The sequence below is a fragment of the Chryseobacterium sp. D764 genome (assembly GCF_019317325.1).
Taxonomy (GTDB): Bacteria; Bacteroidota; Bacteroidia; order Flavobacteriales; family Weeksellaceae; genus Chryseobacterium.
Map to the genome: position 1 here is coordinate 1,325,833 of NZ_CP079219.1, position 115,343 is coordinate 1,441,175.

A 115,343-nucleotide genomic window follows, 5' to 3' on the forward strand; every position below is an offset into this window, starting at 1 on the left:
ATGTAACCATAACTCCTCCCGGCACGTTGTCAGATCAGATGTTAGCCCATACTGCTGTTCTGTATGTGAGCCAGATGAATCCCGTGAATGATGTAGATAATAAAGGAGCCAATATAAAAGTAAGTATCCGTTCAGGAATTAAACTCTTTCATAAGTTAACTGCCAAAGCCAGTAAAAAAATTGAAATCCATAATCTTACCCTAGCTCAGTCAAAAAAAGACCTCACCATCTTGTTCGAAAATCAGGGTAATATATGGACAGATGGAAAAATACAAACAGAACTTGTCAATACAGAAAACGGCAATAAAGTATCACTTGATCAGATTATTTTCTATACTATGCCCGGAAATAAAAGAGAAGTGAATATACCTCTTCCTTCAACCCTTTTAAAAGGAAAATATACTGCATCGGTAATGATTGATTATGGAGACAACAATAATCTGGAGCTGGCAGAGCTGAATTTTACGCATGAATAAAAAACTGTTTCTTATCCTGTTATTGATCTCCATGAGCTGCTTTTCACAAATTTCATACAGCTCGTGGGTAAACAGTTATCTGCAGATTAATTCTTATAACGGCAATACAAATCCGGATGCGTACACGCTTACCTTATCTGGTAATGGAAATATCAACATCCCTTATTGGAGGGTTTCGGTAAGGTTGAAACAGCCTATCACGTCCAATAATGGAAATTATATTTTACCTGCGAATAAAATTTCTTTTCAGCCGGTTTCATCCTCAGGAAAGGCCTACCCTAACCCTGTTCCGTCTATCCCGCAAATTGGCATGCCGCTTAATGTGATTTTGAAAGAAGGGCAAGAAGTTTTCTTAATTCCCCAGTCAAATGCAGCATTATTTAATCAGCCCGCACAACCGAATGGTTATTACAGCCTTCAGATTAAATACAGCATGAATCTGGCAGGAGGAACCTATCTGGGAGCATATCCTGCCTGGATTACTTTTACAGCGCCATTACAGTTTACTGCTTATGATCAATACAACAATATTATTGGTACTATGGATCATAATTTTCAATTTCAGATCGGCACGCTTTCAGGAACTCCTACGGATATTCCGGAGATGTCTATGAAGTTTGGAGCTGCCGCCATGAACGGCACTCTTGAATTTAAAAATATACAGGATTACGTAAATGGGGCTAATGTAACGTATTCTAATGCACTTATTGTAAAAAGCAATACGAAGTATCAGATCAAATTAAAATCCCTTCAGACTCAGTTCAGTTCATCTGTCGGTAACTTCCTGCCTCTTGATGCAGTACAGCTTAATCTGATTCCTATTTCAGGCAACATGGGAACTGTATATACTGTTTTGCTGAGTACGGCGCCCCAAATTATCGCAGCTGGTAGTTCTACACAGAATACTGATGTTTATTATGACATGAAGTATTCTACTAAACCTAATGATCAAAGATTTATCAATGCCAAAGCAGAAGATTATACGACAACCCTACAATTCGAGATTACTCCTCAATAATTTATAATGCTTCATAACAGGCTGTTCAGGAAAATAATACTTTTTATTGTGATCCCGTTTTCCATTTGGATTTCGGCTCAAACTGGTACAGCTATAAGCATGGAGATCCGTAATGAGCCCAATCAGGCTAATCCTAACATTATAGAAATCCTGCTCGTTTTGAAAAACAATGAAAGCAAACATTTCAAAGGCAAGGTTGAAGTCAGGACTCCCAAAGGTTTCAGAACAATATCTGACAGCAATTCAGAGATAGAACTGAATCCTGGCCAGAATCTGTTTATTCCCATCAAAATACTGACCAGCAACACTATCATCTCCGGTAAAGCAGATCTCACATTCACCATTACTGATGAAAAAAATCAAGAGGTTGTAAAAAAGAGCCTTTCCTATGTGGTGATGGAGAATAACAACATGAAGATAACAGCTGAAAATCCTGTTGTCTACATGGGAACTTATAAAGATTCTCTGGAAGTCCGGGCAAGGGTTTCCAATTTAGGAAATAAAAGACAGCATGTTACCCTTGTATTTAAAATTCCTGAAGCTGCCCAGAAGAACCTTTTTATTGAAAAAAAAGGAACTATCGACGTGCAGAAAGATTCTGTATTTGTTTTTCGGTTTCTGCCTTCCGGAAATCTGCTTAAGAGCCCTCAGTTTACCATTAATATTGCAGGTTTCAGAGAACCGGACAAGGAAATTTTTGGTAACACTTCTATATCGGTACAAAACGTTTCTTCTACCCAGCGTTATCAGGATATGGAGTTCGATATATTTTCAAATTACAGCAAAAACACCGTCACTGCGAGTTACAGACGTGTTGGCAACACTACAGATATGTATCAGCTGATGGGGTCAGGCGGCTTTAATCTTCCTTCAGGTTATATGTTTATCCGCGGTAATATTTATACGCTGAACAATCAAAGAGATCCTGTTGTAAGCAATACCTATATATCTTATCATAAAGAGCAAAGTGAATTCACTTTAGGGAATATCAGTAAAATTATGGAAGTCTCCTTATTTGGAAGAGGTGCAGAATATGCTTACACTTCTCCAGATAAAGACAAGAAAATTGAAGTAGGTTTTGTAGATCAGAGTTTCAGTCTTATTGAAAGAAATTCTTTTCTGAAATACGGATACGGTTTTTATGCCAGAGGAATAATGGGCGCTCAAAATGCATCGAAAAATTTCTCAGCAACCTATATTTTTAAAAATGACCCTTATGAAAAAGCGAATCATCATGTCTTAGGTACAGATATTCAGTATTCTTTCAATAAAGAATGGAAAATGAATTCCAAAATATACAGTGGTTTAAGTTATTATGAAAATACGCATCTTACCCAGCCTTCTCTGGCTTTGGAAACACAGTATTCAGGAAGTATCAAAAAAGTTAATCTGAATGGAAACTATTTCTACAGCAGTGACTATTATCCTGGAAACAGAAGAGGAATGCTGCAAATACAGCAGAATTTTTCAACCCCCATTTTTGAAAACCACTATTTGTATGCGAATGCGATGATCTCTAACTTTTCACCAAAATTTCACTCTTACAACAATGATTTTAAATCAAATACCATAAGAGGAGATATTGGAATCAACTTCGCGAAAAGGAAAAATTCCGGATTTGCTGTGGGCATGCAATATCAGGAGGAAAGCTCTAACAGCTACAATAATTTTTTTGATACTTCAGGAAATCAGGAACTGCAAACACTGAAAGCACTTAGAATCATCCAGAATACAACATGGATAAGCAATAATAGAAAACACTCTTCATTACTTGCACTGGAAGCAGGCTCAGTCCAGTATCCCGATGGCCACAATGCAGAATATCAGATGAAAATCACTGGCAATTACAGTTATAAATGGTTCAATATAAACGGAATATATCAGCATGGCAGCTATTACCTTTCCGAATTTGCTTCATCCAGAAATTTCAATGAGGACATCATGTATAAGAAATTTTCAGTATCCGCTTTTGTCAATAAAAACCTGTTTAGCGAAAAGCTCAATATTACTTCAGGATTATCCTATACTGATGATATTTTATATGGTAAGTCTCCTTCGGGATTTGTTAACCTGAAATATACAAAAGAAAAATATGGAGTATTCCTGAATTCTTCATGGTTTAATTATTCTTCCAACAATTTCAGCAATAATTTTTTTACTATTGAAGCAGGTGTCACCCTGAACCTTCAACCTAACAGACTTATCGCCAGCAAAAAAGGAGAAATAGCTGCATTTGTATTTTATGATAATAATAATAACAGTGTCTATGATGAAGGTGACCAAAGTGCTGAAAATTATATTATTATGATCAATAATGTCTCTTTCAAAACAAATCACGATGGTAAAATTGTGTACAAAGCTATTCCATATGGTCAGTATATGCTGAAACAGGTGATCCAGCAAGGATGGTATTATAATGAACTGGAATTTGAAGTAAAAAAAAGCAGCTATTCTCTTCAAGTTCCGCTCCATCAAAATGGAACAATGCTGGGAAAAATCACTTATGAATTTGAACCTAAAAAAGCATTGGAATTTGAACCTAAAACTGCAGGAATTATTTTCAGCATCTATGATAAAAATAAGTTTATACAGCGTGTGGTTACAGATGACAATGGCGAAATCGGCTCTTTCCTGGGGTCTGGAAATTACAGAATAGAACTTGTGGAAAGTTCGTTACCCGCAAACACCTATTGTGAGAAAATAAACCGCGACTTTACAGTTCAAGCAGGGAAAATAATAAACCTTGAACCCTTTATCATCAAAGTATCAGAGAAAAGGATACACGTCAAGAAATTTGGAAATTAGACGAAGAAAGGCCTTTTAATTGTAAAATATATTGATTAGAAACTTAACATAAAAAAACAAGTGTTTCATAATCTCCATTAAATTATTTGTTTTTATAAAAAAAAATCACTATATTGATATATGAAAAAAAATGATCTTCAGGACAATATAACACACGCAGGTAAGGTTAATGAGAGAACTAAAGCCTTAGAAATCCTTGAAAAAGCAAAGAAAACACAGGGAAAAATTACATTTCTGCGACAAGGCGTAGGAAGAAATTTTAAACCTAAAAACGAGGAATAAGATAAGGCTAAATCATTAGGGAAGCCATTTTAATTTCCCGCAGTGTACGGATTTCATATTTTAATTTAACATTTATCAGATATTACAAAAATCTTCTCAAAGAGAGGGTTTGGTATACATATGTTCTCATATTTTTATTCCCCCATTAACTAATCATAAAAGCTCCGGATATCGGGGCTATATTTTTGCTAAAAATCTATATTTGTGTGTGTGTGTAAACAAAAAAGCTCCTAAAAAAGGAGCTTAGTGACCGCAGAAGGATTCGAACCCTCACTGTCGGAGCCGAAATCCGAAGTTCTATCCATTAAACTATGCAGCCGTGTTCATAAAACAATACGTAATGAGTAATCTCAAAATACCATTGTCATGATTTCGACTGCGAAAATACTGATTTTTTTACAATTTATAAAGCCTGCAAAAGTTTAATTACAAAATCATTGATAAGGTAGATTATCTTTTTGCAGCAGGATCAATGGGGAATATTATGAAGAAAAAGAGCAAACATTTAAAGTTCAGATGTTTAAAAAATAAAATATGTAACATTCAAAATAAACTTCAGACTCATATCATAAATATAAAGCACATTTCAAAGATCAAAAATTATGAGAATTAAAATATTATCAGCCTTTCTGTTTTTCTGGACAGCTGTATTTTTTGCACAGAATACCCCATCCAATGATGAGTATACCAAAGCTAAAGAAATCATTAAAGATCTCGACTCCATTGTTTCCCCCAATGGGATTCAGGAAAGCTATCCTGTTACCATAGGAAGTATAAAACAGCAGGTATATGTAAGAGGACAGAATAAAGAAAATCCAATTATACTGTTTGTTCACGGAGGGCCCGCCTCTCCTGTAGCTCCGGTTATGTGGATGTTTCAAAGACCCATTGAAGAGTATTTTACAGTCGTTAATTATGATCAGAGAGCTGCAGGAAAAACCTATGCTATTAATGATACCGTTAATTTGGGAAAAACCATACATATTGACCAATATGTAAAAGATGTGATTCAGCTGACGGAATATATTCAGAAAAAATACAATAAGAAAAAAGTGATATTGATGGGCCACAGCTGGGGAACGATTGTTTCCATGAATGCTGCCTTAAAAAGACCTGATCTCTTCTATTCCTATGTTGGAATAGGTCAGATTATCAATACCAAAGATAATGAGCGTTTAAGCGTAGAGTTTGCTTTAAAAGAAGCAACCCGTTTAAAAAATGAAACTGCCATAAAAGAATTGAAATCCATTGCACCCTATCCCGGAAATCAGGCGATTACACGGGAGAGAATTATTATTGCAAGGAAATGGCCGCAATATTATGGTGGTTTAACGGCTTTCAGGAATAATTCAAGGTATTATTTCCAGGCCCCTCTGCTCTTCTCAGAATATTCTGAAAAAGATCTTGATGCCCTTGGCGGCGGAAGTCTTTTTACATTGAAAAAACTTTTACCAGAGTTTTTGAATGTTGATTTCAAAACCGTAAAAAATTTCCCTATTCCCGTTTTCATGTTCATGGGACGCCACGATTATACAACCCCTTCTGAACCCACCAATGCATGGTTACAAAATGTAAAAGCTCCTGTAAAAAAAGGAATCTGGTTTGAAAATTCAGCACATTTAATTCCTTGGGAAGAACCCGGAAAAATGCTGGTTACCTTATTGAATGACGTCTTACCAACTGCTAAAGACAAGTAATAAAAAAACCTTACATCCTGAAATGTAAGGTTTTTGTTTTATTGAAATATCTTAAAGTTTAGAATGTAATTTTCACTCCTCCTAAAATCTGTGCACCCAGGACTTTATAGCCTTTGTACGTCTGGTATTTTGAGCTCAGAAGGTTATTTCCGAGTGCGAAAACGCTGAAGTTTTTGTGAATTTTATACTCTGCAGAAAGATTTAAATCAGCATAACCACCCACTTTATCGTTTGTATTCTCCGTAGACTGGTAGATTACCGGAGATCCCACTCCTTCAATGGCAAAAGAGTTTGTCGTTCTGTCACTTGCAAAGATTCCTTTAAATCCTAACAATAGTTTTTTGTCAAGCATCGTATATTTTGCCCCGATGCTCGCATTGAACAATGGAACGTTATAAATATTGTCGTAATTCTTAAGATCATACTTTGTAAATCTTAATTCTCCATCTAAAATCAGGTTTGCTAATGGGAAATACTGCACGCTCCCTTTGATATCGCTTACATTTCCATCATCATAGACCGCAGAGAATGTATTGGCAAAGTTATAGGCAGAACGTTCAACAGAGGTATTATCAAAAAGACCATTGCCCTTAAAGAACATAATATCTCTCATCTTTCCATACCCTGCAGAGAAGTCGTATTTCAGCGTTTCGTCAATGTCTCCTCTCAATCCTACATAAAAGTGATATTTGGTCTCTGTAGGCTTTAAAAACTGATCAGAAAGGATGAATGGATTCGTCTGTAACATATCTCCGTAAGTATTCAGTTTCAGGCCTCCGTCTACCCCACCATAGAATTTAAATTCTTTGGCTGCAGCAAACTGAAACTCTGCCTGCGGGAACCAATAGGTCTTATTATTTTTTTGCTGTTCCAGCTGATCATTAGAGTTTTTAGCATTCAGGAAAGAGAATGATGAACCTAACATTAAATAGGAATCACCTTTTCTGAACGTCACTTTCGGAGTCAGGCTGGTATTGAAGAAATTGGAAGAGTTTTTATCTCTGATGGCAAAATCAGTCTTCACCGCATCCAATCCTACTCCAAGATCAGCATTCAGATTGATTCCTGATTTTCCTAATTCTACCGCATGCTTGGAAAAGTTGGCAAGAATGGAAACCTGGTTTTCCTGAGTATCAAAATGATCTTTAAGGAATGATGATTTTACCCTTACATCATTTAAGATTTCATTGGAATAAAAGTCATAATATCCGTTTACTTTAAACTGATTTACTTTTTGCTTCAGATCAAGCTCACCAGTCGGCTGCATCGCATAGATCCCGTAATAATTATAGTTGTCTAAACCATATTCAGCATTGATATTGAATTTTCCTTTTTCTCCGTAAGAGTTCAGGAAAGCACCAATATTAGCAGAAGTCTGTCCGGATTTCCAGTCATACTCTTTTTTAAGACCATTAGTAGAAAGAACGTGAACATCCGCTCCCACTTCAAATTTATTTTCAAGGGTCTTGGAGATGTTTCCATCTACTAAGATTTTACCGTAATTACCCATTCCGAACTGGAAATAATTATTTTGAGCCGTTCCGTCAAATTTCGGAGCAACATCCTCACCCTGAATCGTTGAAGTTTTGAAATCAGAAACAGCAGGAACATCCGTGATGGTATATTTCACAGGAGTCTGCGATTTCTCTTCCGGCGGATAGTTTTTAATGGTTTCCACAGAAGTCTTCTTCTTCTCGATCTTCTTCACTTCCGGCTCTCTTTTTTTGTTAAGAACCAGTTTTTCCTCCTTGATCTGGGAAAACGCCACTGACGAAATTCCTAAAAATAATATGGATAATATTTGAATCTTCTTGTTCATATTTTCTTTATTTGAAAAAAATATATAACGGGTTTTACTTATTGGAAGCAATATAATTGCCTAATAAAGCTTTCCCTGACTGTTTTGAAAAAGTTCTCCCTAGTCTGAATATATTAAACAGCCAAAGGCTTTGATAAACTTGTAATTTGTATTGATAATTTTTCGTTGTACTGTTCTCAGCTACATCATAACTGTAAGAAATATCATACGGAAATCCTGAAGGCAATAACCCGACTGTAAGCATACTCCCAATCATAGGATTTCCACATGGAGGAGTACGGGTAAGCATCGGATGCAGTGTTATTTTAGCTGTATGGGTACTGTCTTCTACAATTTCATAAATATCTGAATGTTTTAAAATCTCAAATTCATTCTTAAGCTCTTTGTTCACTACAAAAGCCTTTTGCTTCGGAAAGTCAGTTTTTGCGCGATTATACTCTTTAGGATATGCACTGTACGATGGAATGCAGCTCCAGAGTGAAGCCGAAACTAAGAAAGAATAAATAGCAATTTTAAAAACCTTCATGTCCTATTTCTTAATCTGTTTTTTAACTTCTTTTGCTTCTGCAACAATTTCAGGGAAATCCTTATAGTTCGCAATGATCTGATCACATGTATAACTTGCCTGGTAGTTATCCTTCAGGCCGATATAGTTTTTCGCCATCAATACCAAAGCTTTTGCTCCCCAGAATTCTTCTGATGCATAGTTATTGGCAAGCTTAAAGATCGTCTCATTAGAAGATTTGAACGCTTTCCCTTTGTTCTGATAATAGGCTTTTGCATATAAAGCTTCTGCAGCTACTGAAGTGTTGGATGATTTTTCAAGAGAAACATACGCAGACTGTGCATCTTTATCTTTTCCTGAGTTCATCAGACTTCTTGCTTTAATCACTTTCGCAGTTTCAATAACAGCTGCCGAGTTTTTAGAATTAGCAATTACGGCATTGGCTAATTTTTCAGCTTCAGAGAAATTATTTTCTTCTGCATACAGCTTCATCAGCTCAACATTTGCATAATTTTTAATGCTGATATTGGAAGAGTTTTTAATTCCCTCAAGGTACTTTTTCGCTTCTGCAGTATTCCCTTGTGCAATAAAGATTTGAGCTAAACGAGTTTGTGCATCATCCTGGTAATCATTCTGAATTCCAGCAACTTCCTGAAGCACAAGTAAAGCTTTAGTTGAATTATTAGTTTGGTAATAACTTTCCCCCAATTCATACTTCGCCTGGTACAATCCTTCCCCTGTTGGGTTCTGAGTCAGATACTTTTCGTAATAAGAAATTGCATTCTTATAATCTTTCTTCGCAAACAATTGTTTACCTGTTGACAGATTGATCTCATCAATTTCTGCAGCATCTACATTGACACCAATATTTCTTGCGAAGGCTTCATAACCTGAAACATCTCCGTTTTTCGTGAAGACAGGTTTCGCTGCCTGAACAACTTTCTGGGCATATGCTGTATTTTTATACTGCTCACCCAAAGATTTCAGCTCAGAAAGTGCTTTATCATTCTGGTTCTGATCAATATAATTCTGTGCTCTGTAGATTGAAGCATTAGCAATTAAATCTTTATCAGCAGATCCTTTAATCACTTTTCCGAAATAATCATTGGAGTTTGTAAAATCATCCTGAGCAGCATAGGCTGTTCCTATTTCGTATTGAGCATCATCGTAATATTCAGAATCCGGATATTTTGATAAAAGGTTTTTAAGGTTGGTAATTTTCGCCTGAGTATCTCCTTTGAATCCTAAAGCCATTGCTTTTTGGTACAAAGTATAATCCGTTGCATCTTCATTTTTATCATAGATGGCAATCGCTTCATTCAGATCATTATTGGCATAATGAATATCTGCCAGACGAAGTTCTGCATCATTTTTGAATTCCGGCTTCGGATTGGTAAGATATTGTTTGAAATAAGCAGCGGCCTGATCAAATTTCTTGGATTTAAAATAAGCATATCCTAAATCATAAGGAAGCTGTTGTTTTTCAGGGAAGTTTTCGTTCAGAAGCTTTTCATAACGAACAATGGCAGACGGATAATTTCCTTTCTGGTAATACACCTGTGCCAGCCAATATAAAGCTCTGCTGTTAAATTCTTTATTAAGATTGAAACCAAGGCTTCTTAAGAAATACTTTTCAGCCTCGTCATAGTTTCCTTTGTTGAATTCTTCAGTCCCCAATAAATAAGAAACCTCCTGGTCTACTTTATTGATCTCAGGAGTTGAACTCTGTAATCTGTCAATAGCGTTCAGAGTTTCTTTATAGTTTCCGGAATACAGATATGATTTTACCAATAATGATCTCATTTCTGAATCATTGGCTCCATTCTGATTGTCATTGATATAACTTTGGATTACCGCAGAAGGACTTTCAAACGGGTTTCCGATATCGTAACTTAATTTAGCATATTGCTCATGAGCCAGCTTTTTCACTTTTGCATCATAATCCATCTGATAAGAAGAACGGAATGCAGAAAGAGCTTCCTGTTTTTTGTCTACTGCCAGATAAGCATTTCCCAACTGGTAGTAAGCATTCTGTGCCAGGGCTGAATTGCTGTTCAGAAGCTGGTTGTAATAAGAAACTGCCTCATCATATTTTTTTAGCTGTGCAGCTACAAATCCCATCTCATACAAATCGTTTTCAGACGGATTCTGCTGTACACTCAGATAATCTTTCAAATGTGGATAAGCAGACGTATAATCATTCTTCATGAAATAACTCTCCCCGATAATCTTATGAACTTCTGCTTTATAAGAATCAGAAATATTTTCGTTCAACAAAGCATTTCCTTCCGTAATTGCCTGATCGTAGTTCTTATCATTGTAATACATCTGTACATAATAAGGACGTACCAGCTTTGAGAACTTATCCTGATCTTTTATAGAATCAAAATACTGGAAAGCTTTATCATTTTGTCTGTTGCTGTAATATAAATGCCCCAACATATAAGCGATTTCTCCTTTTTGAGACTGATCAGCTGTTTTATAAGCTTCCTCCAGGGCATCGATAGCTCCTTTAGAATCACCTGTCATAAATTTCGCATACCCAAGCTTCAGAATATACTGTGTATTCTCTTCTTTTGAAAGCTGATACTGGTTTACTTTTTTCAAAGTCTCCAAAGCTTTATCAAAATCTTTTTTTGCCAAGTAGTAATCTGCCAATGGAAGATTAGCCTGTGCAAAATAAGCAGAATTCGGATATTCTTTCATGAAAGCGGTTAATCCTTCTTCAGCATGATTTTTCTGAAGAATCACGCCAATCACATTATCAAAAAACTGCGCAGCTTCTTTTTTCGAACGAGACAAGTTCTGATTGTAGAAATATTGTCTTGCATATTCGTATTGAGAAGCGTTGTATATTTTGGTCTGATAAAGATTTTCGGCTAGATTAAACCTGTAATTTTCTTTCTGGGTAAAATATTGGGACTGCTGAGCATCGGAGATTCCGAAATAAACTACTGCAGCCGCTAAAAGTATTTTTTTTGATTTCATTCTTCTTGATATAAGAAAATTAGTCTAAATAAGTTAACGAAAATATTAAAAACTTATTGTTTAAGCAAGTTTTAACAGATTTATTAGGTTTAAATAGCAATTTAGCAATGATGAAAAATTTCTCACCATTCAATGATAAAATTTACTACTTTCGTCTGATAAAATGTAAACAATTTCAATAATAAGTTATCAAAAACATATTTTAAGTTGATACTTTTTCAACAGCAGCTAAAAACATACCATAAACACACTATCACATGAAATTTAAGATACTTTTAGCATTAATTTTTGTAAACCTGCTGCAGGCACAAAAATTTCAGTTTCCAAAGACAGCTGTAACAGACTCTCTTATATTGGAAAAACAGATGCCAGGACTTGCTCTGCAAGTGATCCCCCAACTTCAGTCTGCAAAGTACAAACCGGAAAACAAAATCGACCTTCTGGATAATCTTTTCCGTTTACAAATGGTAGCTCAGGATTATAAAAATTCGTTGGCTTCTCTGTCAGAAAACCGTAATCTCTTTGCCGATCATCATATGGGAGACTATAGATTGATAGGCTTTGAATTGTACAGCATGGCTAAACTGGCACAAAAAGAAAGCAGCCTCTCTTTTTCTGATGCGCTTCAGAAGGTATTTAATCAAAAATACGAAAGCATTCCGGAAAAACTGATTCCCAGATTACCTCTTGCGGTTGACGGCAATGTGAAAGAATCCAGAAAACAAATGAATCAAATACTGGACGCGCAAAAGAACAAAGATAGTATTGATTACAAAACCGCCCTCTCACTATGCAAAAGTTATCTCAACTATAAAACATATTCAAGTATCAAACCTCAGGTGATGAAATTGCTGGCTTCAAAGGATAAGGAAAGATTTATTATTGAAACCAGAGATCTTAAGATAAAGAACGGGAATACCTTAACGATTACCATTGTCAGAAAAAAGGAAAACACTTCCCCACTTCCTGTTATACTTACCAATAATATTTATGCGGGTCCATTTGATGAATTTTTTGGAAAGAGAGCGGCTACTTATAATTACGTAGGAGTTGTTGTCAATACCCGCGGCAAGAGAAACAGTAAGGATATAAATGATCCTTTTGAGCATGAGTCGGAAGATGTCTATGAGGTAATAGACTGGATAAGCAGACAGCCATGGTGCAACGGAAAAGTAGGAATGATTGGTGGAAGCTATTTAGGTTTCAGCCAGTGGGCAGCTGTTAAAAAACTGCATCCTGCATTAAAGACGATTGTACCGCAGGTTGCAGTAGGAATCGGGATAGACTATCCGGCACAGAATAATATATTTATGAGCTATATGCTGCAGTGGATACAGTATGTTACCAACAATAAACTTACTGATGAAGTAGACTTTAGCAATTTCGCAAAATGGAATTTAATCAATACAGAATGGTATAAAAGCGGAAAATCATTCAGGTCTTTGGACACGATAAGCGGGAAACCCAGCAAAATCTTTCAACGGTGGCTGGATCATCCGGGGTATGACCAGTACTGGCAGAAAATGGTTCCTTACAAAGAGGATTTCTCTAAAATCAACATTCCAATTCTGACAACAACCGGATATTATGATGATGATCAGATAGGCGCGCTGTATTATTTTAAAAAGCATCATCAATACAATAAAAATGCAGACCATTATCTGGTAATAGGTCCCTATAATCATGGAGGAGCACAGAGTTTCGGCTTTACTTATGTGAATGGCAGTCCTATTGATCCGGCAGCCAGAATAAGTATCGATGACCTTGCATTTTCATGGTTTGATTATATTCTTAAAGGAGGCAAAAAACCGGAAATTTTAAAAGACAGAATTAACTTTCAGGTGATGAATACCAATACGTGGAAACATGTTTCTGATCTTGACAAAATGCATACTTCCACTGTTAAATTCTATCTTCAGGACAAGAAAAACACCTCATCTGTGTTTAATAAACCGGATACCCAAAATTTCACAAAACAAATTGTTGATTTTAAAAACAGGGATCAGAAAGACATTTACTACAAAGTCAGTAAAAAAGACAGTATAAAAATGACTACTTCAATTGCTTTTGAAAGTGAAATATTGGATAAGGATATGATCATCAGCGGAAACCTTTCAGGATTCTTCAATGTTTCCATCAATAAAAAAGACTTTGATACTGACACCTATCTGTACCAGATTCAACCGGACGGAAAATCATCTTTATTATCAACTCATATTGTGAGAGCCAGCTATGCAAAGAACAATGAAATAAGACAGCTTCTTGAACCCAATAAAATGGAGCAGGTTCCCATTAATAACTCGTATTTCATGAGTAGAAAAATAGAAAGAGGAAGTAAACTCCTATTATTGGTGGGGGTGAATAAAAACCCTAACTGGCAGATCAATTATGGGACAGGCAAGGATGTAAGTGACGAAACGATAAAAGATTCTGGGGAACCTCTGGAGGTAAAATGGTATAATGACAGCTATGTGGAAATACCTGTTTATAAGGATTAAAACCTTTTGTTTGAGCATTTTTACCTAAATGTTCTTAACAACTGTTAACATCAAAATAAAAAATCATTACATTTGCTTTTTTTCAAATCAAATATAGTTATTGAATGAGTCAACTTTTTAGAAGAAAAATCTATTCAGATACAGATACTTCAACGGGACTTTTAAGAGTCCTGGGTGTATGGGACATTGTATTTTTTGGTATTGCGGCTATTATAGGAGCTGGGAGTTTCAGCAGTTTGGGAGAAGCCGTTTTCAGAGGTGGTCCCGGTGTTATTCTTCTATATTTGATTTGCGGTTTTGCCTGTGGATTTACTGCCTTATGTTATGCTGAATTTGCCAGCAGAATTCCTACCGCAGGTTCTGCATACACCTATGCCTATGCGAGTTTTGGTGAGCTGATTGCCTGGATAATCGGCTGGGCCCTGATTATGGAATATTCTTTCGGAAATATTTACGTAGCCTTTTCCTGGTCGGACTATTTTACCAGTTTCTTAGGGCGTCTCGGAATGCATATCCCTGATTATCTGACCTGCAGCTATACTGAAGCAAGAAAAGCAGTTCAATATGGTTCAGAAAACAAAGAACTGTTAAATGCCTGGAAAACAGCTCCATTGATTGGAAGTTTGAAATTCATTGTAGACATTCCGGCATTGGTTATCAACGGTTTGATTACATGGCTTTGCTATGTAGGAGTAAAAGAAAGTAAAAACTTCAATAACTCTCTGGTTATCTTAAAGCTAGGTGTAATTATATTGGTTATCCTGGTTGGTTTTTCTTATATCAATACTGAAAACTGGACACCAATAAGCCCTACTACAGGAACACCATCCTTTATGCCAAACGGCTTTGCCGGAGTAATGAGTGCAGTATCCGGAGTATTCTTTGCTTATATCGGATTTGATGCCTTAAGTGTACTTTCTGAAGAGACTAAAGATCCACAAAAGACCTTACCAAAAGGAATGATTATCTCTCTTGTACTGTGTACGGTAATTTATATTGCCCTAACGCTTGTACTAACAGGGATGGTAGATTATAAAAAGTTTGATGGCGTAGGAGATCCGCTTTCATTCATCTTTGAAAAAACAAATGCTAATGTAGCCTGGATGGAACTTACCGTTTCTTTCGTTGCTATTGTTGCCATTACTACTGTATTATTGGTTTTCCAGATGGGACAGCCGAGAATCTGGTATGCGATGAGCCGTGACGGACTGATGCCTCAGAGATTCCAGAAGGTACATTCAAAATATAAAACTCCTTCTTACGCAACTGTTGTTACCGGAATTGTAGTTGGTATTCCTATCCTATTCACAGATAAAACATTTATCCTGGATTTTACGAGTATCGGAACTATTTTCGCTTTCGTATTGGTATGTGCAGGGGTACTTATGCTTCCGGCCAAAGAGAAAATCAAAGGCAGATTTCACCTTCCGTATGTGAATGGTAAAATTATTTTCCCTGTTGTTTTCATTGGTAGTTTGCTGGCTTTCTATAAGTGGCAACCGGAGTTTTTTGACAACCTGATGAACTGGTCAGATCCTAATGAAGGAGAATTCAGAGCCTCTATTTTCTTCTTTATTATCATCAACCTGATCTTATGTGTAGTAGCTTTTGTCAAGAACTTATCATTGATTCCATTGGTTGGATTAAGTTCATGTCTGTATCTACTTACAGGAATGAGCCATGAAAACTGGTTCTGGTTCGGAATGTGGTTCCTGATCGGTATGGTTATTTATTTCTGCTACGGATATAAAAACAGTAAACTTGGAAAAGAATTAAAGAATAGCTAAAAAATAGCAGCAAAACTTTGAAATGGCAAAATGGCAAAAAAGTCGAACATTTGAACAGACTGATTTGCGATTTTGCCTTTCTTATTTTTTACACTCTAAAAAAATCGGCCGAATTATTGCTATAACTTCAATAGAATCAACAAACTAACCCACCATGACTGAAAGAATTAAAACCTACAGAGAATTTTATCTGTTTTACCTTACTGAACACAGTAAAACAGGAACCCGGATTTTTCATTTTATAGGAACACTGCTCATATTTTTCGTCATAGGATATGTGATCAGTTCCGGAAAGGAAAGATTTCTCTGGTATATTCCAATTTTCGGATATGGATTTGCCTGGTTCAGTCATGCAGTGATTGAGAGAAACAGACCGGCTACTTTTAAATATCCATTATGGTCTTTAATTTCGGATTTCAGACTGTTTTTTGAACTGTTGATTGGTAAGCAGAAATTCTTTACATCCAATAATCAACCACAGAAGCAGGAACAGCCTTAAAGCTTTTTCCAGTTCTTTTTTTATACGAAAAATATTGAGTGTTGGGAAACGCAAAGGCGCAAAAGTTTATACATTTCGTCAATTTTAAGGCGCAAGAAAATCTAAGATTTTCAGCAAAGAAATATTATCAATTTCCCAGAGATCATTCCGGAGATTTAGCATTTTTTCTCATCAGAATCTGCCTAATTTGTAAAAACTGTGAGAGGTTAAGAATATGCAGTTTACAATTTTATCAAAGATAAAATCCTTGCGTCTTACATACACATGGTTTGTAAAAATCTTAGCGCCTTTGTGTGTTCAAAAAAACTTCTACTTATAATTTTTTAATTTTGGGTTTGCTTCACCTTCGGTTCGCAATGACTATAATTCAGTGGAATTTTGTTTATTTGGATGAAGCTTCTTCCCTATCAGATATCCCAATGAGGGCAAAATAAATGACAAAACCACCGGGAATATCAATGAAAGGCCAGAACCCTCAAGACTAATCGTTAGAGGAAAAAGATATCCATTATAAACAATGAGCGCCAATGTAAAAATAAAACTGTCACTATTATTTGTAGAAAGAATATTAAAATGACTTCCAAACTGATCAAATAAACCGGAACAAGCGAATAAGAAAACATTCAAAAAAAACATCCACAGAACGGTTCTGTAGATCATTCCTTTTTTTGCATTCAGATATCCCGCAAAGATCAAAAAAAGAGATAAAATTCCTGAAATAAAAAAATCTACACCAGAAAAATCTGTTTCTCCGCCAGTTTTTGTAAAGAAATACATTGCATACAGAACAATATTAAGGAGATAGATTATCGTTACATAATTCATTACATCAAAAGTTTACTGTTGGCTGTTAGTATTTTTTCTCAAGGATATCGTAGTGGATGGTGTTTACCACTTTTTCAGCAAGAGCATCTCCTTTTACTTTAATAGGATTGGGAATGTAACTTGAAAAAGTCATTGTGTTATCCTGATTAAGGGTCACTTCCACTTCTTCAAGTATATTTTGCTCATCTACATAAAACTGAATTCTGTTTTCTACGATTCTCCAAAAAGAAAGTCTTGGTTCAGATGGGCTGCAGTCACCTGTTTTCCCTTCTACATAATTATAAATCGCATATCCGTCTTCCCTGATGGCATAATTTCTCATCAGACGGCAATTATCAAATTCTTTTACCACTTTCTTTTTATTTTCATAAAACCCGGATTCTTTCAGTTTCCAGAATCCTGTAACGTTTTCTTTCTTTAATTTCTGGGCATTCATACAAGATACTGCCATAAGAAAAGCAAGAGAAAATATCTTCTGCATAGATAAATTTGTGTGTTTTATATGATTTTAAATGAATATACAATAATTGGAATAAAGAGTTTCGGCGGGCGGCTCCGCCGCCCGCCGAAACTTAAACCCTAAACTCTAAACTTTGAATTTTAGAATCCAGGCTCTATTTAAATTTCTTCTTAAAACTGAATTTAAGTCTATTCATCAGCCCTGGTTCTATGATGTCAATTCCAATTCCAAAATTGCTGTCTGCAATGGTATGATGGTCTGTTCTGAACTTTTCAAACTCACTTTGCGGAATTTCAAGATTGATCAGAGGATTGTATTCGATGTATACACTTGCCCCGTTCTTGCTTACTTTTTTACGGCTTTTATAGTCAAAATACGGATTGGCAATGGTGCATTCCTGAACCGTATATTTTTCTTCGGTATCAATCTTCTGATCTGTATAGAGATTAATTTCATACTTTTCGGTATCGAAATTATGCCAGAACGATAAATCTTTATGCATAAAATCTCTTGCACTTGCCTTCACAACATTTCTGTCAAAATACATAAGGAAACGGTTGTTCTGTGGATCTACATAGTAAGGATTCTCAATGATAGCGGTATATTGAATCTTCACTTCATTCAGTCTTTTATCATCACTTATCACATCAATGGCTGCATCTTTGAATACATTCCGTACATCTGTACCATTTCTGTCACTCGAATAATTTAAGCCATAGAAAAGGAAACTGTTCCAGCTGTCTATAATTTCCCTTTTGTTGGTACTTTTAAAATACCTTCTCATGGCATTGGCCCTGCTTCCTTTGTAAGTTGTTGACAGAGTAAATTTTCCGACAGTCCCCTGTACATTAAAATCTACTTTTTCGTCAATACAGAAATAAGGAAATTGATAAGGTTTTCTTATCTGGAGCTCCTGATCTTTTTTCACTTCCAGATAATGCATAAAATACATGAATCCTCTGTTTTCAATCAGTCCGAATTCATCACGAATCGTAGCATCAATAAAGTATTCCTGATCTTTATAATTCACTTTTACGACAACATGATTGAAGTTTAACAGTGATGGAAGGTAATATTTGATATAATAATCTGTATTGAAATTCACCAGTACAACAGAAGCATCCACTCCAATATAATCAAGGATCACTTTTAATAAAACTGATTTCGCTTTACAGTCTCCCTGCTTATTTTCATAGGTTACGGACGGTGCTTGCGGCTTATGTCCATTCATTTCATCCGCATTGAAGATATAATAGATATGGTTCTGAACATATTCTACAGCAAACTGAAGCTTTTCACCCTGATCGGCAATAGCATCCAGCTTTTCAATCAGGTTCGGCGCAAAATCCTTCAAGGAAGAGCTATTGAAAATCTCCTCATAAAGAGGCACAATATAATTGGAAAGGTCTTTCCAGCTGCTTTCGGTAGCAAAGTCCACATAAGGAAAAATTTCTCTTCCGGAATCTACAGGATTAATATAATTCTGTTCTTCTATCACAAACCTCTCCCCTTTTTTCAGATGCTTCGTTTCCGGTTCCAGAACATCTCCCTGCTCATCTCTGAAAAATGTCTTTTTATAGGCAATCGTCTGCTCACGTTCATTGATAAAAGTAAATTTAAAATTGCCATAGGCCCAGTAATTATCCGGACTTACCCATACATATTTTGAGAATTCCTTTCTTAGGAAATCCCGGTCTGTAAATGCTTTAATCCTTGAATCTTCTAAAATCAGTACATCATACAGCCTGAGATCTTTAATCGTAATATTGATCTTTTTATTACTGCTCAAAACTCCGCCGCTGCTCTGGTTTTCGCTGTCAAGAACTTTAATATTCGTATCCGGAATTTTATCTATCAGTACTCCATCTCTCAAAACACTGATCCTGTGAATCTGATAGACTTCATTTTCCTCCACAATGACATCAGACACAGAAGCTCGTTCCAGATTTCCCGGCTCGTTCAGAGTATAAGCCATGCAGACATATTCACTGTTTTCCGTATTGCTCGTGTAATATTTTTTGTCTAAAAAGTAGCAGTAATCACGGCCTTCATCAATTTGTTTTTTGGCAAATTCGGAGTCTTTGATTCTGTTTTTTATTTCCTCATCTCCAATATTTCCTGCCCACATTTCAGGTTTTTGAATCCTGTAATTTTCAACTTGCATTTGATTTTCCATATTTATTGTAAGAATTATGTTTTGCGGTTAGTGTTTAAGAACTTCAAATTAAATGATTAAAAAAATAAAAAGCAATAGCAGAAGTACTACAAATTCAGGAAAGCCAAGTTCGGCATGGTAATTGCGAAGTATGGGGAAAAATCAAGTTTATGAAAAGTATCGCAACAATTCTAAAAGGGGCAGCACCCGCATTAGCATTATTTGCAATGACGCAATGTACAACCACAGCCAATGCATCCACAGGCGATGAAGCCACCTTCATCGTAGGACCACAAACAGCAGACTGTACCGGCGTAGCTCCTATGAAATGTCTGCAGGTAAAAGAAAATGCTTCCGGAAACTGGACCAATTTCTACAGCAATATTGAAGGATTTACCTATGAGCCGGGATATGAATATGTTTTAAAAGTAAAAACTGAAAAAATTGCCAATCCTCCAGCTGACGGATCATCCATAAAATACACCTTGGTAAAGCAGGTTTCTAAAACGAAAAAGAAAGAAATGGCATCCAATGAAAAAACACTTATCGTAGGCCCACAAACCGTAGACTGTTCTGCAGGAGCAGGCCGTATGAAGTGTATGCAGGTAAAAGAAAATGCTTCTGAAAGCTGGACCAATTTCTACAGCAATATTGAAGGATTTACCTATGAACCAGGTTACGAATATGTTTTAAAAGTAAAAACTGAAAAAATAGCAAATCCACCGGCTGACGCTTCTTCCATAAAATACACATTGATAGAACAGGTTTCTAAAACGAAAAAATAAAACAAAAAGGCTTCTGAAAATTTCAGAAGCCTTTTTGTTTTATGAAGGAAATGAAGTCTGAAGTTATTTTTGACAATAAAGGAAAATTCTCCAAGGATTCATCTTTTAAGTATTCATACTCTTTTTCCCTATTTTAAAATCCACTCTCTTTTTGAGGTGGATCCGGGTATTTACCTTTAGCTGCCTCACCTACCGTATTTGCAGTAGTCATAGCTACTACAAGATCATTCAACATGCTGCTGGCTGCTGTAGGTGAATTGGGAAGAAGAACCAGGTTGCTTCTGTTACTTGCTCCTATGGAATGCAATGTATCATAATGCTGTGTCACTACGATAAGTGCTGATGCTTCGTGTGAATTGATTTCTACATTATTCAGCATCCTTACAGACTCTTCAAGACCCTTTGCAATTTCTCTTCTTTGGTCTGCAATCCCTTGTCCCTGAAGTTTTTTAGATTCTGCTTCTGCTTTTGCAACGGCTACAATTCGGATTCTTTGTGCTTCGGATTCATATTCTGCAGCAGTTTTTTCTCTTTCCGCCGCATTGATTCTATTCATCGCATGTTTTACCTGTTCATCCGGATCAATATCAGTAACCAAAGCTTTGATAATATCATATCCATAGCTGTTCATAGCCTCCTGAAGCTCACTTTTTACTGCAATCGCCACATCATCTTTTCTTACAAAAACATCATCCAGTTTCAATTTCGGAACTTCTGCTCTTACCACATCAAAAACAAATGAAGTAATTTGATTTTCAGGATTTTCCAAACGATAATAAGCATCTCCAACCTGATTTCTGATCACCTGATACTGAACAGAAATTTTCATTTTGATGAAAACGTTGTCTAATGTTTTAGTATCAATCATTACATCCAGCTGCTGAATTCTCAGATTCAGTCTTTTCGCAATCTGATCTATGATTGGCAGCTTAAGATGAAGACCGGAATGTTTTACTGCCTGGAATTTTCCAAATCGTTCAATTATCGCTGCAGTTTCCTGCTTAACGACAAAGAACGAAGCAAATAAAATGATTAGCCCGAAGAAAATAACGGGCACTAAATATATTCCCATAGTTTTTAATTTTTTAATAGGTCGTAATAAATTCTGTTTTGTTAAACATTTTCATTGGTATTTCTTTAAATATATGAAAAATAAATCTAAGATTTAATACATTATCTCCTAATAATCAAGCCCAAGAATGATTGATTATTTTTAAACTAAAATTATCCTGAAAAAAACTTACTTTTGAATATTCATTGCATATCATGGTCAATTCTAAAGAAATATTAAAGGATCACATCTCTAAATTCACTTCTCTTACTGAAGAACAACTTGACTATGTTTTTGAACATTTTAATCTGATTACTTTAAAAAAAGGGCAAAGCCTGATCTCGGAAGGTGATTTCGTAAATCATGAATATTTCGTTCTGGAAGGCTGTCTGAAAGCTTTTTATCTTAATGACAGCATGAAAATGTTTATTCTCCAGTTTGCTATGCCGACCTGGTGGGTGACAGATTTTGATGCACTTTACAGTAAAACCAGGGCTACTATTAATGTAGACTGCATTACGAACGCTACTATTCTTTCTATTTCCAACGAAGACAGGGAAAAAATCTGCAATGAAATTCATGAAGTTGAACATTTTTTCAGATGGAGAACCAACAAAGGATATGTAGCAGCACAAAAACGTCTGCTTTCTTTCATGAATAATGATGCTAAATTCCGGTATGAGGAACTTTTGGCCATGTATCCCCAACTGTACAATCTGGTCCCTAAACACCTGATTGCATCTTATCTTGGAGTAACCAGGGAAACCCTGAGCAGACTTCATCAATAAACAACACCCTTACCTCGTCTATCCTCTCTTCTATTTTGTGAGGTACATCACGTAACTTTTTCTTTCAACCGGCTGAACTTTGTGTCATTAATTAAACCCAAATAAAAATGGACACAAAAAATTTCAAAGTCAATAATGAAAACAGTACGATCGACTGGATCGGAAGAAAAGTAACCGGAGCTCACAACGGAACAATCGGTGTAAAAGATGGAAACTTCGCATTTGAAGATGGAAAACCTGTATCTGGAAAATTTGTCATTGATACCCGTGCTATCAAAATCCTTGATATCAAGGATGCTGAAACCAATGCTCAGTTTGCAGGCCACCTTACCTCTGACGATTTCTTTAATTCTGATCAGTTTCCTGAAGCTCTTTTTGAAATCACTCATGCTGAACCTGGTGATCAGAATCTGTATAACGTAACCGGAGATCTTACCATAAAAGGGATTACTCATTCTATCAACACAAGTCTGCAGATTGTAACAACGGATAATACGGCTGTTTTAGATGCTAAAATTGTAGTCGACAGAACGAAATTCAATATCAAATTCAGATCCTCCAATTTCTTTACCAATCTTGGTGATACGCTGATCTACAACAATTTTGATTTACATATTCATCTTGTTGCAGAAGCTTACTAACAGAACTTAAAGATTATTTAACCTTAAAAATTTACCATCATGCCATTCATAAAAGTAGATGTGCTTCGCGAAGATCTTAACCGCGAAACGAAACAACAATTAATCAGAAAAATAAGTGAAGCTGTAACTTCAGTTTTGAATAAGGATCCTCATTTGACCCATATTGTGATCAACGAAATCGAAGATGATAACTGGGGATATGCCGGAGAACAGGTTTCAGTATTAAAAGAACAAGGATTTTCAACAGAAAAAAAATAAACATAAAATGAAAAAGCAAACGATAATTGTAACAGGAGCCTCTTCAGGGATAGGATTGGAAACAGCCCGTTATTTCTTAGACAGAGGTGATAATGTAATCATCAATTCACAAACAGCATCTAAATTAGAGGAAGTTTACCATGAACTGGGAGCCGGAGAAAATCTGGCGATGGTTGCCGGAAATGTATCCGAGAAAACAACAGGAGAAGCCTTGGTAAAAACAGCACTTGAAAGATTTGGATCAATTGACGTTCTGATCAACAATGCGGGAATTTACGAGAACAAACCTTTTCTGGAAGTCACTGAAGACTATCTGGACCGTTTTTTAACAACCAATCTAAAAGGAACATTCTTTACAACACAGGCTGTCATTCCTCAAATGATCAAACAAAAAGACGGTGTTGTGATCAATGTAGGAACTCCATTAGTATATCATGCGATTGCACCGTCTCCTTCTACAGCGCCTATTTCAAGCAAAGGAGCTATTCATGCACTGACTTTGCAGCTGGCTGCAGAGTTTGGAAAAGAAAATATCAGGGTAAATACGGTCGCTCCGGGCTTGATAAGAACACCGATGCATGGTGCAGGTCTTGATAACAATGCCGGAATGCACCTCATCAACCGTATCGGGGAGCCGGAAGAAGTAGCTCAAATGATTCATGCGATTACTAAAAACAAATTAATTTCCGGAGCTATCATCAATGTCGACGGGGGAATGAGTGCCGGACATCATTTATCATGAAACTATCATTAATTATAGCATGGCTGCTCAGTTTTCCATTGAGCGGCCATGCACAAAATGTAAAGAATATGAAAACCAACCCAACACCAGAAACTGAAATAAGAAACGTCATTGAAAATTATTATTTCAAAGGAATTTATGAAGGGAATACAGACCTTCTTAGAAAAGCCTTCTATAAAGGAGCTTTGCTTTTCGGAGATGTAGATGGAGTTCCCTATTTCAAAACTGCGGATCAATATATTGAGGGAGTCGGAAACCGTGTAAGTCCGGAAAAATCCGGAAAAGATTTTAAAGCTGAAATCCTTTCTATTGACATCATTAATTCGATTGCTACAGTGAAATTAAATGTAAGAATGTATGATTTTAATTATTATAATTTCATAACTTTCAATAAGATAGACGGAAAATGGCTCATCGTTAATAAGACATTGACCAATGTACACCCTTAATTCAAGTTTTTTAATTAAAAATCAACAAAATCATGTGGAATAAAAATAGAATTACGGAATTACTGGGTATTGAATATCCTATTCTGCAAGGTCCTTTTGGCGGAGGGCTTTCTACAGTTGAGCTGACAACAGCAGTGAGCAATCTTGGCGGACTAGGCGGATTCGGAGCTTATACTTTGTCACCGCAGGAAATTTATGATATTCACAAAGAAATACTAACGAAAACGGATAAACCCTATAACCTTAATCTTTGGATAAAAGATCACGATATTATTGATGAACAGCATACAAAAGACCAGTATCAAAAGGCCATTGAAACCTTCAAACCATATTTTGATCTTTTAAATATCGATATTCCTGAAGCACCACCTTCTTTTGAATCAAGGTTTCAGAATCAGTTGGAGGTTGTTCTTGATATTAAACCCAAGGTGTTCAGCTTTATGTTTGGTTTACTGGATGAAAATATCATTGAGGAACTTCATCGTCAGGGAACGGTGGTATTAGGAAATGCAACAACGCTGGATGAAGCGATTGCCCTTGAAAAAGCGGGTGTGGATGCTATTGTGGCTTCCGGTTTTGAAAGTGGTGGCCACAGACCTTCGTTTCTGGATCAGGCGGAACTTTCTACAACTGGAACTTTCGCTTTGATTCAATTAATTAAGGATAAGGTAAAAATTCCTGTAGTTGCAGCGGGAGGTATTGTCAACGGGCGTGGAATTGCCGGAGCTTTCCAACTGGGCGCAGAAGCGGTACAGATCGGAACGGCATTTCTGGCCACTGAAGAATCCGGAGCTTTACCGATACATAAAGAGTTTTTGTTTTCCGATGCAGCAAGATCTACCGCTCTCACCAGAGCATATACCGGAAGATTAGGGCGCGGAATTACCACAAAAATATCCCGGGATGTATTGGCTGCCACTGACAAAACATTACCATTTCCTTTACAGACCCATTTTATGGGCGCACTGAGAAAGGCAGCTTTGGAACAGCAGAAGAATGATCTGGTATTTTTCTGGGCAGGCCAGATTGCCCCGCTTTTAAAGCATAAAAAAGCCTCCACTTTAATGCAGTCATTAATTGAAGAGGCTTCTGAATTATTGAATAAATAGAATTTACACGGTCATTCCGATGTCTATTCCTTTAATTTTTCTATATAAATCGGTAGCATAGTTATCAGTCATTCCTGAAACGAAATCAATTACTCCGAGAACTTTCTGATAATCGGTACCATCATTGTAAATGAATTGCTTTGGAATTAATTTCAAAGCTTTTTCATCATAAGATTTTCTATGGCCTTCCGGTTTCAGAATGGAAGGAATAAAATGATCCAGCAATTCATACATTACATTATATCCTGCATTTTCAATTTCTACAACCGCTTTATGATTATAGATTTTTTCTACGGAGAAACTTGCAATATCCTGCAGTGCTTTATTTTCTTTTTTATAGATATCAAGTAAGCCGTTGCCAAGATTGCCTTCAAGAATCGTTTCAAAGTTATGTTTGTACATCTCAATCGACTTATTGATCAGAGCATTGATTACTTTTGCTCTTAAGTAAGAAATCTGTTCGTTTTCGTTGGAGATAGAACTTAGCTTTGTTTCAATTCTCTGAACATCATTTGTTTCAGATTTTACCAGTTCAAAAAATAAATTTTTACAGTCTGCTGTTGAAACAATTCCCAATCTGTGGGCATCTTCCATATCAATGATGTTGTAGCAGATATCATCAGCAGCTTCTACCAGCCATACAAAAGGATGTCTTTTGAAAATATAAGGTTCTTCACTTTCAGAAATAAGCTGGGTTCCTTTGGCAATTTCAAGGAATATGTCTTTTTCATTCTGGAAAAACCCGAATTTCTTCCTGTGAATGATTCCTTTTTTCTTGGCTACAGCCTCACAAGGATATTTTGCAATACTTGCCAGTGTGGAGAAAGTAAGCTGAACACCTCCCGCATCTTTCCCTTGCTGCTGCTGTGCCAGTACTCTGATCGCATTGGCATTTCCTTCAAAGTTAACCAGATCCGCCCACTCTTTTTCATTGAATTTTGACTTCAGGTCTTTTTCATTCCTTTCAAAATAGCTTGCAATGGCATCTTCTCCAGAATGTCCGAAAGCAGGGTTTCCGACATCATGACATAAACATGCAGCTGCAATTACGTTTCCCAGATTATAGAGATAAAAATTCTTTGAATCTTCAGTCAATTCATTTTTAAAATCTTCCGCAATAAATTCACCGATAATACTTCCTAAACTTCTTCCTACAGATGATACTTCCAGAGAATGGGTAAGTCTGTTGTGTACAAAAACACTTCCGGGAAGAGGAAAAACCTGCGTTTTATTCTGTAGTCTTCTGAAAGCAGAAGAGAAGATAATTCTGTCGAAATCCCTTTGAAAATCAGTTCGTGAAGCTTTGGTCTGTGGATTGTTTCCTGTACGTTGATTGGTGAAAATCTGGTTTAAATTCATCATTTTTCAAAATTACTCCAAATTTTAATTGTATGGAATAGTATTTAGATTTTTATTAAACAGATCTGTCATTCAAAAAATCTATAATAGTAAACGTTTTTTAGGGATCGGAAAGCTTGAAGAAATATTCTACATTTGATGCAACTAATACAACCGAAGAATACTTACAGTTTTTCTTTATCCAAATTTTAAAATTCTTTTACAATGACGGACAACACATGGCTCAAAAGATGGGACGAAAGGTATAGCAGCGAAGAGTTTGCGTATGGAACAAAACCCAACAATTATCTGAGAGAACAACTTACTCTATTAAAACCAGGTAAAATACTTTTCCCCGCAGAAGGTGAAGGCCGAAATGCTGTTTTTTCGTCAACTCAGGGATGGCAGGTTTCAGCTTTCGATATCAGTGCCAATGGCAGAAACAAAGCGTTACAGCTTGCTGAGCAACAAGGAACTACAATTGATTATCAGGTTGGAGAACTTTCAACTCTGAATTATCAGGAACAACAGTTTGACGCTATTGCTCTGATCTATGCCCATTTTCCGGGAGATATTAAATCTTCCATTCACCAAATGCTGAATCAGTATCTGCGTAAAGGCGGTTTTATTATTTTTGAAGCTTTCAGTAAAAGCCATCTTAAATATATTGCAAAGAACGAAAAGGTAGGCGGGCCAAAGGACATTGAATCCTTATTTTCTATTGAAGAGATTAAAGCTGATTTTCCGGATTATAACATTATTGAATTAGAAGAAACAGAAATTGAGCTCAACGAGGGATTGTTTCATAATGGAACAGGCTCTGTAATCCGTTTTGTCGGACAGAAACTGGTCTGAACATTTTAAACAGGTTTATTTTGGGATAAAGCTTTAGTTTTTAAATGGTTATGGAATACTATTTGAATCTTTATCTCAAAATAAACGTATGCCTGAAGGTCCATCCATCATATTAATGAAAGAAAGCCTGCAGCCATTTGCAGGTCAGCAAGTAACAGAAGTTTCAGGAAATGCCAAATTCGAGAAAGAAATTTTCATTGGCCAATCCCTTCTGGAAATCCGCACTTTTGGAAAACAAACTTATCTCGTTTTTGAAAAAGCAGCGATCCGGATTCATTTATTAATGTTTGGTTCTTACAGCATTGATGAACAAACCAAACCGGATAAAAGCTTGCGTTTAGCATTGTTTTTCTCTACGGGAAGCATTTATTTTTACACCTGTTCTGTAAAGTCTGTAGACCTTGAATTCCTCTCCACAATTGATTGGGAAGCAGATGTAATGAGCGATCAGTGGAATCCTAAGAAAGCTGAAGAAAAATTAAAATCCAATCCGAAAATGATGGTTTGTGATGCATTGATGAATCAGGATATTTTTTCGGGTGTCGGCAATATCATTAAAAACGAAGTGCTTTTCAGAATTGGAGTACAGCCGGAAAGCCTGTTGGGGAATCTTCCAGCCAAAAAAAGGAAAGAACTTATAGCTGAAGCCAGAAATTACAGTTTTGATTTCCTGAAATGGAAAAGAGAATTTGTTTTGAAAAAACACTGGCTCGTTCATACTAAATCTATATGTCCGGTATGTGGACAGAAATTGATCAAAAAACAAACGGGGGTTGGAAAAAGAAGAAGCTTCTATTGTGAAAAAGATCAGAAACTTTATTAGATCAATTAGCTAAAGCTGTTGAAGGGTTTATTTATTTAAAGAGGTCTTTTGTACCATTTAGCTTTTGTCATTCCGACGAAGGAAGAATCTTATTATTGTTCAAAACATAAGATTCTTCACTACATTTTATTACGTTCAGAATGACACCTCCTGCCCTACAGATTTTCACTGATGATGTAGTATCTGAGATTTATATTACCCATTCCTTATCATTCACTACTCATTTTACATTAGTCTGAGTTCAGAAGCCCTCCGGCAAATTTTGTAAAAAACTCGGATCTGTATACTTCTCCAAGAGGAATCTCGGAGTCTTCAATATATATATTATGATTGTCAAATGAATCAATATAATTCATATTGACAATGTAAGATTTGCTTACTCTGATGAAGGTTTCTCCGGATATTTTCTGATGAATTGTTTTTAAATTCATTGCAGTGATAAGCTTTTGCTGCTTTGTATGAATGACTACATAATCCTTAAGCCCTTCTATAAATTTAATATCTGCAAAACTGATTTTATAGAACCTTCGTTCTGCTTTGATGAATAAAAAATCTGCAGTATTGGATTCTACCGTATTTTTTACAGTGTCTTTGGATAAAAGTTCAGTATAAAGTATGGCTTTATCAATTGCTTTTTCCAGCCTTTTGGGATCAACAGGTTTCAGAAGATAATCTACAGCTTCCAATTCATAGCTCCTCAGTGCGTACTGAGAATAGGCTGTTGTAAAGATGATCAGCGATTTTTTGGGAAGCATTTCTGCGAACTCAAGACCTGTCACCATGGGCATTTCTATATCAAGAAAAATAAGATCTACATCAATATCTTTAAGAAAATCGAGTGCAGACGGAGCATTGGAAAATTCGCCAAGGATATCAACATTGGAAGTTTCAGTGATCAGAGATCTCATTTCTGATCTTGCCAAAGGTTCATCATCAACTATAATACAATTCATCAAACGGGAATTTTTAAATTTACAATATATTCTTTTTCACCGGATTCTATCTGCAGGTCAAAAGTGTCGTTATAAAGAAGTTCCAGCCTTCTGGTGATATTGGCAAGCCCAAGTCCACTGCTTTTTTTGTCCGAAACGGTATAACCAGCACTTCTTGAATTCACACATATAAAATGGAGCTGTTTATTCTCAATACTAATTTCTATTTTCACATAAGACTCTCCTCCATTGAGATCCACACTGTGCTTTACAGCATTTTCAACAAAAGTGGTAAACAAATTCGGTGGAATAAATGTGCTGCTGATTATTCTTTTATCAACATCGGTTTGAATATCAAAAGAAAAATGATCACGTCTTATTTTTTCAAGGTTTAAAAAATTGGACAAAAAATCAATTTCTGAAGCCAGTAACGTTTTTTCTTCACTGTTTTCATACAGCTGATATCTGAGAAATTCAGAAAGTTTTACAATCACTACTGAAGCTTTTGCAGGATCTGTTCTGATCAGTGCTTTTACATTATTCAGCATATTAAACAGAAAATGGGGATTGATCTGATTTCTCAGTTCATTCAGTTCCATACTCATAGTAAGGCTGCTTAGCTCATTGATCCTTTTATTATCATTAATCCATTTCTGCAAAAGTTTTATCGTTGTGGTCGTCATAATGATCGGAATACACATTAGAACTCCTTCATAAATTCCTCCCCTTTCACTTTCCTTAAGAATATTTTTCACTCTGAATTCTTCGAAAAACAGTCTGAAACCGTAACCAATAAAATTAAGCCCCGCTACTCCCATCAGAACAAGCAATACAAGATAGGTAACATATTTTGTTTTAAAGAAAAACCGCGGAACCAATACATATATATTTATATAGACCATTGCAATGAGGATCGTATACACAAAGAATAAAACATAGTATTGATATATTCCCGAATACCAATGCCAGAATCTCGCGCTGTACAGCAAAAAGAAAAAGAAAATCAGAAACAGGAGGTGCCTTCGGAATCCATACTTCGCTTCCACCAAAAAATCCATTGCAAAGGTTTCTTCAAATTTCTGCGGACTGTATTTCATACGATAGGCTTATTTTATCATTAACAAAAATAGACAATAACGGAATTTACAACTAATTTATTATACGAAACCTCTCTTTTATTATACCAATTATGATGTTCCGGCATTTGGTATAAAATACCGGCCACTTTGTATAAAAACAAATTTACGCTGCTCTTTTCTCTATTCCTTTGTGCTGTAAAATGAACACATATGGAATTAACAGCTTTTCACGAATTGACTCAGGAAATATCATTGGAATGTTTCTTTATGACAGAATCTCAACAGGAAGAAAAAGTAATACAGCTTATTGATTTACACCATTTTATTGAGTGTTTTGAACCGAAAATGAAAATTCTCAGCTACCTCCATCATCCTATTAACATGGTGGAACATAATGGAGATAAAAAAGGAATCCTGTTTTGTGACCTGAAACATTCTGCAGTGCATGACAGCAATGCTTCTGAAGAGTTTAGAAGGAGATACGGGCTTTCGGAACTCTGGTTTGTTTTTGTAGAGGAAACATTTGTACCGGATACATCCGCCTATGCTGATGCGATTATTGAAAACAGTCTGGACATCTTCTATGACAAGATTTTCAGCTTTAATTTCTTTCAATCTATTATTCACCCTTTAAAATAAACTGCCCATGAAAACATTGAGAAGAGTACTTGTGCCACTGGCAATACTCCCTTTAAAGAACATTACGTATGCCCAGAAAAAGGACAGTATTCCTTTGAAGGTACGTGCTTTTTTTGCTGATAAAATTCCGCAGGCCCGGAACTTCAACGTCGAATACACCTTTGTCACGCCATCCTCCTTCTCATCACAGCTCCAAGGTCAGGATCTGCCGGACAATAAAGTAAAAAGCTTTCAGCAGATGAAGGCAGATGCCAATATTTATTTCATCAAAAACAGAAGCTGGCTTTTGAGTACTACACTGAACTACCGCTACACTTCAATCAGTATCGAAAATCCTGTAATTCCGGGAATTGGATCTGAAGAAAACTTTCACTATCATTCGGAAGCGATTAATCTGAGCTATTTTTCAAGGTTATTCAAAAAGACAGCGATATATTCAGCCAGCATTTCTGCTGATGGTAGTGATCAGCATTTTGAACGGATCAGAGGATTGGTAACTGCTTCATTGATTTTAAAAGTAACTCCAAAAACAAAAATGACGCTTGGATTGGCTGGAATTATTGACCCAAGCACCCAGATTCCTGTACTCCCTATCTTCACTTATGAAAACAAATTCAACAACGGATGGGTATTGGATGTTTTGCTTCCGAAAAAAGTATTGATCCGAAAAGATATTTCTTCCGATGGCAGGATTTCTCTGGGAACGGAAATGGATAATACATCGTTTTATACCTACGGCAATAACAACACCTATGAATTCCGGCAGGCTGTTCTTAATTCAGGGGCAATTTATGAGCATAATCTTGGAGGAAACTTTATAGGAACTTTTAAAACAGGACTCAGAACAAATATCAACTCAAGAGCTTTTAATAAACAGGATTCCTTTAATGATTATATATGGAAAGGGAATTATAAACCTTCATTCTATTTCAATGTTGGAATTTCTTATAATCCATTTGAAAGAAAAAGAACAAAATGATGTTGAAAACAATTCCCGTAAATATTTGATTTTGATTTTTACAATATCCGAATAGATCTCCAGAGTTCTCTAATCAAGGATATTAAAAAAAAATTAAAATTTTCTCCTTTCAGCATTTAACCATTATTACAAATTGCAATCAAAACTACAGAAAAACACAAGTTCAGAGATTCTCTTTTATGAAAAATCTTATTACCTCTTATGCAAATGATTTAAGGATTTTATAAGAATAGAATTTAAAAAATAGAAAATGGCAGTACCCAAACAGATATTTCAGACTTTTAAAACTAAAAAACTTCCTTTAATTACGCGATATCACATCTGGAATATGAAAAGGAAAAACCCGGAATACCGCTATTTTTTTTATGATGACCAAGATATAGAGAAATTTATCACCGAAGAATTTCCTCCTGAATATATTGAAAATTATCGTAAACTGGCTATAGGAGCTTCAAAAGCAGATTTCTTCAGATATGCTGTTTTATATAAAAAAGGCGGAATATACCTTGATATAGACAGCGGTATTATAAAACCTTTTAAACAACTCATCCAGGAAGATGATGAAGCTGTAATCAGTGTAGAAAGACACGAAAATCTATATGTTCAATGGGCACTTATTTTCAATAAAAATCATCCTTTTCTAAAGAGAACATTGGAATTGATGATTGATAATATAAAAAACCACCGCTTTCCGCATGATGTACATGCTACTACAGGTCCTACTGTATTCAGTAAAGCAATCAGAGAATCATTAGAGGAAAATCCGGCTATTCCCTTTAGACTATTTCGCGGCATTGAGTTCCGTGGATATTTAAAGTTTAAATATAAACTGGGAAAGTTCTTTTTATACAAATCAAGGTCTCAACATTGGAAACAGATGCAAAAGCGTCAGGAGATTATTTTTTAATGCGTTCCCATTTTTGAAAATACATTAATAACAATCACCCCAATTACAATCAGAGCAATCCCGATAATCGCCGGAAGATCAGGAATCTGCTTGAAAGCAATAACTCCAATCATTGTTATAAAGACAATTCCCACGCCGGACCAGATGGCATAGGTAATCCCTACCGGAATCTGACGAAGCGTGAGACTTAGAAAATAAAAAGCACAGGCATATCCTATGACTGTTATTACGGATGGCCATAGTTTGGAAAATTCCTCAGATTTTTTCAGAAAACTCGTGGCGATGATCTCAAATACAATCGCTAAGGCAAGAAAAATATAACTGCGTCCCATAACTTTATTCTTTGTACAAAAGTAACAAAAGCACTCCGGTAATTCCAAAAAGGAATAATGGGAAAATTCGCTGTTGATCAAGAGACAGCAAATGTTTCTCTTTCTTTAACGCTTTGAAAACTCTTAGTTTTTTTAACCATCAATCCTGCAATTATCTTCTTTCAGGCACTTAATTCATCTTAAGTGCTTTATTTTTAGCTCCATCCAATATTGTAAAGATTTTGAAAAAGTATGCCATTGTACAAACTTATTTTTCCGATATGGCACAAAAAAAAATTTCTCCATGTTATGAAATGTGACAGATGACAAAAATTCCGAATCAAAAAATGAGGCTAAAAATAAATTTTCTTAACATGAAAATCATTTTCACGTGAAAAATTCACATTCAAAAAAAGCGGTTTAAAACAATATTATGCCAAGCATTATTTATTATTTGTTTTATCAACTCCAATATAGAAGTCAAGAAACGGTTAACGTTTTCACATAATTTTACAGAGAGAATAATAAAAGTATTAATAAATTCTCAATAATGCATTAATTTAATGTAAACAAAAATTCACTAATAAATAAACACCAACCATCGTAATACACTGATATACATCATAAATATTTACTTTGGCACGTGATTTGAAAGTAGTAATATTGCAATTGAAAGATTGATAAAAAAAAGTCAAATAATTAAAAATAATACAAAATGGTAACTTATATCGGTATCGTAACAGGTTTAGTGGTAATCACTTCATATTTCATGACAGTAAGAAGAGAAAGAAACTAATCTTAAATAAAACAAGCCTATAGAAAATCTATACTAATTATATTGTTTTATGTTTTTAGTCTGAGAGATCGGATTGCTCTTTTACCATCGGGTAAAAGGGCCCAAAAACATAAACAAAAAGATCTTAGTTTCATAACAAATTTTAATATCCAAATGAGAAAAGCCAGTCGCAAGTCTGGCTTTTCTTTTTTATTAAGGAATTCCGCAAAAGTGTAAATTGTTTATTGCCCACAGCTTTCACAAACCTTCACAGATTGTTTGGGGACATTTTTTCGTGTTGCGGTAAAATTGTTTCCTACTATAGATTTCCATTCATCATTTATTATTCATCATTCATTTTACACTGGACCAGACGTTTATTATTATTCAGGATTCTTTTTAACATTCAATAAAGCTTTATCTTTGTTTGTCCAATAATTATTTTATCGTCATCATGAATCTGTACAATCTTATTATCCAGGATAAAGAACAAGTCAACCTTAACGAAGTATTTCTTGATAAAAACAACAAGGAGCATCTCGTTCAGCTTATCAAGGAACACAACTATATAAAAGAACTGCAGGAATATGGACTTCCGGTTAATAATAAGATTCTGCTTCAGGGAAGTTCAGGATGCGGAAAAACAATGACAGCAAAAGCTGTTGCCAATGCCTTAGGAAAAAACATTATAATCCTTAACCTGAGCAATATTGTCTCCTCACGAATCGGCGAAACTTCTCAGAATATCAAAATGATATTTGATAAAGCTGCAAGGGAAAGAACAGTACTTTTTCTTGACGAACTGGATCAAATCGGAAAAGCAAGAGGCAGTGATGATAAAGATGTAGGGGAAATGAGAAGACTGGTTAATACTTTAATCCAACTCATTGACTATTATCCTGAAAACGCGCTGTTAATTTGTGCTACCAACCATCCTGAAATTATTGATACGGCACTGCTAAGACGTTTCCAGCTAAAGATCAATTATGAAATGCCGGATCAGGAATTTCTGGATCAGTTTTACGATAGTTTATTGTCTAAATTTCCGGAAAATATGAGGAATATTGAGCGGAAGTATGGAATTTCTTTTGCGGAGACCAAAGATTATGCGTTTACCGTGGTTAAAGGTGCTTTGATAAGAAAGTTGGAAGCAAAAATAGTTGAGAATTGAGATCACTAAATTAATTGCCAAAATTATATGATTCCGTTTTACTAGAAACTAATTTTTTTCTTTATTAAAAAATGTCAATTTAGTAAGTACTGATTAAAACCCATTTTGAATTTGAAAATTTATTAATTTTAAAACACTAGAATCAACACAAATGGACGATAAATTTTTACTCAATCAGCTAACCAAATCATTTTTTAATTTGTTTACCAATACTAATGGAAAAAAGCCAGACTTTGAAAGTATTGATAATATTTGTTTAAATGAAACAATAATAATCAAAAAGGATAAAGATAACGAAGAAGTTTATACCCTTGACAGTTTTATTACTCCAAGAATAAAAATTTTAACAGACGGAACCCTTATCGAATTTGAGGAATATGAAGTAAATGAGGAAACAAAAATAGTTAACAATATTGCCCAACGCTTTTCTAAATACCAAAAGCGTGGATACCTTAATGGTAATTATTTTGAAGGAAGCGGGACTAAATTTTTTCAGTATGTTAAGACTGCAAAAGGTTGGAAAATAAATTCAGTTATTTGGGAAGACGAAAATATTTAGATTAAGACATAAAGGATTTATGAATATAAATGTTGTATTAATTTAAGCGTAAAAACAGTTGAAAGAAATTATTCTATTTCTATTGCTGAAGACTATGCCTTAACTGCCGTTAAAGTGGCTTTAATGAAAAAACTGGAAGCAAAAGAATCCATCTCATCATGAAAGAAGATATCCTGCACAATCTCGCATTGATCAATAACCGAATAAAAAATTCCTGTGAAAAATCCGGAAGGAATATTGATGAAGTGAAGTTATTATTGGCCACTAAAACAGTTTCTGCAGATCATATCAAAATTGCTTTGGAAAACGGACAAGCCTTAATTGCAGAAAACAAAGTACAGGAATTGAAGGAGAAGTATGAGGACTTAAAGAACATCCCCCATGAAAATCACTTTATAGGCCATCTTCAGACCAATAAAATCAAAGATATCCTGAAATATGGTGTTACCTGCGTTCAGTCTCTGGATCGTCTGAAAAGCTTCATCAAAGACTTTTGACTGAAAACAGGACGATGAATGTCTTAATTCAGGTGAATACGTCCAATGAAGAGAGTAAATTCGGAATTGATCCCAGTGAAGCGATTGAACTTACCCGGAAAATTTCTCGCTACTCTACTTTGAAAATAAGAGGCTTGATGACCATTGGTCTTTTTAGTGCAGAAACTGAAAAAGTAAGATCATGCTTTAAAATCCTGAAAAAACTCCAACAGGATATTATCCGTGAAAACATTCTGAATCTGGAGATGAAAGAACTTTCTATGGGAATGAGCGGGGATCTGGAAACCGCCATTGAAGAAGGAGCCACCATTGTACGGGTGGGAACTGCAGTTTTTGGGCCGAGAATCTATCCGGACAGTTACTATTGGGATGAAGATAATAAAAAAGCATAAAATTATATGTTTCCATTTACTTATACTTTTGAGAGAGAAATTATCAAAGACAAAACATCTGATCAGGTTATTTATACAACCCGTGATATATTGCAGAAAAAAAAGGTTCAAAACATTCTTTACGGGCCGAATTTTGTTTCTTTCGATGAAGGTCTTTTCACAGAAAGATCCAATTGGCATTATCTATCTTTAATTGACAATGGGAAATTCATTTATAATGAAAACAACAAAACACTGACTTATGAAGTAAAGCTATGGAAACTAAACCTTTTCTCGCTTATTTTTCTCATTATTACCATGGCTAATTTTAAAGATACCTTCGGTAATCTGTTTCCTTTTTCAGCACTTTTGATCAATCATTTACTTTGCTATTTTGGAAACCGGGGATTGATAAAAAAAATCGTTCATAAAATTAACTATTTGTCCTAATTGTTTATCATTTATTACCAACATTAGTATATAGCCAAAAACCTTACAACAAAAGGCTTTTTACAGTCTACAAATTCGGTATACTTTTTGATGTAAAACTTTCGTAACCAAACAAATACATGTATGACAAAAAAATTACTCTCGGGCTGCCTATTTATAGCAGTATTATTCTTTTATTCATGTGAAAAAGAAAACACACAGATGAAAAGTGGAATTTCAATTGAAACTATTTCAATTATAACCTGCGTTACTATGGGCGTAGCGATTTTGCTTGCCTATAGCATTAAAAGAAGGTAAAGAAATATGACAGAAATAATAGAACACCTCTCAGTTTTGAGAGGTGATTTATTTTAAAATAGTAATTAAATGATTGACATTTCATTAAAATATAATAAATTTCAAAAAATTCCCTTCCGCAACTAATAAACCTATGAAAAAAACACCTCTGGCAGTACTTTTACCTTTGCTCATTTTGAACTGTACTCACAAAAAGAAAATACTCAACAGGCAAAAAAAGAGAACCCAAACCTTAATTACTTGAGATTGCTACGCTTTGCTCGCAATGACAGAAAACAAAAATCCCTCTCATTACTGAAAGGGATTTTTTATAGTTAAAAAACTAAGATTACATATAGGCTTCAATCGGCTCACAAGTACATACTAAGTTTCTGTCTCCGTAAGCTTCATCTACTCTTGATACAGAAGCGAAGAATTTATGGTCTCTTACCCACTCTAATGGATAAGCCGCCTTTTCTCTGCTGTATGGTTTATCCCAAGAATCAGAGATTACCAATTGCTCTGTGTGAGGAGCATTTTTCAATACGTTGTTTGCAGCATCTGCTTCACCGTTAGCAATTTCATCAATTTCTTTTTTGATAGAGATCAATGCTTCAGCGAAACGGTCAATTTCAGATTTGCTTTCAGATTCTGTAGGCTCAATCATCAATGTTCCTGCAACAGGGAAAGAAACAGTAGGAGCATGGAAACCATAATCCATCAATCTCTTCGCCACATCAGCCACTTCAATTCCTAAAGATTTGAACTGACGGAAATCTACGATACATTCGTGAGCTACTCTTCCGTTTTCGTTAGAATATAAGATTGGGAAGTGTTCTGCTAAAATTTCTTTCAGGTAGTTAGCATTCATGATTGCGTGACCTGTAGCCTTTTTAAGACCTTCAGTTCCCAGCATCTTGATGTAAGAATAAGAAATATTAAGGATCAATCCTGAACCGTAAGGTGCAGCAGAAATACCCTCAATAGCTTCTTTAGACCCGATTCTGATATTCGCATTAGAAGGAAGGAAAGGAACCAAGTGTTTAGCAACGCAGATTGGACCTACTCCAGGACCTCCACCTCCGTGAGGAATTGCGAAAGTTTTGTGAAGATTAAGGTGGCAAACGTCAGCTCCGATGTTTCCAGGACTTGTAAATCCTACCTGAGCGTTCATGTTGGCACCATCCATATATACTTGTCCTCCGTGTTCGTGGATAAGGTTGGTAATTTCTTTAATGTTAGCATCAAAGAATCCGTAAGTTGAAGGATAAGTGATCATTACAGCAGATAAGTTTGCTGAATGAAGTTCTGTTTTAGCTTTAAGGTCTTCGAAGTCGATTTCACCGTTTTCAAGGTTTTTCACAACTACGATTTTCATTCCTGCCATAGCTGCAGAAGCCGGGTTGGTTCCATGTGCAGACTGAGGGATCAATACTACATTTCTGTGGTGGTCTCCTCTTGAGATATGGTATTCTCTGATTACCATTAATCCTGCATATTCTCCCTGAGCTCCAGAGTTTGGCTGAAGAGAAGTTCCTGCAAAACCTGTGATTTCTGCTAAGTCTTTTTCTAATTCGCGGATCATTTCCTGGTAACCTTCAGCCTGATTTACAGGTACAAATGGGTGAACGGCACCCCAGTTTTCCCATGAAAGCGGTAACATCTGAGTTGCTGCGTTCAGTTTCATTGTACAAGATCCTAAAGAAATCATTGAATGGGTCAATGATAAGTCTTTTCTCTCAAGACGCTTGATGTAACGCATCAATTCTGTTTCCGTATGATATTTGTTGAATACTGATTCCGTAAGAATTTCGTCTTTTCTTAAGTTTTCGTCCGGAATGCTGTATCCTTCTTTTATTTCTAATTTGAAAGTCTGCTTATCTTTAAACTGAGCGAAAGAAGCCATCAGAACATTTAATTTCTCTAATGTTGTGCTTTCGTTGATCGCAATGCTTACCACACCTTCTGTGAAGTAGTTAAGGTTAAGTCTGTGATCCTGCATCAATCTGATTAATCTTCCTTTCTCATCTTCAGGCATCGTCATTTTCACAGTATCAAAGATTGGCTCTTCTACTACCTGATAACCTAATGCTTTAAGACCTCCTTTCAAAGCATTTGCTTTAAAGTGGATCTGATCAGCGATATAGTTTAATCCTTTTGGACCGTGATATACAGCATACATTCCTGCCATTACTGCTAAAAGAACCTGAGCTGTACAGATGTTTGAAGTAGCTTTTTCTCTTTTGATATGCTGCTCTCTTGTCTGTAACGCCATTCTTAATGCACGTCTTCCGTACATATCCTGAGAAACTCCGATGATTCTTCCCGGAATATCTCTTTTATAGTCTTCTTTACAAGCAAAGAAAGCTGCGTGAGGGCCTCCATATCCTAATGGAATACCAAATCTCTGTGTAGTTCCTACCGCACAGTCAGCTCCCATTTCTGACGGAGACTTTAGTTTCACCAAAGCCATCGGATCACAAGCAACAGCTACCTGAAGGTCAAGTTTTTTGTATTCTACGATATCTTCTGTATAATCTAAAACGATTCCGTTTTTACCAGGATACTGTAATAAAACTCCATAATAAGAACCATCAAACTGGTGTGCTTTATGATCTCCTACTACGATTTCGATTTCTAATCCTTCAGCTTTTGTTTTTAATACAGAAACTGTTTGAGGAAGAACAAGGTCAGAAATAAAGAATTTATTAGCTCCTGCTTTTTTCTGATCTTTCGTTCTGTTGTTGAAGAACATATGCATTGCTTCAGCTGCAGCAGTAGATTCATCCAGCAAAGATGCATTAGCCAATGCAAAACCTGTAAGATCACATACTACAGTCTGGAAATTAAGAAGAGCTTCAAGTCTTCCCTGTGCAATTTCTGCCTGATAAGGAGTATAGGCTGTATACCAGCTAGGGTTTTCAAAAATATTTCTCTGGATTGCTGAAGGCAAAAGTGTATTGTGGTATCCAAATCCGATATAACTCGTATAATCTGTATTTTTAGATGCCAATTCTTTTGAGTGGTTCAACATTTCGTATTCAGAAAGCGGTTCCGAGATCTCAAGATCTTTCTCTAAACGGATAGAAGATGGAATGGTCTGAGAAATTAACTCTTCAATACTAGAAACGCCAAGTTTCTCCAACATCGCCTGTTTATCGGCTTCATTAAGGGAAATGTGACGGCTCACAAACTGTTCTGTATTCATTTTTATTTATTAGATTTTGTTTGTAAAAAGATGTGTAAAATTACAATTTTTTGAATGATTGTACAAGAGCATTTCCGGGGTGATAATTCACAAAAATATTTGTGATTTTTATCACACTCTATTTTAATTAACCTTTTAACAATGTTTATGTAAATCCCAACAAACACACTCCTTATTCTATACATAATATGCAACAAAACAATCAATTCACTTTCAATAAAATACTGACATCATATTTAAAACAATGTGAATTATTTACGAGTTATGTCTTACTGATTAAAGTTATCTTTAGAATATTCTCCAATCATTAGTTTTATTCAAAATGTAAACTTAAACCCAATTAAAGGATAATGTAAGAACTATTCGGGTATAGAATTTAAGCCTGAGACTCTATTAAAAAGCAAGCAATATCTGCTATACATCAGGTTTAAAGAATTTTATGAAATTTTATTAATTATATTTATTCTAAATTAATATATTTGCAACATGAATATGATTGTCCCATTTAAAGTTCCGCCTTTGGCACCTTACTCATTCAATAACGAAGAGATGTTCTGTGAAAAGAAATCGTGTTGTAAGAAATTCAAGAAAGGGAAAAGATGCAAAAAATGTCCGGGAAGAAAGAAAATGGCATAAACTAGCTGAAATTTTTTATCAGCACATAGATAGCAATCGCTATAATAACAATTCCCCAGATCAGCATCATAATCTTAGGCTGACCGGATTTATTAATCCGTGTTCTAGGTTGTGGTTTAAACATTTCTTCCACCGTGTTTTTGAACTTCTCAGAATCGTTCTCAAAAACTTCTGTGATGGTAATTCCCTGAACAACGGTTTTGTGCAAAAGAGAATTCGTTGCATGAAGCAAAAGCTGGAATTTTCCATCTTTAAATTCTGTGATCTTAAAGATCCTTTCTCCATACGGCTTTTCTAATCCGAAAGGCAGTACTTTCACCACATCGGCATTACTCGTCTGCCAGTTGATGATAATCTCCTCCCCTTTTTTCGCATGAATTTTATTCGCTGTAAAAGTTTTGATCGCAGGTGGGATATTATATCTGAAACTTCTCTGATGATTTTCTAAATTCTGATCATATGCACGTCTTCTGACAGGATCACTCAACGTTTCATAAGCTTCCTGGATTTCGCGAAAACGGTCAGCAAAAAAGTCGTCATTGTCATTTTTATCAGGATGATATTTTAAAGACAGTTTTCGATACGCTTTTTTGACGTCTTCTTCCGAAGCATCCTGGGATATACCGAGAAAATAGTAGTAATCTTTCATTGAGAAATACAAAAATAAGGATTTATTTTTCTTTGTGTTTGATGTTTACGGTAAAATTTTGTTGAAAGTATAGATCAAAAAGTCATTGCGAACCGAAGGTGAAGCAATCTCAATACAGTTCGTAATCTATTGGTTGAAAAACGCAAGGGCGCCAAGTTTTTTTAAGCTGCCTGAATATTTTTAAGACGCAAAGATTTTATCTCCGATAAAATTGTACTTCTCTAAAAGTGAAATGGATATTTCAACGGCACTTTTGTCATTCCGAGCATAGCGAGGAATCTCAACTTCGATTAGAGGTATTTCCCGCAGATTACGAAGATCATTTCGCAACAACTTTAATGATAACCACTAAAAGGTAATAGACTTACCAATATCTATTTACGGGAAATCCAATCCTTGGTAGGGATACGCAATCGTTGAGAGCTTTGAAAAGAAAACCATGATTCATTCCTGTATTAAGCTCTATTTCTTTAAAATCCTTAATACCGGATCTGATAAACCTTTGTTCCTGTGATAACCGTACATGTCCGTCATCTGATTTCTCTGTAATGGAAAGAATTCTTCCGTACAACCTGAAGTTTTTATCCTTTTCCAAAGAATCATCTTTGAAACTAGCTCCAATAAATACAAACTTCAATTGCGGATTCTTCTCATAATAAGACACATATTGTGCAGTATAACCTCCCTGAGAAGTTCCTACCACTGTTATTCTTCCAGCTGGAATTCCTTTTTTCAGGAGACTATCAATCTGTTTCTTTACCTTCTCAGCATACCCCGATGGATCTGTGCCTGCTTTTCTTTTCTCAGAAATAACAACTGTATTTTGAGCCCTTAGTTTGTTGAGTATTGTTTCATATTCTACAACACCATATTTGGGATGTTTTTCCCAAAAAGAATGATCTTCCAAAAATTTATTATGTAAAAAGAAAATGTATTGTTTTTGTTGTGACTTTTGACCCAACACAATCATTGATAAAAAGAAAAATACTGTAATGAAAATATTTTTGACCCTCATCATAACGTAAAATAGCATTTAGTAATAACAAATATAGTGTTAAAAAGCCTTTGTGGAAACCGTTTTATATAAAAAATTCCGGCGCGGGAAGCTCTGCTTCCCGCGCCGGAATTAAACAATTTCAATTTAGTCTTTACATATTATGCTTCGCAGGTATTATCCTTTTTGCAGCATCTTGAATGGAATTCTTTTTTGAATTTCCCTTTCAGTTCCTGATAGTCTTCATCATTCATTTCTCTGATCTTATCTGCCAGTCCGAAAGGTGATTTTTCCTTGATTCCATACTCATCAAAAATACCTTTGATAAATCTTTTTCTTTGTATTGCTTTTTTAGCGATCAAGGCTACGCCCACAACAGCTAATGCTCCCAGAGCTCCTTTTAATGCTGAATTTTTCATTTTTTCAAAATTTTAAATTTTACTACTTCTTGTTTTTTATAGAGACGAATGAATTTGCATTTTACTTTACTACTTCTTTAAAATTCTCAAATTATTCGTTGTTTCTGTTGAAGAATCCACCTGAACATTTATTCCTCCATACTTCTTTGAATTTTTCTCTTTCTTCAGGTGACCAGCTTTCCATTTTTTCTCTCATTTTTCTTTCCTTAAAATCTTTCATTCCTTTACCGAAATGGAAACCTCCGAAAAGAATTTTACTTAGGATCAGTATTCCCATTGCCTGCCAGAATGTGATGGCTTTTACTCCTAAAATCTCCGGGAGAAGGCAATTCCAAAGCAGCATTACAATCCATGTAACAGCGGCTAAAATTAATGGCGGGCATAACAATAAAAAAATCCAACCCTTTTTGTGTTTATAATTCATAATTTCTTTTTCTAACTTTTTAAATCTTCGTACAATTTTCTCAATCTGTTTCTCAAATGCTTCACAGCATAGTTTTTTCTACTGATGATGGTTTTGATGTTTTCTCCCTGTTCATCGGCAATCTCCTGGAGGGTTTTGTCGTTCAGTTCATTTTCTACGTAGACCAGCCTTTGTTTTTCAGGGAGTTCGTCCAGTGCTTCAAACAGTTTTTTCCAGATCTCATCCTGAAACATTTTCACCTCAGGACCTGCGCTTTCATCCAACAACAAGATATCCTTGATAGAAAAACTGCCGTCTTCATCCTCATATACGAAATCTTCAAGATTTTCTGTTTTCTTTTTACGGTAACGGTCTGTGATTTTATTTGCCGTTACCCTATATAGCCACCCACCAACATTTACGATCTCCGAAATATTCGTAAGGCTACTGAACTGATACCACACTTCCTGCAGGATATCTTCCGCATCCTCCGTATTTTTCACTTTCGGACGAATATAGGACATCAGCTTCCCTCCGTAGTTGGAAACGGTCTGTGAGATGATGCTTTCTTTCTCCTTCTGTGGCATTGTTATTTTTTCGACAACCTCCATATTGCTATGACGGCCAGCCTTTTGGTTTTACTTTAATAAATTTAAAATATTTTTCCGGATTTTCAGTTTTTCTTTTATCCATCGGACTTTTATTTCATCTGTTGATGTCTCGGAAATTCATTGCTTATTATTCATATTTTTTCCTGAAGCTGTTTCCCGCTATCCGCTCATACTCCTCGCTCCATGCTTATGCCCGCATATGCTGTGGGGTAACCGCTGCTATCAGGGCTAGGATGGTGAGTTGGGATTCCACGCTCCACTCTATTTCGCTCTGAATAGCAAAAGTAGTTGGCAATTCATTCTAACTGTACAAGAACAAATTTTACCATAAAACTCTTTTGTCTGGCTCGTAATGACAAAAAAACGGAAGACCCAAGCCTTCCGTTTCCATTATTATTACATTAATCGTTTATTTATTAAAGTTCTCCGCAAAGAATCCTAACATTGATTTGTAAAGTTCTATTCTGTTCGGTTCTTTTCCAAATCCGTGTCCTTCATCATATTTTACCAGATAAGGAACTTCAAATCCTTTGGCACGCATTGCTTTTACAATCTGATCAGATTCATTGATATTTACCCTTGGATCATTAGCTCCCTGTACTACAAATAAAGGTTTCTTGATCTTGTCAATCTGGAAAACAGGTGAAACTTCTTTAGCAATTTTCTCTTCTTCAGGATTGTCAAGGTCATACCAGATTTGTTTTACCATTTCTTTATAGGGTTTCCAATATTCCGGGAAGGAAGCAAAGAAGGTAAAAATGTTGGATACCCCTACGTAATCTACACCACAAGCATAGAGATCAGGAGTTTTGATCAGCCCCATCAGAGTGGCATATCCACCATGGCTTCCTCCATAAATGGCTACTTTATCTTTATCTACCCACCCTTGTTCAATGGCATATTTTACTCCATCTTCCACATCATCCATCGCTTTTCTTCCAATCTGTTTGTAACCAGCTTTCTGGAATGATTTCCCATATCCTCCGGAAATTCTGAAGTTGACCTGAAGTGTGGCATATCCTCTGCTTGCAAAAAGCTGTGTTTCAGGATTGAATCCCCAGCTGTCTCTGATTCCCTGCGGACCACCATGAGGATTTACAATCAAAGGAACTTTTTTCCCTTCCAACGCGGCTTTAGGCAGTGTGATATATCCATGGATAGTCAATCCATCTCTGCTTTTAAATTCGATAGGTCTCATTTCAGCCATATCTTCTTCCTTCAGCTGAGGCATCAGGTTGTAAAGAAGCTTGGTCTGTTTGGTTTTTGTATCATATTCGTAATAGGTTCCATACAGCTTATCACTTCCTACAACAACCAGAAGTTTATCATTATTGTCATCGGAAGAAACAATGCCGAATTCCTTGTCTCCAAACTGAGACTTCAATTTGTCATCTATTTCCTTATAAAATTTACTTACAGGAACTGTTTCTCCCTTGATTCCCTCATAGCTGATAAAATCCAGTTCATAGTTTCTGTTTTTACCGGCTGTACTTATAGAACTTACATCGTATACAGGATTAGAATAAATTTCTTTAATCACTGCATTTTTCTTTAGATCATACAGTACAATTCTGGCTTTATCACTATCCAGATTCGTCACTACATACGCTTCATCTTTATTTTTAGAATTTTCATTAAACTCTATAATACTGAAGGTATCAGACCAGTCTGCGGATTTGATCAGATTGAATTTTCCTGTCTGCAAATCTTTGTAATAAGTCTTTGTTGTCAATCCGTTTTCAAGAATGCTGTAGCCTCTCAAAGTCCCGTCTTTATCAAAAATATAGTCGTCAATAGGACTGTTGACATCTTTATTTTCATATAACTGGGTCATTTCTCCAGTAACGTAATTGATTTTAAAAGGTTCAAAAATCTGCTTATTGTTTTTGTTCATGGTAACCACAACAAAGTCTGTATCTTTGATAGGAATGATCGACTGTACTTTTACTCCGTCAAAGGGTGTTAAATCCTTCTGATTTCCACCATCTGCATCTGTAGCATACAAATGAATATTCTCATTTCCTCCTCTATCCTGTGTGTAGTAAAGTCGTTTTTTGTTCAGCCAGCCATACCCTCTGATCAGGTCATCTTTTTCTACGATGGCTTTAGTAATTTTTCCTGTACTCAGGTCTTTTACATAAACGTGGTTCTTTTTATCCTGATCTTTTTCTTTATAGGAAAGGTATTTTCCGTCAGGAGAAATTTTAAATGCTGAAGCTTTTGGTCTTGCAAAATAGTCTTCCACTTTGTATTTAAAGTTTCCTTTGTCATAAGAAATAAGTTTCTCAAGATTGCCTTTGGAAGACGGTAAGGTAGGATCTCCCGGCAGTTTGGCAGTAGAGCTCTGTGCGTTGATCATAATGGTAGATAGTACAACAAGGGCTGTACCGAAAATGTTGTGATTTAGGTTCATAACTTCTGTTTTTAAGGTTCAAGTTATCAGAAAGCATTCATTTTTAAAACAATAGAAAACAAATGCATTATATAATAAGACATATGATACCCACAAAACGTTACACTCTTTTATCAATTAATTAAAAAAAATATCAATTATATGAAAAAAACAGCCTTAGTGACTGTCTTTTTTATCTAGTGTAAATAAATTCCGAAATACCATGTCCAGACAATTAAAATAATCTGCATGGGAATCCTTTGAGTATAAAGGTACTTCATTCCCGGGCCGGTGTAATCTGCTTTAAAAATATTAATCCTTTTCCTGGAAGAATTGATATTGGCAACAAAAACCAATACATAAAAAATGATCAGTAAAATTGCGGTAATTTCACGAATTGCCGGAATCATAAGTCCGATTCCCGCTGCAATTTCCAGTACTCCTGTACAATATACCCAAAACATTCTGGCAGGAATAAACTCCGGAATCATCATGGCCATCCCTTTCTGAAATTTAAAATGTGAAAAGCCTGTAAACAGAATGAAAACAGCCATTCCCAGGTTTCCTGAAAATATAAAATCCGGTTTTCCCTGAAATAAAAAAGTTCCCAGCAAAGCCAGAATAAATGTTGTAAAAAGTATTACGAGTAGTTTCATTTTTTAGGGGATAGGTAGCAGTAATTAGGGATTAGGCATGAAGGTAAAAGATTTGAGACTATAATTAGATAATCAACAATTTCAAACTTTAAATTCTAAACCTTGAACTTTAAACTTTGAACTTCATCATACTGAATCAAGACTTACTCCTTCTGCAAGACTTTTCACGACCATCAGACCTTTTGTAAAGCCAGTGTTCATGTGATCTTCCCATTGTTTTTCAACCTGAACTTCAGCATGAAGTTTTGTTTTCCCACCAAAGTCTATTAAAAAATATTTTTCAAAGCTTCCGTTCCATTCCATTACTTCTTTGCTTTGGGTATCCTCTACTCCATTTTTATCTACCATTCCCAGATGTTTAAAAACAATCTGATTGGGTTCTTCCAGGCTGTCTATGGTTGAAACCATTCCTTCTCCTTCAGCATTAAGAAAATAGGTCTTTCCGCCTACCTTCCAATCGGATTTCATGACAGATCCTGCACCGAAAAACCGGGTCCATTCACTATACGTTTCAGGATTCCAAAGAATGTCCCATACTTTCTGTAGAGGAGCATCAATTACTGTTTCATATGATAAAGTTTCCATTTTTTATATTTTTACAGTGATTTGGTTATGAATTACTTTCAATATCAGGTCTGTTTCAACCTGATGTGTTTAAAGCTGATTTTCTGAAAGGTGTTTAACGATGTTCATCGCTTTTGGAAATTTCTCTTCAAAAAAGTCTTTAAATTCGGGAGGAGTCTGTATTTCTGCTTTCAGCAGAGTTCCTTCTTCGTTTTCTTCAAGAAAATAAGCTTCCGTTGCTTCTCCCCAGTCCTGAGGAACTTCAATACCGTCATAAATTTCTCCCAGGTGCAGAAATTTTATTTCTTCGTTGGGAATAACTTTTTCTACCCTGCTGTACATTCCATTGTTTTTTGGGTCAAGAAATTTAACAATATTGTTCTCTTCAAGTGTTCCTTCATAGAAAGAACCTTCTGTAAATGCCGTTGTCCATTGCCTGTATGTAATATCTGCCCACAGGACGCTCCATACTTTTTCAGGTTCGGCATTGATTTCTATTTCATATGATAATCGTTCCATTTTATTTTAGGTATTTGGTTGTAGATAATGGGTGGCAAGTGATTGGGTTGGAATTGAAGGTTTTAAAGTAAGAGTGTATTAAACTACAATTTCTAACTTCCTAACTTCTCATTCTATCCTCCGACAAAATCACCTCCATTGATGTGAATGATTTCTCCTGTGATATAGCTTGCATCTTTAGAAGCTAAAAAAACATAAGCAGGAGCTACTTCCGACGGCTGCCCCGCACGCTTCAGCGGAGTATCTTTTCCAAATCTGGAAAGATCATCAAAAGCTTCTTTCACCAGCGGAGTCCATATAGGTCCGGGTGCAATTCCATTCACCATAATTTCTTTTTCGGCAAGATTATCCGCCAGTGAACGGATAAAAGACAACACTGCTCCTTTTGTAGCAGCATAATCCAATAAATGATCGCTTCCACGGTATGCTGTGACAGAGGTTGTGCAGATGATTCTTCCTCCTTTTCCAATCAGTGGAAGAAAATTTCTGGTGAAAGAAATCATAGAAATGATATTGGTATCAAATGTTTCCTGAATCTGCTCATCCGAGATTTTTTCCAGACTGCTTTTGGAAGTATGAATTCCTGCATTATTCACAAGAATATCAAGTTTCTTCCACTCTTTTTTAATCTTGTCTGCACACTTGGTCCTGAATGTTTTGCGGGTAAGATCGCCTTTTATAAGAAGGCATTTCTGTCCTTCTTTTTCAACCAGTTTTTTGGTTTCTCTGGCATCATCGTCACTTTCTTTATAGATGATAGCAACATCCGCTCCTTCTCTGGCAAAATGAACGGCTACAGCCTGTCCTATGCCACTGTCTCCTCCTGAGATTACCGCTTTTTTTCCAAGCAGTTTCCGACTTCCCTGATAATCGTTCCGGATAATTTCCGGAAACAGCCCTTCTTTAGGGACTTTTGACTTAGATTCTGATTTGTTCTGTGTTTTCATATGCAAATCTTTTCTCTAAATCACATCAAACAATACGCCGAAATAGATTAAGAATGATAAGCATCCTCCAAATCCTGGATGATAATTTTCTGCATTTTCATCATAGCCTGAACTACTTTATAAGCTTTTTCCTGATCAGAATCATTCATTAGCTGAATAAGTCTTTTAGGCACTATCTGCCAGCTCAACCCATATTTATCTTTCAGCCAGCCACACATACTTTCTCTGCCACCATCTGCTGTCAGAGTGTTCCAGTAGTTATCGGTCTGCTGCTGGTTGTCCGTCATTACCACCAATGATATTCCTTCATTGAAATCAAACTGGTGATCGTAAGAATTATCCATGCAGAATACGTTGTAATTGTCTATCGTAAAATGGGCATGCTGAACATTTTCTGCTGGTTCCGGGATGTCGTGCCCTTCACTTCCTGCTCCATAGGTCAATATGTTTCCTATGCTTGAGTTGGGAAACGTTTTGGTATAAAGTTCCATTGCCTCTTTTGCTTTTCCATTGTTTTGATGAATAAACATTAAGGTAGGAATTATTTTCTGCTCACTTGCTTTTTCACCCAAAAACAACTGCCATGTTACTCCATATTTATCCTGAACCCAACCGTATTTTGGACTCCATGAGTAAGATCCCAGCTCCATCAAAGCCATTCCGCCATCCAGCAGTTGATCCCAGTATTTTTGTACCTCATCTTCTGTTTCACAAATTACCATGAAAGATATGGAAGGATTTTTTTTGAATTGCGGACCGCCATTCAGAAGCATCAATCTTTGTCCGAACAAATCAATATTCATCACTACAGGTGTATCTGCTGTAATCTCACCCCCAAAAACTTTACAATAAAATTCGGCAGACTGTTTGGCATCTCCGTCATACCAGAGACATGGGAAAATATCGTTATTCATAATTTTATATTTAAATGGATTGATTTATATTGTTTTTCTTTTTTCTTAGGGATAGTTTTTACCTGCTGAAATTTTACAGCAAAAGAAATCTTATGTCTTTACATTTAAAGGAAGCAGCTTCACTTTATCTGCAAGACATCTTAGATATGTCTGGTTATACTTTCTATGCTTCTTTAAAGCATACCTGATTTTCTTTCATAAAATTCTTCAGCTTTACCATCGTATTTTTCCCGAAACCATGAAGCTGCATAATTTCTTTCTCGGAATAATCTGAAAGTTTTTCCAAAGAATTTATTTTTTCTTTTTCTAAGGCTCTTCTTGCAGGTATTGCAATAACCCCATGAAGAAATTCTTCTTTAGGGTCATAATTAAAAGCATAAATGGAATTTAAACTCTTGGACATGATAACTAAATTGATCATGGCTACAAAAAATATTGTTAATGATTCTCAGCATACTTGTGGAAATTATTAAGAATAGCATACCAGCCATCTCGCTGCATTTCCACAGAATTTTGTTTTTCCGGATCGAAAATTTCAATAACTTTCGTTGTATTTTCATCTATTTTATCGAAAACAACTTCTACTTTCCGTCCGTCCTCCATATGATATTTGATCACCTCATGTGGGATAATTTCGTCATAAACGCCTTCAAAATCAAATCCGAAACTTTTGTCTTTAGCTTCCATTCTGTTTTTGAATCTGCCTCCTACCTTCAGGTCATTTTCAGAACTAGGACACTGCCAGCTTTCATGGGCAAAATTCCATTTTGTAATATGCTTTGGCTCATTGAAATAATTCCAGACTTTTTCAACGGGTGCTAAAATTGTAATGTCTATTTTAATTGGATCCATAGTTCTAATTTTTTTATAGTTTAAGTAAAGAGTTATAGCTGTCTCAAAAGTCAAATAATTTGTTTTTCGTCATTCTGACAAAGGAAGAATCTTACTGATAAACAAGTACTTGAGATTCTTCATTACATTCCATTTCATTCAGAATGACACTTACGAGACAGCCACACCCCTTTTTATCATTAGTTAAATATAAGATTATTTTGCGTATTCATCATTATAGTTCACCATCCAATGAACACCATATTTATCCTGAAAGCATCCGAAATAGTCTCCCCAAAACTGATCTTCAATCGGCATTTCTACATTTCCGCCATCAGAAAGTTCTTTAAAGATTCTGTCGGCTTCATTTCTGGAATCCGGGAAAACAGAAACATAATTATTGTTTCCTACGGTCAGAGTCTGCCCAAAACCCGGAACAATATCTGATGCCATTAAGAGGTCACCTCCAATAGGCAAAGCAATGTGCATTACCCTGTTTTTTTCTTCTTCTGAAAGGTTTTCTGTACCGGGAGCATTTCCCATTTTATGAATTCCTCCGACGAATTCACCCCCGAAAACAGTTTTGTAAAAATTGAACGCTTCTTCAGCTGTTCCATCAAAATTCAGATACGGATTTAATTTAGCCATGATTTTTAATTTTAAAGTTATTATTATAAAATATAAGGTTCTATTGTTGATCCATTAAGGAATAATTAATTTAGTATGAATAGTAAATACAGCTTGATTGTTAAATCATTACAATTCACTGAGCTCCATTTCCTATTTTTCAAAATTCTTAATGGTTTATAAATTTTTCTACTTCTCTTACGGTAAAGTTTATTAAGTTTACATCAATACTTCCGTCAAAGTCAGGCATCATATAAACACCATGAGTTGCGGGAAGTATCATTAACCGGGAGCCTTTCACCAGACGCCACATCGCTGCAGCATGCTCCGGTTTCATCACATCCTGATCACCGCTGATGAATAATGTAGGTGATTGTATGGAAGCCAGCACCTCATCATCCCAGTCTTTAAACGTCTGCATCCTTTTGCAGTCTTTCTCAAAAAGGTTTTCCAGTTTTGAAAAATCAGGATTGAGATTTAAAAAATTAATTTTAAAAGGTTCCGGCATCGATTCAAAAGTTGCTTCCTGCATTCCTTCAAAAAAGCCGTCTATCATTCCGTTTCTTTTATAAAATGCTGAGGCAACGACCAGTTTTTCTACAATTCCGGGATGGCGGTGGCCAATCTGCATTACCGTACTTCCACCATTGCTGAATCCCCAGAAGGAAGCTTTTCCAATGTTTAATTCTGCTAAAAGTCCGGCAACATCGTCAGCATCCTGTTCAAATGTTTCAGGAATATCGCGGTGTTCACTGCGTCCGTGGTTTTGCAGATCGATCCCTATGAGCTGGAACTTGTCTTCCAGTCTGGCAATGACTTCTTTAAAATCATACAGAATAGAAGAACCTCCGCCATGGATTAAAACCAGGGGTTTTCCGGATCCATAGATTTCGTAATATAATTGGATTCCATTGACTTTTTTATAGTCTTTTTCTACCGGATTCATGATTAATATTTAAGATTTTCGTCCACATCATATTTCATTCCGGGATAGTCCAGAATTCTGCGCATCAGGCCTATCTGCCCGCAGAGATAATCCTCACGGCCGATACACATTCCGACAAAATTGAGTTTTGTCTCTTTAATAAACGGAATATTCATTCCTATTTCAAATATCTCATCCAGTTCTTCATCAGTTACTTCATAAAGTCCTTGGTATACTTTAGCAGAAATTTTATGAAAGTTTTCTTTTAATTCAGTTAAAGTTGGATATTTAAAGCTTTCATCCAGTGCTTTTCCCTGGAAAAACAAGCCACTGTAAGGGTCTTCTTCCTGTATTCCAAGCACCCAGCCTAAGCCATAGCGCATGTTAACAAAATTTCCTGCCATCCATACAATATGGTTGGTTTTATTTTCAATTCTTTTCAACGCGTCTTCTTCCGAAATGCCGTCCAAAACATTCATAAAGCTTTGGGAATGCATTCTGTAAGCCGGAATAACGAGTTCCATTTTTTTTGATTTTGGTGTGTCCATTTTAATTAGAGATTAGAAGTTAGAAATTAAAGGGTAAAGGGTCGGATAAACGCAAAGGCACAAGGTTTCTATAAGCTGTGTGTTTTTAAGGCGCGAAGATTTTATCTTCGATAAAGTTGTACACTTCTAAAAATAGCATGGAAAAATTTGACAGTTCATTTGTCATTCCGAGCAAAGCAAGGAATTTATTTTATAGCGCCCGGTTTTCCTAAAATTCTGCGGAGATAACCCAGTTGTCCGCTGTGGTAAATCTCATGAAGGCTTAGCGTTGAAATATCATTAACCATTTCAGGTTTAAAGCTCGTAAGAATACCGAGTTTTATTTCCAGCCTTTCCTGAGATTGTTTCAAATAGGATTTTAAATCTTCAAAGCTGACCAATTCATCTTTCCGTTCCAAAGGAATTTCCCCTCTGTTATAGCAGGAAAACTTTTCACTTTCCCAAACGGATTCTTCGCCTAGAATATTCAGAAATGGATTTCTGATATGGATTAAATGCCCCAGAATCCAATTCATACAATTGGCTTCACCATTAGGAAAAATCATAGATTCTTCATGGGTAATGCCGTCAATATTCAAAGAAATCACCTGATAGTTGCTTACAACCTGATTCTTTATTAATTCTATATCGTTTGATATTGTTTCCATTGGATATGTATTTAATAAGTGAATGATAATGTTATTCTGCAGGCATCTGAGATACATCTCCATGCATTACTTCCCACTGATGGCCATTGATATCAGCAAAACTGCTTTGATACATCCATCCGTAATCTACAGGCTCACCATATTTTGAGCCTCCGTTTCCAATGGCTGTTTTTACCATTTGATCTACTTCTTCCCGGCTGTTCACCCCAATGGCAAGAAGTACCTGTGTGGTATCTCCTTTAGCAAAAGGCCTGTTGGTAAAGGTTTGGAAAAATTCCTCTTTCAGAAACATCGTGTAAATATGATCTTTCTTCATTACTACACATATTGCCTTATCGTTTGAAAACTGTTCATTGATAGAAAAGCCAAGATCTGTCCAGAATTCTCTGGTTTTTTGTACGTCTTTTACGGGTAAATTGACGTAAATATCATTAATATTCATTTTGTAAATTTTAGTGGTGATTGTAGTTCAAAATTACCAGGATACGGTAAGAATGTGCTTGTCATAGGACAAGATTTAATTTTTATTTGGATTTAATTATTCTGTTGGCATTTGAGATAGATCGGCAAAAGTGATATTCCAGCCGTGCCCGTCCAGATCCCAGAAAGAATTCTGATACATCCATCCGTAATCCTGAGGTTCTTCATGCTGCCACGCTCCGTTGTCTACAGCGGTATTCACTACTTTATCTACTTCTTCACGGCTGTTCAGCCCTACTGCTACAAGAACCTGACTGGTATTCTCTTTGGCAACAGGTTTATTGGTGAAGGTCATGAAATAATCCTCCTGCAGAAACATCACATAGATGGTATCATTCAACACAACACAGGTTGCTTTATCATCAGAGAATTGTTCATTAATCGAAAAACCTACCTTGGTCCAGAATTCTTTTGTTTTCTGTACATCTTTTACAGGAAGGTTCACATAAATTTGATTGACTTTCATTTTTTGTAATTTTAGTGTTAATTTGTAATCCAAAATTACCAAGGTGCAATGAAAATCAACTTGTCATAAGGCAAGATTTAATTTTTCTTAGGATGGGAAACTATTTCTTTACGAATACGGCTTAAGGAGGTGTCTGTAACTCCCAGATAGGAAGCAATCTGCTTCAATGGCGCAAATTGTATGACTTTAGATTTTTGTTCCAGCAGATTAAGGTATCTTCTGGTTGCTGAGAGCGTGAACATTTCTACGGAGCGCTGTTTGTAGGCAAAAAGCTCCTGAGACATCCATGATCTTCCCCATTCCCTGAGATTTGGGATTTTATGGAACAATTCCTGAAACGTATCATAATCCAGCCTCCAGCATTCACAATCTGTAATACAAGCGATATTTTCCTGAGACGGAACTCGCTGAAACATTGACAAAACTTCAATAATCACTTCATTCTCTACGAAAAAATGAGTGGTTACTTCATTTCCGTTGAAATCATTAACATAGGAACGCGCCAATCCGTTTTCAAGAATATAATATTCATTGGCTGTTTTTCCTTCTTCAAGAATGAAATCACCTTTCTGGAAAGATGTTTTTTCATGAGCCTGAAATATTTCAGCAAGCTCTTCAGGGAAGAAGAAGGGAAAATCATAGCAGGTTTCTAAAGCCTTATTGGTCATTGGTGTCAATTTTTTAAGTCTTTAAAAGTAAAATTTTTAATTGAATTAAGAGCAAAAAACATTAAACAAAGAACTCAGCACTTTTATAAAATGACACATACTACACTGAAATGAAAGAGATTTACAGACTGATATTTTTTAAACAACTATTTAAAAAATACTATTTTACCACCCCGGCAAAAATTCAAAGAATTTTTGCCACCCCTCCAAAGGATGGGAATAACTATTTGCCGATGATAGTAATTGTAGATTTTTTACAGGAGATATTTTTTAAAATAGAGAAAGTTGTATGGATTTTGGAGTGCTGGGTTTCTGAGCATCTCCAAATACGGTTTTTCCGCCAAAGCGCCAGGAGTTTTGTCTTTCTTCTTCAATGACCTGCTGGATATCAAAATCCGGAGTGAAGTCCTTTTCTGCTTCGGCAACGATCTGGTGAAGTTTATTTAAAGAGTTTAGCTTATCAGAATTTCCCAGTTTGGACTTTTCTATTCCTCTTCTGAGAATGCTGATACTTTCATCATAGGTATTGACAGGCACAGGGAAAGGATGTCCGTCTTTACCCCCATGAGCAAAGGAAAACCTTGCCGGATCGGCAAATCTTGACGGTGCCCCATGAATTACTTCACTTACCAAAGCCAATGACTGCATGGTTCTTGGTCCTACTCCTTCCAGCAGCAGCAAATCTTCAAAATTCTGTGGCTGCTGTTCCCGGGTAACATATAAAAGAGCTCCCAGGCGTTTCAGATCCACATCGGAAGCCTGAACGTCATGATGGGCAGGAAGAATCAATCTTGCAAAATCTTTCATCACTTCTCCGGAATCGGTATGGGAAATATCTAAAATTCCTTTTCTATTCTCTGCAGCTTCAGTATCGGTAAGGTTAAGAATCTTTCCTCTTGAAATTCCGTTGATTCCTGTGTGAGGCTGCTCTACAAATGAAGTGATGTTTTCGGAATGCCAGTGATATCGTCTTGCTGTTCCATCCGATTCATGCATTCCCTGCTGAATAACACTCCAGTTTCCGTTATCTGAAAGAATGAAATTGTGCAAATACAACTGATACCCATCCTGAATGGCCGTATTATCTACTTTCGCAGAAAGTTTGCTGGCTCTTACCAGATCTGTTCCGTTAAGTCCGGTTTTATCTGCAATTCTGATTAACTCTGAAGGCGTTTCTCTGGAAAGCTTTCCTTTTCCACCACAGATATAAAGTCCCAGCGATTGCGAATTGGGATTAATGGAACGTTTCAGCGCTCCCATGACAGAAGTGGTAATGCCTGAAGAATGCCAGTCCATTCCCATTACCGCTCCAAAACTCTGAAACCAGAAAGGATCTGCCAATCGACGCAATACCTCATCTTTACCGTAATCCATGAGAATGACTTCAATAATGGAAAGTCCCAGCACAGACATACGTTCATACAGCCATGGCGGTACTTTGCCATAGTGAAGAGGTAAATCTGCTGTTCCGGAACGTTTCATTATATTTTTAAAAATGTAAAGTTAAGTTTTATTCCCCTTACTATTTAATGATCCGGATCATTAATTCTACTATTACAATTATTGGATAAGGCTTGTAAAAGAAAAACCGGGATCACGCATTTCCAGTTCATTTTTACTGGATTCCTCCTGTGCTTCTTTAGCGTAGATAAACATTTTTTGTTCGTAAGCATCAATAGCTTCCTCTATGCTTTGATAGTTTCCTTCTATTAGATTTTCTGATAAAATTAAAGCATCCATCAACCCGCTATTTACTCCCTGTCCTGCAAAAGGCGGCATCAGATGAGCAGCATCACCAATAAGTGTTACAGGCAAAGAGCGGTTGTCTTTCCAGGGTTGGTCTAATGGGATCTTCCTTGTTGGCAGCCCTACAAAAAAGGAGGTTGATAGGAATAACTGCTGGTACAGTTCATTCCATGCAGAGAATCTTTTGGCGAGAAACTGACGAACCTGTTCTGTATTCTGAAAGTCCAGGGTACAGCCATCTTTCCATTCTTCGGGCTTTTTGAATATGACTCCATAAGTCAAAGCTCCATTATTAAAAGGATTAGCTACCAATAAATTGCCTTCAAAAGCAGCCATTGGTCTTTTTCCGTCACACCATTCGAAAAATTCAGGACAAGTTTTTTCAGGCTGAGGGACATCTCCCTGGATAATAAAAGTTCCGGTTTCTTCCACTTCCGTATCTGTCACATATTTTCTTACTCTGGACATTCCACCGTTGGCACCGATGACAAGATTGGCAGTTACATCGGGTTTGTCTTTAAAGTGAAGCAACCATTTGCCGTTATTTTCTTCCATTCCTGTAAAGTTCATATCCCAGATTACCGTATCATCTGCCAGACTATCCAATAATATTTCTCTTAAATGATTTCTGTTGATTTCCGGGTTGTCATATTGATTTTCAGGGGTGATTTCTTTCGTAAAAAGTATATTGCAGTGTTCATCAGAAACTTTGATTCCCATAGGCAGCGCCATCTCATAATATTTATCCAACAATCCAGCCTTTTTCATAGCTTTCTGTCCTGATTCTTTATGAAGATCCAATGTGCCGCCCCAAACTCTTGTCTGTGCATTGACATCTCTTTCATAGACTTTTACTTCAACACCTTTTTGCTGTAATAAAACGGCCATGGTTAAACCTACAGGCCCAGCGCCAATAATTGCTGCTTTTTTATGATTCAGTACCATAATTTTTAATGTATTTATTATAGTACAAAATTCCGGAATGCAATGGTATCACGCTTGTACAAATGCGACAAAATCATTGCTTAAGATTTGTTTTCTTTTTCTGGCTTCCCGTGCGAAAGCAGCAGGTGTTATACCACTGTACCGTTTAAATTCTCTGCTTAAATGTGATTGGTCTGTATATCCAAATTCCTGTGCGAGTGCAGCAATTGAAGCTTCCGGAGCGTGCCACAAACGGTTTCTTATCTGTTCAAAACGCATAATTCCGGATATATCCTTTACGGTATGACCGGAAGACTGCTTAAATTTTCTTTCCAGCGTACGGACTGTTGTATGGGCTGAATTTGCCACCTGATTGACAGGGATCACTCCATTATTTTTTATCATGGCAGCACCTGCTTTGAAGAGCAGACTGTCTATTGTAATCTGTGAATGTAATTTCAGAAAATATTGTTCTACCTGAGAGACAGCTTCCTCTATTTTCCTCTGATTGATGAGATCATTCAATATAGTTTGAAGCTGTACAACGGGATGTTCAAATGTATGGACTCCGTTTTCAGTTTTTTCTGATGACAGTCCCAACAAATCAAAAACAGCCCATGGAAAACACCTGATCCCGATAATTTCCAGTTGGTTTTGAGCATGAAAAAGAGCAGGCTGATTGAGCAGTCCCATAATGAACGGAGAAGGTAAATCCTGTAAAATTCCCTGATGGGTAATACTGCATCCACTTCCAAAATGAAAGATGATCTCGGCATAACCATCCGGCATCACCGTAAATCCAGACTGTTGTTCACCATAGTCTCTTCTGTTATACCAAAAACATTTAATGGTATCCCTAAGTTCTTCCGGAACTGCAAACTCCTGATGTATATTTGAAAACATTGCTTTATTAATCGTGAGAGTACAGTTTCAGATCTTTATGTTTTGCTTCATTATATTCTTCTTCAAAGGTAATTTTATTTCCAAAAGGGTCAATTACAGTAAACGATACGGATCCGTAAAACGTTTTTTCAAGTCCGGGACGGTTATATTTATATTTTTTGTCAATAAGTTCTTTATGATATTCCGGAACGCCTTCACCCCAGACCGCAATCCTTGTTCCGGGCGTTCCATCTCCGTGATGTTCACTTAAATGGAAAATGATATTTTCTCTTTTCACTTCCATATAAACGGGAGTATTTTCATCAAAATAATGTTCCCAGACGATCACGAATCCCAGCCAGTCTACATAAAATTCTTTTGTTTTCTGATAGTCAAAGATTCTTAGTATAGGAATAATACGTTCTGCTTTCATTGTATGTTTTTATTGGTGAGACAAGATATTGATCAGTTTCTGAAATGGATCTTTAACGAAAAATCTGCGGACTCCCCAGTCTTCATCGGTTAGATGATAAGTAATTTCAAAACCGGCATTTTTCATTTTGTCATAGATTTCATCTACATTATCTACTTCAATGGAAAGATCGGGAACTTCTGTATTGTTTCCTCCCTGTTCGGCAAAACTGATCTGAATTTTTGCTTCTTCATCGTTTCCCAATGTTTTAATCCAGCCATGATCCATCAGAACATCCAGTTCCAGAATATCCTGATAAAACTGATTGGCTTTGGAAAGATCATCCGTTTTGATATTGGCTACAATTCTTTTTACCATTTTGCACTAGTTTTTCATTAAAAAAAGCCTTGTGAAATTACATAAAATTTCACAAGGCTTAATAAATTATTGTATTGTATCTTGTATTAAATGGAAGCTGCCGCTTCTAAAATCAACTGGGTAACTTCTTCAGGATGTGATGCCAATGAAGCATGTCCTGCATCCAGAGAGATTATTTTTTTAGGTTCAAGACGCTCTGCCATTTCTTTTTCAGTTTCTGCAGGGATCATACGGTCCTGCAATGAGATCTGATACCAACTTGGGCGTGTTTTCCATGCCGGTTCGCCCGCAACATCACCAAAACACTGACCATGAATAGGTTTTTGCGATAATGACATAACCAGTGCTTTTTCATCATCTAAATCCTGGCAGAAAGCAGATTTAAATTCATTGTATTTAATCCATAAAAAACCTTTGTTATCAGGATAAATGCTTGCTCCACCCGGTGATTCTCTTCTTCCTAACAGAGATCCCAAACTATCTCCGGCATCAGGTGCAAAAGCAGCAATATAAACCAATCCGGCTACTTTATCATGGTGCCCGGCTCCTGAAATAACGGCTCCTCCATAAGAATGTCCAACTAAAAGCACTTTCCCTTCCTGGGCATCAATAAGGTCTTTTGTCTTATTAATATCATCCTGCAGCGACGTTAATGGGTTCTGAACACTTCTTACTTTATATCCTGCTTTTGTCAATGAAGGAATCACGTATTGCCAGTGTGATCCGTCTCCCCATGCTCCGTGTACCAAAATAATGGTTAAATCTTTTTGTTCCATAATGATTGTGTTAAAATTTGATAATGGTAAAGCTACGGTATAAAATGTCGGTGGAAGTTAACTTAAGTTAATTTACAATACGGCTTCTTATACGGCTGAGTGACTGTTCTGTTATACCAAGGTAACTGGCAATATATTTCTGAGCGATTTTCTGAAAAAGAGCAGGTTGTTTTTTTACAAGATTAAGGTATCTGTTTTCAGGGGAAAAACACAGCAGGTCGTCGATCCGTTTCTTGGCATCCAGATAAATCTTTTCACTCATCATTCTCCCAAACTGCTGCCAATAGGCTTCTTTTTTATATAGATTCTGCAGATGATCTTTACTCAGCAATAATATTTCACAGTTTTCCAGCGCCTGAATATTCATATTGGAGACTGTATCACAAAGTATGCTTTCATAATCGGTAAAAAATTCATTTTCAAAATAGAATCCAAAATTGATTTCACGTCCCTGATCATTGATATAGAAAGACCTGATGGTTCCTTTTTTGATAAAGCCCAGATATTTGCATTTTTCTCCCTGCTTCAGAAAAAAGTCAGATTTTAAAAGCACTGTATCATGAAGTAAAGCGTAGAATTCTTTAAAATGATCTGAATCTACCTGAAAAAGTTCTCCGTATTTCTTGTAATGGTCTTGCATCATTTGGTGTTGTTGATTAGATTTTACATTCAAAAAAAGCCTTGCAAAAATTACATTCACAAGGCTTTTCTACAAAAATTATTTCTATTATTTCAATGCTGCAAGAGCTGCATCGTAATTAGGTTCGTCAGCAATTTCCGGAACCTGTTCCGTATATACTACTTTGTTGTTTTCGTCTGTAACGATCACGGCACGGCTCAATAACCCTTTCAAAGGAGAATCTGCGATTGTCACTTCATAATCATCTCCAAAGCTGCTTCTGAAATCTGAAAGTGTTTCAACATTATTCAACCCTTCAGCGGCACAGAATCTTCCTAAAGCGAATGGAAGGTCTTTTGAAACATTGATGATTACTGTATTGTCAAGTTTTGAAGCCTCTTCATTGAATTTTCTTGAAGAAGCAGCACAAGTAGGCGTATCAATACTTGGGAAAATATTGAATACTTTTTTCTTTCCTGCAAAAGTTTCAAGCGTTTTTACCGCTAATCCTGAATCTACCAATGCAAAATCTTTTACTGTGGTTCCTACAGATGGTAATGCTCCTATTGTGTGTACTTCGTTTCCTTTTAAAGTGATTGTCGTGGACATAATTTTATTTTTTTAGTTTTTCAAATTTAATCAAAAAAGAAAATTTTTCCCGACTTATTATGGTTAAATTAATCTTAAAGTGAAAATAAAACTTTTTCACCTGCTCATCGGTTTTCAAACAAAATTACTTACGCACCTGCGATCCTAAAAAAAATAAGTTTCAGACTGCAAAAGTTCAATACCTGAAATAATAGAATTATTTTTAGAATTAATGGCAGCACATCCGGAAGCAATACAATTGCACAGATATAAAATTAAAGATATAAAAGCCACTTTTTTATGGAAATATCCTAAATAAAACAATGATATTTACTAAATTTGTGGGACTTAAAATTTCAAATAAAAAATAACAGTATAATGTCAGAAAAATCAAAAATCTATTACACACTTACTGATGAAGCTCCAATGCTTGCTACTCACTCGTTTTTACCCATTGTAAAAGCTTTCACAAAATCAGCAGATATCGAAATCTCGGTTCCGGATATTTCTTTGTCAGGAAGAATTCTTGCCAACTTCCCTGAGTTTTTAAAAGACGACCAAAAAATAGGTGATGCTTTGGCTGAACTAGGCCAACTGGCAACTCAACCTGACGCTAATATCATTAAGCTACCTAACATTTCTGCTTCTGTACCTCAACTGGATGCAGCAATCGCTGAACTACAAGGTAAAGGTTTCGCCGTTCCAAACTATCCTGCAGAACCTAAAAATGATGATGAAAAAGCAATCAAAGCTAAATATGCTAAAGTATTAGGAAGTGCTGTAAACCCCGTATTAAGAGAAGGAAACTCTGACAGACGTGCTCCAAAAGCTGTTAAAAACTATGCAAAAGCAAACCCTCACAGAATGGGTGACTGGGCATCTGACAGCAAAACTGACGTAGCTCACATGAACAATGGTGATTTCTACGGTACAGAAACTTCTACAACATTAGAAAACGCTACAAAATACAAAATCGTATTCAAAGGAAACGACGGTTCTGAGTCTGTATTAAAAGACTTTGCAGGTCTTCAGGCTGGTGAAGTAATTGATTCTTCTGTAATGAACTTAAATGCATTAAAGGCATTTGTTCAGGAAGCGATTGAGGAAGCTAAGAAAAAAAATGTACTTCTTTCTGCTCACCTTAAAGCTACGATGATGAAAATCTCTGATCCTATCATTTTCGGGGCTATCGTTGAGACGTTCTTCAAAGAAGTATTTATTAAATATGCTGAGACTTTCAAGTCTTTAGACATCAATCCAAATAACGGTCTTGCTGATCTTTTTGATAAAATCAAAGGAAATGCTCAGGAAGCTGATATCAAAGCTGATATTGAAAAAGCTCTTGCTGCAGGACCTAGAGTGGCAATGGTAAATTCTGACAAAGGAATTACGAATTTCCACGTACCTTCTGATATCATTGTTGATGCCTCTATGGCTGCTCTTGTAAGAGGCGGAGGTAAAATGTGGAACAAAGAAGGAAACGAAGAAGATACAGTGTGTATCATTCCGGACCGTTCTTACGCTGGTTTCTATCAGTCTGTAATTGACGATATGAAAGCGCACGGAAAATTAGACCCTACAACAATGGGATCTGTTCCAAACGTAGGTTTAATGGCTCAAAAAGCTGAAGAATATGGTTCTCACGATAAAACTTTCCAATTAACTGCTGACGGAACTGTAGAAGTTCAGGATGAAGCTGGAAACGTTCTTCTTTCTCAAAAAGTAGAAAAAGATGATATCTTCAGAATGTGTCAGACAAAAGATGCTCCTATCCAGGACTGGGTAAAATTAGCGGTAAACAGATCAAGATTATCTGATACTCCGGCTATCTTCTGGTTAGACAAAGGAAGAGCTCACGATAGAGAAATCATCAAAAAAGTAAAGAAATATCTTGCTGATCATGATACAACAGGTCTTGACATCAGAATTCTTGATGTAAAAGATGCCATGACTGAAACGCTGAAGAGAGCAAGAGAAGGTAAAGACACTATTTCTGTTTCCGGAAACGTATTAAGAGATTATTTAACTGACCTTTTCCCTATCCTTGAGCTTGGTACTTCTGCAAAAATGCTTTCTATCGTTCCATTGATGAACGGTGGTGGTTTATTTGAAACAGGCGCCGGAGGTTCTGCTCCGAAACACGTTGAGCAGTTCTTAGAAGAAGGATACTTAAGATGGGATTCTCTAGGTGAATTCTTAGCACTTCAGGCTTCTTTAGAGCACCTGGCACAAACTCAGGGAAATACAAAATCTCAGGTTTTAGCTGATGCATTGGATGAAGCTAATGCTAAGTTCTTAGCTACAGATAAATCTCCTGCAAGAAAAGTAGGTCAGATCGACAACAGAGGTTCTCACTTCTATTTAGCAATGTACTGGGCTGAAGCGTTGGCTAACCAGACTGCTGATGCTGAATTGGCAGCTAAGTTTGCTCCTGTTGCACAGGTAATGCAGGAAAACGAAGAGGTAATCAATGCAGAATTAATAGGTGCTCAGGGTAAACCTCAGAACATTGAAGGATACTACAAAACTGATACGTATAAAACATATGCAGCAATGAGACCTAGTACAGTTTTAAATGAAATTATTGACGGAATCTAATTTTTCGTTCTGATATAGATAAAAGCTCCTTTTTAAGGGGCTTTTTTTGTTTCTAACTACTCTGTCAAAAATATACCGATAAAGACCACCCCGTCAAAAATTCTTTGAATTTTCGCCACCCCTCCGGAGGAGGGGAATATTGAGCGTGTACTTATTAATCAAGGTAAACATCGGCAACTCCCTAATCCCTACAACCTATCACCTGCAACCTAATATCTGCCATCTCACCTACCTATCCTCCACAATCACTCTCCTATGCTCTCTGCCCCAATTGATCATTTCCTGGATGATATTTCCAAAGGTTCTGCAGTATGCTGTGGGTTCATATTCTATTAAAACGGGAGTTTCCGGGTAAACGGTACGTTTTAACAGTTTATTCATTTCCATATCTTTCAGTTCTTTTGAAAGCATTCTGGTGGTAATTCCGGGAATACTCCTTTCAATTTCCCTGAAACGTCTGTTCCCGTTACAAAGTGAATTGATCACAGGAATTCGCCATTTCCCTCCGATAAAATAAAGGGTATCCTGTAAAGCTCTAAGTTCTTCTGTCTGATCTCTTTCCATAGCTGCAAAGTTAAGTGATATCATGAATGATACTGGTATACTCTGTGATACTGATTACAAAAGTATACCGTTTTGAAATAACTTTGTCAAAAATTTTACAATGAAAAAATTCAGTAACAAACTGGCTATCGTAACAGGAGGAAACAGCGGAATAGGATTCGCTGCCGCAAAAGAACTTATTTCAGAAGGAGCAACGGTTATTATCACAGGAAGACGAAAGGAAGCTGTAGAAAAAGCCGCTCAGGAACTTGGAGCCATTCCTTTCATCGCAGACCAGGCAAACCTTAATGATATTGATCTTTTAAAGGAAGAAGTAGAGAAACAGTTCGGGAAAATAGATATCCTGTTTATTAACGCAGGAATTACAGGAAGCCTGACTCCAATTGAGAATATGGATGTCGAAAATTTTGATCAGGTGATGAACATCAATTTCAGGGGTGCATATTTTACATTAAGCAAATTCATTCCTTTATTGAATGACGGCGCTTCTGTCATATTTTTATCATCTATTGTGGCTTCTACTTATAAACCCAACAGTTCAGCGTATCAGGCAAGTAAAGCCGCATTGAACTCGATTGCAAAAACGGCAGCGGCAGAATTAGCTCCAAGAAAAATCAGGGTGAATATGATAAGCCCCGGTCCTATAAAAACCGAGATTATGAGCAAAGCCGGTCTTGATGAAGAAACTTTAAAAAATATTCAAAATCATCTCATAGACCAGATTCCATTGAAGAAAATGGGAGCCGCTGAAGAAGTTGCCAAACTGGTTACCTATTTGTCAGATGATCAGATTTCAAGTTACGTCACAGGAACCGAAATTGTGATAGACGGCGGTATTACTTTATAAATAATAGGTTTAATCAAATCCTGGTAACATAATTACCGGGATTTTTCTTGTGTATTTTCGGGACTTAAAATTCTGTATTCACCTTTTGATTTGTCCGGTTAAGCCTGTTTTCCGTTTCGCGGCATATACCATCCATTTACTTTTGATCCAGAAATAAAAACAATACTCATTATGGATACCGTAAAGAAAAAAAGAAATCCCATTGCTATCGTATTTCTGGCTATACTAGGAATCTTCGGAGGGTTGCAGCTATTCAGCAACCCCCTGGAAGGAAAACCTGTTACAGGAAAAATTGAAGCACCAAGGGAAGTGATCAGTATTCTTGAAAACTCATGCTTTAGTTGTCATTCCAATCAGCAAAACCTCAGCTGGTATGATAAAATTGCCCCTGTTTCCTGGGCTGTGAATAAAGACATCAGGAGAGCCCGGGAAGTCCTGAATTTTTCAGAATGGGAAAAACTATCTCCTGCTGAACATCAGGGAAATATGTATGCAATTCTTAATATGATGCAAAGCGGAAAAATGCCTCTTCATGAATACACTCTTCTGCATCCATCTGCTAAGATTACCCCAAAAGATATTGAAATCATTAAAAAATATACACTTTCATTATCTTCAGTAAATCCGGCAGCACAACATAAGAATAAACCTCAACCCTCTTCCACTACCTTTGTTTCAGCTCCCACAAATTTTCCGGTTTCACCCAATGGAGTTCAGTACACTCCTGATTTTAAAAACTGGAAAGTGATCAGTATGAGTACGCTGTTTGACAAATCCATCCGTGTCATCTACGGAAATGATATTGCTGTAAAAGCTGTAGAAACAGAAAACTTTCATCCATGGCCAGACGGAAGTATTGTCGTAAAATCCGTATGGAAACAGGAAGAACTTTCTAACGGGGAAATCAGACCTGGAAAATTTATCAATGCTCAGTTTATGGTAAAAGATTCCCATCAATATAAAGACACTGAAGGCTGGGGATTTGCAAAATTCTCCGGAGATGATCTTCATCCTACAGGAAAAACTGCATCTTTTGCTAAAGAATCATGCATCGCCTGCCACAGACAGCTCGCAGAAAAAACAGGCTATCTTTTTGATGTTCCGATGAAAGTAAATACCCAAAGATTAATCCAAAATTTACAGAAAAAATGAAAAATGCAATCTTGATTTTAATGATAAGCCTTGTTGCTCTTACCGCTTGCAGCAAAGAAAACAACGATAAAGATAATGGGCTTTCGAGAATTGTTTTTGACCCGGGAAATTTAAAATTTATCTCCAATTCTTTGAATCCTAAGAAAGAAACGATGTCCGCTTTATACGGCAATGAAAAAGCTTTGGAATCTTTATCGAAAGAAAGCCAGACACCGGAAGTTGGTGCTGTTATGAAACTGGTGACCTGGAAATATCACGACAACCCTCAATATATTGGCGGTACCATCACAGGTGAATTGGTAAGTATCGAAACAGTTCAGACCGATCAGTCGGGAAATATTTCTTATGCCGTTAAAGATGATCTTACAGAAAGCAGTTCTCCTGATAAAGAAGAAAGAATAAAGTACTTCATGAGCTACCGTCCTGTTAGCAGACCATAACAGATGTCCCTCACTATTTATCATAATATTTTCAATAAAAAGCATTAATTTAACCTTTTCAAATCAGCAGATTTCATGCAACAGCAAAAAATAAAAATTTCACAAGCCATTATCTGGATAAGTTCTATTTTTCTGGGTATTTTATCTTCTGTTCCTCAGCTTGCTTCTCATGAATTCAACTGGAAAGAAGCGATAGTCAACTCAGCTATTACCGCAGCATTTTCCATCATCATGTGGTATGCCAACATTTATATGTTAAATCGTACCGCAAAACGGAGACAGCAGATTTCCTACTCAAGATTGATGGTCGTACTGGCTTTCGGGATGATAATTATGTTTGGACTTGCCTGGATTCAGCAGCTTATTTTATCTCATATCAATTTCGGCCCGGTAATGCTAATGGTTGAAGTAAGAGGAATTTTAATCAATCTGGTATGTTATATGTTTTTGACACTGCTTCAGAATAACTATACAGGCCAGCAGATACAGCTTGAACTGGAGAAGGTAAAAAGTGACAATTTAGGAGCTCAGTATGAATTATTAAAACAACAGATCAACCCGCATTTTCTTTTCAACAGTTTGAATACATTAAAATTAATGGCAGAAACACATGACGAAGAAACGGTTGATTTCATTGTAAAACTTTCTGATTTTTACCGATTTACACTTGAAAGCAGAAAACTGGACCTGATCAGTGTTCAGGAAGAAATGAAAATAGTAGACGCTTATCTTTTTCTTCAAAAAGCACGTTTTGGTGAAGGAATTAAGTTTACCAACGATCTCGGAAAAGAAACTGACCCAACCCTTATTCCTCCTTTTACGCTTCAGCTTTTGGTAGAGAACTGCATCAAGCACAATATTGTTTCGCAAAGTAAACCTCTGCACATTAAAATATATACCGCTGATGATCAAATTGTGATTGAGAATCCTATACAGCGAAAGATGAATACTGAAGATTCTCTGGGAGTGGGACTTGATAATATTAAAATGCGTTACAAACACTTACTGGAAAAGGAAATTACGATTAACTCAGACGAAAAAAACTTTCAGATAAAACTACCATTAATTCATGAATATCATCATTATTGAAGACGAATTCAGGGCTGCAAAATCCCTTCAGAATTTAATTTCAGATTTAAAACCGGATTCTAAGATACTGGGGATTTACGACAGTATCGAAACAAGTATTGAAGGCTTGAAAGACGTGAAACCCGATCTCATTTTTATGGACATCCAGCTTTCGGACGGACTTTCATTTGAGATTTTCAAATCAGTGGACATTACATGCCCGGTGGTTTTCTGTACAGCCTTTGATCAGTATATGCTGGATGCTTTTAAGAGTAAAGGCGTTGATTATGTTTTAAAACCATTTTCTAAAGAAGATATTGCTGAAGCTCTGAGAAAGGTTGACGAATTAAAAAAATTCTTTCAGAAGAATGACCTTCCTGACCTGGAACTGTTGATACAAAAAATCAACCAGCCTGCTTCTGCCGGGAAGAGTAATTTTCTGGTATTTAAAAATCAAAAATATACAACGATTCCTACGGAAGACATTGCCTATTTTTATATCCATAATGAAATAACCCATCTGGTAACCTTCGGCAAAGAGCAGTTTTCCCTTAGTCAGCCTTTGGGACAAGTTGCGGAACAGGTCTCTGATAAACAATTCTTCAGGGTTAACAGACAATATTTGGTTAATTTCAAAGCTATTAAAGAGATGGAACATTATTTTCAACGTAAAATACTGGTGAAACTTACTGTTGAAACACCTGAAAAACTTCTTATTAATAAAGAAAAGACTCATAGTTTCTTTACCTGGCTGGAAGATAGATAGAGGAGTTGAAAGGCTGAAAGTGAAAGGCTGGAAGCTGGAAGTACTTGCAGTCATTCTAAGAAATAGAACTCTTTTGAAATACATTATAACCCTGATTGATATGATCAGGGTTTTCTTTTTTATTCTTTATTTGGTTGTATCAATTTCTTAAGTTTCTTCCTGCTTATATCTAAAAAAAATAAAACGCTATTCCTTTTCACACCCCAAAAACTTCCAGCCTCCCACTTCCAGCTTCCAGCCTTAAAATCCTTCCCCTCACAATTTCCTGATTCACCTTTTAATTTGTCCGGTTAAACCTTTTTTGTATTCTTCTGCCTTCCCAGAGTATCTACTTTTGAATCAAATTAAAAGACATGATACTAAAAAACTTAATCACAGTAAGTGCTTTCACTGCGTTATTATTTGCTACTTCAGCATTTATTTATCAGGATAAACCAGAAAAGACAGCACAACATCCAACCACAGAAAATGGTTTTGCTGTTTTGGAACTCTTCACGTCAGAAGGCTGCTCCAGCTGTCCTCCGGCAGATGAACTAATGGGCAAAATCGGGAAGGAATATAAAGATGAGCCCGTTTATCTACTCTCCTACCATGTGGATTACTGGAACCGTCTTGGATGGAAAGACCGATTCAGTACTGCAGATAACTCCCAACGACAACAGCAATACAGCCGTATCTTAAATTCACAGGTTTATACGCCTCAGTTGGTTGTCAATGGAAAAACAGAATTTGTAGGATCTGATGAAAACAATATCAAAAATGCAATCCGGGAAGCTCTATTTAATTCTAAAAAAACAAATATAGCATTAACGGCAAACGTTTCTCAAAAGGGCATCAATGTAGAATATAAAACATCGGGCACCAATCCTAAAAATACACTTCTCATTAATCTGGTTGAAAAACATTCTTCTACTCAGGTAGGAAAAGGTGAAAATGAGGGCCGCCATCTGCACCATTGGCAGATTGTTCACAAGCAAAATCAAATCTCATTGAATAAACAAATGGAAGGAACAACAACATTTCAGCTTCCGAATGGTTTTTCTGCTGAAAACTGGGAAGTCATAGCTTTTATTCAAAACCAAAAAACAGGAGAGATATCAGGGTCTGCAAAAACACCTTTCAAATAACTTTTACACAACACAGTAATAATAACAACTAAAAATAATACTACAATGAAAACAAAAACAACAAAAATCATCTATTGGGCGGGCGCTATTTTTATGTCATTATGGTTCGGAGCCAGCGGTTTCTTTGAACTTACAAAAAATCCTGTCGTTTGGGATATCACCCAACAGCTTGGCTATCCATCTCATTTTATTTATATACTGGGGGTTTTCAAAATTTCGGGGGTTCTTGTTCTTCTCCTTCCCAACAGATTACTGAGGTTGAAAGAATGGGTATTTGCAGGAATGTTTTTTGATATTATTTTTGCTTTCTTCTCAAAAATTGCGGTACTTGGTTTTCCAGCTACAATAGACGCAATAGTCGCTTTCTCTGTCCTTACGATGACTTACCTGATGTTCAGAAAGATGTATTCTCCAGAGCTGGTATTTGGAGAGGCGTAATTACAATAAAACTCTAATTTTTTCTTATGTTGAAACAGATCCTCTCGTTGCCGGGAGGATCTGTTATATCAAGTCGATGATTAATATGTTTTGGCTAAAGCCAAATGCATAAATATTTATTGAAAAAGCGGACTAAAGTCCGCTGTTATTGATTGAATTACCTTTTATATTTAACCACCCCGTCAAAAATTCTTTGAATTTTCGCCACCCCTCCAGAGGATGGGAATATTGAACACATATTTATTAATCTTGGTCAACGCATCTCTAATCCCTAATCCCTATCCCTGCAACTTATTACCTATTACCTAATTCATAAAACTTTCCGGAAACCATTCAAATGCACCGGATTTTGTTTTTGTAAAGCCCAGACCCGGCCATGGCAAATGATAAGCAAACGCTCTTACTTTGGTATCTGCCAGCTGTTGAAGAAGCTTTTTTCTTGAAGCGCTAGCAATATCCAGATCAGTATCTCCAAAGTAGCCCCACTCAGGATGTGGAAAAAGGATTACATCGGAATGAATCAAATCTGCAATGTAGATCAGCTTTTCATTCCCTGAAGAAATGGTTGTCACTGTTAAGCCCGGAGTATGACCGGGAGCGAGCTGAAAACTGAAATAGTCATAAAGCGGATTATTAAGGTCATAAAACTTCAGTTTCGGCTGAATCGTTTTCAGAATATTTTGAACAGCAGGAATAATCTGATTAAGTAATTCAGGCTGCTCTTTCAAAGCACTATTATTAAAATCTTTGATAGTGGCTTTCATCCAAAAATCATGTTCAATTTTTGAAATAAAAATATTGGCGTTCGGAAAAACGAGGTTCTGCTTTTTGTCAACTACGCCACCAATATGATCAGGGTGGGCATGAGAGATAAAAACATCGGTAATATCTTTTGGTGAAAAGCCGGCTTTTTGGAGACTTTTTAATAAGAATCCGGTTCTTTCATCAGCAAAAATACCCATTCCGGTATCTAAGAGGATAAGTTTATTCTTTGTTTTAACCAATAGAATATTCATGGCCATATCAATATAATTGTCCGGTCTGAAATTATTTTTAAGGATTGATTTCAGCTCAGCAACAGTTCCTCTGGGAGCAAATGCATTGAGATTTTCTTCATGAATATATCCGTCTGTAAGAACAAAAAGTTCCAGTTCTCCAAGCTTCAGTTTTTTAAAGCCGGAAAGATCATCACCTGTTTTTTCAGGGATTTTCGGAGTTTCTGCCAGTACACTGGAAAAAGGAATCATGCTGAATGTTCCCGCCAATAATCCATTCTTTAATAGTTCTCTTCTGTTCATAACTTAGTTTTTTTCATTATTTATACATTCTCATTGAGAATAATAACAAAAAACTGAGCTCCCATCATCAGCAGGAACTCAGTTTTTATAATAGTTTTTAGTTGTTCACCAGTTTCATTGAACCTTCAGTGTATCTTTCCCCTACATTCGGGTATTTTTTCAGAATGGCTTCAATAGTATCCAGATCTGATTGGGAAAGGTCTATATTGACGGCTGCAATATTTTCTTCCAGGTATTTAATTCGTTTGGTACCCGGAATCGGGATGATGTCGTCTCCCTGATTCAATACCCAGGCCAGGGCGAGCTGGGTTCCTTTTACCCCTTTGGAAGCGGCAAAATCATTAATCTCATTGGCCAGTTTGGTATTATTTTCAAGATACTCCTGCTGATAGCGTGGTAAAGATTTTCTAAAGTCATCATCACCCAGGTTCCGTACGTCATAAATATTGGTAAAAAGACCTCTTGCCAAAGGCGAATAAGGCACTAAAGAAATCCCCAGTTCTCTGATGGTTGGTAAAATTTCTTTTTCAACATCTTTTGTAAGGATGGAATATTCTGACTGTAATGCTGCAATCGGGTGAATTTTATTTGCTTTTCTGATAGATTCTGCTGAAGCTTCAGATAATCCGATGTATTTCACTTTTCCTGCTTTTACCAGCTCTGCCATTGCCCCTACTGTTTCCTCTACCGGAACATTAGGATCCACTCTGTGAGCGTAATACAAATCAATAGTGTCTATTTTTAATCTTTGAAGGCTTAGATCTACTGCTTTTCTAATCCATTCCGGAGAACCGTCAAAATAAGTTCCCGGAGCTCCGCTGTGGCTGGCTTTACCGTCTTTAAACCTGAATCCGAATTTGGTTGCAATAAAGATCTTATCTCTATTCGGAACCAATACCTTAGAGATCAGTTTTTCGTTTTCCCCATTGGCATACATATCTGCTGTATCCCAAAAGTTTACACCCAAATCCAAAGCTTTGTGTAAGGTATTGATACTTTCCTGTTCATCCGTAGGACCATAGGCAAAGCTCATTCCCATACATCCTAAACCAATTGCTGATAACTGTTCGTCTGTGTTTCCTAATTTTTTAAATTTCATGATAGGTATGATTTAATTTTATAAGACAAAATTAGAACATGAAAAGGCCAATCCCGATATAGAATTCAAACTAAGAATTATAAAATTCAAACAATGTCCATTCTTAGGGCATTAGGAGTAATTCCGGTTTGTTTTTTAAAGTAATTGGTAAAATAAGCGGGTTCTTCAAAACCTAATCCGTAGGCGATTTCAGCTACATTCCAGTCTGTATGTTTCAGTAAAGCATTGGCTTCCTGAATAATCCTTCCGGTAATCTGCTGACTGGTTGTTTTCCCTGTGATTTCTTTTACAGAACGGTTTAAGGAATTCACATGTATAGAAAGACTCTGAGCATAATCGTTGGGGGTTTTTAATTTTAAAAAGGCTTCAGGACTGTCGATCGGAAATTGTCTCTCCAGAAGTTCCATAAATAAGGAAGCAACCCGCTGTGAGGCATTCTGATAGGGTTCAAAACTTTCTGCCGGCTGCATTCTCATGGTTTCATGAATCATCAGATGAAGGTAAGCTCTCAGCATATCATATTTGTGAATATAATCCGACTGAATCTCCGTCATCATTTTCGTATAAATATCAGAAAGTATCCTCTGCTGTTCTTCATCCACAAAGAAAACCGGAGTTCCTCCAATCTTGAAAAGCGGAGAATCCTGCAGGTTTCCCATACGGCTTCCGTTATGCAAAAACTGATCGGTAAACAGACAAAACCAGCCTTTCTGATCTTCATCATCTGCTTCCCAGGAATAAGGAATAATAGGATTTGAAAACAATAAAGCAGGCCGGTCTACTTTAATCCATTTATCTGCATAATGGAGTTTTCCTTTTCCTATGATCAGTGAAATCTTATAATAATCTCTCCTGCTGTAGGGAGTCAACGGAGAACAGTATTCCCGTGAAAATACATTGAAGTGCCCCATTCTGCTGACTCCAATACACTGTGATGCCAGATTGGGAGCATTCCTTTCATAAAAACCTTTGATTGATTCGTGTGATTCCATGAATCAAAATTATAAAATTCAAACAAATTAATCAATAAAAACAATTCTGTTTGAAAAAATAAAATGACTGACAAAGATGCCAGCCATTTGAAAGTGAATATATAGTTGATAATAATTTTAATCCCAATCGTCGTCGTTATGACCATGACCACGGCCGTGATGTTTAGACTGTTTTTTATAGTATTTCTCCTGATTTTTATAATATTTCTCCTGTTGTTTATGATATTTTTTATAATCGTTTTTATTTCTGCCATAAACAATCACAGGATTTTGACCTCTATAATATTTCTTTTTAAAAATGATATATTTTTCTCTACCTAGAATTCTTTCCAACTCCGAATAACGGTCGTTTCTCCATCTTCCCGGCTCTACCACATACACTCTGTTCCACGTGTTGTAATCACGATATCGGTCATTGAGTACATAAATCTGGTTTGCCTGTGTTGTAGACAGTAACAGATCGGCAACAACTCTTTGCCAGTTAACATCCGAAATACTCCTTCTGTAATCGTTATAGTAATCTGACTGGGCATAGCTCAAGCTAAATGTTCCAACCAAAAATACTGTTATAAGTAACTTTTTCATTTCATTCCCCTTTTAAATTAAACATAATGGCATAGTCAATTAAAGTGCCAAATCTCAATTGTAAATACTAATATTTGTTAAGAAAAATCATAAACAACTGATTATCTTTGAAATATTTTATACATTTTAATGAAATTATTACCTATTAATCATCCTGAAATGATAATCAGAATACAATTTTATTAAACAAAGGATTTTAGTAAACAAATGACAATCAGCAAATTGGAATTAAATTTTGAATTTTAAAGAATAAATATTGTAAGTTTGGGCTAAAGCCAATGGATGGATCATTTATTGTAGAATGGGTTAAAACCCACCTCTATTGAATTTTAGCGACAACATCTTTTATCTTTTATCTTTTATCTTTTATCTTTTATCTTTTATCTTTTATCTTTTATCTTTTATCTTTTATCTTTTATCTTTTATCTTTTATCTTTTATCTTTTATCTTTTAATCATTATGTTATAAATTTCGTTAAGATTTCTGAAAACTATTATTTCATATTATTTAATTTCGTAATTTTAGTGGAGAGAATGTTTTTTGGGAAATTCTCCAAATTATTTTTTATCAACCAAATCTTACATTATCATGGAAAATATAAAGTTTCAGGTATCACCATATCAGGATGAATTGCAGCTACTTATTGATGGAAAAAAGGCAGGTTATATGTCCATAGAAGTTGATGGAAGACTGCTTATTGTGTATTATACGAAACTTGATGAAGAGCGTGAGGGTAAAGGATACGCCAAACTGTTACTGGATGAGCTGGTACGCTACGCAGAGGAAAAAGATTTGCTTGTAGACCCGGAATGTGATTTTGTGCGACAACAGTTTGAAAACCACCCTGTAAGATATAAAGATATCTGGCATGCCTGATCAATCTTCCCACCAGGCTGTAAATTGCTGTTCATGCTGATTCAGATCTACTACCTCTCCAATCATCGGAGTGAGGATATTCAATCCTTTTTCTTTTCCAAGAGCAGTTATCTTTTGTAAAGGTTCATTCCATGGGTGAAGCGCGAGTGCAAATTTTGCTGCATGAACAGGGATGATACGCTCGGCTTTAAGATCAATACCAGCCTGAATAACATCTTCCGGCAGCGTATGAATATACCTCCATGCTTCTCCATACTGTCCGTTCTCAAGAATAGCATAATCAAAAGGCCCGTATTGTTCGCCGATAGTTTTAAAATGGCTATCATATCCACTGTCTCCACCTAAGAAAATTTTCTTTGTTGGTGTTATCAAAACATAGGAACTCCATAGCGTATCATTCTGTCTGATTCTTCTGCCTGAAAAATGTCTGGCGGGAGTAAAGACAATCTTTATATTATTCTTCAACCTCACTTCAGTTCCCCATTCTTCTTCAATAAGCGAATTTTCAGCATAACCCCATCTTTCTAAATGTGCTCCTACTCCCAAAGGCAAAATAGCCATTTCCGTTCTGTCTTTGATCGATTTTACAGTCGGGTAATCCAGATGGTCAAAATGATCGTGGGTTATTACCAGATAATCAATATTGGGAATATCTTCAGGTTTAAAGATGTCTGATCCTTTGAATGCTTTGTTAAAATATTTAAAAGGTGAACCATATAAACTCAACACAGGATCAATCAGGAAGGAAATACCATCGGTCTGTAGATAATAAGATGAATGCCCCAACCAGATAAATATATCCTGATTTTTGTCTCTGTTTTTTAAATCGGTATGAAGGGATTGAATTTCTTTAAAAGGTTTCAAGAGCGGATCTTTTTTTCCTAAAAAGAAATCGTAAGTCACTTTCGACATTTTGTAGCCTTCTGTAATAGATGGGGTATGGCTGATATTCTGAAACTGCCTTTTTTTATAGAGTTTTGACTGTTTTATACGCTTCAGCCGCTTTCCTTTTGGCACCCCGCCAAACGCCTTCATATTGATCACTATAAAAAAGGTAACTGTCAGAACAGCCACTGTCGTAATAATCCAATAAATCATCTATAGAAAATAAATATCAAATGTATTGACTTTTGCCTTTAAATGAAAATTTATTCAGTTTTAGTACATTTTTTAACTAAATTTATCATGTATTTTGGAAAATTTATTATTCATTTAAGTCATGATTAAATTTAAACTTTCTATTTTAGCATCCTAAAAAACTCAGATCTATTGAAAAATTATTCGGTAATATTTCTTCTCGCAATACTTTCGTCTTGTGCCTCTATAAAAAAACACAACGAACAGCGGGCCTCATGTATTCCACCGGAGCAACTCAAAGAGGATGTGAACTTTGCTTATTCAAAATTACAGCAAATGCATCCTCAATTATACTGGTATATTCCCAAGAAGGAATTGGATCATAAATTTGATAGTCTTAAACAGACTCTCACCGAATCTCTTACTCCTCTTCAGTTTTATTTTAAACTTCAGCCTGTCATTGCGGGAATCCGGGAAGGGCATCTTTCATTGAGAATTCCCAGAAAAAAGTTTAACAAAAGAGAATTTAAAAGACTGGAACATCAGAAAGGAATGTTCAGCCGTCTCGAATATTATATATCAGGCGATCAGATGTATATTATTCAAAACAGAGATTCTATTGAGCATATACAACCCGGAACTGAAATTTTATCAATTAATAATGTTCCTGTATCAGATTATATAAAGAAGTATAGAAGTCTGATCAGCAGTGATGGTGATAATACAACTTTCCACCCCTATTTTTTAAAAGACCTTTTCTTTAATTTTTATACTGCAGAGAACGGTTTGGGGAGTAAAGCAACTCTTGAAACACTTTATCAGGGAGAAAAACGAACGTATACTTTAAGCAGGGAAATAAAATCTGATTCCGATCTTGAAAAGGATAAGGAAATGAAGAAAAAGACGCTTGAAAAGAAACTGAACGATTATGTAGTTTCAAGTAATTCTTATAACAGAAGTTTTAAATTCCTGGATAAAGACAGCACTATCGCTTATATAAAGGTACAGAGTTTCTCCCGAGATTATTCTGATGAATTTTATAAAAAAACCTTTGCCAAGATCAATGAGGCCAAAGCTCCCTACCTCATCATAGATGTCCGAAATAACTATGGAGGTTCTCTCTATGAGATCAATAACCTGTACTCCTATTTAGCGGATGCACCTTTTACCCTGATCAAACCTTCCCAGGTAACGTCAAGGGATACTCCACTGCGTACAAATTATTTCAGAAAAAGCAATGCTTTAGAATATGCTCTTAAAAGTATTGCCTATCCAAGTTATTTCTTCGCGCAGGCTTTCAGTACGTATAAAAAAGACGGAAAAGTTTTCTATAAAATGAAAGCTGATAAACCTACAAAACCTAATAAACAGGCTTTCCACGGAAAAGTTTTTGTATTGATCAACGGAGGAAGCTTCTCAGCATCTTCTATTATTACTGCCAAGCTTAAGAATGATAAAAGGGCAACTCTTGTAGGTGAAGAAACCGGTGGCGCTAACGATGGAACTGTTGCAGGTTTCTATTCTTATCAGAAACTTCCTAATTCTAAAATCAGGTTCCCAATCGGATTACTTCTGGTGCAGCCTAATATCAAATTCTCAGACTCTCGGAAAGGTGTTGTTCCCGATGTAGTAGTAACTGAAAGCATGCAGGATATTATTGACAAAAAAGATCCACAACTGGATTGGATAAAAAATGAAATTGCTAAGGAAAAAGACAATAAGGGACAATAATTTATAAAGGTTCGGCGGGCTTTCAGCCCGCCGAACTCTTTTCTATCTTTTCAACTCTTCCAAAAGATTTTCAATATGCTGCATATATCTTCCGTAATACCGGTGAAACCAGAATTTTCCGGCCAGGTAGAGTAAAAATAATCCTCCAATCACAGAACCTATTAAGATCACTGCAATTTTCAGTTCACTCAAAGGTTTTGGCCACGGGATAAATTCCAGAACAATAAGAATCTCACATACCAGAAACGGTGCAAAACTGATGTAGTATGAAAGATAATATTGTTTATTCAGATTCAGCTGCATCACCAGATCTTTCAGAGAATCGTAGGTCTTAGGTGCAGGATTACTGATTTCGTTATACAGTTTAAAGAACTTACTGAAAAAGAAAACGGTAACAATAAGCATGGAAGCAATTAAAACAGTTATATATAATTGCAATTTAAAAGGCCTGCAGACTGAGCAAACCAGAAAAGCAAAAACAAAAATCCCTATTACCCACCAGAATTCCACACGCATATTTTTACGTATTTTTTCAAGGGGAAGATTCAGTTTATTTCTTTGTTCTATACTTATTTCAGGAGTTTCCTCCATAATATCTTCATTCCAGGTATTTTTCAATTCATCGATATTCATTGGATTACTGATTTTAATGTTTGTTGGTTTTTATTTGGCTTAAGATATCTTTAAGTTTGTTTTTTGAGCGGTTCATTTTCACTCTTACATTTCCTTCAGAAATTCCCATCTGCTCTGCAATCTGTTTTCCTGAAAAGTCTTCCAGATAATAGAATATAAAAGCTTTATCAATGGGATTGAGTTGATGGATAGCCTTATACATTTCAGCCAGGCGCTCTTCTTTCCGGTAATCATAATCTTCCTGTACAATGATATGATTGGAAAAATCTTCATGGGCAATAAAGCTTCTTCTTTTTTCTGATTTAAGGAAGATAATGGCCGTATTCAAAGCGATCCTGTACAGCCATGTTGAAAATTCGCTTTCCCCTCTGAAACCAGGAAATGCTTTCCAGAGCTGATAGGTAATCTCCTGAAAAAGATCATCCCGATCATCCTTTTCAGTCATGTACATTTTAGAAATCTTAAATAGGATTCCTTTATGCTGTTCAATTTGACTTATAAACTCTTGTTCTAATGAGGTCATGATTTGTTACTCTATAGAGTTAGTTTTCGTTTTAAAAAATTGTTACAGTATTTTTACAAAAGAAATAAAAAAACCGGACAGAAAGATACTGCCAGGCTCTCATTGTGCGTCCTTATAAGTTTATTTTTTTTTTGAATAGTACCTGAAATAATTCTTGTTGAATTTTAATCATCCTTAAAGGGATCTTCCTTATTGACCTAAACAGCTAGTAAAAAGCAGTTAAAATGTGTATAAAAAAAGAACCTGATATGGGAAATATAAGGTCCATCGTTCAGTCTTTATTTAAAATCTAAGAAGTCGTCTTTTTCAAGATAATGGTTCAGGGCATCAATAAGTTGAGGTGAAGTGATGCCTGCATACTGCCGAAAAGCAAGATCCACCACATCCTGAATATTCTCATCAGAACACATATAGCTCAGTTTATTTTGAAAAACAAAATCGGGTAAGATTTCGTTATCATTTTCACCAATATCCAAAGGATCACCGATAAAAATTTTCATTTCCGGTTCAAATTCATCTTTTGAAGAGTATACCGCATAATTATAATCAGGATCAAAGGATGTCTTCCGATCCTGTTTATTCTTTACAAGCTCAAGAAATTCCTCTATGGGATATACTTGATTTTTGATCTCATCCATATTACATTTTTTACCTCAACGTCTTTAAAGATAGGGAATTAAAAGAAAATAGAGCAATTTCTAATTCAACTGGTCTAAAGCTTTCTGCAGTGCTCCTATATCAAGAAAATGAAATTTGGCACCAACCACGATAACTATTAAAAGTACTGCCGTCAAAAATAAAATGATAAAAATATACATTGAAACAAACCATATAACGGTATTCAAAATATTTCCTTTGATACCCATTTTATTCATGAAAAATTTCTGTGAACGCTCAAACCATGTTTTTTTCTTTTCAGGTCTGGGACTTACCTCAATCTCATTCAGTTCATCTACCAGACGTACTACATCATCAATATACCTTCCGTACATATAATAGATCCAGTATTTTATGATAAAAGCAATCAGGAGCAGAGTGATCAGAAGGCTGATCCCGAAAATAGCCAGATTATATTCCATCTCAAAATGGAAATTAATTCTGATCAGGGAGAGAAGAAACCCAAGAGTAATATAGGACACATAATAGGCTATATAAATTTCTTTCGATATGAGAAGCTGGGTTTTAAGATTGAACAAATCATAATTTGTATTGATGCTATTCTTTTGAAGCAGCTTATACAGTTTCAGAAAACGGGAATAAAAATAGACGATAATAACAATGGTCAGGATGGTGACAAATGCAGATATGATTTTAATATTAGAATCTGAAGAAGCAAACGGAAAATTGGTTAAAAGTAAAGGCAGCGTTACAATCATCAGCCAGAACTCTGTTTTCATATTTACTTTGAGCATCTGTAACGGGGAATGTATTTCCTTCTGTTTTTCAAGAGAAATTTCAGGAGACTCCTGTCCTGTATCTTTATTCCAAAGTTCTTTAAAGTTTTCTAACTCCATCGTTTTATCTTTTAATGAGAACCTGTACTTTGTTTGGTAATGATCTCTTTCAGCTTCTCTTTTGCCCTTTTCAGCTTTACCCTTGTATTGATTTCGGTAATTCCTAACTGAACGGCAATTTCTTTTCCCGAAAAACCCTCCAAAAAGAAAAATATAAGCGCTTTATCAATAGGGCTCAGCTGATGAATGGCTTCATACATCCGTTTCATATTCACATCATCCGTATCATTATAAGGTTCCTGCCGGGCACTCAGCCCATCTACATTCTGATTCTGTATAAAACTACGTTTTTTTTCACTTCGCAGGAAAACAATTGCTGTGTTTAGCGCAGTTCTGTACAGCCATGTGGAGAAATCACTCCTCTTTTGAAAATCACCGTATGATTTCCAGGCCTGGTAGATGATCTCCTGATAGAGGTCATTCTGATCGTCCTTATTATCCATATACATTTTAGAGATCTTAAAAACAACACCTTTGTGCTTTTCAATTTTCTCTAAAAATTCTTTTTCCGGTGAAGACATGATTTACACACTGATCCTTAGTTGATATTTCTAAAAAACATCATCTTATTATAACACAAAACTCTAATTTCTGGCATTAAGTTAAAAAAATCCTCAACAAATAAAGAAATTTATTGAGGATTTTTATTTATGTTAAATACAATAGGATCAGAAAATATAATCTGTGCTTAAAAAATTGGAATCATGTTCTCTGACAATCGTGTTGAGTAATTCTTTATTGGAGTCTGTAAGTTTTGCGGCTACCAGAGACCGGATTGAGAATGAACGGAGTGCATCAAAAACAGAAAGCGTTCCTTCTGCACTGTCTTTTCTTCCGGTAAACGGAAAGACATCCGGACCTCTTTGTGCCTGGCAGTTGATATTGACACGGCTTACGAGGTTCACGAATGGATCAATCAGCCTTGCTACTTCCTGAGGATCTTCACTGAAAATACTTACCTGCATCCCGTGTGAAGCATTCACCTGATACTCTATAGGCTCTTCTATGTCTTCAAATGGAACAACAGGAATCACCGGACCAAACTGCTCCTCATGATACAGTTTCATCTCACTGTTTACCGGATAAACTACCGCCGGAAAAACAAAAGATTCATCCGTATAGCCTCCATCTTTATTTAAAACAGTTGCTCCTTTCTGTAAAGCATCATCAATACATTCTTTCAGGTAAGGAGGTTTGTTGACTTCCGGAAGTGGAGTTACTTTTACGTCTTTTTCCCATGGCAATCCTGGTTTCAGAGCAGAAACCGCAGCACTTAGTTTTTCTGTAAATTCTAAAGCAATCTCTTTCTGAACAAATATCAGCTTCAGTGCTGTGCATCGCTGTCCGTTGAAAGAAAGTGCACCTAAAATACATTCGCTCACAGCTACGTCTAAATTTGCATTTTTGGTCACAATAGCTGCATTTTTGGCATCCAGACTCAGAATGGCTCTTAAACGATTCACTTTCGGATGCAGCTTTTTCAATCCGTTAGCCACTTTACTTGATCCGATGAAGGCCAGAACATTCACTTTTCCGCTTTCCATGATTGGCGTGATAATTTCTGATCCTTTTCCATATAATGTGTTTACAGTTCCTTTCGGGAATGCTTCTTTAAAAGCGTTTAATAAAGGATAATGAGCCAGTACACCGTGTTTCGGAAGTTTAAACAGAATGGTGTTTCCCATGATCAAGGCAGGAATCAGTGTGGTAAAAATTTCATTCAGAGGATAATTGAATGGCCCCATACTTAAAACCACTCCAAGTGGCGCTCTTCTGATCTGTGCAATGGTACCTTCTGCCTGTTGAAAGCGGGAAGATTCTCTGTCCAGATCCTTCAGGGCATCAATGGTCTGGTTGATATAATCTACGGTACGGTCAAATTCTTTGGTAGAATCAGCAAGCGTTTTTCCAATTTCCCACATCAGTAATTTAATGATCAGATCCCTTTGCTGGATCATCAGGTACACGAATTTCTGCATGCACTTGATACGTCCTTCCACAGACATTGTAGGCCATTCACCAAGACCGTTATCATAGGCTTTTACACAGGCTTCAAGGACTTCCATGGCTTCCTTTGGGCCAATATTCGGGATACTTCCCAAAAGTTTTCTTTCTAATCCGTTTTCTGTAGGAATGCACACCGGAGAATAGATTTCGGTAACATCTCCGTCCCACTCTACCAGTTCGCCATTCAACAAATAAGTTCTCTGGTGAATGACCGGAACTTTATACTCTTCCGGAATTTCATTTTCACTCTTAAAAATGTGATGGAATGATGCTGTATTTTCTGAACTCATAAATCTCTGTATTTTTTTATGTGATAAGATTCTCCTTCTAAGGAGGTTTTTGTAATATAAAGGTAGAAGTAAAATGTTTTGAAAAAAACAATCTGACAATAGATTCGATCTATTTGAATTAAAATTAATCTCAGCTCCTGAAAAAAGAATAATTTAGCTGAAAAATAAAATTTCATGTTTTCAAAATTAGTTTTCAGTACCCTATTATTCTTTTCTGCAATAGGCTTTGCACAAAAATCTAAAGCAACCAATACGGTTTTAATGGGAGGAAAGGAAGTACATACTTATGCAAAATTACCGGCGCTGAATAAGCCAGCCCCTAAATTTACCCTTACCGATGTGAATATGAATGATCAGACTCTGGAATCTTACAAAGGGAAGAATGTGATCTTAAATATCTTTCCTAGTGTAGATACAGGTGTTTGTTCAGCTTCTGTACATCATTTCAACGAGGAGGCAGGAAACCTTCCCAATACAGTAGTACTTTGTATTTCCAAAGATCTTCCGTTTGCACAGAAAAGATTCTGCGGTGCCGAAGGAATTAAAAATGTAGTGATGCTTTCAGATTTCCGTTCAGACTTTGGGTGGAACTATGGTGTGGAGCTGGTAGATTCTGCAATGAAAGGCCTTCTGAGCAGAGCGGTTGTGGTGATAGATCCTTCAGGAAAGATCATCTATGAAGAGCAGGTTGCAGATATTTCGCAAGAACCGAATTATGAAGCGGCAATTGCAGCGGTGAAATAATACATATTTATTTGGATATAACACAGGCTCCGGCGATCTTCGATCGCCGGAGTTTTTATTTCTTTCTTTTCTTTTTAGTAGTAATCACTACTACTCCGCCTTTGGCTTTTTCACCAAACTTTGCAGATGCAGAAGCTCCCTTCAGAATATTCATAGTCTTTATAAGATTAGGATCCAGTGCTTTTACTTTTTCATAATCACTTATTTTTCCATCTACTACATATATAGGTTTGTATACTCCTCCACTTGAAGGAGCTCCACCAATACGTATACTGTTATTATCTGTAGGAGACTTCCCAATTACTCCTGATAATTTTGATACAATTTCTTTTCTTTCTTTTTCTTTACTTTCTGATAAAGCGCTGGCAGACACTATCGAAACAGAACCAAGCGGTTTCCTGTCTCTTTGGGTACTGAAAACAATTTCCTGTACTTCTTCGGTCTTTAGGGTATCACAGGTTTTATTTTGCTGTGCATTCACACTTACAATTCCTCCCGTTGTCAGCATGGCACCTACCGCAAATTTCACAAAAAGAGAATTGATGTAAGAATAACTCAGATCTCTGTTGAGCTGTGACGGATTAAAATTCCCGCAGATCTCTTCCGAAGTCCCGGAAAAAAAATCTATAATATCATCATCCGCAGCTTTCCTGAAGTCTCGTACTGTTTTGGAACAAACAGCACAGAATCTTCCTTTTTCATCAGGGGTCATTGTATTCCAGTTTTCGTGACAAGGTTTGGGTATTGTGATTTTCATAGGATCTCTTTTCTTCTAAAGATGTACTAATGACAGAAAAAGTTGGAAAGAGTTGTGAAATTTTCTAATATTTTAATTTTGTTGAAAAATCGTAAAGCTTTTTCAAATTTTTAATCTCTATTAAGATTCCTGCGGAATGACAAAGAGGACGCTAAAAAGTTTTCCGATAATTGTGCGAGTAAGATTGATCCTTTAAAAACACATTAAAATATACACCATGTTTGCCATTCAGAGTGGAACAAAGTGAAGCGTGGAATCTAAAACTACTTGATAAAGCAGAGATTCCTGCGGAATGACAAACTGTGTGGATAATCTAAGCGCTCTTTTGTCTTTCCGAAGGAATCTAAACTCTTATTGCAACAAGAAACAAAAAACCTGCTTTACAGCAGGTTTTCTTTATATCTAAAATATTTTACAATAAATTTTCATCTACCAAATTCGGAAGAGTCACTTTCAGATTAGGTTCGGCTTCCATCGCTCTTTTAATAGCGAAAACAGCGCCTTCATTTCTTGCCCAGCTTCTTCTTGAGATTCCATTGTTTACGTCCCAGAAAAGCATAGACTTCAATCTTCTATCGGCATCATCGCTTCCGTCCAACAGCATTCCGAAACCACCGTTGATCACTTCTCCCCAGCCTACTCCACCACCATTGTGAATGGAAACCCAGGTTGCCCCACGGAAACTGTCACCAATCACATTGTGAATGGCCATATCCGCAGTAAATCTTGATCCGTCATAGATATTGGAAGTTTCTCTGTAAGGAGAATCTGTACCCGAAACATCATGATGGTCTCTTCCTAAAACCACAGGTCCTATTTCTCCGTTTTTAATGGCTTTATTGAAGGCTTCTGCAATTTTCATTCTTCCTTCAGCATCTGCATAAAGGATTCTCGCCTGTGAACCTACTACCAGTTTATTTTCCTGTGCTCCCTTGATCCACTGGATATTGTCTTTCATCTGCTGCTGGATCTCTTCAGGAGAGTTTTTCACCATTTCTTCTAATACTGCACATGCAATATCATCCGTTTTCTGAAGATCTTCCGGATTTCCACTGGAACATACCCAGCGGAACGGTCCGAAACCATAATCAAAGCACATAGGTCCCATGATATCCTGTACATAACTTGGATATTTGAATTCTCTTCCCAATGTTGGATTTTCTGCCATTACATCTGCTCCCGCTCTGGAAGCTTCCAATAAAAAGGCATTTCCATAATCGAAAAAGTAGGTTCCTTTTGCTGTATGTTTGTTGATGGCTGCAGCATGTCTTCTTAATGTTTCCTGAACTTTTTCTTTGAATAACTCAGGGTTTTCAGCCATCATAATATTAGATTCTTCGAATGTTTGGCCTACCGGATAGTAACCACCAGCCCAAGGATTGTGAAGTGAAGTCTGATCTGAACCGATGTCAATTCTTAAATCTTCCTGATCGAATTTCTCCCAGACATCAACAATATTTCCAAGGTAAGCCAAAGAAACGGTTTCTTTGTCAGCCTGTGCTTCCCTTACTCTTTTCACCAATGAATCAAGATCTTCATAGATCTCATTCACCCATTTCTGATCATGACGGATTTTGGTGATTTTCGGGTTTACTTCTGCACATACAGTAATGCAACCAGCAATATTACCAGCTTTTGGCTGAGCTCCACTCATTCCTCCTAATCCTGAAGTCACGAAAAGTCCTCCTTTAGGGTCTTTTTTTATTTTTCTGAAAGCATTTAATGCTGTAATCGTTGTCCCGTGAACAATTCCCTGCGGGCCAATATACATATAACTTCCTGCCGTCATCTGTCCGTATTGAGTAACACCCAATGCATTGAACTTCTCCCAATCATCCGGTTTTGAATAGTTCGGGATCATCATTCCATTGGTTACAACCACTCTTGGTGCATCTTTATGAGACGGGAACAGCCCCATTGGGTGTCCTGAATACATCACCAATGTCTGCTCGTTGCTCATTTCCGAAAGATATTTCATGGTTAGCAGATACTGAGCCCAGTTGGAGAATACAGCTCCGTTTCCACCGTAAGTGATCAATTCATGAGGATGCTGTGCTACTGCATAATCCAGGTTATTCTGAATCATCAGCATGATCGCTTTTGCCTGCTCAGATTGTCCCGGATAATCTGTGATAGGTCTCGCCTTCATTTCATAGTCCGGACGGAAGCGGTACATATAAATTCTTCCGTAATCTTCCAGTTCCTGCTTAAATTCAGGAATCAGTTCTGCATGAAACTGAGGATCAAAATAACGTAGTGCATTCTTCAATGCCAGTTTTTTCTCTTCCTCCCCCAGGATTTCTTTACGCTTTGGAGCATGGTTGATATTGGTCTCGTATGGTTTTGGTTGTGGCAGCTGATTAGGAATCCCCTGCTGTATCTGTTCTTGAAATGTCATATTGCTATTTAAAGGTCTATGTTGAAACAATGTTTGAAGTTTTAAAGATATTCAAATTAGAAAATATAGGCAAGTGAAAGGATGAAAATGGCTTCAGCTTATGGTTTATACAAAATTATCGAATCCGGATATTAATCACAATCTCCTCTTAAATACTATATTTGAATAAACGAACTTCAATTCCCCTCCTCCGGAGGGGTGGATTTCAAAGTGCGAGCTTTGAAAGACGGGGTGGTTTAAAACACAACAATGAAAGAAATCCTCACCATCATCAACGGAATTCCGATCCGCAGGAATTTCGTTGAGAACCTGCCCTACAACCCCTATTTAAAAATATTATTAAAAGAAAAACGTAAAGCCCGGATCTTGGGTGAAGTGATCTTTTGGAGAAAAGTCCGTGCTAAAAATTTTCATACAATTGATTTTGACAGACAAAGAATTATTGGAAATTATATTGTTGATTTCTATGTAAAAAATTTGGGTCTTATCATTGAGATTGACGGTTCAAGCCATGATAAGAAAGAAGTTTATGATGGGATAAGGGAGGAATATCTTGAGTCATTAGGACTGCTTATTTTCAGAATTACAGATTTTGATGTGAGGAATCATCTGAGTGTGGTGATGAAGGAGCTGGAGGATTTTATTGTGCTGTACTATGGAACCACCCCGTCTTCAAAAATTCTTTGAATTTTGAATCCACCCCTCCAAGAGAGGGAAATTGTCTTACTAAAAGAAGTCGTTATTCAACATAAAAAACCTCACTGAAATTCAGCAAGGCTAGTCTGTTATCATCAAAGTTTAGGTTAAAACATCATCATTTTCTTCTTCATGGTCATCTTCATTATCGCTGAGACTCCAGTAGTTGTTCTCTTCATCTTCTTCCCCTATTTCTTCCATTTCATCATCGTCATCGGCTCCTGGAATATCTAAGCCTTTATCTATTTTATCCTCATCAAAATCTTCATCTAAAATAGGATTGCCGTCTCCATCAAGCGAAATATGCTTTTCTCTCTTAAATATATCTTCATTAGGGTTATAATCCATCTGTTCTAACCTCTTGTTCTGTTGATTAATATTTTTCTCTGGTGCCATGATGTTTAAGATTTTAGGTTTATATAATCAGAACAAAAATAATTCCAAGTTATAATGAATGGGCAGAATAAACGTCAGGATTTGCACAATACTGCATTTTTTCATTTTTCGAAAAAGCAATGATATTTCCTGCAGCCAGTCTTGCCATCCCGTTTCGGGCTTCAATAGTGGCAGAACCAATGTGTGGCAAGATACAAACAGTTGAAAGTTCAAGAATAGGATCGTCTGTTGACATAGGTTCCGGGTTGGTAACATCAAGACCCGCTCCCCAGATTTTCTGATCAACCAACGCCTGGTACAAATCTTTCTGATTGTGGAAACCACCTCTGGCGGTATTGATGAAAATAGCATCCGGCTTCATCTGTTCAAATATAGACTCATTGAATAATTCTTTATGTTCAGGAGTAAAATTGGCATGAACACTCAATACATCCGAGTTTTTGATCAGCTCTTCAAAAGAAACATAAGCTGCTCCCAATTCCAGTTCCGCTTCTTCATTATGATGACGGTTGTGATAAATGATATTCATTCCAAAAGCTTTCTTAGATTTCTCAGCCATTTCATAACCGATACGACCAAGTCCAAAAATCCCCAGGGTTTTCCCATAAAGCTCCTGTCCTAAAGCATGCAAAGGATCAAATGTACCCCAGCTTCCATCTTTTACTTTCCGGAAATTGAAGCTTGCTCTTCTCGCTACGGACTGCATGAGTAAAAAAGCAACGTCTGAAGTTGCCCTGCTCAAAACATCAGGAGTATTGCCCACCGGAATATTCCTTTGGGTAGCTTCTTTGATATCTACATGATCAAACCCCACAGAATATAAAGCAATGGCTTTCACATTGGGGCAGGCTTCAAAGAAATTCTTGTCATATTTAAATTCTGCGCCAATACTTAAAATAGTATCGGTATTTTTACAGTAATTCAGCCATTCTTTATAAGAAAGGTTTTCTTTTTCAGCAACTGTAATTTCCAGTCCTGCTTCTTCCAGCATTTTAATTCCTGTTTCGGGAATTTTTTTATTGATAAAGACTTTCATCGTTATGGATTAATGATTCTAAATAAAAAACCTCACTCGCAAAAAGTAAGGTTCCTGAACTTTAATATTAAAAATTATTTCTTTTCATATGAACGGTCATTGTTCTTCTCCCAGGCTTCAGAAGCAATTTCCTGAATTTCTGTCCAAACTTCTTTCGCAGATTTCTGAGCTTGTGTCATAAATCCCTGTTTGGTCGCTTCCTGATTCCTGCTTTTCATGTCATGAATGTAATCTTTTACCTGCTGGGAATAACTTTCTGCGTTATATCCCGGATTATTATTCAGGTTTTTCTGAAGATTACTAAAATCATGTGACGCTTTGAATCTGTTCGTATCCATAATAATAGATTTTAGTGATTGGGTTCTCATATGAGTCCAATTTTCATTCCGAAATGAGTTAAAATATTTTAAATTTTGGCTAAGCCGATAGAATGTATGTTGATAAAAAAACGGACTCCCTTCGTCTCCGCTCAGGATGATAGTCCGTTCCTATTGATAAGATTGGTATTCGATGGAACTGGTCTCAAACACCAGTTCTTCTGCTAATTCCGTTATTATTGGTTGGTATTTCCAAGCATCGGCACAAATTTATAAGCCCCGAATTCTTCTTTTTCAAATTCTGTAGGACCTATTTTGGTAAATCTGTATAAAACCTGTTCATCCGTAGGTCCCAATGGAATTACCATTATTCCTCCGATGTTCAATTGTTTTAAAAGTTCTGTTGGTAAGGTAGAAGCACCGCAGGTTACAATAATTTTATCAAATGGAGCAAAAGTAGGAAGCCCGGCAAAGCCATCTCCAAAGCTCTGAAATTTTGGAAACAGATGAAGTTCTCTGAGTTTCTTTTTAGAAAAGTCAAACAGGTCTTTCTGTCTTTCAACCGTATATACATGAGCTTTCATTGCTATTAAAACAGCCGTCTGATATCCGCATCCGGTACCAATCTCCAGTACTTTTTCTCCTGGTTTTACCTGCAGCAGCTCAGATTGTTCTGCAACCGTTGAAGGATGGGAAATGGTCTGATGTGCGAGAATGGGAAATGCCCTGTCTTCATAGGCAAAGTCTTCAAAAATACTTTCGATAAAAAGGTGTCTCGGAACTTCACTCATCGCCCGAAGTACATTTTCATCCGAAATTCCAATTCTCTGTCGAAGATATTCAACTAAAATCTTTCTTTTTCCTTTATGTACAAACGAATCCTGCATTTGACAAAAGTAAGAAATTAGAAATTAGATTTTACAAATTGGAGAAAAGAATTATCCACAAAAAAGAAGCAATCAAAAAAATGACTGCTTTATTTTTGTTTCTTAATTCCATTTTATAGGATAAGGTCCGTAAAACGCGCTAAAGGTATTATCAGCACATCTTTTTCTGACGAAAAAGTTATAGTTCTGGGTTTTACTTAGTCCTGTATAGATGGCTTTTTGACCTGCAATTGTTAACTGTCCACTCGCAGGAGGTGCCGAACTTATCGTTAAAACAGTTTCATATGCAGAAACACCATCATTATCCCAGGATACTGTAGCATCAAAAGTAGAAGAAAGCGTGGAGGAAGTCGTTTTGGTATACGTTGCATACGCTGGCTGTACACAAGTTGTCGTACTACTTGCCAAAACAGTAATAGGTCCCGCCCAGTTGCTCCGGCCATTGTCTATTCCGCAGTTTTTTCTTACGTAAAGGTCATATTTATATTCTTATACAATGGAAGACTATAGGAATTCTTATAGGTTACAACTGTGGTTCCATTTCCTAAAGTAAAACCTTGCTCTCCATACTGTATTTCATAATATCCTTCGCCCTGGCTAATCATATTCCAGGAAAGCTGGTTACTTCCTTTTTCAAATATCAAATTTTCTGGAGTTCCACATTTAGCCTGCGGGTCATATGGACTATCTCCTATACATCCGGCAGTACATAATCCTAAGATGAGTAATATCGAAATTATTCTTTTCATCGTTATTTTTCTGACCGTGAATTTACTGTAATTTCTTTAATGAATACATGCGTTCAAACTTAAATATTTCCAAGTGAAAAGTCATGTATTTTATAAATGTACATTCACTATCTTTACAAAAATTTAATACAGCTATGTTAAAAGCAGGTTTGGTAGGTGCCGGACACTTGGGGAAAATACATTTAAAACTTCTTAATCAATCAGATAGATATGAATTTGTAGGTTTCCATGATAAAGATATTGAAAACGGAAAGAAATTAGAAGCCGAATTCGGATATAAATATTTTGAAAATTTTGATGAATTGCTTGAGCAGATTGACATGCTTGATATTGTCACTCCCACAGTTTACCATTATGATTATGCTTTAAAAGCCATTGAAAAAGGGCTGCATTTCTTTATTGAAAAACCGGTAACCCAGACTCTTGAGCAGGCAGAAGAAATTTTACGTTTATGCCAGGAAAAAGGAATTAAAGCACAGGTAGGACACGTTGAGAGATACAATCCTGCTTTTATTGCCACTAAGGAATATATCAGCAATCCGATGTTTATTGAAATTCACAGACTGGCAGAATTCAATCCCCGCGGGACAGACGTTTCTGTAGTACTGGACCTTATGATCCATGATCTGGATATTCTATTGAGCATGGCTAAATCTAAGGTTAAAAACATTCATGCAAGCGGTGTTTGTGTGGTAAGCAAGACTCCGGATATCGCCAATGCAAGGATAGAGTTTGAAAACGGATGTGTTGCCAATCTTACGACTTCCAGAATTTCTATGAAGGCGATGAGAAAAAGCAGATTCTTCCAGAAAGATGCTTATATCTCTGTAGACTTCCTTGAGAAAAAGGCCGAAGTGATCAGAATGAAAGATGCTCCTGAAAACCCTACTCCATTTGATATGATCATTGAAAATGCAGATGGAGAAAAGAATCAGATCTTGTTTGAATACCCAAATATTCAGTCCAACAATGCTATTTTGGATGAGTTAAATTCTTTCGCAGATGCCATCACCAGTGGTAAAAATGTAGAGGTTTCTCTTGAAGACGGAACTGAAGCATTGAAAATTGCTTTGCAAATCATGAAGCTGATCACCTAAAAATATGCTGTTTTTATCACAGCCATACATATAGTGCTATCTTATATTCGAAAAATGATTATGAGGTAGCATTTTTAGTTTTCAAATAGGCCATTACATTTATCAGGATCTTTAAACTTTAATATTTTTTTCGTTAAAAATTACTGATTTATCAATAAAAAATCCTTTTCAAAACAAAAAAACAATATATTTGAAGAACAATTCAATACAATATTGAAAGATTTTGTTTTACATATATGGATATATGACCCCATAAATGATCTGAATACAGATTCATTTTGTAATGTCGTCATTCATTATAACCTCTAATTATCCTATTATTTTAAACCATTGAAACCATTATGAAAAGAGCTATTGTAATATCCGTACTTTTATTGTCTCAATTTGGGACATCACAATTATTAAAGACTTCAGGACAGAAAATCGTTAATGATAAAGGTGAAAATATCCAATTGAGAGGCCTGGGCCCGGGCGGCTGGATGCTTCAGGAAGGATACATGCTGAAAACAGCTGACTTTGCCGGCCCTCAGTATAAGATTAAGGAAAAAATTGCGGATTTAGTTGGTGAAGACGGAATGAATGAATTCTACAAAGCTTATCTGAAAAACGGAATCACCAAACAGGATATTGATTTTCTGGCAAAATCCGGATTCAATTCAATACGCCTTCCCATGCATTATAATCTTTACACACTTCCGATTGAAAAAGAACCTGTAAAAGGAAAAGATACATGGCTGGAAGAGGGTTTTAAAATGACCGATGACCTGCTTCAATGGTGTGCCGCTAATAAAATCTACCTCATCCTGGATCTTCATGCTGCTCCGGGCGGACAGGGAAATGATGTCAATATTTCTGATAATGATAAGTCTAAACCTTCACTTTGGGCCAATGAAGAAAATCAGAGAAAAACCATAGCATTCTGGAAAAAACTGGCTGAACGATATAAAGACAGCCCATGGATTGGCGGCTACGACCTGATTAATGAGCCTAATATTAATTTCACAGGTAAAAACCCTAATGGTACAGATGAAATGTCTAATGCCCCGCTTTGGAAACTTCAGAAGGATATTACAGCAGCAATCAGAGAGGTTGATAAAAAGCATATAATTTTCATTGAAGGAAACGGCTGGGGGAATAATTATAACGGGCTGCCGGCTATCTGGGACAATAATATGGCTTTCAGCTTCCATAAATACTGGAACTACAATGATGATCAAACACTGAAATTTGCACTGGATCTCAGAGAAAAGCATAATATGCCTATCTGGCTGGGTGAAACAGGTGAAAATTCCAATGTTTGGTTTACTGAGCTAATCCAACTTTTGGATAAACATAATATCGGGTATGCATTCTGGCCGATGAAAAAGATTGATAATATTGCAGGGATCACCAATGTCAAGATCACACCTGAATATGAAAAACTACTGGATTACTGGAAAAACGGTGGTGAAAAACCGTCTAAAGAGTATGCAAAAAAAGCTTTACTACAGATTGCTGACAACTATAAACTGAGCAATACAGAAGTCAAAAAAGATGTTATTGATGCGATGTTCAGGCAGACAACTGATGCTTCAACAAAACCTTTTAAAAATCATCAGGTTCCGGGAAGGATATTTGCTTCAGAATATGATCTGGGTAAAATGGGTTCTGCCTATCTGGATAAAGATTTCATTAATCTATGGGTAAGTGACCCTGCCAAAAGATCAGAATGGAACTCCGGACAGCAGATGAGAAATGACGGTGTAGACATTTATAAGTGTAATGATCAAATCACCAATCAGTATTATGTGGGGAAAACAGAATCCGGGGAATGGCTCCAGTATACTGTTCAGTCAAAAGGAGACAAAAATTATACATTTGACATCCGCTATGCGGCAGCCAGTGATTCAAAAATAAGGATTGAGACAGCTTCCGGAAAAGTTTTAGCTACCATATTATTAGCTTCCAGTGGAGGAAATGAGAACTGGAAAACGGCTTCTGTTAAAAACATCAGCCTTCAGAAGGGGGAAAACAAGATCAGAATATTCTTTGAAAATGATGGGGTCAATCTGAATTATTTTGAAGTAAAATAGTAATAAATATCTTAAATTGCAGCTCTCTTTTGGTCTTCAAAGGAGAGCTTTTTAATTTCGGTATTATGAAAAAAACAGCATTTCTTTTTCTTCTGATTTCTGCATTTACATTTGCTCAGACATCGCTATTGGAACAAAAAATACATTCAATTCTTAAAAACAAAAAAGCAACAGTGGGAGTTGCTGTTCTGGGTTTTGAAAATGGTTTTACCTATGATAAAAATGCAGATAAGAATCTTCCGATGCAAAGTGTCTTCAAATTCCACATTGCAGCTGCAGTTCTGAATGCTGTAGATCAGAGAAAGCTTTCGTTAGATCAGAAAATTGTACTGAACAAATCAAATTTACTTGAAAATACATGGTCGCCGCTTCGTGATAAGTATCCGGGAGGCAATGTTGAAGTTCCGTTAAGTGAAGTGATTGAATATACTGTTGCCAAAAGTGATAATAATGGCTGCGATATTCTTCTTAAGTTATTGGGAGGAACCCAGCCCGTACAAAAATTCATGGATTCCAAAGGGGTGAAGGGTTTTCAGATCAAATATAATGAAGAGGGAATGCATAAAGACTGGAAGGCTCAGTATGAAAATTACAGCACTACAAAATCTGCAGTTCATGTCCTGAAAAAGTTTTATGATGGAAAATTATTATCAAAAAAATCAACAGATTATCTGATGCAGGTAATGCTGTCTACTTCAACAGGATTAAACAAAATGGTAGAACAACTTCCAAAAAACACTCCTGTGGCCAGAAAAACGGGAGCTTCCGGAAAAAATAAGGCTGGTTTAACAGGGGCGGAAAATGAAATTGGCATCGTTACTTTACCAAATGGGACACATTATGCATTAGCTGTATTTGTCAGTAACTCAATGGAAACGGATGCGGTAAACTGCAGGATGATTTCTGATATTTCTAAGGAGGTTTGGGAATATTTTAATAAATAAAATTTTAAGCTTATTTTTAAAGCGATTTTTAACATGAAAAAAATAATAGTAACAACGGCTCTGCTGGCTTTCACATTCTTTTACTCACAGAAGAATCAGAATTATTTAGAGATCAGCTATGGAAGTGTATGCTGCGGCCCGCCATCTGATAAACCTGTCATCAGCTATCTGAAGGAATTCAAGAACAAAAGCAGGGTAAAAAGCCTGGAAATTCTTTTACAGAAAGGCAGAGGCAGAGAAGGTGAATTTACATTATATGTTGGTACTGACTATCTTACAAAAAATCAAAAAAGCCGTCTTATAAGAGGATTAACGGCTACTGTTTCTAATCAGAACAACAGTAAGAAAACCCAAAATACAGGAAACGTTTTCTTTGATTCGGCAACTGTTGTTTCTCAAACAGATCTTATTGACGTAAAAAATTTAACTATCTATAAAAAATAAAGGAAAAATGATCAAAAACATTGTAGTTATCGGAGCGGGAACCATGGGAAATGGTATTGCACATACTTTCGCACAAAGCGGTTTTAAAGTAAATCTTGTAGATGTATCTCAGGAAGCTCTGGACAGAGGTTTGAAAACCATTACTACCAATCTTGACAGAATCATTGCTAAAGGAAATCTTACAGAAGAGCAAAAAGCTGAAACGCTGGGAAACATCACTACTTTCACAGCATTGAATGATGCAGTAGGCGCTGCAGACCTTATTGTAGAGGCTGCTACAGAAAACATGGACCTTAAACTGAAGATCTTTGGCCAAATGGATGAACTGGCTCCTGAAGGCTGTATCCTTGCAACTAATACTTCATCTATATCTATCACAAAAATTGCTGCTGCTACAAAAAGAGCTGATAAAGTAATCGGGATGCACTTCATGAACCCGGTTCCGATTATGAAACTGGTAGAAATCATCAAAGGATATTCTACTTCTAAAGAAACTTTTGATGCAATCTATGAAATGAGCAAAACTTTGAGTAAAGTTCCTGTAGAAGTGAATGACTATCCAGGTTTCGTGGCCAACAGAATTTTGATGCCAATGATTAATGAATCTATCGAAACTCTTTATAACGGAGTGGCTGGTGTAGAAGAAATTGATACAGTAATGAAATTGGGAATGGCACATCCAATGGGCCCGCTTCAGCTGGCAGACTTCATTGGTCTTGATGTATGTCTTGCCATCCTGAATGTAATGTATGATGGTTTCAAAAATCCAAAGTATGCCCCTAACCCATTGCTTGTAAATATGGTAACAGCAGGGAAACTTGGTGTAAAATCAGGGGAAGGATTCTACGATTATTCTGAAAGCAAAAAAGCTGAAAAAGTTTCAAAAATGTTTTTGAAGTAATTTTAAAGTCAATAATTTTATTTATCTTTGAGAAAGTTAAAACATTAAAAAAATGAAATTACCAAAGTTTTTATTAGCAGATAATTCGGAGTTTCCAGAAGATCTATTCGTAGTTCATACAGAATACCCAAGATTTATCTTAAACGTTGAGGAAGAAGAAGTTGAGTGGTTAGATGATCTTGAAGGTGATGATGAAGAAACTATGGCAGACGAAGCTACTAAAGTAGTAGAAGCAGCGTTTAAATGGTGCGACGAAGAGTTGGCTAAGTACGACGAAGAAGAGGAAGATTAATAACACTCTAAACATAAAAAAGGAACTCAATTGAGTTCCTTTTGTTTTTTATTCTGATTTAGTGAATTTCAATAGCAAGAGATTGTCTTTATACAATTCTAAAGTATTTCCGGAAATCACATATTTATTTGCTTTTCCCATCATATCCATAAAGTTCTGCTCAACTCCGATGTTGTTGCACATCATTTTTGTAGATCCCATTTGCCCGGCTGTAAAACCACCTGTAGACGGATCTATTGAAGCTGTTCCGAAATAGTTGTTACACCCTGCATTTCCTGTAATTTTCTCTCCTTCAATATTTAATGTCGGAACCTTACCTTTTACACTTTCAGCCAGAGTCCATTTTGTATTGGCAAGAGCAGGCTGAGCCTTTCCTACTTTAGATGCAGACGGGCTTGTCATGGATCCACATGATGCCAGTACTGCTGCTGCACATATACTTAAAAAAAGATTTTTCATTTTTTTCTTTTTGAATTAATCCAAATTTACGGAAATTATATTATTTAAACGGGCTGCGGTGAATTTTATTATTCTTTAACAGTTGACATTTTGAAATTTTTTCTGTTCTAATTTTAGCAATAAAAAGGAGTATTTATTATCATAAACCGGCATTGTAAAGCTTAACGCAATGGTGCAAATGGTTTTAATCAGGAACGCTTCTAAGGCGCAAGGATTTTATCTTTGATGAAATTTCAACGGTAACTTTGTCATTTTGAAAGAATCTATATTATGCTTAGTATCTGAAAACATACTGTGCCGAGACTTCTACGGAGTGACAAGGATTATGGATAGACCAAATATCGAATCATAAGAAAATATACAATTCAATTCAATAGGAATGGGTTATAATCCTGAGCGTAGACGAAGGAAGCCCCCTTTTACATTCAAATGGCTTTAGCCAAACCCTAACAACATTCTTAAAACAAAAAAACGGACTTTAAAAAGTCCGTTTCTATTATATTGTGAAATATATATTTTCAAGTATTAAGATCTCAATTCTGCATTGAATTCTTTCTGGAAAGCTTTGATCAGAGAATCCATTACTTCTGTGATTTCCTTTTCTTCCAATGTTTTTTCTTCGTTTAACAGCTCGAAGCTCATTGCATAAGACTTCTTACCTTCAGGAAGATTCTTACCTTCATACACATCGAATAGATTAACACTCTTAATGAATGGAGATTTATTCTTTTTAGCAGTCTGATATAAATCCTGATAGTTTACATTTTTATCAATCAATAAAGCTAGGTCTCTTCTGATTTTGTTGAATTTCGGAATGTCTTTAAATTTCAATTCGTTTTTAGAACGCAGTTCCTGAGCATATTCCAGTTCAATTTCTGCATAGAAACAATCCTGATCAATATCAAAGTCTTTTAACAAAGCTGGTGCCACTTTTCCGATTCTTACCAAAGCTTTGCCATCCACTTCATATACCAATGCATCAGAGAATCTCTCATCAGACAAAGCACCTTCTTTATAATCTACAGCAAGTCTTTCCAATAAAACTTTTACATAAGCCTTAAGGTTATAGAAACTTACAGCAGACTTAGGCTGAAGCCAGTTTTCTGCAACATCTCTTCCGGAAACCAACAAAGCCAATTGTTTTCTTTCTTCGTATTTATCTTTTTTGTGATAAATTTTTCCTAATTCGAAGAATTTGATATCTTGATTCTTTCTGTTGATATTGTATACTGTATTCTGAAGAAGTCCTTCCAATAAAGACTTTCTCATGAATGCTAAATCCCCGCTTAAAGGATTTAACAGTTTTACGGCATCAGTTTCATCTTTTACAGAAGTCAATGAGTTATTCATTACTTCATTGAAACCAATGCTTTGTAAAGATCTTGCCCAGTTATTTTCCAGTTCATCCTGATCGTTAGTACTAAGCTTAACTGGCGTAAATGAAAACTTCTGTGGAGCATCAATTTTATTGTATCCGTAGATTCTTAAGATTTCTTCAATGACATCAATTTCTCTTGTCACATCTGCTCTGTAAGCAGGAACAGAGATTTCAAAACCGTTAGGAATTTCATTTAAAACCTGAATTTCCAGTGCTTTCAAGATTTCCTTTACTTTTTCTCTGTGAATTTTTGTTCCTAAAATCTGCTCAATTTTAGAGAATCTAATAATCACATAGTTATCTTCTATTTTCTTAGGATATTCTTCCAACAGGTCTCCTACCAATTTTCCTTCAGCTATTTCCTGAATCATTTTAATAGCATGAGTAATTGCCGTTCTTGTAAGGTTCGGGTCTACTCCTCTTTCAAATCTGAAAGAAGCATCTGTATTCAGGCTATGGGCTTTTGCTCCTTTTCTTACTGCAATCGGATTGAAATAAGCACTTTCAAGGAATATGGTTTTTGTAGTTTCCGATACTCCGGAATTTTCACCACCGAATACTCCGGCGATACACATTGGATTATCTTTACCGTCTTTGATCATGATTTCAGAACCATTCAATGTTCTTTCAACCCCGTCTAAAGTGGTAAATTTCGTTCCCGGTTTTACGACACCTACTTTCACTTTCTTGTCTGCAATTTTATCTGCATCAAATGCGTGAAGCGGCTGTCCGTACCCATGAAGAATATAGTTGGTAATATCTACAACGTTGTTAATTGGGCTTAGCCCGATCGCTTTTAGTCTGTCTTTTAACCAAGATGGAGATTCTGCTACTTTTACGTCTTCAATAACGGCTCCAATATATCTTGGACACAATTCAGCATCTTCAATTTCCAGTTTGAAATCATGAGTTCCCTCATTATTCAAAACTTCGGAAGCTACTTTATTGAATTGAGACTTCAGTTGGTTTGTAGAAAGATAAGCATGTAAATCTCTTGCAACCCCATAGTGAGACATGGCATCTGTTCTGTTCGGTGTTAACCCGATTTCAAATACCTCATCATTAGTCAGCTCAAAATAGTCTGCAAAGTTTTTCCCTACCTCATATTTGGTTTCGTCCAGCACCATAATTCCTCCGTGATCATCGCTCAGACCTAATTCATCTTCTGCACAGATCATTCCCTGAGAAACCTCACTTCTGATTTTTGCTTCTTTAATTTCAAAAAAGTTTCCGGTTTTGTCATAGATTTTTGTTCCGACAACGGCTACAGGAACGGTTTGCCCTGCTTCCACGTTAGGAGCTCCGCAAACAATATTCAATATTTTTCCGTTTCCTACGTCTACTGTTGTCTTCTTCAGTTTGTCAGCATTCGGATGCTTTTCGCAGGTTAATACTTTACCTACAACAATTCCTTCAAGGCTGCCTCTTACGCTTTCAAATTTATCTATCCCTTCAACCTCAAGACCTATATCTGTAAGGAATTCACCGATTCTTTCAGTTTTTGATTCCGTTTTTACAAAGTCCTTCAGCCAGTTGTTTGATATTTTCATTTGTTTATCTATCTACTTATTTAATTCGTCAAATGAGCCTTAAGGTTTCATCTGCTCTATTTTGAAACTTTTATTTGAAATTCCACCCCTAATTCCGGTGTGATTTTTCGAGCTACAAATGTCGTGTTTTTTTGAGAAATAGAGAAATTTAGAAGCGACTTTAAGATAATTAATTTTCATTAATAGTTCCGCTTCTGATTGATGAATCTATTGGTCAGATGGTCTCATTACTTTCTTCAGGCTATCAGAAAATAGTACCAGCCCTCCGGTCATCATGATAATATCTTTCAAGACCAAACGTCCTGCTCCGGACAAATAGGGAAATCCAAACTGAGGAGTCGGATAATCTCCACCCAGATTCGGCACATACACTTCGGGAGTGGTTCCCAAAAATGACAGGGTAACCAATGACATCAAAAACGTTAAAGCACCTCCCACTGCTCCGATTTTAGGAAACCAGATCCCCAGCAGCATCAAAAGTCCGATTATTACGATCATTGCCCCCAAACCATAAGAAAATGTATATGTTCTGTTTTCTTTATGCCAATCAATATTTTTCCGGATAACCTTCCCTTCCGGATTTTTGTACAGGGTATATTCTGCAACAAGCTTTTTGTCTTCATTAAGAACTTTATTCCCGGCATTTTTGTAGAAAAAACTCATCAAAGGGCTATTGGCAACGAAAGGGACAATTCCTTCAGCTTCATAATGAAATGCTTTCAAGCCTCCAATCCAGGCCATAACGATAAAAACTGAAATTCTGAGAAAATTGAAAAAGTACGTATCCAATTGTAATAAGCGGTGGTAAAGTCTGTTGTCTTGCATGTGATTTATTTTTTAACAAAGGTATTCACGCGCTTACAGCCCTAACATAGATATTTGAGGACATTACATGGACATTTTCGCCACCACAGAGATTCCTACTTGCCCTCTATATTTTTTGGGGGAACATCCTACCGATTTTTTAAAATACCTGCTGAAATAAAATTCGTCGGTAAATCCCAGCTCTGAAGCAATTTCCTTTACAGACCTATAGGTTAAATGCAGCAATTTTTTGGATTCCAGGATGATTCTTTCGTTGATAAGCTGAGTAGGTGTTTTTGCAAATTCTTTCTTTACAGCCTTGCTTAGTGTATTATTGGTTATGCTCAATCTGTCACTGTAAAATGACAGCTCCTTTTCATTTTTAAAATGGGCCTCCAGCAGTTTCTGAAATTCAGCAGCATTTTTATTGGGTAATTTATCCTGAGAAAGCATACTATTCTCAATACTGCTTTTCTGTTTGCTTCCAATGGCAAGGATAAGCTGTATATAAGTTTTGATAATGGATTCTGAAAACTGATGCTTTTCGGATTCTTCTTTTTTGATATGATTAAAAAGTTCGAGAATATAGTTATAGTTTTCTTCTGACAGTTCAACCCCCGGGTTCAGGTAAATATTATTGAAAAGAAACCCGTTGCAGGCCACTTCTTCTTTATGATATTCTATACAGTAATAATCACCATGGAAGAAAAGGACATGAATAGTCTCATCAGATTCTGAAACCAATTTAGCCTTCTGGTAAGGGGAAAGAAACAGTATATTGTATCCGCTGTAAGAATAATTAATATCATCCACGGAGAAAACACCGGAACCTTTCCATAGAACAACACTGTAATTTTCAGTGGTAAATTCTGACGGAAGATTTGAGGTGTGGTAAGACTGTATTTTTATTTCCATGATATACTGTTTAAACACGAATCAATCAAATAATTTATAAATGAAATGATTTGACACTATCTAATATTCTTTTGAATAGGTTTTCTTCTCTGTCAAATACTCGCCTTTACTGCCATTCCCTGTTCTGAAAAGAGTTTTGAGAGTTTCCCTATATTTTTCATTTTCTACTCTTGGAAGATAGCATACAAAATGTAAATGAGGGCCTTTACTCCAACCTGTATTTCCGCTTAGCCCAATAACATCTCCTTTTTTCACCTGATCCCCAATGTGTATTTTGACTCCGTTTTGCTTTAAATGGTAATATTGTGCAAAGGTTCCGTCCGGATGTAAAATAGTGATATAATTTGCTTTATCTACACAACTTCTTGTTGGACATCCAATATTACTGGTACTTACCAGATCTGTTACAAGTCCGTCTCTCGCAGCAACGACTTCGGTTCCCTCGGGCATTGTAAAATCTAAAGAATTTTCATTCTGATGCGAGAAAGTTCCATTATATCCCTGATAAATATTAAATGATCTGCCCTTTTTAAAAGGTAAATCATAGTGATAATCTTTATCGTAATTTTTTAATGTAACATCTCCGATATACATCATATAACCTGGGATATTTTTCACCTTCCAGCTTTTCATTTTGTCTGCAACAACAAAAAAGCCTATCTTATTTTTCACCGATTTTGCAGGAATCACCTGAGTTGTTTTAAAAGGTTTAGGAATTTTCATATTCTCTACTTCCGGAACTCCTGCAAACACTAAGGACATTGGATAAATTGCCTGATTATCCGCATAAAGGCTTAAAGTATCCCCTTTTTTTTCATGATAAACCTTAATAGTATTTTGTGAAAATAAAGCAATAGATGGTAGTAGTACAATAAGAATTGTTATTTTTTTCATGTTTATTAAAATGTTTTTTCTTACTACAACTATGTGTAGGAAAGGAATACGGGATTACAAAAAAAGCCGGAAAAATCCGGCTTTCTATTATTTGTTATCTTACTATTACAACCCGATAACCGGCATTGATAACATTAGGATATTTTCATTTTCTTCAAGACCGTCAAGTGGTTCAATGATCCCTGGTCTGTTAGGTTGAGACATTTTCATAGTGATATCGTCAGATCCTAAAATCGTCAGCATTTCAGTTAAAAATTTAGAGCTGAATCCGATATTGATATCTTCTCCGTTGTAGTCACAAGGAATCTGCATGTCTGCTTTGTTTGCATATTCAGTATCTTCTGCATGAAGGTGAAGAATATTTCCGGAAAGCTTGAATCTTACCTGATTGGTAGATTTGTTGGACATGATAGATGCTCTTTTGATCGCTCCTAATAAAAGGTTTCTGTTGATCGTCAATACATTTGGATTTTCTTTTGGAATTACCGCTGTATAGTTTGGATATTTACCATCGATCAGTCTACAGATCCAGATATGTTTATCAAAAGTAAACTTGGCCATATTCTCATTGAAGTCGATCGTAACGTCTTCGTTGGAACTTGCCAGGATATTTTTGAAAATGTTAAGAGGTTTTTTAGGCATGATAAACTCCATCGGCTCAGCATTCATCAGATCAGCTCTTTTGTATACCACCAATCTGTGGGAGTCTGTAGATACGAAATTGGTTTCGTTTTCTCCAAACTGGAAAAGAACTCCTGTCATTACCGGACGAAGAGAATCATTACTTGTAGCAAATAGGGTATTCGTCAAAGCTTCAGACAAAACTCCAGCTGGCATTGTAACACTTTGTGAAGCGTCAAATTCCGGCAATTCAGGATAATCATCAGCATTGTCTAATGCTACTGCGAAATTATCTTTTTCATCTAAAATCTCAAGCTGGCTTCCCGTACCTTCGGCATTGTCTTTTACAACAAATGTCAGAGGCTGTTCGCCATATGTCTTGATAAAATCCTGAAAAATTTTAGCAGGAACAGCAAATTTACCTGTATCATCAGACTTTACTTCCAGAGAAGTAACAAGAGTTGTCTCGCCGTCAGATGCTGTAATGGTAACATTATTTCCGTCTAATTCAAAAAGATAGTTTTCTAAAATCGGTCTCGATTGAGAGCTTGATATTACGCCACTTACAGTTTGCAACGCCTTCTGCAGTTCACCACTTGAAATAATAAATTTCATAGATTTATAAAATAAGTTTCTACAAATATAATAAATAGATACAATAAAGAAAAGAATAATATGGAGGAGTTTTTCACAAATATCCTTAATCTGTTTTGAGCCTTGATATTATGCTTAAAATTCTTTTGATCTTGTAATATTCATTAAAATATTCACCTTATCCGAATTTCTATTTGTACTTTTTTTCTTCAAAACGTATTTAAAACATCGGTATTGGAGGCAAAAGAGGGTAAATATTGATTATTTTCTTTGATAATATCCTGTTTCGAATATAAAAGATAATTCATACCAATCAAAATACAAATCCTATCTTTGTCTGAAAAGTTTCAGAATCATGCAAAAACCTCCCATTCATAAAAGTTTTCTCAATGCTTTCCGGGGTGTTTTCATGATGATAAAAACGGAAAGAAATTTCCAGATTGAGCTGCTGGCATTCTTCGTCAATCTCTTCTTTATTTTTTATTTCAAATTAAGCAGTACAGATGCTGCATTGGTTCTTATTGCTTCTTTTGCTGTTTTAAGTGCTGAAATTTTCAATACGGCTATTGAAAAGATCTGTGATATCATCCAGCCTGATTACGACAAAAGAATTGGCTTTATTAAAGATATTGCTGCAGGAGCCGTTGTGCTAACAGCCACTGCCTCAGTGATTGTTGGGATTCTGGTGTATGGAAAATATATTTTAAGATTGATAAGAACAATAAAACACCTGTTTTTATAAATTCAAGATACTTCTGAATATTTTTTATTATGTTCGCGAAAAATTAACTTATGAAAAAGATTTTGACAGGAGTTCTGGGCTTGGTACTTCTTTCATCATGTAGTAACGACAGCGATACTTTACCTGTTGACAACAATGGAAATACTACAAGTAATGTTATCGGAACATGGAAAATACAAACTGAATATACCGTTTCCGGCACTGATAAAACAACGGTTATAAAAGAATATGCTCCCGATGACTGCAAGAAGAAGAGCACTTATGAATTCAAAAATGATGGGAAATATTATATGACAGACTATAACAGTGTGAATTCCGAATGTCAAAAGGCTGAAGCTACTCTTAGTTATACCTATTCTTCTGCGAATATGGACATTACAATAGGAAATAATACGGCAAAAGTACTTGAACTTTCTGCTAACAAATTCATTTTCCTTGTGACTGATAATGAAGATCATAACAACGATGGAATTAATGATTATACAAAATATATTTTATATAAGTAATCAATAGTGAAATAATAAAAGCCTGCCCATATGAATGTGGCAGGCTTTTATTATTGACCAGTCTATATTTTCTTTCTGATTTTATTTCACCGCGATTAAGATATCAACTTCCGCATCTGACGGATTCTGTGCTTTTTCTCCATAGATTTCAAAATCAGCTGTAAATATTCTTCCCAGGTCCATTTCCCATATTTTCAACCATTCATTGATTACCAACCCTTTTGAAAGGTCTCCTTTTGTGGTAAATTTTACGTAATCTCCACCGTCAAAAGAATACCCAACCATTCCTTCAGGGATATTGTCAAGGTTTTCCACTTTACATCCCAAAACTGTTGTATAAGGCTTTGTATGGTCTTTTTCGTAATCCGTATAAATGGAATAAATGGTCTTATCTATCCTATTCGGAATTGAATTGAGAATATCCTCATTGATCATTTTTTCCCATAATACAGGGATATCCTTTGCTGCCTGCTCATTTTCATTGGTTGTTCTTACTGAGATTCCGATGACCTTAAAAGGTTCCACTTTCACGTTATTCATTTCTTGATTTTTGTTGTAGGACAAATATAAGGACAGGTTGTGACAAGGGTATGTCAGGAGTATTGGTGTATTTTAAGTTTTGGCTAAAGCCGTGGATTTGTGTTTTATGGAAAGGGTGGGCTCCCTTCGGCTACGCTCAGGATAATAACCCACTCCTATTGAATATTTAATTACTAACTTTTTATTGAGATTGCTTCGCTTTGCTCGCAATGACTATTTTCCGACGTAAATAAATCCTTTCTTCCCGGATTTAAAAACAGTTTCAATTCTTTTATAGTCATCCACTTCATATTCATCTGCCTGTAGGATTTCCGCTTCTGTTACCTCAAAAAGCACTCCTTCTATCTGATCGTCATCGTTTCCTGAAAACTCTAGGACAGGGTGGTATTTCTGACCGCTTTTCCGCAGTACTTCAGGGTCTGTAATTTCTAGACTGTTCAGTTTATATCCTGTTAAAACATCTTTCTCACCTTGCAAAAGTCTTCCGAAGGTTTCAAGCTGTACCTGTTCTTTCTGCAGAGTTCCGTAAGAAAATAAATTTGCCATTATAAATATTTTTCAATGATTGGGATGGCAACCTCAGCCATCATTCCATAGCCTTTTTCGTTGGGATGTACTCCGTCTGCAGATAATAAAATTTCTTTATCTTCCAGAAAAGCAGCATAAAAATCAATATATCCCAGTGAATGTTCTGCTGCAAGATCTTTAAGTATTTTATTATATACAACAACATCTTCGTTAATTCTTTTTTTACCGGAACTTACTACCACTCCATCAATTTTTTCAGAGAAAGGGAGAATGCTCACAAGATAAATTTCGTTGGAAAATTCTTTGGCATATGCGATGGCAGCACTCATATTGCTTTTAAATTTTTCAGGGTCTACGATCTGCACACCTTCTTTTACGGCAAGATCATTGGCTCCATGGCTTAAAAAAATGATGTTTCCGTCAGCTGAATTTCTGGCGTTGAGTTCGTGGGGAATTCTTTTCAGCAATCCTTCTGTAGTTTCTCCTCCAATTCCTAAATTGAATAAGATGAGTTCGTCTCCATTTCCTTCGTGAAATTGCTGCAAGGCATATCTTTTCAAAATATCTACCCAGCCTCCAAAAACGCCGTCATATTCCCCGTAAGTAATGCTGTCACCGAAGAACAGCCCGTAAATAATTTTCTTCATTCAAATCTTATTATTTCCTGTTTTATTTAAGTAAAAGTATTAAGAAAAAACTGTTTAAGAGTAATACTTTTCTTCAATCTGCATGATTTTCAACGCAAAGTTTTGTTATATATACTATGTAAAGGGAGCAAAGAAGGAATCAACAAATTGATTTTATGAAACTGATGTAATAACTTTAATGATAAAATTATTTCAACCATTAAGATTTCATAAGGAGTGAAGAATTATTAAGGCAACAGCTGAAGCTATTATTTAAACAGACTGTTTATTCATCTTGGATGAATCATCTTAACTAGCCTTAAGATCTTTATTCTTCTTAATGGTTTAAAACTCCTCAATTACTTATTACTCATTATTCATTATTCATCATTCCAGCTTCAGCACAATATTCCTATGTGACTCGATAATTTCCACCAGGATTTCAAAAAGAGTCTGCCCTTTTCCTTCGCTCAAATCATCTAATTTCTGCTGAATCAATTCTATATTGAATGGTTTTCCCTGCCTGATTTTGTTTTCGTAGAATTCACGAGTGGTTGTAAAGCCAAGATCTTCTTTTGATTTCTGTGATTCTTTCCAGATGATTTCAATTTCTTCTTTGTTTTCAAATACTCCGAAACCACCGTAGAGAATATCATCAAAGCCATCCAGCGTTCCTACTTTCCAATCCACATCCTTCATCAGAACATTGGAAATTTCTTTGTAGAAACCAGCTAAAGACGAAAAATGACCGCCATGGATGACGATCATTTTTCTTGTATTATTATTTGAAGTATTCAACACCGTTTTTGAATATATTGTGATAATTCGCGGTTGGTATATTTTTCATGAGGCCTTCAGCAAATCGTTCCGGGTGTCCCATTCTTCCGTAGATTTTTCCACATGGGCTGGTGACACCTTCGATTCCGAATAATGAGTTATTCGGGTTGAACGGCATTCCGTGAGCAATGTTTCCATCGAAATCGATGTACTGAGTCGCAATCTGTCCGTTTTCATATAACTTTTTGATTTCTTCTTCTGAAGCCATGAAACGTCCTTCTCCGTGGGAAATCGGAATGGTGAAAGTCTGACCTTTCATTCCTTTTAACCAAGGGCTTTCATCATTCACCACTCTTACCGTTACCATCTGAGAGATGTGTCTTCTGATGGCATTGTGAGCTAACGTCGGAGAGTTTTCATCCAAATCTTTGATTCTTCCGTAAGGCAGCAATCCTGATTTAACAAGAGCCTGGAATCCGTTACAGATACCGATGATCATACCGTCTCTGTCTAATAATTCATGAACTGCATTTTTCATCTTCTCGTTTTTCAGAACGTTAACAATGAATTTTGCAGAACCGTCCGGCTCGTCACCTGCGGAAAAACCTCCTGAGAATGCCAGAATCTGAGAGGTTCTGATCTCTTCTACCCATGCATCAATGCTTTCCTCCAATAACTTGTGGTTGATATTGATCAAAGGCAGGCTGCTAACTACAGCACCTTCTTTCTGGAATGCATTCAGCGTGTCATATTCACAGTTGGTTCCCGGGAATACCGGAGCAAACACTTTCGGCTGTGCGATTCCGTGTTTTTTAATGATGATATTTCTTGGATGGATTGAGTTTGATTTTTCATCAATTTCAACCGTGATCTTTTCTTTTTCTACTGTCGGGAAAAGGTTCTCGAATGTATTTGTATTGGCAGATACAAGGTCTACGATATTGGATTCAAGACCATTGATTTTTACAATCCCTGAATCTTTTACTTCCCCAATAAGCTGAAGAGCAGCTGAGCTTAATTCTTCTTTTGCTTCAATGATTAAGCTTCCGATATTTTTAGCCAATAAAACGTTTTCATCAGCATTGATCTCAGCACCTAATCTGTTTCCGAAACTCATTTTTGCTAAAGCTACTGCAAGACCTCCTTCTTTCACTGTTTTCACAGAAACAATTTTCCCAGCTTTAATATTTTCGAAAATGAATTCAAAAACTTCTTTTAAAGCATTATAATTCGGAAGTCCGCTTTCCTGAGCAATATGATTAAAGAAATACAATTTATTTCCAGCATTTTTTAATTCAGGAGAGATGATATTTTCTTTATCTCCGTTGGCACATGCAAAAGAAATCAAGGTTGGCGGAACATTAAGATCCTGATAAGTTCCACTCATGGAATCTTTCCCTCCGATAGCCGCAAGACCCAAATTGATCTGTGCATCATAAGCTCCTAAAAGTGAAGCTAAAGGTTTACCCCATTTTTCCGGGTTTTGTCCTAGTTTCTCGAAGTATTCCTGGAAACTTAATCTGATGTTTTTGTAATCACCTCCCATCGCTACAATCTTCGCCACACTCTCTACTACAGCGTAAGATGATCCTAACAGTGAATTTTGTTTTGAAATTTCAGCATCGAATCCCCAGCTCGCCAAAGAAACTGTTTTAATATCTTTTGCTCCTAAAACAGGTAATGTCTGCACACTTCCTTCCATCAGGGTCTGCTGGTATTTTCCTCCTAAAGGCATTGCTACTGTAGTTCCTCCTACTGAAGAGTCGAACATTTCAAGCAGTCCTTTTTGGGAAGCTACATTTTTATCTTTTAAAATGTTCAGGAAGTTTTCTGCTGTGAAAGCTTTGGTTTCTTCTTTTACGTCTTCAAGGTGAGTGATTTTCACTTCCTGAGATTTTGAACATCCGTTGGTATCTAAGAAAGCTCTTGAAAGGTCTACAATTTTGTCTCCTTTCCAGAACATCTGCATTCTTCCTGAATCTGTTACTTTTGCTACTTCTACAGCAACAATGTTTTCAGCTTCACAGAATTTAATGAATTTTTCTTTATCCTGAGGATCTACGACCACTGCCATTCTTTCCTGAGATTCAGAAATAGCCAGTTCAGTTCCGTTTAATCCTTCATATTTTAAGGGTAATACATCAAGGTTTACTTCTAAAGAGTCTGCAATTTCGCCGATTGCCACAGAAACACCTCCTGCTCCAAAGTCGTTTGATTTTTTGATCAGCTTCGTCACTTCAGGATTTCTGAATAGTCTCTGAATTTTACGTTCTTCTACTGCGTTTCCTTTCTGAACTTCAGAACTCATGGTGTGGATTGAAGTCTCATCCTGTTCTTTTGAACTTCCGCTTGCACCTCCAACTCCGTCACGACCTGTTGCGCCTCCTAAAATAATAATTGAATCACCATTTTCAGGTTTTTCACGTCTTACCCAGTCTACAGGAACAGCTCCGGTAACGAAACCAACTTCCATTCTCTTCGCTTTGTACCCTTCGTCATAGATTTCGGAAACCATTGTCGTCGCAAGACCGATCTGGTTACCATAAGATGAATATCCGTTGGCAGCCTGTTTTGTAATGGTTTTCTGAGGTAATTTGCCTGGTAATGTTTTGTCAACCGGCTCCAAAACGTCCGCAGCACCCGTTAATCTCATTGCCTGGAAAACGAAAGATCTTCCGGATAATGGGTCTCTGATCGCTCCTCCTAAACAAGTGGATGCTCCACCAAAAGGTTCAATTTCCGTTGGGTGATTGTGGGTTTCGTTTTTGAATAATAAATACCAAGGCTCTTTTTTACCATCATATTCGGCTTCGATCTGGATAGTACATGCATTGATCTCATCAGAAATGACAAGGTTATCAAGATTCCCCGTTTTATGGAAATATTTACCGCATACTGTTGCCAGATCCATTAGGGAAATTGGCTTTAATTCACGGCCTAAGAATTTTCTTTTTTCAATATAGTCATTGAAGATCGTTTCCAATGTATGTTTGAACTGACCTTCAAACTGAATGTCTGACAATTCTGTTTCAAACGTAGTGTGACGACAGTGGTCACTCCAATACGTGTCTAATACTTTTAATTCTGTTTCCGTAGGATTTCTTTGCTCAGTTTTGAAGTATTCCTGAATAAATTTCAGGTCATCCAACCCTAATGCAAAACCATGATTGTTATAGAAATTCTCTAGTTCCGCATCATTGAAACTGATGAAATTTTCGTGAATGATTACTTTTGATGGGGTTTCATCTGCAGGAATATCCAAAATTGATAAGTCTTTTTCCTGAGATTCCACTTTGTTGATCAAAAGGTCTTTGATTTTAACCAAATCTGCTTCAGAAACTCCTTCAAATTCGATTAATTTTCCACTTCTTACTTTTGATTTTTCATTTTCTGTAAGCAATGCAATACACTGCTGCGCAGAATCTGCTCTCTGATCATACTGGCCGGGCAAAAACTCCATTCCGAAATGAACAGCTTTTGATGGGTTTTCTGTATGTAAAATATCAGTAACAGGGTCTACGAAGGTATTGTTTACCACTTTTTCAAATTCTCCGTCATTCAAATTGAAAATATCATACACATTGTATACTTTCACGCTTTGAACTGCCGGAACAACCGCTTTTACTTCATCAAAAATTTTTGGACTTTCAACATCGAAAATTCCTCTTTTTTCTACGAAAATTCTTTTGTTATTAGACATTAGATGTCAGATTTTTAATATTAGATTTATTTTTTATTGTCAAATTTATTTCTTGCTATCTCTATTGAACGATGCAATTTTTCAAGCAAAATTTTTTCAGAAGGTAAGATAAGTAAATATTCTGCTACTTTTATATTATCCCCTTCCAGATTCATAAGTTCAATATGTTCAGAATTTTTTCCTGAACAAAGGATTAAACCAATGGGTGGATTTTCCCCTTCTACTTTTTCATATTTATTAAGATAGGATAGATAAAGCTCCATCTGACCTTTATGATTGGCTTCAAATTCGCCTAATTTCAATTCGATAACCACTAAAGATTTCAGTTTTCTATGATAGAAAAGCAAATCCAGGTAGTAGTCTCTATTATCTATTGTGATTCTTTTTTGTCTTGAAAGAAATGCGAAATCACTACCCAACTCAGAAATGAATTTTTGCAGTTCCACAATAATGGCTTCTTCTAAATCTTTTTCAGAAAAGGTATCTTTCAATTCTAAAAAATCAAGAAAATAGGGATCTTTAAAAACTAAGTCAGGGTTTAAAATATTATTTTCAGACCAGTTTTTCAGTTCTTTATCTATTATTTCTTCGGGCTTTTTGCTTATGGCAGTACGCTCAAAAAGCAGAGAATTAATTTTGTCTCTTAAAGTTCTCACACTCCAATTTTCAATCTTACAAACTTCAAGATAAAATTTTCTTTTAGTATCTTCAGAAATGGGGATTAGGAGCAGGAAATGAGTCCATGATAATTGTCGCATCGCTGATGCGACAATTTCAAAATCATCAAAAACAGACGCAAACTGCATCATTTTTCGGATATTTTTTTCAGAAAAGGAATTTCCAAACTCTAAAATAAGTTGTTGAGAAATTTGAAAAATAATCTCTTTACCATACTCCGCTCTTTTATTTCCTAAAACATCTTCATTTATTCTTTGTCCGATTTTCCAGTACAAAACCACCATTGCCGAGTTTACCTGAGCCGCAACCTGATACTTAGTCTTATCAACCAGCTCTTTCAGATCGGTAATTAATTGTTGATGGTTCTGATTTTGTAACATCACTTAAAAATTAAATATCAGATTTTTAATATTAAATTTATTTTTCTTTTTACTTTTCTGAACTTAAAGTTTCTTTCTTTAAATCCGTCTCTATTGGAAAATTTTGAAAGAGATTTTCCCTTCAACCATTATTCCGTACAAATTTAAAGGAATAAGTCTATCTTCTTCAAATTTGAGTCCTGGAATTTCCAATTTTATTTATTTGTTTCTAAATTTATTCGGATTATCCTTATGTTCTTTCTGATAGTCCTCCGCATTTTTTATTTCTTCTTTCAGCCAGTTTTCAAAAGAAATCTTCTTTTCATTAAAATCCCCTATTGCATAAAATATTTTGCCATCTTCTGAAACCAGGAACTTAAAACGGTAAAGCATATCCAGGTCCTTCTTTCTGTGATTATAGGTATTTACCTGATAATACGGGAAATTCTCTTTTGGTCTTTCTACAATTTCAAAAAACAGATTCTTTTCATTTTCAGATAACTTATTGTAAAAGTTTACATAATAAAGATCTGAAAGTTTTTTCTTCTGCTTTTCAAAGAACTGAAGGATGTTTTTTTCTTTTTCATTATACTGAAATGGATTCAGATAATATTTGCCATCAATTTCAACTTCATTACCGGATCGTTTTGCAACAGGCTGAACGGTTTGTCCTTTGGTATTCATGACTCCCCATTTTCCACCTACAATGGATCTGTGCTCGTCATTTGTTTTCTCCCAATCGCAGCCATCACAAAATGCGGCGTATCCATAATTAAAAGGTGAAGCAAAATCATGCTCAGCCGGAATCACAATCTTTCCGTTTCGGTCTGCAAATCCTACTTTACCATTTTTAACCAGTCTTCTCAGTCCTTCAGAGAAATAATCCGGTCCATTATCATACAGGAAAGGCTTGTAAAGGAATGTACCTTTTCTATCATATACATTTCCCCAGGCATTTTTTTCCGGTTTTTCCCCTTCCTTATCCCCATCAAAAAGAATGGTTTCTCCTTCTACAGGATCTCCATCTTTAAGGTATGAAAAGACTTTGAACTGCGCGGGAACAATTATTTTTCCCGCTTTATTTTTTACTCCAACCAGAGAGTCTTTGGATTTAAAATAATGCAAATCGTCTTTACCCTGAGAAAAGGATATGATTGGTGTCAATAAAATGGTTACCAGTAGTTTTTTCATATTAATTGGGGTTGGAAATAAAATATGCAGCCGAAAAGACTGCATATTGTTTTATACTTTAAGATCAGCTTCCAATCCTATTAAGTCTTTGTTTTGGTCAATAATCGGCTGTACCTCGTTCTTGACGAATTCTTCCGTCTGAATCGGCGCGAAACCAATAAAGTTCTTAGGATCTAAAACTTCTTTTAATTTTGATTTGTCTAGTTTTAAAGAATCATCATTCAGGATTCTTTCGATAAGGTCATTTTCTTTTCCTTCTTCTTTCACTTTTTTGGAAGCTTCCATAGAGTGAACTCTGATCACTTCGTGGATTTCCTGGCGGTCACCCCCAGCTTTCACTTCTTCCATGATGATATATTCTGTTGCCATGAAAGGAAGTTCTTCCATAATGTGCTTGTTGATTCTGTTCGGATATACTACAATTCCGTTCATGATGTTGTTCCAGATCAATAGAATTGCATCCACCGCTAAAAACGCCTGAGGAATTGTTAATCTCTTGTTCGCAGAGTCATCCAAAGTTCTTTCAAACCATTGTGTAGAAGCTACCATTGCAGAACTTGTTGTCAGAGACATCACGTATTTTGCCAACGCTCCGATTCTTTCACTTCTCATTGGATTACGTTTGTACGCCATTGCAGAGGAACCAATCTGGTTTTTCTCGAATGGTTCTTCAATTTCCTTAAGGTTTTGAAGTAAACGTAAGTCGTTTGTAAATTTGTGTGCAGACTGTGCAATATTTCCTAATAAAGCAACTACTTTCGCATCAATTTTTCTATCGTAAGTCTGTCCGGAAACTCCGAAAACTTTATCGAAACCGAATCTTTTTGAAAGTTCTTTATCTAAGTGTTTTACTTTAGAATAATCTCCGTTGAAAAGCTCAAGGAAACTTGCAGCAGTTCCTGTAGTTCCTTTTACTCCTCTAAAACGAAGGGTTTCAAGGAAGAAATCCAATTCTTCGATATCAAGAACCAAACTCTGTAACCAAAGTGTCGCTCTTTTTCCAACGGTTGTCAACTGAGCCGGCTGGAAGTGAGTGAATCCTAAAGTAGGAAGGTCTTTATACTGAATAGCAAAATCTGCTAAATTCTTCATTACGTT

The 115,343-nt window shown here is 36.2% G+C and carries 118 protein-coding genes, 1 tRNA gene and 1 pseudogene (2 of these 120 only partly in view); 45 read left to right on the plus strand and 75 right to left on the minus strand.

All coding sequences use genetic code 11. From position 1 onward, the window contains the following. From KYG33_RS05995 to KYG33_RS06010, 4 genes are all read left to right on the plus strand, one after another. Positions 1–476, plus strand: the 3' portion of a protein-coding gene (locus tag KYG33_RS05995; protein ID WP_180563962.1) for a molecular chaperone. The gene continues 328 nt to the left of window position 1, outside the view; only the last 476 of its 804 coding nucleotides appear in the window; the start codon falls outside the window, past its left edge; it ends in the stop codon at positions 474–476. Further along, the gene (locus KYG33_RS06000; protein WP_219072846.1) at positions 469–1,494 is read left to right on the plus strand and encodes a hypothetical protein; all 1,026 of its coding nucleotides are present in this window, start codon (positions 469–471) and stop codon (positions 1,492–1,494) included. Before KYG33_RS05995 ends, KYG33_RS06000 begins: the two co-directional genes overlap by 8 nt. A gap of 6 nt (positions 1,495–1,500) precedes the next feature. Next, positions 1,501–4,299 carry a hypothetical protein gene (locus KYG33_RS06005; protein ID WP_219072847.1) on the plus strand — a complete coding sequence of 933 codons (2,799 nt, stop codon included), beginning with the start codon at positions 1,501–1,503 and terminating at the stop codon, positions 4,297–4,299. 120 nt (positions 4,300–4,419) lie between these two features. Continuing rightward, complete coding sequence (locus KYG33_RS06010; protein WP_156118919.1) at positions 4,420–4,581, plus strand: hypothetical protein; 162 nt, start codon at positions 4,420–4,422, stop codon at positions 4,579–4,581. A 247-nt stretch (positions 4,582–4,828) separates the two neighbouring features. Here KYG33_RS06010 and KYG33_RS06015 read toward each other — a convergent pair. Continuing rightward, positions 4,829–4,900, minus strand: a tRNA-Arg gene (locus tag KYG33_RS06015). Positions 4,901–5,183: 283 nt separating this feature from the next. Here KYG33_RS06015 and KYG33_RS06020 point away from each other — a divergent pair. Beyond that, positions 5,184–6,278, plus strand: coding sequence for an alpha/beta hydrolase (locus tag KYG33_RS06020; protein ID WP_077416574.1), 1,095 nt, complete (start codon positions 5,184–5,186; stop codon positions 6,276–6,278). Positions 6,279–6,336: 58 nt separating this feature from the next. Here KYG33_RS06020 and KYG33_RS06025 read toward each other — a convergent pair whose 3' ends face one another. The 3 genes from KYG33_RS06025 to KYG33_RS06035 are packed head-to-tail and all read right to left on the minus strand — an operon-like array spanning position 6,337 to position 11,590. Beyond that, positions 6,337–8,097, minus strand: a complete 1,761-nt coding sequence (locus KYG33_RS06025; protein ID WP_077418026.1) for a TonB-dependent receptor — start codon at positions 8,095–8,097, stop codon at positions 6,337–6,339. A 34-nt stretch (positions 8,098–8,131) separates the two neighbouring features. Beyond that, positions 8,132–8,623 carry a hypothetical protein gene (locus tag KYG33_RS06030; RefSeq protein ID WP_077416572.1) on the minus strand — a complete coding sequence of 164 codons (492 nt, stop codon included), beginning with the start codon at positions 8,621–8,623 and terminating at the stop codon, positions 8,132–8,134. A gap of 3 nt (positions 8,624–8,626) precedes the next feature. After that, positions 8,627–11,590: a tetratricopeptide repeat protein gene (locus KYG33_RS06035; protein ID WP_077416570.1), complete on the minus strand. Its 2,964-nt coding sequence runs from the start codon at positions 11,588–11,590 to the stop codon at positions 8,627–8,629. Positions 11,591–11,847: 257 nt separating this feature from the next. On the opposite strand from KYG33_RS06035, the gene KYG33_RS06040 reads away from it, so the two are divergent. The 3 genes from KYG33_RS06040 (at position 11,848) to KYG33_RS06050 (ending at position 16,374) form a co-directional block, all read left to right on the plus strand. Continuing rightward, positions 11,848–14,088, plus strand: coding sequence for a CocE/NonD family hydrolase (locus KYG33_RS06040; protein WP_219072848.1), 2,241 nt, complete (start codon positions 11,848–11,850; stop codon positions 14,086–14,088). A gap of 104 nt (positions 14,089–14,192) precedes the next feature. Next, on the plus strand, positions 14,193–15,875 hold the full coding sequence (locus KYG33_RS06045; protein ID WP_077416566.1) for an APC family permease: 1,683 nt from the start codon (positions 14,193–14,195) through the stop codon (positions 15,873–15,875). A 154-nt stretch (positions 15,876–16,029) separates the two neighbouring features. After that, a complete protein-coding gene (locus tag KYG33_RS06050; protein WP_219072849.1) occupies positions 16,030–16,374 on the plus strand; it encodes a DUF962 domain-containing protein in 345 nt (114 codons plus the stop codon). 360 nt (positions 16,375–16,734) lie between these two features. Here the strand turns inward: KYG33_RS06050 and KYG33_RS06055 are convergent, their stop codons facing one another. The 3 genes from KYG33_RS06055 to KYG33_RS06065 form a co-directional block, all read right to left on the minus strand. After that, positions 16,735–17,199, minus strand: a complete 465-nt coding sequence (locus KYG33_RS06055; protein ID WP_219072850.1) for a hypothetical protein — start codon at positions 17,197–17,199, stop codon at positions 16,735–16,737. A gap of 25 nt (positions 17,200–17,224) precedes the next feature. Next, positions 17,225–17,680: a lipocalin family protein gene (locus KYG33_RS06060; RefSeq protein ID WP_077416560.1), complete on the minus strand. Its 456-nt coding sequence runs from the start codon at positions 17,678–17,680 to the stop codon at positions 17,225–17,227. Between the two features lie 133 nt (positions 17,681–17,813). Continuing rightward, on the minus strand, positions 17,814–19,835 hold the full coding sequence (locus KYG33_RS06065; RefSeq protein WP_219072851.1) for a hypothetical protein: 2,022 nt from the start codon (positions 19,833–19,835) through the stop codon (positions 17,814–17,816). A gap of 149 nt (positions 19,836–19,984) precedes the next feature. Between KYG33_RS06065 and KYG33_RS22465 the strand changes: the two genes are divergently transcribed. Further along, the gene (locus KYG33_RS22465) at positions 19,985–20,599 is read left to right on the plus strand and encodes a DUF4377 domain-containing protein (protein ID WP_077416556.1); all 615 of its coding nucleotides are present in this window, start codon (positions 19,985–19,987) and stop codon (positions 20,597–20,599) included. A gap of 133 nt (positions 20,600–20,732) precedes the next feature. Here the strand turns inward: KYG33_RS22465 and KYG33_RS06080 are convergent, their stop codons facing one another. Then, on the minus strand, positions 20,733–21,671 hold the full coding sequence (locus tag KYG33_RS06080; protein WP_219072852.1) for an SPFH domain-containing protein: 939 nt from the start codon (positions 21,669–21,671) through the stop codon (positions 20,733–20,735). A 194-nt stretch (positions 21,672–21,865) separates the two neighbouring features. Between KYG33_RS06080 and KYG33_RS06085 the strand changes: the two genes are divergently transcribed. The 6 genes from KYG33_RS06085 to KYG33_RS06110 all read left to right on the plus strand — a co-directional run bounded on the left by KYG33_RS06085 (position 21,866) and on the right by KYG33_RS06110 (position 25,637). Then, positions 21,866–22,438 (plus strand): Crp/Fnr family transcriptional regulator, encoded by a 573-nt coding sequence (locus KYG33_RS06085; protein WP_047385450.1) that lies wholly within the window; start codon positions 21,866–21,868, stop codon positions 22,436–22,438. A 107-nt stretch (positions 22,439–22,545) separates the two neighbouring features. Next, positions 22,546–23,079 carry a YceI family protein gene (locus KYG33_RS06090; RefSeq protein ID WP_219072853.1) on the plus strand — a complete coding sequence of 178 codons (534 nt, stop codon included), beginning with the start codon at positions 22,546–22,548 and terminating at the stop codon, positions 23,077–23,079. Between the two features lie 39 nt (positions 23,080–23,118). Further along, complete coding sequence (locus KYG33_RS06095) at positions 23,119–23,337, plus strand: tautomerase family protein (protein ID WP_047377560.1); 219 nt, start codon at positions 23,119–23,121, stop codon at positions 23,335–23,337. 7 nt (positions 23,338–23,344) lie between these two features. Then, positions 23,345–24,079, plus strand: coding sequence for an SDR family NAD(P)-dependent oxidoreductase (locus KYG33_RS06100; RefSeq protein WP_219072854.1), 735 nt, complete (start codon positions 23,345–23,347; stop codon positions 24,077–24,079). After that, positions 24,076–24,528, plus strand: a complete 453-nt coding sequence (locus KYG33_RS06105) for a nuclear transport factor 2 family protein (RefSeq protein ID WP_219072855.1) — start codon at positions 24,076–24,078, stop codon at positions 24,526–24,528. The genes KYG33_RS06100 and KYG33_RS06105 overlap by 4 nt, the downstream gene beginning before the upstream one ends. Before the next feature lie 32 nt (positions 24,529–24,560). Further along, positions 24,561–25,637 carry an NAD(P)H-dependent flavin oxidoreductase gene (locus KYG33_RS06110; protein ID WP_219072856.1) on the plus strand — a complete coding sequence of 359 codons (1,077 nt, stop codon included), beginning with the start codon at positions 24,561–24,563 and terminating at the stop codon, positions 25,635–25,637. A gap of 3 nt (positions 25,638–25,640) precedes the next feature. Here KYG33_RS06110 and KYG33_RS06115 read toward each other — a convergent pair whose 3' ends face one another. Continuing rightward, the gene (locus KYG33_RS06115; protein WP_219073244.1) at positions 25,641–26,996 is read right to left on the minus strand and encodes a deoxyguanosinetriphosphate triphosphohydrolase; all 1,356 of its coding nucleotides are present in this window, start codon (positions 26,994–26,996) and stop codon (positions 25,641–25,643) included. 204 nt (positions 26,997–27,200) lie between these two features. Here KYG33_RS06115 and KYG33_RS06120 point away from each other — a divergent pair, with 204 nt between their 5' ends. Continuing rightward, positions 27,201–27,830 carry a class I SAM-dependent methyltransferase gene (locus KYG33_RS06120; protein ID WP_077416545.1) on the plus strand — a complete coding sequence of 210 codons (630 nt, stop codon included), beginning with the start codon at positions 27,201–27,203 and terminating at the stop codon, positions 27,828–27,830. An 88-nt stretch (positions 27,831–27,918) separates the two neighbouring features. Further along, positions 27,919–28,653 (plus strand): DNA-formamidopyrimidine glycosylase family protein, encoded by a 735-nt coding sequence (locus tag KYG33_RS06125; protein WP_219072857.1) that lies wholly within the window; start codon positions 27,919–27,921, stop codon positions 28,651–28,653. A gap of 230 nt (positions 28,654–28,883) precedes the next feature. Here KYG33_RS06125 and KYG33_RS06130 read toward each other — a convergent pair whose 3' ends face one another. Together KYG33_RS06130 and KYG33_RS06135 are read right to left on the minus strand one after the other, a co-directional pair. Then, positions 28,884–29,606, minus strand: coding sequence for a LytR/AlgR family response regulator transcription factor (locus tag KYG33_RS06130; RefSeq protein ID WP_180563973.1), 723 nt, complete (start codon positions 29,604–29,606; stop codon positions 28,884–28,886). Then, on the minus strand, positions 29,606–30,682 hold the full coding sequence (locus tag KYG33_RS06135; RefSeq protein WP_077416540.1) for a sensor histidine kinase: 1,077 nt from the start codon (positions 30,680–30,682) through the stop codon (positions 29,606–29,608). The genes KYG33_RS06130 and KYG33_RS06135 overlap by 1 nt, the downstream gene beginning before the upstream one ends. A 192-nt stretch (positions 30,683–30,874) precedes the next feature. Between KYG33_RS06135 and KYG33_RS06140 the strand changes: the two genes are divergently transcribed. From KYG33_RS06140 to KYG33_RS06150, 3 genes are all read left to right on the plus strand, one after another. Beyond that, entirely contained in the window at positions 30,875–31,303 is a 429-nt protein-coding gene (locus KYG33_RS06140) for a hypothetical protein (protein WP_219072858.1), read from the plus strand. Between the two features lie 7 nt (positions 31,304–31,310). Next, the gene (locus KYG33_RS06145; protein WP_180563974.1) at positions 31,311–32,282 is read left to right on the plus strand and encodes a hypothetical protein; all 972 of its coding nucleotides are present in this window, start codon (positions 31,311–31,313) and stop codon (positions 32,280–32,282) included. 250 nt (positions 32,283–32,532) lie between these two features. Next, complete coding sequence (locus tag KYG33_RS06150; RefSeq protein WP_077416533.1) at positions 32,533–33,189, plus strand: glycosyltransferase family 32 protein; 657 nt, start codon at positions 32,533–32,535, stop codon at positions 33,187–33,189. On the opposite strand, the gene KYG33_RS06155 is transcribed toward KYG33_RS06150, so the two are convergent. Beyond that, positions 33,186–33,521 (minus strand): DMT family transporter, encoded by a 336-nt coding sequence (locus tag KYG33_RS06155; RefSeq protein ID WP_077416531.1) that lies wholly within the window; start codon positions 33,519–33,521, stop codon positions 33,186–33,188. The genes KYG33_RS06150 and KYG33_RS06155 overlap by 4 nt on opposite strands. 1,208 nt (positions 33,522–34,729) lie before the next feature. Here KYG33_RS06155 and KYG33_RS06160 point away from each other — a divergent pair. The 4 genes and pseudogenes from KYG33_RS06160 to KYG33_RS06175 all read left to right on the plus strand — a co-directional run bounded on the left by KYG33_RS06160 (position 34,730) and on the right by KYG33_RS06175 (position 37,323). Further along, complete coding sequence (locus tag KYG33_RS06160; RefSeq protein ID WP_219072859.1) at positions 34,730–35,446, plus strand: AAA family ATPase; 717 nt, start codon at positions 34,730–34,732, stop codon at positions 35,444–35,446. A 151-nt stretch (positions 35,447–35,597) separates the two neighbouring features. Beyond that, positions 35,598–36,005, plus strand: a complete 408-nt coding sequence (locus KYG33_RS06165) for a hypothetical protein (RefSeq protein WP_219072860.1) — start codon at positions 35,598–35,600, stop codon at positions 36,003–36,005. A 158-nt stretch (positions 36,006–36,163) separates the two neighbouring features. After that, positions 36,164–36,894, plus strand: a pseudogene (locus tag KYG33_RS06170) (YggS family pyridoxal phosphate-dependent enzyme). A 6-nt stretch (positions 36,895–36,900) separates the two neighbouring features. After that, the gene (locus KYG33_RS06175) at positions 36,901–37,323 is read left to right on the plus strand and encodes a hypothetical protein (RefSeq protein WP_219072861.1); all 423 of its coding nucleotides are present in this window, start codon (positions 36,901–36,903) and stop codon (positions 37,321–37,323) included. Positions 37,324–37,948: 625 nt separating this feature from the next. Here the strand turns inward: KYG33_RS06175 and gcvP are convergent. Continuing rightward, a complete protein-coding gene (gene gcvP / locus KYG33_RS06180) occupies positions 37,949–40,807 on the minus strand; it encodes an aminomethyl-transferring glycine dehydrogenase (RefSeq protein WP_219072862.1) in 2,859 nt (952 codons plus the stop codon). Between the two features lie 486 nt (positions 40,808–41,293). On the opposite strand from gcvP, the gene KYG33_RS06185 reads away from it, so the two are divergent. After that, complete coding sequence (locus tag KYG33_RS06185) at positions 41,294–41,443, plus strand: hypothetical protein (RefSeq protein WP_164723264.1); 150 nt, start codon at positions 41,294–41,296, stop codon at positions 41,441–41,443. 1 nt (position 41,444) lies between these two features. Here KYG33_RS06185 and KYG33_RS06190 read toward each other — a convergent pair whose 3' ends face one another. The 28 genes from KYG33_RS06190 to tpx (KYG33_RS06325) all read right to left on the minus strand — a co-directional run bounded on the left by KYG33_RS06190 (position 41,445) and on the right by tpx (KYG33_RS06325) (position 62,049). Then, the gene (locus KYG33_RS06190; RefSeq protein WP_077416519.1) at positions 41,445–42,092 is read right to left on the minus strand and encodes a J domain-containing protein; all 648 of its coding nucleotides are present in this window, start codon (positions 42,090–42,092) and stop codon (positions 41,445–41,447) included. Positions 42,093–42,456: 364 nt separating this feature from the next. Continuing rightward, positions 42,457–42,999 carry an alpha/beta hydrolase gene (locus KYG33_RS06195; protein WP_180563978.1) on the minus strand — a complete coding sequence of 181 codons (543 nt, stop codon included), beginning with the start codon at positions 42,997–42,999 and terminating at the stop codon, positions 42,457–42,459. A 248-nt stretch (positions 43,000–43,247) separates the two neighbouring features. Continuing rightward, positions 43,248–43,505 (minus strand): hypothetical protein, encoded by a 258-nt coding sequence (locus KYG33_RS06200; RefSeq protein WP_047385468.1) that lies wholly within the window; start codon positions 43,503–43,505, stop codon positions 43,248–43,250. A 91-nt stretch (positions 43,506–43,596) separates the two neighbouring features. Then, positions 43,597–43,929, minus strand: a complete 333-nt coding sequence (locus KYG33_RS06205; RefSeq protein ID WP_047385469.1) for a hypothetical protein — start codon at positions 43,927–43,929, stop codon at positions 43,597–43,599. Positions 43,930–43,940: 11 nt separating this feature from the next. Next, on the minus strand, positions 43,941–44,495 hold the full coding sequence (locus tag KYG33_RS06210) for an RNA polymerase sigma factor (RefSeq protein WP_174774444.1): 555 nt from the start codon (positions 44,493–44,495) through the stop codon (positions 43,941–43,943). A gap of 433 nt (positions 44,496–44,928) precedes the next feature. Next, a complete protein-coding gene (locus tag KYG33_RS06215) occupies positions 44,929–46,932 on the minus strand; it encodes a S9 family peptidase (RefSeq protein WP_077416516.1) in 2,004 nt (667 codons plus the stop codon). Between the two features lie 176 nt (positions 46,933–47,108). Beyond that, entirely contained in the window at positions 47,109–47,567 is a 459-nt protein-coding gene (locus KYG33_RS06220) for a DoxX family protein (RefSeq protein ID WP_077416514.1), read from the minus strand. 126 nt (positions 47,568–47,693) lie between these two features. Then, a complete protein-coding gene (locus KYG33_RS06225) occupies positions 47,694–48,152 on the minus strand; it encodes an SRPBCC family protein (protein WP_077416513.1) in 459 nt (152 codons plus the stop codon). Positions 48,153–48,221: 69 nt separating this feature from the next. After that, positions 48,222–48,650: an ATPase gene (locus KYG33_RS06230; RefSeq protein WP_077416511.1), complete on the minus strand. Its 429-nt coding sequence runs from the start codon at positions 48,648–48,650 to the stop codon at positions 48,222–48,224. A gap of 113 nt (positions 48,651–48,763) precedes the next feature. Then, positions 48,764–49,597 (minus strand): SDR family oxidoreductase, encoded by an 834-nt coding sequence (locus KYG33_RS06235; RefSeq protein ID WP_219072863.1) that lies wholly within the window; start codon positions 49,595–49,597, stop codon positions 48,764–48,766. A 47-nt stretch (positions 49,598–49,644) separates the two neighbouring features. Further along, positions 49,645–50,511 (minus strand): VOC family protein, encoded by an 867-nt coding sequence (locus KYG33_RS06240; protein WP_077416507.1) that lies wholly within the window; start codon positions 50,509–50,511, stop codon positions 49,645–49,647. Between the two features lie 163 nt (positions 50,512–50,674). Further along, a complete protein-coding gene (locus tag KYG33_RS06245) occupies positions 50,675–50,914 on the minus strand; it encodes a hypothetical protein (RefSeq protein WP_228408796.1) in 240 nt (79 codons plus the stop codon). Positions 50,915–50,949: 35 nt separating this feature from the next. Next, positions 50,950–51,363, minus strand: a complete 414-nt coding sequence (locus KYG33_RS06250) for an SRPBCC family protein (protein WP_219072864.1) — start codon at positions 51,361–51,363, stop codon at positions 50,950–50,952. A 195-nt stretch (positions 51,364–51,558) separates the two neighbouring features. Next, positions 51,559–51,990 carry a VOC family protein gene (locus tag KYG33_RS06255; protein WP_077416506.1) on the minus strand — a complete coding sequence of 144 codons (432 nt, stop codon included), beginning with the start codon at positions 51,988–51,990 and terminating at the stop codon, positions 51,559–51,561. Between the two features lie 148 nt (positions 51,991–52,138). Then, positions 52,139–52,915 carry an alpha/beta fold hydrolase gene (locus KYG33_RS06260; protein ID WP_219072865.1) on the minus strand — a complete coding sequence of 259 codons (777 nt, stop codon included), beginning with the start codon at positions 52,913–52,915 and terminating at the stop codon, positions 52,139–52,141. Positions 52,916–52,917: 2 nt separating this feature from the next. Continuing rightward, entirely contained in the window at positions 52,918–53,418 is a 501-nt protein-coding gene (locus tag KYG33_RS06265) for a DinB family protein (RefSeq protein WP_257468945.1), read from the minus strand. Between the two features lie 209 nt (positions 53,419–53,627). Continuing rightward, positions 53,628–54,089, minus strand: coding sequence for a hypothetical protein (locus tag KYG33_RS06270; RefSeq protein ID WP_219072867.1), 462 nt, complete (start codon positions 54,087–54,089; stop codon positions 53,628–53,630). A 31-nt stretch (positions 54,090–54,120) separates the two neighbouring features. Beyond that, positions 54,121–54,531, minus strand: a complete 411-nt coding sequence (locus tag KYG33_RS06275) for a VOC family protein (protein ID WP_077416499.1) — start codon at positions 54,529–54,531, stop codon at positions 54,121–54,123. Between the two features lie 96 nt (positions 54,532–54,627). Further along, positions 54,628–55,035, minus strand: coding sequence for a VOC family protein (locus KYG33_RS06280; protein ID WP_077416497.1), 408 nt, complete (start codon positions 55,033–55,035; stop codon positions 54,628–54,630). Positions 55,036–55,112: 77 nt separating this feature from the next. Next, complete coding sequence (locus tag KYG33_RS06285; RefSeq protein ID WP_219072868.1) at positions 55,113–55,703, minus strand: Crp/Fnr family transcriptional regulator; 591 nt, start codon at positions 55,701–55,703, stop codon at positions 55,113–55,115. A gap of 270 nt (positions 55,704–55,973) precedes the next feature. Continuing rightward, positions 55,974–57,185, minus strand: coding sequence for a DUF763 domain-containing protein (locus KYG33_RS06290; protein WP_219072869.1), 1,212 nt, complete (start codon positions 57,183–57,185; stop codon positions 55,974–55,976). Between the two features lie 78 nt (positions 57,186–57,263). Further along, positions 57,264–58,394, minus strand: coding sequence for an FAD-dependent oxidoreductase (locus KYG33_RS06295; RefSeq protein WP_219072870.1), 1,131 nt, complete (start codon positions 58,392–58,394; stop codon positions 57,264–57,266). A gap of 48 nt (positions 58,395–58,442) precedes the next feature. After that, positions 58,443–59,276: a helix-turn-helix domain-containing protein gene (locus KYG33_RS06300; protein WP_219072871.1), complete on the minus strand. Its 834-nt coding sequence runs from the start codon at positions 59,274–59,276 to the stop codon at positions 58,443–58,445. A 7-nt stretch (positions 59,277–59,283) separates the two neighbouring features. Next, positions 59,284–59,688 carry a glyoxalase superfamily protein gene (locus KYG33_RS06305; protein WP_219072872.1) on the minus strand — a complete coding sequence of 135 codons (405 nt, stop codon included), beginning with the start codon at positions 59,686–59,688 and terminating at the stop codon, positions 59,284–59,286. A gap of 9 nt (positions 59,689–59,697) precedes the next feature. Further along, a complete protein-coding gene (locus KYG33_RS06310; protein ID WP_077416486.1) occupies positions 59,698–60,045 on the minus strand; it encodes a VOC family protein in 348 nt (115 codons plus the stop codon). Positions 60,046–60,131: 86 nt separating this feature from the next. Then, positions 60,132–60,821: an alpha/beta hydrolase gene (locus tag KYG33_RS06315; protein ID WP_077416484.1), complete on the minus strand. Its 690-nt coding sequence runs from the start codon at positions 60,819–60,821 to the stop codon at positions 60,132–60,134. 67 nt (positions 60,822–60,888) lie between these two features. Then, a complete protein-coding gene (locus KYG33_RS06320; RefSeq protein WP_077416483.1) occupies positions 60,889–61,464 on the minus strand; it encodes a Crp/Fnr family transcriptional regulator in 576 nt (191 codons plus the stop codon). Positions 61,465–61,548: 84 nt separating this feature from the next. Then, positions 61,549–62,049, minus strand: coding sequence for a thiol peroxidase (gene tpx / locus KYG33_RS06325; protein ID WP_077416481.1), 501 nt, complete (start codon positions 62,047–62,049; stop codon positions 61,549–61,551). Between the two features lie 357 nt (positions 62,050–62,406). Here tpx (KYG33_RS06325) and KYG33_RS06330 point away from each other — a divergent pair, with 357 nt between their 5' ends. Next, positions 62,407–64,626 carry an NADP-dependent isocitrate dehydrogenase gene (locus tag KYG33_RS06330; RefSeq protein ID WP_219072873.1) on the plus strand — a complete coding sequence of 740 codons (2,220 nt, stop codon included), beginning with the start codon at positions 62,407–62,409 and terminating at the stop codon, positions 64,624–64,626. A gap of 228 nt (positions 64,627–64,854) precedes the next feature. On the opposite strand, the gene KYG33_RS06335 is transcribed toward KYG33_RS06330, so the two are convergent. Next, positions 64,855–65,214 carry a winged helix-turn-helix transcriptional regulator gene (locus KYG33_RS06335; RefSeq protein WP_257468946.1) on the minus strand — a complete coding sequence of 120 codons (360 nt, stop codon included), beginning with the start codon at positions 65,212–65,214 and terminating at the stop codon, positions 64,855–64,857. A 76-nt stretch (positions 65,215–65,290) separates the two neighbouring features. Here KYG33_RS06335 and KYG33_RS06340 point away from each other — a divergent pair, with 76 nt between their 5' ends. The 7 genes from KYG33_RS06340 to KYG33_RS06370 all read left to right on the plus strand — a co-directional run bounded on the left by KYG33_RS06340 (position 65,291) and on the right by KYG33_RS06370 (position 71,028). Further along, positions 65,291–66,037 (plus strand): SDR family oxidoreductase, encoded by a 747-nt coding sequence (locus KYG33_RS06340; RefSeq protein WP_175627241.1) that lies wholly within the window; start codon positions 65,291–65,293, stop codon positions 66,035–66,037. A gap of 171 nt (positions 66,038–66,208) precedes the next feature. After that, positions 66,209–67,189 (plus strand): heme-binding domain-containing protein, encoded by a 981-nt coding sequence (locus KYG33_RS06345; protein ID WP_077416477.1) that lies wholly within the window; start codon positions 66,209–66,211, stop codon positions 67,187–67,189. Further along, positions 67,186–67,629 carry a cytochrome P460 family protein gene (locus KYG33_RS06350; protein WP_219072874.1) on the plus strand — a complete coding sequence of 148 codons (444 nt, stop codon included), beginning with the start codon at positions 67,186–67,188 and terminating at the stop codon, positions 67,627–67,629. Before KYG33_RS06345 ends, KYG33_RS06350 begins: the two co-directional genes overlap by 4 nt. Positions 67,630–67,704: 75 nt before the next feature. Continuing rightward, a complete protein-coding gene (locus tag KYG33_RS06355; RefSeq protein ID WP_219072875.1) occupies positions 67,705–68,718 on the plus strand; it encodes a sensor histidine kinase in 1,014 nt (337 codons plus the stop codon). Continuing rightward, positions 68,699–69,463: a LytR/AlgR family response regulator transcription factor gene (locus tag KYG33_RS06360; RefSeq protein WP_077416472.1), complete on the plus strand. Its 765-nt coding sequence runs from the start codon at positions 68,699–68,701 to the stop codon at positions 69,461–69,463. Before KYG33_RS06355 ends, KYG33_RS06360 begins: the two co-directional genes overlap by 20 nt. Positions 69,464–69,816: 353 nt before the next feature. Next, positions 69,817–70,590 (plus strand): DUF1223 domain-containing protein, encoded by a 774-nt coding sequence (locus tag KYG33_RS06365; protein ID WP_219072876.1) that lies wholly within the window; start codon positions 69,817–69,819, stop codon positions 70,588–70,590. A 45-nt stretch (positions 70,591–70,635) separates the two neighbouring features. Beyond that, positions 70,636–71,028 carry a DoxX family protein gene (locus KYG33_RS06370; RefSeq protein ID WP_077416468.1) on the plus strand — a complete coding sequence of 131 codons (393 nt, stop codon included), beginning with the start codon at positions 70,636–70,638 and terminating at the stop codon, positions 71,026–71,028. 305 nt (positions 71,029–71,333) lie between these two features. Here KYG33_RS06370 and KYG33_RS06375 read toward each other — a convergent pair whose 3' ends face one another. The 4 genes from KYG33_RS06375 to KYG33_RS06390 form a co-directional block, all read right to left on the minus strand. Continuing rightward, positions 71,334–72,326, minus strand: coding sequence for an MBL fold metallo-hydrolase (locus KYG33_RS06375; protein WP_180563995.1), 993 nt, complete (start codon positions 72,324–72,326; stop codon positions 71,334–71,336). Between the two features lie 97 nt (positions 72,327–72,423). Then, a complete protein-coding gene (locus tag KYG33_RS06380; RefSeq protein WP_219072877.1) occupies positions 72,424–73,425 on the minus strand; it encodes an aldo/keto reductase in 1,002 nt (333 codons plus the stop codon). 86 nt (positions 73,426–73,511) lie between these two features. Continuing rightward, positions 73,512–74,417 carry a helix-turn-helix domain-containing protein gene (locus KYG33_RS06385; RefSeq protein WP_077416462.1) on the minus strand — a complete coding sequence of 302 codons (906 nt, stop codon included), beginning with the start codon at positions 74,415–74,417 and terminating at the stop codon, positions 73,512–73,514. Positions 74,418–74,534: 117 nt separating this feature from the next. Next, positions 74,535–75,002, minus strand: coding sequence for a hypothetical protein (locus KYG33_RS06390; RefSeq protein ID WP_219072878.1), 468 nt, complete (start codon positions 75,000–75,002; stop codon positions 74,535–74,537). 588 nt (positions 75,003–75,590) lie between these two features. On the opposite strand from KYG33_RS06390, the gene KYG33_RS06395 reads away from it, so the two are divergent. Then, entirely contained in the window at positions 75,591–75,878 is a 288-nt protein-coding gene (locus KYG33_RS06395) for a GNAT family N-acetyltransferase (RefSeq protein ID WP_047385514.1), read from the plus strand. Here the strand turns inward: KYG33_RS06395 and KYG33_RS06400 are convergent, their stop codons facing one another. Beyond that, positions 75,879–76,976 (minus strand): MBL fold metallo-hydrolase, encoded by a 1,098-nt coding sequence (locus KYG33_RS06400; RefSeq protein ID WP_077416458.1) that lies wholly within the window; start codon positions 76,974–76,976, stop codon positions 75,879–75,881. Between the two features lie 315 nt (positions 76,977–77,291). Here KYG33_RS06400 and KYG33_RS06405 point away from each other — a divergent pair, with 315 nt between their 5' ends. Next, positions 77,292–78,686 carry a S41 family peptidase gene (locus tag KYG33_RS06405; protein ID WP_228408792.1) on the plus strand — a complete coding sequence of 465 codons (1,395 nt, stop codon included), beginning with the start codon at positions 77,292–77,294 and terminating at the stop codon, positions 78,684–78,686. A gap of 42 nt (positions 78,687–78,728) precedes the next feature. Here KYG33_RS06405 and KYG33_RS06410 read toward each other — a convergent pair whose 3' ends face one another. From KYG33_RS06410 to KYG33_RS06435, 6 genes are all read right to left on the minus strand, one after another. Then, positions 78,729–79,319 (minus strand): hypothetical protein, encoded by a 591-nt coding sequence (locus KYG33_RS06410; RefSeq protein WP_047385521.1) that lies wholly within the window; start codon positions 79,317–79,319, stop codon positions 78,729–78,731. Positions 79,320–79,332: 13 nt separating this feature from the next. Beyond that, complete coding sequence (locus tag KYG33_RS06415) at positions 79,333–79,842, minus strand: RNA polymerase sigma factor (protein ID WP_077416452.1); 510 nt, start codon at positions 79,840–79,842, stop codon at positions 79,333–79,335. A gap of 278 nt (positions 79,843–80,120) precedes the next feature. Then, positions 80,121–80,480: a hypothetical protein gene (locus tag KYG33_RS06420; protein WP_219072880.1), complete on the minus strand. Its 360-nt coding sequence runs from the start codon at positions 80,478–80,480 to the stop codon at positions 80,121–80,123. Positions 80,481–80,540: 60 nt separating this feature from the next. Further along, on the minus strand, positions 80,541–81,356 hold the full coding sequence (locus tag KYG33_RS06425; protein WP_219072881.1) for a hypothetical protein: 816 nt from the start codon (positions 81,354–81,356) through the stop codon (positions 80,541–80,543). Between the two features lie 11 nt (positions 81,357–81,367). Continuing rightward, positions 81,368–81,877 (minus strand): RNA polymerase sigma factor, encoded by a 510-nt coding sequence (locus KYG33_RS06430; protein ID WP_219072882.1) that lies wholly within the window; start codon positions 81,875–81,877, stop codon positions 81,368–81,370. A 147-nt stretch (positions 81,878–82,024) separates the two neighbouring features. Continuing rightward, on the minus strand, positions 82,025–83,653 hold the full coding sequence (locus KYG33_RS06435) for an NADP-dependent glyceraldehyde-3-phosphate dehydrogenase (RefSeq protein WP_219072883.1): 1,629 nt from the start codon (positions 83,651–83,653) through the stop codon (positions 82,025–82,027). Between the two features lie 174 nt (positions 83,654–83,827). Between KYG33_RS06435 and tpx (KYG33_RS06440) the strand changes: the two genes are divergently transcribed. Beyond that, a complete protein-coding gene (gene tpx / locus KYG33_RS06440; RefSeq protein WP_219072884.1) occupies positions 83,828–84,397 on the plus strand; it encodes a thiol peroxidase in 570 nt (189 codons plus the stop codon). Between the two features lie 55 nt (positions 84,398–84,452). Here the strand turns inward: tpx (KYG33_RS06440) and KYG33_RS06445 are convergent, their stop codons facing one another. Both KYG33_RS06445 and KYG33_RS06450 read right to left on the minus strand, forming a co-directional pair. Next, complete coding sequence (locus tag KYG33_RS06445; RefSeq protein WP_219072885.1) at positions 84,453–85,154, minus strand: TonB-dependent receptor plug domain-containing protein; 702 nt, start codon at positions 85,152–85,154, stop codon at positions 84,453–84,455. 412 nt (positions 85,155–85,566) lie between these two features. Continuing rightward, positions 85,567–87,552, minus strand: coding sequence for a urocanate hydratase (locus KYG33_RS06450; protein ID WP_077416440.1), 1,986 nt, complete (start codon positions 87,550–87,552; stop codon positions 85,567–85,569). Positions 87,553–87,801: 249 nt separating this feature from the next. On the opposite strand from KYG33_RS06450, the gene KYG33_RS06455 reads away from it, so the two are divergent. Further along, a complete protein-coding gene (locus tag KYG33_RS06455) occupies positions 87,802–88,239 on the plus strand; it encodes an endonuclease domain-containing protein (RefSeq protein ID WP_077416438.1) in 438 nt (145 codons plus the stop codon). Between the two features lie 111 nt (positions 88,240–88,350). Here the strand turns inward: KYG33_RS06455 and KYG33_RS06460 are convergent, their stop codons facing one another. The 6 genes from KYG33_RS06460 to KYG33_RS06485 all read right to left on the minus strand — a co-directional run bounded on the left by KYG33_RS06460 (position 88,351) and on the right by KYG33_RS06485 (position 91,633). After that, entirely contained in the window at positions 88,351–88,644 is a 294-nt protein-coding gene (locus KYG33_RS06460) for a hypothetical protein (RefSeq protein ID WP_077416437.1), read from the minus strand. A gap of 49 nt (positions 88,645–88,693) precedes the next feature. Then, complete coding sequence (locus KYG33_RS06465) at positions 88,694–89,680, minus strand: 2-hydroxyacid dehydrogenase (RefSeq protein ID WP_180564002.1); 987 nt, start codon at positions 89,678–89,680, stop codon at positions 88,694–88,696. A 74-nt stretch (positions 89,681–89,754) separates the two neighbouring features. Continuing rightward, entirely contained in the window at positions 89,755–90,018 is a 264-nt protein-coding gene (locus KYG33_RS06470; protein WP_077418015.1) for a prevent-host-death protein, read from the minus strand. Positions 90,019–90,233: 215 nt separating this feature from the next. Beyond that, on the minus strand, positions 90,234–90,884 hold the full coding sequence (locus tag KYG33_RS06475) for a protein-L-isoaspartate(D-aspartate) O-methyltransferase (RefSeq protein WP_180564003.1): 651 nt from the start codon (positions 90,882–90,884) through the stop codon (positions 90,234–90,236). 102 nt (positions 90,885–90,986) lie between these two features. Further along, on the minus strand, positions 90,987–91,292 hold the full coding sequence (locus KYG33_RS06480; protein ID WP_219072886.1) for a hypothetical protein: 306 nt from the start codon (positions 91,290–91,292) through the stop codon (positions 90,987–90,989). 56 nt (positions 91,293–91,348) lie between these two features. Then, the gene (locus tag KYG33_RS06485) at positions 91,349–91,633 is read right to left on the minus strand and encodes a hypothetical protein (protein ID WP_077416429.1); all 285 of its coding nucleotides are present in this window, start codon (positions 91,631–91,633) and stop codon (positions 91,349–91,351) included. 134 nt (positions 91,634–91,767) lie between these two features. Between KYG33_RS06485 and KYG33_RS06490 the strand changes: the two genes are divergently transcribed. The 6 genes from KYG33_RS06490 (at position 91,768) to KYG33_RS06515 (ending at position 97,383) form a co-directional block, all read left to right on the plus strand. After that, the gene (locus tag KYG33_RS06490) at positions 91,768–92,730 is read left to right on the plus strand and encodes a Gfo/Idh/MocA family protein (protein WP_219072887.1); all 963 of its coding nucleotides are present in this window, start codon (positions 91,768–91,770) and stop codon (positions 92,728–92,730) included. Positions 92,731–93,071: 341 nt separating this feature from the next. Next, positions 93,072–94,802 carry a cellulase family glycosylhydrolase gene (locus KYG33_RS06495; RefSeq protein WP_219072888.1) on the plus strand — a complete coding sequence of 577 codons (1,731 nt, stop codon included), beginning with the start codon at positions 93,072–93,074 and terminating at the stop codon, positions 94,800–94,802. A gap of 65 nt (positions 94,803–94,867) precedes the next feature. Further along, positions 94,868–95,746: a CGA/CIA family class A beta-lactamase gene (gene bla-A / locus KYG33_RS06500; protein ID WP_077416423.1), complete on the plus strand. Its 879-nt coding sequence runs from the start codon at positions 94,868–94,870 to the stop codon at positions 95,744–95,746. A gap of 33 nt (positions 95,747–95,779) precedes the next feature. Then, positions 95,780–96,190, plus strand: coding sequence for a hypothetical protein (locus KYG33_RS06505; RefSeq protein ID WP_077416421.1), 411 nt, complete (start codon positions 95,780–95,782; stop codon positions 96,188–96,190). A 10-nt stretch (positions 96,191–96,200) separates the two neighbouring features. After that, positions 96,201–97,091 carry a 3-hydroxybutyryl-CoA dehydrogenase gene (locus tag KYG33_RS06510; RefSeq protein ID WP_180565750.1) on the plus strand — a complete coding sequence of 297 codons (891 nt, stop codon included), beginning with the start codon at positions 96,201–96,203 and terminating at the stop codon, positions 97,089–97,091. A gap of 52 nt (positions 97,092–97,143) precedes the next feature. Next, positions 97,144–97,383, plus strand: coding sequence for a hypothetical protein (locus KYG33_RS06515; RefSeq protein ID WP_002977986.1), 240 nt, complete (start codon positions 97,144–97,146; stop codon positions 97,381–97,383). 48 nt (positions 97,384–97,431) lie between these two features. Here the strand turns inward: KYG33_RS06515 and KYG33_RS06520 are convergent, their stop codons facing one another. The 6 genes from KYG33_RS06520 to dnaN all read right to left on the minus strand — a co-directional run bounded on the left by KYG33_RS06520 (position 97,432) and on the right by dnaN (position 104,619). Beyond that, positions 97,432–97,842 (minus strand): META domain-containing protein, encoded by a 411-nt coding sequence (locus tag KYG33_RS06520; protein ID WP_180564008.1) that lies wholly within the window; start codon positions 97,840–97,842, stop codon positions 97,432–97,434. Between the two features lie 525 nt (positions 97,843–98,367). Next, entirely contained in the window at positions 98,368–100,770 is a 2,403-nt protein-coding gene (gene pheT, locus KYG33_RS06525) for a phenylalanine--tRNA ligase subunit beta (protein ID WP_180564009.1), read from the minus strand. 207 nt (positions 100,771–100,977) lie between these two features. After that, on the minus strand, positions 100,978–101,595 hold the full coding sequence (locus KYG33_RS06530) for a DUF417 family protein (protein WP_219072889.1): 618 nt from the start codon (positions 101,593–101,595) through the stop codon (positions 100,978–100,980). A gap of 63 nt (positions 101,596–101,658) precedes the next feature. Continuing rightward, complete coding sequence (locus KYG33_RS06535; RefSeq protein ID WP_219072890.1) at positions 101,659–102,489, minus strand: AraC family transcriptional regulator; 831 nt, start codon at positions 102,487–102,489, stop codon at positions 101,659–101,661. A 60-nt stretch (positions 102,490–102,549) separates the two neighbouring features. Beyond that, the gene (locus KYG33_RS06540) at positions 102,550–103,383 is read right to left on the minus strand and encodes a M23 family metallopeptidase (protein WP_219072891.1); all 834 of its coding nucleotides are present in this window, start codon (positions 103,381–103,383) and stop codon (positions 102,550–102,552) included. Between the two features lie 105 nt (positions 103,384–103,488). Beyond that, the gene (gene dnaN, locus KYG33_RS06545) at positions 103,489–104,619 is read right to left on the minus strand and encodes a DNA polymerase III subunit beta (protein WP_077416411.1); all 1,131 of its coding nucleotides are present in this window, start codon (positions 104,617–104,619) and stop codon (positions 103,489–103,491) included. A 334-nt stretch (positions 104,620–104,953) separates the two neighbouring features. On the opposite strand from dnaN, the gene KYG33_RS06550 reads away from it, so the two are divergent. Both KYG33_RS06550 and KYG33_RS06555 read left to right on the plus strand, forming a co-directional pair. After that, entirely contained in the window at positions 104,954–105,340 is a 387-nt protein-coding gene (locus tag KYG33_RS06550) for a diacylglycerol kinase family protein (protein WP_180564011.1), read from the plus strand. Positions 105,341–105,390: 50 nt separating this feature from the next. Then, positions 105,391–105,846 (plus strand): lipocalin family protein, encoded by a 456-nt coding sequence (locus KYG33_RS06555; RefSeq protein WP_077416407.1) that lies wholly within the window; start codon positions 105,391–105,393, stop codon positions 105,844–105,846. Between the two features lie 81 nt (positions 105,847–105,927). Here the strand turns inward: KYG33_RS06555 and KYG33_RS06560 are convergent, their stop codons facing one another. The 8 genes from KYG33_RS06560 to purB form a co-directional block, all read right to left on the minus strand. Beyond that, complete coding sequence (locus KYG33_RS06560) at positions 105,928–106,386, minus strand: GyrI-like domain-containing protein (protein WP_077416405.1); 459 nt, start codon at positions 106,384–106,386, stop codon at positions 105,928–105,930. A gap of 213 nt (positions 106,387–106,599) precedes the next feature. Beyond that, a complete protein-coding gene (locus KYG33_RS06565; protein ID WP_077416403.1) occupies positions 106,600–106,932 on the minus strand; it encodes a gamma-glutamylcyclotransferase family protein in 333 nt (110 codons plus the stop codon). Beyond that, the gene (locus KYG33_RS06570; RefSeq protein WP_219072892.1) at positions 106,932–107,561 is read right to left on the minus strand and encodes an SGNH/GDSL hydrolase family protein; all 630 of its coding nucleotides are present in this window, start codon (positions 107,559–107,561) and stop codon (positions 106,932–106,934) included. Before KYG33_RS06570 ends, KYG33_RS06565 begins: the two co-directional genes overlap by 1 nt. A gap of 366 nt (positions 107,562–107,927) precedes the next feature. Continuing rightward, complete coding sequence (locus KYG33_RS06575; RefSeq protein ID WP_219072893.1) at positions 107,928–108,341, minus strand: ribonuclease inhibitor; 414 nt, start codon at positions 108,339–108,341, stop codon at positions 107,928–107,930. Next, a complete protein-coding gene (locus tag KYG33_RS06580; RefSeq protein ID WP_077416396.1) occupies positions 108,322–112,017 on the minus strand; it encodes a phosphoribosylformylglycinamidine synthase in 3,696 nt (1,231 codons plus the stop codon). Before KYG33_RS06580 ends, KYG33_RS06575 begins: the two co-directional genes overlap by 20 nt. Before the next feature lie 26 nt (positions 112,018–112,043). Then, on the minus strand, positions 112,044–113,075 hold the full coding sequence (locus KYG33_RS06585) for a YhcG family protein (RefSeq protein WP_219072894.1): 1,032 nt from the start codon (positions 113,073–113,075) through the stop codon (positions 112,044–112,046). Positions 113,076–113,273: 198 nt separating this feature from the next. Then, positions 113,274–114,245, minus strand: coding sequence for a WG repeat-containing protein (locus tag KYG33_RS06590; RefSeq protein ID WP_232538972.1), 972 nt, complete (start codon positions 114,243–114,245; stop codon positions 113,274–113,276). 51 nt (positions 114,246–114,296) lie between these two features. Further along, a protein-coding gene (purB, locus tag KYG33_RS06595) for an adenylosuccinate lyase (protein WP_047377647.1) crosses the window boundary here: on the minus strand, positions 114,297–115,343 show its 3' portion. 381 nt of this gene lie beyond the right edge of the window; the window shows 1,047 of its 1,428 coding nt (coding positions 382–1,428); its start codon lies beyond the right edge, outside the window; it ends in the stop codon at positions 114,297–114,299.

What these genes read in the sequence shown, in the direction of transcription:
- KYG33_RS06000 (WP_219072846.1), top strand. Translation starts at nt 469, where the DNA reads ATGAATAAAAAACTGTTTCTTATCCTGTTATTGATCTCCATGAGCTGC.
- KYG33_RS06005 (WP_219072847.1), top strand. Translation starts at nt 1,501, where the DNA reads ATGCTTCATAACAGGCTGTTCAGGAAAATAATACTTTTTATTGTGATC.
- KYG33_RS06010 (WP_156118919.1), top strand. Translation starts at nt 4,420, where the DNA reads ATGAAAAAAAATGATCTTCAGGACAATATAACACACGCAGGTAAGGTT.
- KYG33_RS06020 (WP_077416574.1), top strand. Translation starts at nt 5,184, where the DNA reads ATGAGAATTAAAATATTATCAGCCTTTCTGTTTTTCTGGACAGCTGTA.
- KYG33_RS06025 (WP_077418026.1), bottom strand. Translation starts at nt 8,097, where the DNA reads ATGAACAAGAAGATTCAAATATTATCCATATTATTTTTAGGAATTTCG.
- KYG33_RS06030 (WP_077416572.1), bottom strand. Translation starts at nt 8,623, where the DNA reads ATGAAGGTTTTTAAAATTGCTATTTATTCTTTCTTAGTTTCGGCTTCA.
- KYG33_RS06035 (WP_077416570.1), bottom strand. Translation starts at nt 11,590, where the DNA reads ATGAAATCAAAAAAAATACTTTTAGCGGCTGCAGTAGTTTATTTCGGA.
- KYG33_RS06040 (WP_219072848.1), top strand. Translation starts at nt 11,848, where the DNA reads ATGAAATTTAAGATACTTTTAGCATTAATTTTTGTAAACCTGCTGCAG.
- KYG33_RS06045 (WP_077416566.1), top strand. Translation starts at nt 14,193, where the DNA reads ATGAGTCAACTTTTTAGAAGAAAAATCTATTCAGATACAGATACTTCA.
- KYG33_RS06050 (WP_219072849.1), top strand. Translation starts at nt 16,030, where the DNA reads ATGACTGAAAGAATTAAAACCTACAGAGAATTTTATCTGTTTTACCTT.
- KYG33_RS06055 (WP_219072850.1), bottom strand. Translation starts at nt 17,199, where the DNA reads ATGAATTATGTAACGATAATCTATCTCCTTAATATTGTTCTGTATGCA.
- KYG33_RS06060 (WP_077416560.1), bottom strand. Translation starts at nt 17,680, where the DNA reads ATGCAGAAGATATTTTCTCTTGCTTTTCTTATGGCAGTATCTTGTATG.
- KYG33_RS06065 (WP_219072851.1), bottom strand. Translation starts at nt 19,835, where the DNA reads ATGGAAAATCAAATGCAAGTTGAAAATTACAGGATTCAAAAACCTGAA.
- KYG33_RS22465 (WP_077416556.1), top strand. Translation starts at nt 19,985, where the DNA reads ATGAAAAGTATCGCAACAATTCTAAAAGGGGCAGCACCCGCATTAGCA.
- KYG33_RS06080 (WP_219072852.1), bottom strand. Translation starts at nt 21,671, where the DNA reads ATGGGAATATATTTAGTGCCCGTTATTTTCTTCGGGCTAATCATTTTA.
- KYG33_RS06085 (WP_047385450.1), top strand. Translation starts at nt 21,866, where the DNA reads ATGGTCAATTCTAAAGAAATATTAAAGGATCACATCTCTAAATTCACT.
- KYG33_RS06090 (WP_219072853.1), top strand. Translation starts at nt 22,546, where the DNA reads ATGGACACAAAAAATTTCAAAGTCAATAATGAAAACAGTACGATCGAC.
- KYG33_RS06095 (WP_047377560.1), top strand. Translation starts at nt 23,119, where the DNA reads ATGCCATTCATAAAAGTAGATGTGCTTCGCGAAGATCTTAACCGCGAA.
- KYG33_RS06100 (WP_219072854.1), top strand. Translation starts at nt 23,345, where the DNA reads ATGAAAAAGCAAACGATAATTGTAACAGGAGCCTCTTCAGGGATAGGA.
- KYG33_RS06105 (WP_219072855.1), top strand. Translation starts at nt 24,076, where the DNA reads ATGAAACTATCATTAATTATAGCATGGCTGCTCAGTTTTCCATTGAGC.
- KYG33_RS06110 (WP_219072856.1), top strand. Translation starts at nt 24,561, where the DNA reads ATGTGGAATAAAAATAGAATTACGGAATTACTGGGTATTGAATATCCT.
- KYG33_RS06115 (WP_219073244.1), bottom strand. Translation starts at nt 26,996, where the DNA reads ATGAATTTAAACCAGATTTTCACCAATCAACGTACAGGAAACAATCCA.
- KYG33_RS06120 (WP_077416545.1), top strand. Translation starts at nt 27,201, where the DNA reads ATGACGGACAACACATGGCTCAAAAGATGGGACGAAAGGTATAGCAGC.
- KYG33_RS06125 (WP_219072857.1), top strand. Translation starts at nt 27,919, where the DNA reads ATGCCTGAAGGTCCATCCATCATATTAATGAAAGAAAGCCTGCAGCCA.
- KYG33_RS06130 (WP_180563973.1), bottom strand. Translation starts at nt 29,606, where the DNA reads ATGAATTGTATTATAGTTGATGATGAACCTTTGGCAAGATCAGAAATG.
- KYG33_RS06135 (WP_077416540.1), bottom strand. Translation starts at nt 30,682, where the DNA reads ATGAAATACAGTCCGCAGAAATTTGAAGAAACCTTTGCAATGGATTTT.
- KYG33_RS06140 (WP_219072858.1), top strand. Translation starts at nt 30,875, where the DNA reads ATGGAATTAACAGCTTTTCACGAATTGACTCAGGAAATATCATTGGAA.
- KYG33_RS06145 (WP_180563974.1), top strand. Translation starts at nt 31,311, where the DNA reads ATGAAAACATTGAGAAGAGTACTTGTGCCACTGGCAATACTCCCTTTA.
- KYG33_RS06150 (WP_077416533.1), top strand. Translation starts at nt 32,533, where the DNA reads ATGGCAGTACCCAAACAGATATTTCAGACTTTTAAAACTAAAAAACTT.
- KYG33_RS06155 (WP_077416531.1), bottom strand. Translation starts at nt 33,521, where the DNA reads ATGGGACGCAGTTATATTTTTCTTGCCTTAGCGATTGTATTTGAGATC.
- KYG33_RS06160 (WP_219072859.1), top strand. Translation starts at nt 34,730, where the DNA reads ATGAATCTGTACAATCTTATTATCCAGGATAAAGAACAAGTCAACCTT.
- KYG33_RS06165 (WP_219072860.1), top strand. Translation starts at nt 35,598, where the DNA reads ATGGACGATAAATTTTTACTCAATCAGCTAACCAAATCATTTTTTAAT.
- KYG33_RS06175 (WP_219072861.1), top strand. Translation starts at nt 36,901, where the DNA reads ATGTTTCCATTTACTTATACTTTTGAGAGAGAAATTATCAAAGACAAA.
- gcvP (WP_219072862.1), bottom strand. Translation starts at nt 40,807, where the DNA reads ATGAATACAGAACAGTTTGTGAGCCGTCACATTTCCCTTAATGAAGCC.
- KYG33_RS06185 (WP_164723264.1), top strand. Translation starts at nt 41,294, where the DNA reads ATGAATATGATTGTCCCATTTAAAGTTCCGCCTTTGGCACCTTACTCA.
- KYG33_RS06190 (WP_077416519.1), bottom strand. Translation starts at nt 42,092, where the DNA reads ATGAAAGATTACTACTATTTTCTCGGTATATCCCAGGATGCTTCGGAA.
- KYG33_RS06200 (WP_047385468.1), bottom strand. Translation starts at nt 43,505, where the DNA reads ATGAAAAATTCAGCATTAAAAGGAGCTCTGGGAGCATTAGCTGTTGTG.
- KYG33_RS06205 (WP_047385469.1), bottom strand. Translation starts at nt 43,929, where the DNA reads ATGAATTATAAACACAAAAAGGGTTGGATTTTTTTATTGTTATGCCCG.
- KYG33_RS06210 (WP_174774444.1), bottom strand. Translation starts at nt 44,495, where the DNA reads ATGCCACAGAAGGAGAAAGAAAGCATCATCTCACAGACCGTTTCCAAC.
- KYG33_RS06215 (WP_077416516.1), bottom strand. Translation starts at nt 46,932, where the DNA reads ATGAACCTAAATCACAACATTTTCGGTACAGCCCTTGTTGTACTATCT.
- KYG33_RS06220 (WP_077416514.1), bottom strand. Translation starts at nt 47,567, where the DNA reads ATGAAACTACTCGTAATACTTTTTACAACATTTATTCTGGCTTTGCTG.
- KYG33_RS06225 (WP_077416513.1), bottom strand. Translation starts at nt 48,152, where the DNA reads ATGGAAACTTTATCATATGAAACAGTAATTGATGCTCCTCTACAGAAA.
- KYG33_RS06230 (WP_077416511.1), bottom strand. Translation starts at nt 48,650, where the DNA reads ATGGAACGATTATCATATGAAATAGAAATCAATGCCGAACCTGAAAAA.
- KYG33_RS06235 (WP_219072863.1), bottom strand. Translation starts at nt 49,597, where the DNA reads ATGAAAACACAGAACAAATCAGAATCTAAGTCAAAAGTCCCTAAAGAA.
- KYG33_RS06240 (WP_077416507.1), bottom strand. Translation starts at nt 50,511, where the DNA reads ATGAATAACGATATTTTCCCATGTCTCTGGTATGACGGAGATGCCAAA.
- KYG33_RS06245 (WP_228408796.1), bottom strand. Translation starts at nt 50,914, where the DNA reads ATGTCCAAGAGTTTAAATTCCATTTATGCTTTTAATTATGACCCTAAA.
- KYG33_RS06250 (WP_219072864.1), bottom strand. Translation starts at nt 51,363, where the DNA reads ATGGATCCAATTAAAATAGACATTACAATTTTAGCACCCGTTGAAAAA.
- KYG33_RS06255 (WP_077416506.1), bottom strand. Translation starts at nt 51,990, where the DNA reads ATGGCTAAATTAAATCCGTATCTGAATTTTGATGGAACAGCTGAAGAA.
- KYG33_RS06260 (WP_219072865.1), bottom strand. Translation starts at nt 52,915, where the DNA reads ATGAATCCGGTAGAAAAAGACTATAAAAAAGTCAATGGAATCCAATTA.
- KYG33_RS06265 (WP_257468945.1), bottom strand. Translation starts at nt 53,418, where the DNA reads ATGGAACTCGTTATTCCGGCTTACAGAATGCATTCCCAAAGCTTTATG.
- KYG33_RS06270 (WP_219072867.1), bottom strand. Translation starts at nt 54,089, where the DNA reads ATGGAAACAATATCAAACGATATAGAATTAATAAAGAATCAGGTTGTA.
- KYG33_RS06275 (WP_077416499.1), bottom strand. Translation starts at nt 54,531, where the DNA reads ATGAATATTAATGATATTTACGTCAATTTACCCGTAAAAGACGTACAA.
- KYG33_RS06280 (WP_077416497.1), bottom strand. Translation starts at nt 55,035, where the DNA reads ATGAAAGTCAATCAAATTTATGTGAACCTTCCTGTAAAAGATGTACAG.
- KYG33_RS06285 (WP_219072868.1), bottom strand. Translation starts at nt 55,703, where the DNA reads ATGACCAATAAGGCTTTAGAAACCTGCTATGATTTTCCCTTCTTCTTC.
- KYG33_RS06290 (WP_219072869.1), bottom strand. Translation starts at nt 57,185, where the DNA reads ATGAAACGTTCCGGAACAGCAGATTTACCTCTTCACTATGGCAAAGTA.
- KYG33_RS06295 (WP_219072870.1), bottom strand. Translation starts at nt 58,394, where the DNA reads ATGGTACTGAATCATAAAAAAGCAGCAATTATTGGCGCTGGGCCTGTA.
- KYG33_RS06300 (WP_219072871.1), bottom strand. Translation starts at nt 59,276, where the DNA reads ATGTTTTCAAATATACATCAGGAGTTTGCAGTTCCGGAAGAACTTAGG.
- KYG33_RS06305 (WP_219072872.1), bottom strand. Translation starts at nt 59,688, where the DNA reads ATGAAAGCAGAACGTATTATTCCTATACTAAGAATCTTTGACTATCAG.
- KYG33_RS06310 (WP_077416486.1), bottom strand. Translation starts at nt 60,045, where the DNA reads ATGGTAAAAAGAATTGTAGCCAATATCAAAACGGATGATCTTTCCAAA.
- KYG33_RS06315 (WP_077416484.1), bottom strand. Translation starts at nt 60,821, where the DNA reads ATGGAACAAAAAGATTTAACCATTATTTTGGTACACGGAGCATGGGGA.
- KYG33_RS06320 (WP_077416483.1), bottom strand. Translation starts at nt 61,464, where the DNA reads ATGATGCAAGACCATTACAAGAAATACGGAGAACTTTTTCAGGTAGAT.
- tpx (WP_077416481.1), bottom strand. Translation starts at nt 62,049, where the DNA reads ATGTCCACGACAATCACTTTAAAAGGAAACGAAGTACACACAATAGGA.
- KYG33_RS06330 (WP_219072873.1), top strand. Translation starts at nt 62,407, where the DNA reads ATGTCAGAAAAATCAAAAATCTATTACACACTTACTGATGAAGCTCCA.
- KYG33_RS06335 (WP_257468946.1), bottom strand. Translation starts at nt 65,214, where the DNA reads ATGATATCACTTAACTTTGCAGCTATGGAAAGAGATCAGACAGAAGAA.
- KYG33_RS06340 (WP_175627241.1), top strand. Translation starts at nt 65,291, where the DNA reads ATGAAAAAATTCAGTAACAAACTGGCTATCGTAACAGGAGGAAACAGC.
- KYG33_RS06345 (WP_077416477.1), top strand. Translation starts at nt 66,209, where the DNA reads ATGGATACCGTAAAGAAAAAAAGAAATCCCATTGCTATCGTATTTCTG.
- KYG33_RS06350 (WP_219072874.1), top strand. Translation starts at nt 67,186, where the DNA reads ATGAAAAATGCAATCTTGATTTTAATGATAAGCCTTGTTGCTCTTACC.
- KYG33_RS06355 (WP_219072875.1), top strand. Translation starts at nt 67,705, where the DNA reads ATGCAACAGCAAAAAATAAAAATTTCACAAGCCATTATCTGGATAAGT.
- KYG33_RS06360 (WP_077416472.1), top strand. Translation starts at nt 68,699, where the DNA reads ATGAATATCATCATTATTGAAGACGAATTCAGGGCTGCAAAATCCCTT.
- KYG33_RS06365 (WP_219072876.1), top strand. Translation starts at nt 69,817, where the DNA reads ATGATACTAAAAAACTTAATCACAGTAAGTGCTTTCACTGCGTTATTA.
- KYG33_RS06370 (WP_077416468.1), top strand. Translation starts at nt 70,636, where the DNA reads ATGAAAACAAAAACAACAAAAATCATCTATTGGGCGGGCGCTATTTTT.
- KYG33_RS06375 (WP_180563995.1), bottom strand. Translation starts at nt 72,326, where the DNA reads ATGAACAGAAGAGAACTATTAAAGAATGGATTATTGGCGGGAACATTC.
- KYG33_RS06380 (WP_219072877.1), bottom strand. Translation starts at nt 73,425, where the DNA reads ATGAAATTTAAAAAATTAGGAAACACAGACGAACAGTTATCAGCAATT.
- KYG33_RS06385 (WP_077416462.1), bottom strand. Translation starts at nt 74,417, where the DNA reads ATGGAATCACACGAATCAATCAAAGGTTTTTATGAAAGGAATGCTCCC.
- KYG33_RS06390 (WP_219072878.1), bottom strand. Translation starts at nt 75,002, where the DNA reads ATGAAAAAGTTACTTATAACAGTATTTTTGGTTGGAACATTTAGCTTG.
- KYG33_RS06395 (WP_047385514.1), top strand. Translation starts at nt 75,591, where the DNA reads ATGGAAAATATAAAGTTTCAGGTATCACCATATCAGGATGAATTGCAG.
- KYG33_RS06400 (WP_077416458.1), bottom strand. Translation starts at nt 76,976, where the DNA reads ATGATTTATTGGATTATTACGACAGTGGCTGTTCTGACAGTTACCTTT.
- KYG33_RS06405 (WP_228408792.1), top strand. Translation starts at nt 77,292, where the DNA reads ATGCATCCTCAATTATACTGGTATATTCCCAAGAAGGAATTGGATCAT.
- KYG33_RS06410 (WP_047385521.1), bottom strand. Translation starts at nt 79,319, where the DNA reads ATGAATATCGATGAATTGAAAAATACCTGGAATGAAGATATTATGGAG.
- KYG33_RS06415 (WP_077416452.1), bottom strand. Translation starts at nt 79,842, where the DNA reads ATGACCTCATTAGAACAAGAGTTTATAAGTCAAATTGAACAGCATAAA.
- KYG33_RS06420 (WP_219072880.1), bottom strand. Translation starts at nt 80,480, where the DNA reads ATGGATGAGATCAAAAATCAAGTATATCCCATAGAGGAATTTCTTGAG.
- KYG33_RS06425 (WP_219072881.1), bottom strand. Translation starts at nt 81,356, where the DNA reads ATGGAGTTAGAAAACTTTAAAGAACTTTGGAATAAAGATACAGGACAG.
- KYG33_RS06430 (WP_219072882.1), bottom strand. Translation starts at nt 81,877, where the DNA reads ATGTCTTCACCGGAAAAAGAATTTTTAGAGAAAATTGAAAAGCACAAA.
- KYG33_RS06435 (WP_219072883.1), bottom strand. Translation starts at nt 83,653, where the DNA reads ATGAGTTCAGAAAATACAGCATCATTCCATCACATTTTTAAGAGTGAA.
- tpx (WP_219072884.1), top strand. Translation starts at nt 83,828, where the DNA reads ATGTTTTCAAAATTAGTTTTCAGTACCCTATTATTCTTTTCTGCAATA.
- KYG33_RS06445 (WP_219072885.1), bottom strand. Translation starts at nt 85,154, where the DNA reads ATGAAAATCACAATACCCAAACCTTGTCACGAAAACTGGAATACAATG.
- KYG33_RS06450 (WP_077416440.1), bottom strand. Translation starts at nt 87,552, where the DNA reads ATGACATTTCAAGAACAGATACAGCAGGGGATTCCTAATCAGCTGCCA.
- KYG33_RS06455 (WP_077416438.1), top strand. Translation starts at nt 87,802, where the DNA reads ATGAAAGAAATCCTCACCATCATCAACGGAATTCCGATCCGCAGGAAT.
- KYG33_RS06460 (WP_077416437.1), bottom strand. Translation starts at nt 88,644, where the DNA reads ATGGCACCAGAGAAAAATATTAATCAACAGAACAAGAGGTTAGAACAG.
- KYG33_RS06465 (WP_180564002.1), bottom strand. Translation starts at nt 89,680, where the DNA reads ATGAAAGTCTTTATCAATAAAAAAATTCCCGAAACAGGAATTAAAATG.
- KYG33_RS06470 (WP_077418015.1), bottom strand. Translation starts at nt 90,018, where the DNA reads ATGGATACGAACAGATTCAAAGCGTCACATGATTTTAGTAATCTTCAG.
- KYG33_RS06475 (WP_180564003.1), bottom strand. Translation starts at nt 90,884, where the DNA reads ATGCAGGATTCGTTTGTACATAAAGGAAAAAGAAAGATTTTAGTTGAA.
- KYG33_RS06485 (WP_077416429.1), bottom strand. Translation starts at nt 91,633, where the DNA reads ATGAAAAGAATAATTTCGATATTACTCATCTTAGGATTATGTACTGCC.
- KYG33_RS06490 (WP_219072887.1), top strand. Translation starts at nt 91,768, where the DNA reads ATGTTAAAAGCAGGTTTGGTAGGTGCCGGACACTTGGGGAAAATACAT.
- KYG33_RS06495 (WP_219072888.1), top strand. Translation starts at nt 93,072, where the DNA reads ATGAAAAGAGCTATTGTAATATCCGTACTTTTATTGTCTCAATTTGGG.
- bla-A (WP_077416423.1), top strand. Translation starts at nt 94,868, where the DNA reads ATGAAAAAAACAGCATTTCTTTTTCTTCTGATTTCTGCATTTACATTT.
- KYG33_RS06505 (WP_077416421.1), top strand. Translation starts at nt 95,780, where the DNA reads ATGAAAAAAATAATAGTAACAACGGCTCTGCTGGCTTTCACATTCTTT.
- KYG33_RS06515 (WP_002977986.1), top strand. Translation starts at nt 97,144, where the DNA reads ATGAAATTACCAAAGTTTTTATTAGCAGATAATTCGGAGTTTCCAGAA.
- KYG33_RS06520 (WP_180564008.1), bottom strand. Translation starts at nt 97,842, where the DNA reads ATGAAAAATCTTTTTTTAAGTATATGTGCAGCAGCAGTACTGGCATCA.
- pheT (WP_180564009.1), bottom strand. Translation starts at nt 100,770, where the DNA reads ATGAAAATATCAAACAACTGGCTGAAGGACTTTGTAAAAACGGAATCA.
- KYG33_RS06530 (WP_219072889.1), bottom strand. Translation starts at nt 101,595, where the DNA reads ATGCAAGACAACAGACTTTACCACCGCTTATTACAATTGGATACGTAC.
- KYG33_RS06535 (WP_219072890.1), bottom strand. Translation starts at nt 102,489, where the DNA reads ATGGAAATAAAAATACAGTCTTACCACACCTCAAATCTTCCGTCAGAA.
- KYG33_RS06540 (WP_219072891.1), bottom strand. Translation starts at nt 103,383, where the DNA reads ATGAAAAAAATAACAATTCTTATTGTACTACTACCATCTATTGCTTTA.
- dnaN (WP_077416411.1), bottom strand. Translation starts at nt 104,619, where the DNA reads ATGAAATTTATTATTTCAAGTGGTGAACTGCAGAAGGCGTTGCAAACT.
- KYG33_RS06550 (WP_180564011.1), top strand. Translation starts at nt 104,954, where the DNA reads ATGCAAAAACCTCCCATTCATAAAAGTTTTCTCAATGCTTTCCGGGGT.
- KYG33_RS06555 (WP_077416407.1), top strand. Translation starts at nt 105,391, where the DNA reads ATGAAAAAGATTTTGACAGGAGTTCTGGGCTTGGTACTTCTTTCATCA.
- KYG33_RS06560 (WP_077416405.1), bottom strand. Translation starts at nt 106,386, where the DNA reads ATGAATAACGTGAAAGTGGAACCTTTTAAGGTCATCGGAATCTCAGTA.
- KYG33_RS06565 (WP_077416403.1), bottom strand. Translation starts at nt 106,932, where the DNA reads ATGGCAAATTTATTTTCTTACGGAACTCTGCAGAAAGAACAGGTACAG.
- KYG33_RS06570 (WP_219072892.1), bottom strand. Translation starts at nt 107,561, where the DNA reads ATGAAGAAAATTATTTACGGGCTGTTCTTCGGTGACAGCATTACTTAC.
- KYG33_RS06580 (WP_077416396.1), bottom strand. Translation starts at nt 112,017, where the DNA reads ATGTCTAATAACAAAAGAATTTTCGTAGAAAAAAGAGGAATTTTCGAT.
- KYG33_RS06585 (WP_219072894.1), bottom strand. Translation starts at nt 113,075, where the DNA reads ATGTTACAAAATCAGAACCATCAACAATTAATTACCGATCTGAAAGAG.
- KYG33_RS06590 (WP_232538972.1), bottom strand. Translation starts at nt 114,245, where the DNA reads ATGAAAAAACTACTGGTAACCATTTTATTGACACCAATCATATCCTTT.